At 60.4% G+C, this 115,063-nt stretch carries 99 protein-coding genes and 1 pseudogene (1 of these 100 cut by a window edge); 63 read left to right on the forward strand and 37 right to left on the reverse strand.

Annotation, left to right across the window (positions count from 1 at the left end; translation table 11 throughout):
- From AOA61_RS32395 to AOA61_RS23945, 5 genes are all read left to right on the forward strand, one after another.
- Nucleotides 1–81 (forward strand): hypothetical protein (locus AOA61_RS32395; RefSeq protein WP_223820096.1); only part of this gene is annotated, 81 nt, incomplete at its 5' end.
- A gap of 150 nt (nt 82–231) precedes the next feature.
- Nucleotides 232–720, forward strand: a complete 489-nt coding sequence (locus AOA61_RS23930) for a DUF1289 domain-containing protein (protein ID WP_032886826.1) — start codon at nt 232–234, stop codon at nt 718–720.
- A gap of 50 nt (nt 721–770) precedes the next feature.
- On the forward strand, nt 771–1,697 hold the full coding sequence (locus tag AOA61_RS23935) for a class I SAM-dependent methyltransferase (protein WP_099602862.1): 927 nt from the start codon (nt 771–773) through the stop codon (nt 1,695–1,697).
- Nucleotides 1,698–1,845: 148 nt separating this feature from the next.
- Nucleotides 1,846–2,562, forward strand: a complete 717-nt coding sequence (gene pcsA, locus AOA61_RS23940) for a phosphatidylcholine synthase (protein WP_032886829.1) — start codon at nt 1,846–1,848, stop codon at nt 2,560–2,562.
- Between the two features lie 195 nt (nt 2,563–2,757).
- A complete protein-coding gene (locus tag AOA61_RS23945) occupies nt 2,758–3,537 on the forward strand; it encodes a TSUP family transporter (protein ID WP_032886830.1) in 780 nt (259 codons plus the stop codon).
- Here AOA61_RS23945 and nudC read toward each other — a convergent pair.
- Entirely contained in the window at nt 3,505–4,338 is an 834-nt protein-coding gene (gene nudC, locus AOA61_RS23950) for an NAD(+) diphosphatase (RefSeq protein ID WP_032886832.1), read from the reverse strand. The two genes, AOA61_RS23945 and nudC, sit on opposite strands and share 33 nt — an antisense overlap.
- A gap of 5 nt (nt 4,339–4,343) precedes the next feature.
- Nucleotides 4,344–5,156 carry a crotonase/enoyl-CoA hydratase family protein gene (locus AOA61_RS23955; protein ID WP_099602863.1) on the reverse strand — a complete coding sequence of 271 codons (813 nt, stop codon included), beginning with the start codon at nt 5,154–5,156 and terminating at the stop codon, nt 4,344–4,346.
- A gap of 160 nt (nt 5,157–5,316) precedes the next feature.
- On the opposite strand from AOA61_RS23955, the gene AOA61_RS23960 reads away from it, so the two are divergent.
- From AOA61_RS23960 to AOA61_RS23970, 3 genes are all read left to right on the forward strand, one after another.
- On the forward strand, nt 5,317–5,871 hold the full coding sequence (locus AOA61_RS23960) for a UPF0149 family protein (RefSeq protein WP_099602864.1): 555 nt from the start codon (nt 5,317–5,319) through the stop codon (nt 5,869–5,871).
- Between the two features lie 90 nt (nt 5,872–5,961).
- A complete protein-coding gene (locus AOA61_RS23965) occupies nt 5,962–7,218 on the forward strand; it encodes a 3-phosphoshikimate 1-carboxyvinyltransferase (protein ID WP_099602865.1) in 1,257 nt (418 codons plus the stop codon).
- Between the two features lie 32 nt (nt 7,219–7,250).
- The gene (locus tag AOA61_RS23970; RefSeq protein WP_032886837.1) at nt 7,251–7,640 is read left to right on the forward strand and encodes a hypothetical protein; all 390 of its coding nucleotides are present in this window, start codon (nt 7,251–7,253) and stop codon (nt 7,638–7,640) included.
- A 1-nt stretch (nt 7,641) separates the two neighbouring features.
- On the opposite strand, the gene AOA61_RS23975 is transcribed toward AOA61_RS23970, so the two are convergent.
- Nucleotides 7,642–8,241, reverse strand: coding sequence for an NAD(P)H-dependent oxidoreductase (locus AOA61_RS23975; RefSeq protein WP_099602866.1), 600 nt, complete (start codon nt 8,239–8,241; stop codon nt 7,642–7,644).
- 82 nt (nt 8,242–8,323) lie between these two features.
- On the opposite strand from AOA61_RS23975, the gene AOA61_RS23980 reads away from it, so the two are divergent.
- Nucleotides 8,324–8,959: a TetR/AcrR family transcriptional regulator gene (locus tag AOA61_RS23980; RefSeq protein ID WP_099602867.1), complete on the forward strand. Its 636-nt coding sequence runs from the start codon at nt 8,324–8,326 to the stop codon at nt 8,957–8,959.
- A 43-nt stretch (nt 8,960–9,002) separates the two neighbouring features.
- On the opposite strand, the gene AOA61_RS23985 is transcribed toward AOA61_RS23980, so the two are convergent.
- Together AOA61_RS23985 and AOA61_RS23990 are read right to left on the reverse strand one after the other, a co-directional pair.
- Nucleotides 9,003–9,680, reverse strand: coding sequence for a GNAT family N-acetyltransferase (locus tag AOA61_RS23985; RefSeq protein ID WP_099602868.1), 678 nt, complete (start codon nt 9,678–9,680; stop codon nt 9,003–9,005).
- Nucleotides 9,681–9,736: 56 nt separating this feature from the next.
- Nucleotides 9,737–10,618, reverse strand: coding sequence for a LysR family transcriptional regulator (locus AOA61_RS23990; RefSeq protein WP_095185856.1), 882 nt, complete (start codon nt 10,616–10,618; stop codon nt 9,737–9,739).
- 113 nt (nt 10,619–10,731) lie between these two features.
- Here AOA61_RS23990 and AOA61_RS23995 point away from each other — a divergent pair, with 113 nt between their 5' ends.
- The 3 genes from AOA61_RS23995 (at nt 10,732) to AOA61_RS24005 (ending at nt 15,238) form a co-directional block, all read left to right on the forward strand.
- Complete coding sequence (locus AOA61_RS23995) at nt 10,732–11,946, forward strand: MFS transporter (protein WP_099602869.1); 1,215 nt, start codon at nt 10,732–10,734, stop codon at nt 11,944–11,946.
- A gap of 81 nt (nt 11,947–12,027) precedes the next feature.
- Nucleotides 12,028–12,879 carry a CAP domain-containing protein gene (locus tag AOA61_RS24000; RefSeq protein WP_032886845.1) on the forward strand — a complete coding sequence of 284 codons (852 nt, stop codon included), beginning with the start codon at nt 12,028–12,030 and terminating at the stop codon, nt 12,877–12,879.
- 172 nt (nt 12,880–13,051) lie between these two features.
- Nucleotides 13,052–15,238, forward strand: coding sequence for a GAF domain-containing protein (locus tag AOA61_RS24005; protein ID WP_099602870.1), 2,187 nt, complete (start codon nt 13,052–13,054; stop codon nt 15,236–15,238).
- A gap of 8 nt (nt 15,239–15,246) precedes the next feature.
- Here AOA61_RS24005 and AOA61_RS24010 read toward each other — a convergent pair whose 3' ends face one another.
- From AOA61_RS24010 to AOA61_RS24025, 4 genes are all read right to left on the reverse strand, one after another.
- A complete protein-coding gene (locus tag AOA61_RS24010; RefSeq protein ID WP_032886848.1) occupies nt 15,247–16,413 on the reverse strand; it encodes a diguanylate cyclase in 1,167 nt (388 codons plus the stop codon).
- Between the two features lie 51 nt (nt 16,414–16,464).
- Nucleotides 16,465–18,702, reverse strand: a complete 2,238-nt coding sequence (gene glgB / locus AOA61_RS24015; RefSeq protein ID WP_095185859.1) for a 1,4-alpha-glucan branching protein GlgB — start codon at nt 18,700–18,702, stop codon at nt 16,465–16,467.
- Complete coding sequence (treS, locus tag AOA61_RS24020) at nt 18,699–22,046, reverse strand: maltose alpha-D-glucosyltransferase (RefSeq protein ID WP_032886850.1); 3,348 nt, start codon at nt 22,044–22,046, stop codon at nt 18,699–18,701. Before treS ends, glgB begins: the two co-directional genes overlap by 4 nt.
- A gap of 91 nt (nt 22,047–22,137) precedes the next feature.
- Nucleotides 22,138–24,126 carry an alpha-1,4-glucan--maltose-1-phosphate maltosyltransferase gene (locus AOA61_RS24025; RefSeq protein WP_099602871.1) on the reverse strand — a complete coding sequence of 663 codons (1,989 nt, stop codon included), beginning with the start codon at nt 24,124–24,126 and terminating at the stop codon, nt 22,138–22,140.
- A gap of 204 nt (nt 24,127–24,330) precedes the next feature.
- On the opposite strand from AOA61_RS24025, the gene AOA61_RS31595 reads away from it, so the two are divergent.
- Entirely contained in the window at nt 24,331–24,507 is a 177-nt protein-coding gene (locus tag AOA61_RS31595) for a hypothetical protein (RefSeq protein ID WP_163033259.1), read from the forward strand.
- Here the strand turns inward: AOA61_RS31595 and AOA61_RS24030 are convergent.
- Nucleotides 24,485–24,976, reverse strand: coding sequence for an MgtC/SapB family protein (locus AOA61_RS24030; protein WP_032886852.1), 492 nt, complete (start codon nt 24,974–24,976; stop codon nt 24,485–24,487). The genes AOA61_RS31595 and AOA61_RS24030 overlap by 23 nt on opposite strands.
- 120 nt (nt 24,977–25,096) lie before the next feature.
- Here AOA61_RS24030 and AOA61_RS24035 point away from each other — a divergent pair, with 120 nt between their 5' ends.
- The 3 genes from AOA61_RS24035 to mapR all read left to right on the forward strand — a co-directional run bounded on the left by AOA61_RS24035 (nt 25,097) and on the right by mapR (nt 28,431).
- A complete protein-coding gene (locus tag AOA61_RS24035) occupies nt 25,097–25,336 on the forward strand; it encodes a DUF3203 family protein (protein ID WP_032886853.1) in 240 nt (79 codons plus the stop codon).
- A 184-nt stretch (nt 25,337–25,520) separates the two neighbouring features.
- Nucleotides 25,521–26,930: a cytochrome c oxidase accessory protein CcoG gene (ccoG, locus tag AOA61_RS24040; protein WP_099602872.1), complete on the forward strand. Its 1,410-nt coding sequence runs from the start codon at nt 25,521–25,523 to the stop codon at nt 26,928–26,930.
- Between the two features lie 91 nt (nt 26,931–27,021).
- A complete protein-coding gene (gene mapR / locus AOA61_RS24045; protein WP_099602873.1) occupies nt 27,022–28,431 on the forward strand; it encodes a GntR family transcriptional regulator MpaR in 1,410 nt (469 codons plus the stop codon).
- Between the two features lie 125 nt (nt 28,432–28,556).
- Here the strand turns inward: mapR and AOA61_RS24050 are convergent, their stop codons facing one another.
- The 7 genes from AOA61_RS24050 to tpx all read right to left on the reverse strand — a co-directional run bounded on the left by AOA61_RS24050 (nt 28,557) and on the right by tpx (nt 41,441).
- Nucleotides 28,557–29,303, reverse strand: coding sequence for an SDR family oxidoreductase (locus AOA61_RS24050; RefSeq protein ID WP_032886857.1), 747 nt, complete (start codon nt 29,301–29,303; stop codon nt 28,557–28,559).
- A gap of 53 nt (nt 29,304–29,356) precedes the next feature.
- A complete protein-coding gene (locus AOA61_RS24055; protein WP_095185863.1) occupies nt 29,357–31,453 on the reverse strand; it encodes a bifunctional diguanylate cyclase/phosphodiesterase in 2,097 nt (698 codons plus the stop codon).
- 290 nt (nt 31,454–31,743) lie between these two features.
- Nucleotides 31,744–33,213 (reverse strand): efflux transporter outer membrane subunit, encoded by a 1,470-nt coding sequence (locus tag AOA61_RS24060; RefSeq protein ID WP_099602874.1) that lies wholly within the window; start codon nt 33,211–33,213, stop codon nt 31,744–31,746.
- Nucleotides 33,210–36,317, reverse strand: coding sequence for an efflux RND transporter permease subunit (locus tag AOA61_RS24065; RefSeq protein ID WP_032886862.1), 3,108 nt, complete (start codon nt 36,315–36,317; stop codon nt 33,210–33,212). The genes AOA61_RS24060 and AOA61_RS24065 overlap by 4 nt, the downstream gene beginning before the upstream one ends.
- Nucleotides 36,314–39,415, reverse strand: coding sequence for an MdtB/MuxB family multidrug efflux RND transporter permease subunit (locus AOA61_RS24070; RefSeq protein ID WP_032886863.1), 3,102 nt, complete (start codon nt 39,413–39,415; stop codon nt 36,314–36,316). The genes AOA61_RS24065 and AOA61_RS24070 overlap by 4 nt, the downstream gene beginning before the upstream one ends.
- Nucleotides 39,412–40,710: an MdtA/MuxA family multidrug efflux RND transporter periplasmic adaptor subunit gene (locus AOA61_RS24075; RefSeq protein WP_099602875.1), complete on the reverse strand. Its 1,299-nt coding sequence runs from the start codon at nt 40,708–40,710 to the stop codon at nt 39,412–39,414. The genes AOA61_RS24070 and AOA61_RS24075 overlap by 4 nt, the downstream gene beginning before the upstream one ends.
- Nucleotides 40,711–40,940: 230 nt before the next feature.
- The gene (tpx, locus tag AOA61_RS24080) at nt 40,941–41,441 is read right to left on the reverse strand and encodes a thiol peroxidase (protein WP_095185866.1); all 501 of its coding nucleotides are present in this window, start codon (nt 41,439–41,441) and stop codon (nt 40,941–40,943) included.
- A gap of 158 nt (nt 41,442–41,599) precedes the next feature.
- Here tpx and AOA61_RS24085 point away from each other — a divergent pair, with 158 nt between their 5' ends.
- From AOA61_RS24085 to AOA61_RS24135, 11 genes are all read left to right on the forward strand, one after another.
- Nucleotides 41,600–42,889: a glycosyltransferase gene (locus AOA61_RS24085; RefSeq protein ID WP_099602876.1), complete on the forward strand. Its 1,290-nt coding sequence runs from the start codon at nt 41,600–41,602 to the stop codon at nt 42,887–42,889.
- Between the two features lie 73 nt (nt 42,890–42,962).
- Nucleotides 42,963–43,868, forward strand: coding sequence for an AraC family transcriptional regulator (locus AOA61_RS24090; protein ID WP_099602877.1), 906 nt, complete (start codon nt 42,963–42,965; stop codon nt 43,866–43,868).
- Between the two features lie 178 nt (nt 43,869–44,046).
- Nucleotides 44,047–45,369 carry a sugar ABC transporter substrate-binding protein gene (locus AOA61_RS24095; RefSeq protein ID WP_032886869.1) on the forward strand — a complete coding sequence of 441 codons (1,323 nt, stop codon included), beginning with the start codon at nt 44,047–44,049 and terminating at the stop codon, nt 45,367–45,369.
- Nucleotides 45,370–45,523: 154 nt separating this feature from the next.
- The gene (locus tag AOA61_RS24100; protein ID WP_050442832.1) at nt 45,524–46,414 is read left to right on the forward strand and encodes a carbohydrate ABC transporter permease; all 891 of its coding nucleotides are present in this window, start codon (nt 45,524–45,526) and stop codon (nt 46,412–46,414) included.
- Between the two features lie 10 nt (nt 46,415–46,424).
- Nucleotides 46,425–47,255: a carbohydrate ABC transporter permease gene (locus AOA61_RS24105; RefSeq protein ID WP_032886872.1), complete on the forward strand. Its 831-nt coding sequence runs from the start codon at nt 46,425–46,427 to the stop codon at nt 47,253–47,255.
- A 23-nt stretch (nt 47,256–47,278) separates the two neighbouring features.
- Nucleotides 47,279–48,382, forward strand: coding sequence for an ABC transporter ATP-binding protein (locus AOA61_RS24110; protein WP_095185869.1), 1,104 nt, complete (start codon nt 47,279–47,281; stop codon nt 48,380–48,382).
- An 18-nt stretch (nt 48,383–48,400) separates the two neighbouring features.
- Nucleotides 48,401–49,882 (forward strand): mannitol dehydrogenase family protein, encoded by a 1,482-nt coding sequence (locus AOA61_RS24115; protein WP_099602878.1) that lies wholly within the window; start codon nt 48,401–48,403, stop codon nt 49,880–49,882.
- A 139-nt stretch (nt 49,883–50,021) separates the two neighbouring features.
- Complete coding sequence (gene xylB / locus AOA61_RS24120; protein ID WP_099602879.1) at nt 50,022–51,503, forward strand: xylulokinase; 1,482 nt, start codon at nt 50,022–50,024, stop codon at nt 51,501–51,503.
- 12 nt (nt 51,504–51,515) lie between these two features.
- A complete protein-coding gene (locus AOA61_RS24125; RefSeq protein ID WP_095185871.1) occupies nt 51,516–52,454 on the forward strand; it encodes a carbohydrate kinase in 939 nt (312 codons plus the stop codon).
- A gap of 100 nt (nt 52,455–52,554) precedes the next feature.
- Nucleotides 52,555–52,812, forward strand: a complete 258-nt coding sequence (locus AOA61_RS24130; protein ID WP_095185872.1) for a DUF2790 domain-containing protein — start codon at nt 52,555–52,557, stop codon at nt 52,810–52,812.
- Between the two features lie 78 nt (nt 52,813–52,890).
- On the forward strand, nt 52,891–53,289 hold the full coding sequence (locus tag AOA61_RS24135; RefSeq protein ID WP_099602880.1) for a hypothetical protein: 399 nt from the start codon (nt 52,891–52,893) through the stop codon (nt 53,287–53,289).
- Here AOA61_RS24135 and AOA61_RS24140 read toward each other — a convergent pair.
- Nucleotides 53,286–53,555, reverse strand: coding sequence for a DUF1652 domain-containing protein (locus AOA61_RS24140; RefSeq protein WP_099602881.1), 270 nt, complete (start codon nt 53,553–53,555; stop codon nt 53,286–53,288). The genes AOA61_RS24135 and AOA61_RS24140 overlap by 4 nt on opposite strands.
- A 225-nt stretch (nt 53,556–53,780) precedes the next feature.
- Nucleotides 53,781–54,812, reverse strand: a complete 1,032-nt coding sequence (ilvA, locus tag AOA61_RS24145; RefSeq protein ID WP_081797707.1) for a threonine ammonia-lyase, biosynthetic — start codon at nt 54,810–54,812, stop codon at nt 53,781–53,783.
- Between the two features lie 270 nt (nt 54,813–55,082).
- On the opposite strand from ilvA, the gene AOA61_RS24150 reads away from it, so the two are divergent.
- Nucleotides 55,083–55,283, forward strand: coding sequence for a ParD-like family protein (locus AOA61_RS24150; RefSeq protein WP_025855286.1), 201 nt, complete (start codon nt 55,083–55,085; stop codon nt 55,281–55,283).
- The gene (gene map, locus AOA61_RS24155) at nt 55,283–56,044 is read left to right on the forward strand and encodes a type I methionyl aminopeptidase (RefSeq protein ID WP_099602882.1); all 762 of its coding nucleotides are present in this window, start codon (nt 55,283–55,285) and stop codon (nt 56,042–56,044) included. The genes AOA61_RS24150 and map overlap by 1 nt, the downstream gene beginning before the upstream one ends.
- Before the next feature lie 44 nt (nt 56,045–56,088).
- Here map and AOA61_RS24160 read toward each other — a convergent pair whose 3' ends face one another.
- Both AOA61_RS24160 and AOA61_RS24165 read right to left on the reverse strand, forming a co-directional pair.
- Nucleotides 56,089–57,021, reverse strand: coding sequence for a magnesium transporter CorA family protein (locus AOA61_RS24160; RefSeq protein ID WP_099602883.1), 933 nt, complete (start codon nt 57,019–57,021; stop codon nt 56,089–56,091).
- 6 nt (nt 57,022–57,027) lie between these two features.
- Nucleotides 57,028–58,614, reverse strand: a complete 1,587-nt coding sequence (locus tag AOA61_RS24165; RefSeq protein ID WP_099602884.1) for a RimK family protein — start codon at nt 58,612–58,614, stop codon at nt 57,028–57,030.
- A gap of 94 nt (nt 58,615–58,708) precedes the next feature.
- Here AOA61_RS24165 and AOA61_RS24170 point away from each other — a divergent pair.
- Nucleotides 58,709–59,158: pseudogene (locus AOA61_RS24170) on the forward strand (GNAT family N-acetyltransferase); the annotation flags it as partial.
- Here the strand turns inward: AOA61_RS24170 and sfnG are convergent.
- Nucleotides 59,154–60,239: a dimethylsulfone monooxygenase SfnG gene (gene sfnG / locus AOA61_RS24175; protein WP_032886892.1), complete on the reverse strand. Its 1,086-nt coding sequence runs from the start codon at nt 60,237–60,239 to the stop codon at nt 59,154–59,156. The pseudogene AOA61_RS24170 and the gene sfnG overlap by 5 nt on opposite strands.
- Before the next feature lie 266 nt (nt 60,240–60,505).
- Between sfnG and AOA61_RS24180 the strand changes: the two genes are divergently transcribed.
- Nucleotides 60,506–61,744: an acyl-CoA dehydrogenase family protein gene (locus AOA61_RS24180; RefSeq protein WP_099602885.1), complete on the forward strand. Its 1,239-nt coding sequence runs from the start codon at nt 60,506–60,508 to the stop codon at nt 61,742–61,744.
- A 127-nt stretch (nt 61,745–61,871) separates the two neighbouring features.
- Here the strand turns inward: AOA61_RS24180 and AOA61_RS24185 are convergent, their stop codons facing one another.
- Complete coding sequence (locus AOA61_RS24185) at nt 61,872–62,657, reverse strand: sulfite exporter TauE/SafE family protein (protein ID WP_032886896.1); 786 nt, start codon at nt 62,655–62,657, stop codon at nt 61,872–61,874.
- Nucleotides 62,658–62,851: 194 nt separating this feature from the next.
- Here AOA61_RS24185 and AOA61_RS24190 point away from each other — a divergent pair, with 194 nt between their 5' ends.
- The 3 genes from AOA61_RS24190 to AOA61_RS24200 all read left to right on the forward strand — a co-directional run bounded on the left by AOA61_RS24190 (nt 62,852) and on the right by AOA61_RS24200 (nt 64,631).
- Complete coding sequence (locus tag AOA61_RS24190) at nt 62,852–63,373, forward strand: DUF3455 domain-containing protein (RefSeq protein ID WP_032886898.1); 522 nt, start codon at nt 62,852–62,854, stop codon at nt 63,371–63,373.
- Between the two features lie 62 nt (nt 63,374–63,435).
- On the forward strand, nt 63,436–63,960 hold the full coding sequence (locus AOA61_RS24195) for a sigma-70 family RNA polymerase sigma factor (RefSeq protein ID WP_099602886.1): 525 nt from the start codon (nt 63,436–63,438) through the stop codon (nt 63,958–63,960).
- Nucleotides 63,957–64,631 (forward strand): anti-sigma factor, encoded by a 675-nt coding sequence (locus AOA61_RS24200; RefSeq protein WP_099602887.1) that lies wholly within the window; start codon nt 63,957–63,959, stop codon nt 64,629–64,631. Before AOA61_RS24195 ends, AOA61_RS24200 begins: the two co-directional genes overlap by 4 nt.
- Here the strand turns inward: AOA61_RS24200 and AOA61_RS24205 are convergent, their stop codons facing one another.
- Both AOA61_RS24205 and AOA61_RS24210 read right to left on the reverse strand, forming a co-directional pair.
- Nucleotides 64,632–65,933: an ATP-binding protein gene (locus AOA61_RS24205; protein ID WP_032886902.1), complete on the reverse strand. Its 1,302-nt coding sequence runs from the start codon at nt 65,931–65,933 to the stop codon at nt 64,632–64,634.
- A gap of 3 nt (nt 65,934–65,936) precedes the next feature.
- A complete protein-coding gene (locus AOA61_RS24210; RefSeq protein ID WP_032886904.1) occupies nt 65,937–66,638 on the reverse strand; it encodes a response regulator transcription factor in 702 nt (233 codons plus the stop codon).
- A gap of 289 nt (nt 66,639–66,927) precedes the next feature.
- On the opposite strand from AOA61_RS24210, the gene AOA61_RS24215 reads away from it, so the two are divergent.
- The 7 genes from AOA61_RS24215 (at nt 66,928) to AOA61_RS24245 (ending at nt 74,886) form a co-directional block, all read left to right on the forward strand.
- Nucleotides 66,928–68,085, forward strand: a complete 1,158-nt coding sequence (locus tag AOA61_RS24215; protein ID WP_099602888.1) for an efflux RND transporter periplasmic adaptor subunit — start codon at nt 66,928–66,930, stop codon at nt 68,083–68,085.
- A gap of 13 nt (nt 68,086–68,098) precedes the next feature.
- Nucleotides 68,099–71,188 (forward strand): efflux RND transporter permease subunit, encoded by a 3,090-nt coding sequence (locus AOA61_RS24220; RefSeq protein ID WP_099602889.1) that lies wholly within the window; start codon nt 68,099–68,101, stop codon nt 71,186–71,188.
- Nucleotides 71,189–71,275: 87 nt separating this feature from the next.
- On the forward strand, nt 71,276–71,917 hold the full coding sequence (locus AOA61_RS24225; protein ID WP_095185885.1) for a DUF1345 domain-containing protein: 642 nt from the start codon (nt 71,276–71,278) through the stop codon (nt 71,915–71,917).
- 73 nt (nt 71,918–71,990) lie between these two features.
- Complete coding sequence (locus AOA61_RS24230; protein WP_032887015.1) at nt 71,991–72,830, forward strand: AraC family transcriptional regulator; 840 nt, start codon at nt 71,991–71,993, stop codon at nt 72,828–72,830.
- Between the two features lie 54 nt (nt 72,831–72,884).
- Nucleotides 72,885–73,490, forward strand: coding sequence for a LysE family translocator (locus AOA61_RS24235; RefSeq protein ID WP_099602890.1), 606 nt, complete (start codon nt 72,885–72,887; stop codon nt 73,488–73,490).
- A gap of 121 nt (nt 73,491–73,611) precedes the next feature.
- Complete coding sequence (locus AOA61_RS24240; protein WP_143521245.1) at nt 73,612–74,388, forward strand: hypothetical protein; 777 nt, start codon at nt 73,612–73,614, stop codon at nt 74,386–74,388.
- A 75-nt stretch (nt 74,389–74,463) separates the two neighbouring features.
- Nucleotides 74,464–74,886: a hypothetical protein gene (locus tag AOA61_RS24245; protein WP_032887019.1), complete on the forward strand. Its 423-nt coding sequence runs from the start codon at nt 74,464–74,466 to the stop codon at nt 74,884–74,886.
- A gap of 82 nt (nt 74,887–74,968) precedes the next feature.
- On the opposite strand, the gene AOA61_RS24250 is transcribed toward AOA61_RS24245, so the two are convergent.
- The 3 genes from AOA61_RS24250 to AOA61_RS24260 all read right to left on the reverse strand — a co-directional run bounded on the left by AOA61_RS24250 (nt 74,969) and on the right by AOA61_RS24260 (nt 81,553).
- A complete protein-coding gene (locus AOA61_RS24250) occupies nt 74,969–77,236 on the reverse strand; it encodes an autotransporter outer membrane beta-barrel domain-containing protein (RefSeq protein WP_099602891.1) in 2,268 nt (755 codons plus the stop codon).
- Between the two features lie 211 nt (nt 77,237–77,447).
- Entirely contained in the window at nt 77,448–79,430 is a 1,983-nt protein-coding gene (locus tag AOA61_RS24255; RefSeq protein WP_099602892.1) for a hypothetical protein, read from the reverse strand.
- A gap of 176 nt (nt 79,431–79,606) precedes the next feature.
- Nucleotides 79,607–81,553 carry a hypothetical protein gene (locus AOA61_RS24260; protein ID WP_099602893.1) on the reverse strand — a complete coding sequence of 649 codons (1,947 nt, stop codon included), beginning with the start codon at nt 81,551–81,553 and terminating at the stop codon, nt 79,607–79,609.
- A 225-nt stretch (nt 81,554–81,778) separates the two neighbouring features.
- Between AOA61_RS24260 and AOA61_RS24265 the strand changes: the two genes are divergently transcribed.
- Genes AOA61_RS24265 through AOA61_RS24285 form a run of 5 tightly spaced genes read left to right on the forward strand, consistent with a single transcriptional unit; the run spans nt 81,779 to nt 86,870 of the window.
- Nucleotides 81,779–82,792 carry a LacI family DNA-binding transcriptional regulator gene (locus AOA61_RS24265; RefSeq protein ID WP_099602894.1) on the forward strand — a complete coding sequence of 338 codons (1,014 nt, stop codon included), beginning with the start codon at nt 81,779–81,781 and terminating at the stop codon, nt 82,790–82,792.
- 43 nt (nt 82,793–82,835) lie between these two features.
- The gene (locus AOA61_RS24270) at nt 82,836–83,618 is read left to right on the forward strand and encodes a sugar phosphate isomerase/epimerase (protein WP_099602895.1); all 783 of its coding nucleotides are present in this window, start codon (nt 82,836–82,838) and stop codon (nt 83,616–83,618) included.
- Nucleotides 83,611–84,552 carry a sugar kinase gene (locus AOA61_RS24275; RefSeq protein ID WP_099602896.1) on the forward strand — a complete coding sequence of 314 codons (942 nt, stop codon included), beginning with the start codon at nt 83,611–83,613 and terminating at the stop codon, nt 84,550–84,552. Before AOA61_RS24270 ends, AOA61_RS24275 begins: the two co-directional genes overlap by 8 nt.
- A gap of 45 nt (nt 84,553–84,597) precedes the next feature.
- Nucleotides 84,598–85,896, forward strand: a complete 1,299-nt coding sequence (locus AOA61_RS24280) for an MFS transporter (protein ID WP_032887028.1) — start codon at nt 84,598–84,600, stop codon at nt 85,894–85,896.
- Complete coding sequence (locus AOA61_RS24285; protein WP_099602897.1) at nt 85,893–86,870, forward strand: D-glycerate dehydrogenase; 978 nt, start codon at nt 85,893–85,895, stop codon at nt 86,868–86,870. The genes AOA61_RS24280 and AOA61_RS24285 overlap by 4 nt, the downstream gene beginning before the upstream one ends.
- A 134-nt stretch (nt 86,871–87,004) precedes the next feature.
- Here AOA61_RS24285 and AOA61_RS24290 read toward each other — a convergent pair whose 3' ends face one another.
- Nucleotides 87,005–88,630 (reverse strand): methyl-accepting chemotaxis protein, encoded by a 1,626-nt coding sequence (locus AOA61_RS24290; protein ID WP_032887031.1) that lies wholly within the window; start codon nt 88,628–88,630, stop codon nt 87,005–87,007.
- A gap of 232 nt (nt 88,631–88,862) precedes the next feature.
- On the opposite strand from AOA61_RS24290, the gene AOA61_RS24295 reads away from it, so the two are divergent.
- The 3 genes from AOA61_RS24295 to AOA61_RS24305 are packed head-to-tail and all read left to right on the forward strand — an operon-like array spanning nt 88,863 to nt 91,328.
- Nucleotides 88,863–90,290 carry a nucleobase:cation symporter-2 family protein gene (locus AOA61_RS24295; protein ID WP_099602898.1) on the forward strand — a complete coding sequence of 476 codons (1,428 nt, stop codon included), beginning with the start codon at nt 88,863–88,865 and terminating at the stop codon, nt 90,288–90,290.
- Nucleotides 90,291–90,302: 12 nt separating this feature from the next.
- Complete coding sequence (locus tag AOA61_RS24300) at nt 90,303–90,764, forward strand: LEA type 2 family protein (RefSeq protein ID WP_032887033.1); 462 nt, start codon at nt 90,303–90,305, stop codon at nt 90,762–90,764.
- Nucleotides 90,765–90,782: 18 nt separating this feature from the next.
- On the forward strand, nt 90,783–91,328 hold the full coding sequence (locus AOA61_RS24305; RefSeq protein WP_032887035.1) for a GNAT family N-acetyltransferase: 546 nt from the start codon (nt 90,783–90,785) through the stop codon (nt 91,326–91,328).
- A gap of 118 nt (nt 91,329–91,446) precedes the next feature.
- Here the strand turns inward: AOA61_RS24305 and AOA61_RS24310 are convergent, their stop codons facing one another.
- Entirely contained in the window at nt 91,447–92,373 is a 927-nt protein-coding gene (locus tag AOA61_RS24310; protein WP_032887037.1) for a carbon-nitrogen hydrolase family protein, read from the reverse strand.
- A 91-nt stretch (nt 92,374–92,464) separates the two neighbouring features.
- Between AOA61_RS24310 and AOA61_RS24315 the strand changes: the two genes are divergently transcribed.
- On the forward strand, nt 92,465–93,385 hold the full coding sequence (locus AOA61_RS24315; protein ID WP_099602899.1) for a LysR family transcriptional regulator: 921 nt from the start codon (nt 92,465–92,467) through the stop codon (nt 93,383–93,385).
- Here AOA61_RS24315 and AOA61_RS24320 read toward each other — a convergent pair.
- A complete protein-coding gene (locus tag AOA61_RS24320) occupies nt 93,357–93,611 on the reverse strand; it encodes a hypothetical protein (protein WP_003190904.1) in 255 nt (84 codons plus the stop codon). The two genes, AOA61_RS24315 and AOA61_RS24320, sit on opposite strands and share 29 nt — an antisense overlap.
- A gap of 163 nt (nt 93,612–93,774) precedes the next feature.
- Between AOA61_RS24320 and AOA61_RS24325 the strand changes: the two genes are divergently transcribed.
- Nucleotides 93,775–94,095: a YqjD family protein gene (locus AOA61_RS24325; RefSeq protein ID WP_032887039.1), complete on the forward strand. Its 321-nt coding sequence runs from the start codon at nt 93,775–93,777 to the stop codon at nt 94,093–94,095.
- 151 nt (nt 94,096–94,246) lie between these two features.
- Here the strand turns inward: AOA61_RS24325 and AOA61_RS24330 are convergent, their stop codons facing one another.
- Complete coding sequence (locus AOA61_RS24330) at nt 94,247–95,284, reverse strand: Ldh family oxidoreductase (protein ID WP_095185901.1); 1,038 nt, start codon at nt 95,282–95,284, stop codon at nt 94,247–94,249.
- Between the two features lie 180 nt (nt 95,285–95,464).
- Between AOA61_RS24330 and AOA61_RS24335 the strand changes: the two genes are divergently transcribed.
- Complete coding sequence (locus AOA61_RS24335) at nt 95,465–100,630, forward strand: DUF6543 domain-containing protein (RefSeq protein WP_099602900.1); 5,166 nt, start codon at nt 95,465–95,467, stop codon at nt 100,628–100,630.
- A gap of 21 nt (nt 100,631–100,651) precedes the next feature.
- Here the strand turns inward: AOA61_RS24335 and AOA61_RS24340 are convergent, their stop codons facing one another.
- Nucleotides 100,652–100,921, reverse strand: coding sequence for a PepSY domain-containing protein (locus AOA61_RS24340; protein ID WP_016979404.1), 270 nt, complete (start codon nt 100,919–100,921; stop codon nt 100,652–100,654).
- 141 nt (nt 100,922–101,062) lie between these two features.
- On the opposite strand from AOA61_RS24340, the gene AOA61_RS24345 reads away from it, so the two are divergent.
- The 7 genes from AOA61_RS24345 to AOA61_RS24375 all read left to right on the forward strand — a co-directional run bounded on the left by AOA61_RS24345 (nt 101,063) and on the right by AOA61_RS24375 (nt 107,075).
- Entirely contained in the window at nt 101,063–102,058 is a 996-nt protein-coding gene (locus tag AOA61_RS24345) for a FecR family protein (RefSeq protein WP_099602901.1), read from the forward strand.
- A 351-nt stretch (nt 102,059–102,409) separates the two neighbouring features.
- Nucleotides 102,410–102,835 (forward strand): hypothetical protein, encoded by a 426-nt coding sequence (locus tag AOA61_RS24350; RefSeq protein ID WP_095185904.1) that lies wholly within the window; start codon nt 102,410–102,412, stop codon nt 102,833–102,835.
- On the forward strand, nt 102,835–103,383 hold the full coding sequence (locus AOA61_RS24355; protein WP_032887046.1) for a hypothetical protein: 549 nt from the start codon (nt 102,835–102,837) through the stop codon (nt 103,381–103,383). The genes AOA61_RS24350 and AOA61_RS24355 overlap by 1 nt, the downstream gene beginning before the upstream one ends.
- Nucleotides 103,384–103,450: 67 nt before the next feature.
- Nucleotides 103,451–104,194, forward strand: coding sequence for a hypothetical protein (locus AOA61_RS24360; protein ID WP_099602902.1), 744 nt, complete (start codon nt 103,451–103,453; stop codon nt 104,192–104,194).
- 61 nt (nt 104,195–104,255) lie between these two features.
- Nucleotides 104,256–104,936, forward strand: coding sequence for a C39 family peptidase (locus tag AOA61_RS24365; protein WP_032887048.1), 681 nt, complete (start codon nt 104,256–104,258; stop codon nt 104,934–104,936).
- A gap of 38 nt (nt 104,937–104,974) precedes the next feature.
- Nucleotides 104,975–105,718, forward strand: a complete 744-nt coding sequence (locus AOA61_RS24370) for a hypothetical protein (protein ID WP_095185906.1) — start codon at nt 104,975–104,977, stop codon at nt 105,716–105,718.
- Between the two features lie 49 nt (nt 105,719–105,767).
- Entirely contained in the window at nt 105,768–107,075 is a 1,308-nt protein-coding gene (locus AOA61_RS24375) for an autotransporter outer membrane beta-barrel domain-containing protein (protein ID WP_099602903.1), read from the forward strand.
- A 109-nt stretch (nt 107,076–107,184) separates the two neighbouring features.
- Here the strand turns inward: AOA61_RS24375 and AOA61_RS24380 are convergent, their stop codons facing one another.
- Nucleotides 107,185–108,510, reverse strand: coding sequence for a sigma-54 dependent transcriptional regulator (locus AOA61_RS24380; RefSeq protein ID WP_032887052.1), 1,326 nt, complete (start codon nt 108,508–108,510; stop codon nt 107,185–107,187).
- A 357-nt stretch (nt 108,511–108,867) separates the two neighbouring features.
- On the opposite strand from AOA61_RS24380, the gene AOA61_RS24385 reads away from it, so the two are divergent.
- Nucleotides 108,868–109,128: a hypothetical protein gene (locus AOA61_RS24385; RefSeq protein WP_032887053.1), complete on the forward strand. Its 261-nt coding sequence runs from the start codon at nt 108,868–108,870 to the stop codon at nt 109,126–109,128.
- A 67-nt stretch (nt 109,129–109,195) separates the two neighbouring features.
- On the opposite strand, the gene AOA61_RS24390 is transcribed toward AOA61_RS24385, so the two are convergent.
- From AOA61_RS24390 to gnd, 3 genes are read right to left on the reverse strand one after another with little or no spacing between them, the layout of a single operon-like run.
- A complete protein-coding gene (locus AOA61_RS24390; RefSeq protein ID WP_099602904.1) occupies nt 109,196–110,020 on the reverse strand; it encodes an HAD family hydrolase in 825 nt (274 codons plus the stop codon).
- On the reverse strand, nt 110,017–111,540 hold the full coding sequence (zwf, locus tag AOA61_RS24395) for a glucose-6-phosphate dehydrogenase (RefSeq protein WP_099602905.1): 1,524 nt from the start codon (nt 111,538–111,540) through the stop codon (nt 110,017–110,019). Before zwf ends, AOA61_RS24390 begins: the two co-directional genes overlap by 4 nt.
- Nucleotides 111,537–112,520: a phosphogluconate dehydrogenase (NAD(+)-dependent, decarboxylating) gene (gnd, locus tag AOA61_RS24400; protein WP_032887058.1), complete on the reverse strand. Its 984-nt coding sequence runs from the start codon at nt 112,518–112,520 to the stop codon at nt 111,537–111,539. Before gnd ends, zwf begins: the two co-directional genes overlap by 4 nt.
- A gap of 272 nt (nt 112,521–112,792) precedes the next feature.
- Between gnd and AOA61_RS31600 the strand changes: the two genes are divergently transcribed.
- The 3 genes from AOA61_RS31600 to AOA61_RS24410 form a co-directional block, all read left to right on the forward strand.
- Entirely contained in the window at nt 112,793–112,972 is a 180-nt protein-coding gene (locus AOA61_RS31600) for a DUF6026 family protein (RefSeq protein WP_256226376.1), read from the forward strand.
- 161 nt (nt 112,973–113,133) lie between these two features.
- The gene (locus AOA61_RS24405) at nt 113,134–114,891 is read left to right on the forward strand and encodes a phosphoethanolamine transferase CptA (protein WP_032887059.1); all 1,758 of its coding nucleotides are present in this window, start codon (nt 113,134–113,136) and stop codon (nt 114,889–114,891) included.
- Between the two features lie 114 nt (nt 114,892–115,005).
- Nucleotides 115,006–115,063 carry the 5' end (the start) of a TonB-dependent siderophore receptor gene (locus AOA61_RS24410; protein ID WP_099602906.1) on the forward strand. 2,171 nt of this gene lie beyond the right edge of the window, so the window shows 58 of its 2,229 coding nt (coding positions 1–58); its start codon is at nt 115,006–115,008; the stop codon falls past the right edge of the window.

A 115,063-nucleotide genomic window follows, 5' to 3' on the forward strand; every position in this document is an offset into this window, starting at 1 on the left:
ATGGACTTGAAGAAAGAGAAAAACTTCTTCGAAACCCGTGTGATCGAGTATCAGACTGGCGGCGCGCTGAGCTGGGACTAATTAACAGCACAGATCCAATGTGTGGGAGGGGGCTTGCTCCCGATAGCAGTGGCTCAGTTAAAACACCTTTGACTGATACACCGCATTCGGGAGCAAGCCCCCTCCTACATTGGGAATGCGGTGTTCCATCAACTTTGCAAATTGCCTTTTATGCCCAACCAAACCATTAAAACCCCGTGCGTCGGCCTGTGCTCCACCGTTTACGGTGACCTGGTCTGCCGAGGCTGCAAGCGTTATCACCATGAAGTGATCCAGTGGAATGGCTACAACGCCGAGGAAAAGCAGGCGGTATGGCTGCGCCTTGAGCAGTTGCTGGTGCAAGTGATGACCAGCAAGCTGGAAGTGTTCGATCCGCAGCGCCTGCGCCAGCAACTCGAAGACCGCAAGATTCGGTTCATGCCGCATCAGTCGCCGTATTGCTGGGCTTACCAGCTAATTGCCCGGGGTGCGCGGGTGATTTCCAAACTCGACGCTTACGGGTTGGCGTTGTTGCCGGAGTTTCGTGAGCGACACCTGGCGGATTTGCGCGATGCGATCGACCGCGAGTTTTTTCTGCTGTCAGAAGCGCATTACGAGCGGTATATCGCCCCGGGTTTTATCCGCGAGGCATTTGGTCCACCGTTGATCGCTGCCTTTTAAACCCTCAATTGTGGTTAAAATGCCGCCCGCTCAACGACCGACGCTCAACGATGACCCCAGACGCACTTGCCACTCTGCACGCCCACCTGCTTACCGCCCTGGCCAGCGCACCGGCTGAAACCCGACGCCTATTCCATGGCCGTGGCCGCTGCTGGCCTGGCCTGGAACAGTTGACGGTGGACTGGCTGCAAGGGGTTATTCTGGTCGCGCTGTTCAAGGAGCCCGAGCCGGCGCACCTGCAAGCGTTGCAACAGCTGCTGATCGACTTCGACTGGGCTCGATTCGGCGCCCACACCGTCGCGCTGCAACACCGCTGCCTGCCGCAAAGCACCACCGAATGGCTGGTGGGCGAGGCCATCGACGAATTGACCATCACCGAAGGCGGCCTGCGCTACCTGATTGACTTGGGCAAAAAGCAGAACAGTGGGCTATTCCTCGACATGCGCTACGGTCGCAACTGGGTGCGCGAACAAGCCAAGGGCCAGCGTGTGCTCAATCTGTTTGCCTATACCTGCGGTTTCTCAGTGGCAGCCATCGAAGGCGGCGCCGACCACGTGGTTAACCTCGACATGGCCCGTGGCGCCCTGAGCCGCGGCCGTGACAACCATCGCCTGAACGGTCATGACTTGAGCAACGTCACCTTCTTGGGCCACGACTTGTTCAAGTCTTGGGCCAAGGTCACCAACAGCGGTCCCTACGACATGGTGATCATCGACCCGCCGTCCTTTCAGAAAGGCAGCTTCCTGCTGACCAAGGACTACCAGCGAGTACTACGCCGCCTGCCGGATTTGCTCACGGCGCAGGGCACGGTGCTCGCCTGCATGAACGACCCGGCCTTTGGCGAAGACTTCCTGATCGACGGCGTGACCCGCGAGGCTCCAGGCCTGCGATATGTAGAACGCCTGGAAAACCCGCCGGAATTTCCGGATATTGACGCGCAAAGTGGCCTCAAGGCCCTGGTGTTCCGTCAAGGCTGATGCCGAAACGTCCTACGCTTGCTACGCTAAGTGATACGCCGGGCGGTGAACCTTATGACCCCCTTCCCGGTCGATACCTGCATTCCCCGGCCAGACTCGACGGCGTCACGTTGTCGGCTGCCCCGTTTCACCCTTTGGAGAACCGCCCGTGATATCGACCCTGCATGTAGCCAGAATCAAAGCCTGGGGCGCCCACGGCTTCACTGCCACCGGCGTGGTGCTGGCGTTTTTGGCCACTCTGGCGCTGCTGGAGAACTCACCCAAGGCCTGCCTGCTGTGGCTGGGCCTGGCGCTGGTGGTGGACGGCGTCGACGGCTCCCTGGCGCGACGGTTGAATGTCAGCACGGTACTGCCCAGCTTTGACGGCTCGGTACTGGACCTGGTGATCGACTACCTCACCTATGTGTTCATCCCGGCACTGTTCATCTACCGCTACATCGACCTGCCGGAATTCACCCATCTGTTCACGGTGTCGGTGATCCTGGTCTCGTCGCTGTTCTGCTTCTGCAACGTCAACATGAAGAGCAAGGACAACTACTTCGTCGGCTTCCCCGCCGCCTGGAACGTGGTTGCCCTGTGCGTATACATCATCCAGCCGGAGGCCTGGGTCACGCTGCTGACCGTGATCGGCCTGGCCCTGCTGACTGTGACGCCAATGAAGTTCCTGCACCCGTTCCGGGTCAAGCGCTTCATGCCTATCAATATCGCCGTGACCACGATCTGGTTGCTGTGCAGCTTTTTGATGGTGGTGGATTACCCCAATACCAACCCGTGGACGTTCGGGTTGTGGTCGGTGATGTCGGCGTATTTCCTGGGGATTTGCATCTGGCGCACGGCGCTGGAGTGGTTGGGCACCCACAAATAGCCAACCGGACACGGTAAAACATGTGGGAGGGCGCTTGCCCCCGATGACGGTGCATCAGTGACAGATAAGCTGACTGGCACACCGCAATCGGGGACAAGCCCCCTCCCACATTTGGTTCTGCGTCCCTCTGAGAGGTAAGATGGCGGCCCTTCGCACAGCGCTTTGCTGCGCACTGCCAACCATAAGCCCTGCCCAATGCCTTTCGAACTTAGCGTAGACCTCACCACCCTCGCCATTCTCGCCGTCGTGGCCTTTGTCGCCGGTTTCATCGACGCCATCGCCGGTGGCGGCGGCCTGCTGACCACGCCCGCCCTGCTCACCGCAGGCATGCCACCGCACTTGGTATTGGGCACCAACAAGCTCAGTTCCACCTTCGGTTCGGCCACCGCAAGCTTTACCTTCTACCGCCGCAAGCTGTTCCACCCACGCCAGTGGGTTCACGCCATCGTCGGCACGTTGATCGGTGCATTGACCGGCGCGGTCGTCGCCCACTACCTGCCCGCCGAAACCCTGAACAAAATGCTCCCGGTGATCGTCTTCGGTTGCGGCCTGTACCTACTGTTTGGCGGCACGCCCAAGGCAGCGCTGGATAACGACGCGCCGATCAAGAAGAAATGGCAGTCCACCCAAGGCTTCGGCCTGGGTTTCTACGATGGCGTGGCCGGCCCCGGTACCGGCGCGTTCTGGACGGTCAGCACCATGCTGCTGCACCCCATTGACCTGGTGAAGGCCAGCGGCGTTGCGCGCAGCATGAACTTCGTCAGCAACGCGGCAGCGCTGTCGGTGTTTATCTTCAACGGGTCAGTGGACTGGATAGTCGGGCTGGCAATGGGCGTGTCGGTGATGTGTGGCGCATTCTTTGGCGCACGCAGCGCAATCAGCGGCGGCGCCAAATTCATTCGCCCGGTGTTCATCACCGTGGTCCTCGGCCTGACGGTGCGCCTAGCCTGGCAGCACTGGTTCAGCGTGGCCTAAGCGACGGGCCAGGTAGAGGTCGATCAGGTAGCGCGCAATCGAACGTGAAGCGGGCAACGGCGGCAGATCGTGGATGTTGAACCACTGCGCGTCCTCGATCTCGTCAGCCTGGGGCACGATATCGCCACCGGCGTACTCGGCGTGAAAGCCCAGCATCATCGAATGGGGGAACGGCCAGCACTGGCTGCCCATGTACTGAATGTTCTTGACCTCCACCTGCACTTCCTCGCGCACCTCGCGAATCAGGCAGTCCTCGGCCGACTCGCCCGGCTCGGCAAACCCCGCCAGCGTGCTGTACACGCCAGTGACAAAACGCGGTGAACGCGCCAACAGAATCTCGTCGCCGCGGGTCACCAGCACGATCATGCTCGGCGAGATCCGCGGGTAACTGCGCAGGTCGCAGGCCTGGCAGAACATCGCTCGCTCCCGCGGCACCTGGACCATGGCCTGGCCGCAACTGCCGCAAAAACGATGCTCCCGCGCCCAGGTGCCGATCTGGGCGGCGTATCCGAGCACTTTGTACAGGGTGTGATCGCCTTGCAGCATAAAGCCGCGCAGGCCTTGCCAGCCGCAGCCCGGCACGTCAGCGGCGGAGTTCAGTTCCAGCAAGTACACCGGCTCCCCGTCGAGGTGTCCGATGCCGTGCTCGGCGAACACCGACAAGTCCTGGCGCTTGAGCCATTCCCGAGGGAACAGCGGGCCATTGGTGTCATGTAAAAAGCCGTCGCGGCTGCGGGCGACGGCCCAGCCGCCGGGAGTGTCGTTGTCCAGCAACGTTGTGGTAATCCAGCCTTGGGTCATGTCAGTCAATCCACGAATTCGGGTTTCTGCTTACTCATATGGGCCGCGATGGCCACACGCAGGTCGTTGGATTGCAACATAGCCGAGTTCCAGGTGGCAACGTATTCGAGACCATCATTGACCGTATGGTCACGCATATAACTGATCATGGCTTTGGTGCCGGTCACGGCAATCGGCGACTTGGCGGCGATCTGATGCGCGATTTCCAGTACGCCGGCCAGCAGTTGCTCGTGATCGGGATAAACGCGGTTGACCAGGCCAATGCTGCGCGCTTCCTCGGCACCGAATTGGCGACCGGTATAGGCCAGCTCACGCAGCATGCCGTCACCGATGATGCGTGGCAGGCGTTGCAGGGTGCCGACGTCGGCAGCCATGCCGATGTCGATTTCCTTGATGGAAAACTGTGCGTCTTCAGCCGCGTAGCGCATGTCGCAGGCGCTGATCAGGTCGATGGCGCCGCCGATGCAATAGCCGTGGATCGCCGCCAATACCGGCTTGCGGCAGTTGTCGACCGCGTTGAACGAGGCTTGCAGCTCCAGGATTTTGCGGCGCAGCAGCCGCGCGTTGCGGCCCACGTCCTTGCCAAAGGCGTTGGCCACGGAGGCCAACATCATCAGGTCGATACCGGACGAGAAATGCTTGCCGGCGCCGCTGAGCACCACGGCACGCACGGCGTCGGTGTCTTCGACCCATTGGAAAATGTCGATGATCTCGGTCCAGAACACCGCGTTCATCGCGTTGATCTTTTCCGGGCGGTTGATCTGCACATGGGCAACGTTGCCAATGACTTCGACAACGAACGCTTGGTATTCGGACATGGCAGTGATCCCTGACTGGCGAGTGATAAGGCCTGAACTATAACAAGGGTCCACCACGGCGCATCGGCCAAAAGCGGGACTGGCAAAAAACCCTGCCAGGCGCCATCCTTGGCGCTTTAAGCCGCCTTCTGTGCGGCGCTCGACGTTTTAAGGAAATGCCATGCACGCCCAACCCCTTGCCCCCGCCGATTTCGACTTCATCGAAGAAACCCTGCTCAAATACGGCGATGACCATTCGGTGCTGAACCTGGCGGAGCTCGACGGTTACTTCACCGCATTGGTGTCCAGCCCGGCACAGGTTGATGTAGCCGAATGGTTCCCGGCAATCTGGGGTGGTCAGAACCCTGAATGGGACAGCATGGACGACGCCCAGCGCTTCCTGGAGTTGTGCGTACGTCACAGCAACACCCTGGCCGCCCAACTGGCGACCGACGCACAAGGCTTCAAAGCACGCTTCGACGACACCGAACATCAAGGCCAAACCGTAACCCTCGCGGAAGAATGGTGCTTTGGCTATATCCGAGGCGCAGCCATCGGCAACTGGCCGCAACTGCCTGCCGAACAGGCCGCGCAGTTGGAGAAAATCTCCTGGTGCGCCGAGCAGGACAACTTCGAGTTGCCGGCCGACCTGGATGTGCAGGGTCACCAGCAACGCGTCAGCGAGATCGAACCGGCCGCGCGGGCCCTGCATGATTACTGGTTGAGCCGGCGCTAAACCTCGACAAGCACTGCACCTTTGGCCGATTATTCGGGTCCGCCCGTCGGCCACTCCGTCCCACCTTGCCTTGATCAGGAGCCTTGTACCTTGAGTTCGCAGAAAACCGTGACCGTTACACCGCCCAACTTCCCCCTGAACGGCAAGGTCGCACCGCCCGGCTCCAAGTCCATTACCAACCGCGCCCTGCTGCTGGCCGCCCTGGCCAAGGGCACCAGCCGCCTCAGTGGCGCGCTGAAAAGCGACGACACCCGCCACATGTCGGTGGCCCTGCGCCAAATGGGCGTCACCATCGATGAGCCGGATGACACCACCTTTGTCGTCACAGGCAGCGGCAAGCTTCAATTGCCTGCGCAACCGCTGTTCCTGGGCAATGCCGGCACGGCGATGCGCTTTCTCACCGCCGCCGTCGCCACCGTCGAAGGCGCCGTGGTGCTGGACGGCGACCACTATATGCAGAAGCGCCCGATCGGCCCGCTGCTGACCACCCTCAGCGAGAACGGCATCCAGGTCAACAGCCCGACCGGTTGCCCGCCGGTGACCGTGCACGGCGTGGGCAAGGTCCAGGCCAAGCGTTTTGAGATCGACGGCGGTTTGTCCAGCCAATACGTCTCAGCCCTGTTGATGCTGGCCGCGTGCGGTGAAGCTCCGATTGAGGTGGCGTTGACCGGCAAGGACATCGGCGCCCGTGGCTACGTGGACCTGACCCTGGACTGCATGCGTGCCTTCGGGGCGCAGGTTGATGAGGTCAACGACACCACCTGGCGTGTAGCCCCCACTGGCTACACCGCCCATGACTACTTGATCGAACCCGACGCGTCCGCTGCCACGTACCTGTGGGCTGCTGAAGTGTTGACCGGTGGCCGTATCGACATCGGCGTGGCCGCGCAGGACTTCACCCAACCGGACGCCAAGGCCCAGGCCGTGATCGCCCAGTTCCCGAACATGCAGGCCACCGTAGTGGGCTCGCAGATGCAGGATGCGATCCCGACGCTGGCCGTGCTGGCCGCGTTCAACAACACCCCGGTGCGCTTCACAGAGCTGGCCAACCTTCGGGTCAAGGAATGTGATCGCGTGCAGGCACTGCATGACGGCCTCAATGAAATCCGTCCGGGCCTGGCGACCATCGAAGGCGATGACCTGCTGGTGGCCGCTGATCCTGGACTGGCCGGTACATCCTGCAACGCGCTCATCGACACCCACGCCGACCACCGCATCGCCATGTGCTTTGCCCTGGCTGGTTTGAAAGTGTCGGGTATCCGCATCCAGGATCCGGACTGCGTGGCCAAGACCTATCCTGAGTACTGGAAGGCCCTGGGCAGTCTTGGGGTCGCACTGAGCTACTGAGTCAGCGGCGCCGAAATGGGGAGGGAATGCACATGACAATTCGCCAACCCTGCCCACCCGGCGCCTGTGTCTGCGACCGCGAGCAATTGCTTGAAGCCCCCGGCGCCGACCTGCGCATCCTCAACCTCACGCGCCAGGAAGAAAAACGACTGCTCGACCGCCTCGAAGACCTCAAGAGCCTGCAAGACCTGGAGCGCATGCAACAGCTGATGTACCAGCAATTGGGCATTCGCGTGCATATCGCGCCGGGACACACCGAGGTCAAAAGCATGCGCGGGATCCAGATCGTTATCGACGAACTACCGGGCATGTGCCGCAAGACTCGGCAATCGATCCCGGCGGCGATTCGCCGAGGCCTTGAGAAACGCCCGGAAATCGCCTACCGCCTGCTGGATGCCCACGACCTGTTTCGCGAGGGTTGACTCAACCGGCGACCGTCTCGGCTTCGAACATCCCCTGCCCGATGGCCTTTGCCGTTTTCAGATGCGCCTCGGCTGCGCCGCCTTCCGAGTCCAGCAACAATTCGGACGTCACCACCTTCGCCCCACAGTAATCAAAGATGCCGTAGTCGATCTGCGTGCGCATCGCCGTGGCATAGCCGTGGCGGTCAAACGCGCCGGCATCCGCAGCGCCGAGGGCCAACAGGTGCACCTGCAAATGCCGCAGTTTTTTCACCACTGGGGTATCCGGGCCATAGTCGATCGCCCAGCCATTGACGAACACCCGATCGACCCACCCCTTGAGCAGCCCCGGCAGCGACCACCAGTAGATAGGGAAAGCGAGCACCAAGGCGTCGGCGCGGTCGAGGCGCGCCTGTTCAGCGAGCACATCAGCCGGTGGCGTGGCGTGGTTACGGTGTACGCGGTGGTCGGCGGCGGTGTAGCGCGGGTCGAAACCTTCGGCGGCGAGGTCGGCGATTTCGTAGGTGTGGCCGGACGCGCTGAGGCCTGCAGCGACTTGCGTGGCGATGCTGTGGGTGAGGGATTGTGGGTCGTGATGAGCAACAACGATCAGTGAGTGCATGACATTGACTCTCTTTCGGTTTAGGCTGGGCTTAGTTACTTTTGGTAAGTTAATTCAAATAAGTTACTTTTGGTATATAAGCATGTCAAGCAATGAATCCCCTGCCCCACGTCGTCGTTTGTCCCGTGAGGATCGCCTGCATCAATTGTTGGAAGTGGCCTGGCAACTGGTGCGCGAGGAAGGCACCGACGCCCTGACCCTGGGCCGCCTGGCGGAACTGGCGGGCGTGACCAAGCCGGTGGTCTACGACCATTTCGTCACCCGTGCGGGGTTGTTGGCCGCGCTGTATGAAGACTTCGACGGGCGTCAGAACCAAGCCTTTGCCGATGCCATCGAAGCCAGCAGTGAAACCCTACAAGACCGCGCTTGGGTCATCGCCGCGTCCTACGTGGACTGCGTGTTATTGCAGGGCCGGGAAATTCCGGGCGTGACCGCCGCGTTGAGCGGTTCACCGGAACTGGAAGCGCTGAAGCGCAAATACGAGGCCATTTTTCTCGACAAATGCCGTGACGCCTTGGCGCCCTTCGCCCCCAACGGCACGCTGTCACAAGCCGGCCTGCGGGCCATGCTGGGCGCGGCGGAAGCCTTGTCCCACGCAGCGGCCGACGGCGAAATCAGCCGAGAAGAAGCCCAGCACGAATTGTTGGCGATCCTATTGGCGATGGTTAACCGCGCGCCTGTTTTGTCGCCTGACCCACTGCAATCGCTGCCTCGCTAAAGCTCGGGAGCGCCTACAGGGGATCGGTGGTTGGCGCTCTGTTTCAGCCCCGCTCCTGCACGAACAACCGGACTTTGCGCGTCAATTGGTCAAGATGCCGATCCCGCTGCTTCTCCGCGTCGACCATCGCCCGCTTGCCGTGTTTTTGCAGCAGGTAGGTATGGATCTGCCGCACTTCGAGGGAGCTATAGATCGCGGCTACGTCCAGCACGCCCATCAAGCCATTCGTGCCGTAGTCGCGGGTGTTCATCAGCACCTGGGTGCCACGTGCGGCGCGTACTTGAAAGCCCAGGGCTTCGAACGCAGGCACCTTTTCCACGGCACACGCCAATTCGGCATGGGGATAGCGCGCCAGCACGTCTTGCATCATCCCACGTGCCACGCCCTGGCGGCGCAAACCGGCTTTTACAGCCATGAAGGCAATGCCACAGGCTTCGGGATCATCCTTCACCGGCAGGCAGAGCAAAAAACCGATGACGGTCTCCGAGTCCTCGGCGTCGGTAGCCACGATCAGTTCGACGTCAATGCCCTTCTCCCCATTCAGCGCCTGCAGGTAAAGGTGCACTTCAAAGCCAACCGCATACTGGTAGATGTTGTAGAGCAGGTTGCTCGGCGGCAACGCGACGCTGCTGATGTCAGTGAGGTTGTCTACCACCATCTGCAGGATCTGGCCATTGATGGGCTCGGGGCATGGTGTGGTGTAGCGGGTAAGGCTGAACATGCAAATTCCTGGGGGTTCACGTCTAGGCAGCGGGGATTGTACCTGTTGCGCACGGTCTATTGCCCGCAGACCTCACGCAGGCACCCGCGCAGCCAGCGGTGCGCCAAGTCCGCGTCCAGCCGTGGGTGCCAGAGCATCGCCACAGTAAAGGTCGGCAACGTCAGCGGCAGGGCAAAGCAAAACAGGTCGCGACGGTGGGCGGTGTAGCGTTCCGGCACACTGGCGATCAGGTCGGTGTCGCGGGCCAGGGAGATGGCAGTGGAAAAACCCGCGACGATGCTGGTGATCTGCCGCGTGAAGCCCAAGGTTTCAAGCGCATCGTCGATCTGACCGCGCGCCTGCCCACGCCGCGAGACATAGACGTGTTGGCCCTCGGCATAACGCGCGACGCTGATTTCACCGCGACTCAGGGGATGGCCGTTACGCACTACGCCAATCAAGCGGTCGCGGAACAACGCCTGGGTCAGCACTTCAGGGCTGGCAGTGGGATCGACCACGCCGGTTTCCAGATCGACACTGCCGTCGCGCAGCAGCGTGCTGTCCTTGTCGTTTTTATTGATGAAACGCAGGCGCACGCCGGGCGCCTCTCGGGCGATGCGTGCCAGCAGCGCCGGGCCAAAGTTTTCGACGAACTCTTCGCTAGTGCGCAAGGTGAAGGTACGCGCCACCACCGCCATGTCCACAGACTGCGCAGGCCGCAGCACCGCGTGGGCAGCCTGAACCAAATCACTGACCTGTTCACGCAGCTCCACCGCCCGTGGCGTGGGCACCAAGCCGCGACCGGCACGCACCAGCAAGGGGTCGCCGGTGGTTTCACGCAGGCGGGCCAAGGCGCGACTCATGGCCGAGGGGCTCAAACCCAGGCGCTTGGCCGCGCCGGCGACGCTGCCTTCGGCGAGCAGCACATCCAGGGTGATCAGCAAATTCAGATCAGGCATAAGAGGTTCTCATCAGGCGTTTGGTGCAGGTATTCACTGCAACTCCTGCGTCTTCCGCCATGTTAGGCGACGCCGTAGATTTGTGACAGTTGCCTTCATTCAAGGAATTGCCCATGTCTACGTCCCCGCGCGGCAGCCTCATCAGCCTGTCGCTGTCCATGCTGTTGGCCTCACTCGGCACCAGCATCGCCAATGTGGGCCTGCCCAGCCTGACGCAGGCGTTCGACGCATCCTTCCACGCCGTGCAGTGGGTGGTGCTGGCGTATCTGCTGGCGATCACGGCGGTGATCCTCAGCGCCGGCCGCCTGGGTGATCGCCTGGGGCGACGTCGGTTGCTAATAGGCGGCTTGCTGCTGTTCAGCCTGGCCTGCGGGCTGTGCGGCGGCGCGTCCTCGCTCAACGCGCTGATTGCCGCGCGCAGCCTGCAAGGCCTTGGTGCAGCGATCATGATGGCCATGGCCTTGGGCATGGTCGGCGATACCGTGCCCCAGGGCCGCACCGGCCGGGTCATGGGTTTGCTGGGCACCATGTCGGCGGTCGGAACCGCCATGGGCCCCAGCGTCGGAGGCGTGTTGCTGAGCCTGTGGGGCTGGCGTGCATTGTTTCTGGTGGGCGTGCCGCTGGGCCTGCTGGCCGTCGCCCTTGCCTGGCGTTTTCTGCCGGTGGATCAGCGACACACGCCGGCATCCAGCGACCTGGGTATCTGGGCGTTGTTAAAGGATTCGTCATTGCGCACGGGCCTGGTGATGAGCGCGCTGGTAGCGGCGGTGATCATGGCCACCTTCGTTGTCGGGCCGTTTTACCTGTCCCGTGGTTTGGGGCTCGACCCAGCCTCAATGGGCCTCGCCATGGCGGTCGGGCCCTGTGTCGCAGCAATCACCGGCATACCGGCGGGCCGCCTGACCGACCGCCTGGGCAGCCAACGCATGACCTGCAGCGGGCTCGGCATTCTGCTGTGCGGCGCCCTGCTGCTGACGTTGGCTTCGGAGTTGTTCACCTACCTGGGCGCGCTGATTGTTTTGACGGCGGGCTACAGCCTCTTCCAGGCGGCGAACAATACCGCCGTGATGCGCAATGTCGCTGCGATTCGGCGCGGCACGGTCTCGGGTCTATTGAACCTGTCGCGCAACCTCGGCCTGATTGTCGGTGCTTGGGCACTCAGCGCCGTATTCGCCTGGACTGCACCCGATATAACCCACGCCACCCCACAATCACTGGCGAATGGCCTGCACGCAACCTTCGCCGTCGCGTGCGGCCTGATCCTCCTGGCCGCAGTGATGGCATCGGGCCGCAACCGCGCCGTGAACGGCCTTCATAACCCCCACTGAGGCAAAAAAACAAAAAAGGCGTTGCGCCAGATGGGGTTACATCGCGCATCATGGGCACTTTCAAGCTCAAGGGTAACGTCCATGCGCGTTCTGTCATTGATGATGGGTCTTACGACGCTGGCCGCCAGTACGGTGTTCTGCGCCAGCGCGATGGCGAATGAAGAAAGTCAGCTGGTGCAACAGATCAACGAGTACCGCAGCCAGGTGCAGCGCTGCGGTGACCAGGGTTCCCAGGAACTGCCGCCACTGGCGAGCGACACACGGCTGGTGCTGCCGGCCACTAACGTCGGCGACCTTCAGCAGGCGCTGGCCCGGGCCGCGTATCCGATGGTGAACGTGCAGGCCATCAGCCTGTCCGGTCCCAAGGATGCTCAGTCCGCGATGAAGGCGGTGCGCGAGAGCTTCTGCCGGGTGGTGCTGGATCCGCAATTTATCGACATCGGCGTGAGCAACAGCGGTCAGGACTGGCGCATCGTGCTGGCCCGGCCCTTACTGTCCAGCGGACTGGGGGATTGGCAGACTGAAGGCCGGAAACTGCTGGACTTGATCAACGCCGCCCGTACACAACCTCGCCAATGCGGCACCCAGGCATTTACCGCGACCACCCCGTTGTCGTGGAACGACACCCTGGCCAGCGCCGCCAACAGCCACACGCGCAACATGGCCAACGGCAATTTCTTCGACCATCTGGACCACGACGGCCGCACGCCCGGCGACCGCGCCGAGCTGGCCGGTTACATCGCCAAAAACATCGGCGAAAACATCGCCGCCGGTCTGGACACCCCGCGCAAGGTGGTCGATGGCTGGCTCGCCAGCCCCGGTCATTGTGCCAACCTGATGAACCCGCAATTTCGAGAACTGGGCGCGGCCTACGCCATGGACCCGAAGAGTGATGCGGGCATTTACTGGACCGGTTTGTTCGGCACGCAATGAAGGTTGGGCAAGCGCCCAACCTCGGCGGATCCAAACGACTCAAATGAGTAAAGCATCAAAACGCCATCTATCGGATAATTGCGCTGAACTGGCAGCGTTCAACCGGGTCTGTAGCTTTGCGCCACCCACTGAAAGGCGCGCTGAAGACTCTCGATAACAAGGTGTTCCCCCAATGATGAATTGGCTGCAAAGCAGCAGCGACATGGCTGAACGGGTAATTCAGCATGATTGGGCCAACACGCCTCTCGGTCCGCTGGAGCAATGGCCGGACGTTCTGAAGACCACCGTCGCGCTGTGTTTCGCGTCGAGCTTTCCCCAGGCCATTGTCTGGGGGCCCCAGTTGATCACGATCTACAACGACGCCTTTATTCCGATACTGGGCAATAAGCCCTATGCCTTGGGAAGACCGTTCAGTGACATATGGCGCGAGGTGTGGGCTGACGTCAGCCATATCGCCGACGCGGCGTTCCAGGGGCATGCCACCTATATCGAAAACTTTCCCCTCGTGGTTGAACGCGGCCAGGCGCGGGAACAGGCCTACTTCACTTTCTGCTATAGCCCGATCCGTGATCCCCAAGGCCACGTGGTCGGCTTGCTCGACACCGTGACCGAAACCACTGCCACGGTGTTTCTCGCCAGACGCCTGGAAGTGCTGGATGCCATTGGCAACGCCGTGGTCAATGCGGCCGATGCCGAAGCCATCATGACCCGCACTACCCAGTTGCTCGCCGAACACCTGCAAGTGAGCAATTGCGCCTACGCCGACATGGACGCCGATGAAGACGGCTTTACCATTCGCGACAACTGGACCGCGCCCGGCTCGCCGAGCATTGTCGGTCGCTACAGCCTGGCAGCGTTCGGCGAGGCGGCCGTCAACTGCCTGCGGGCTGGCGAGCCTCTGGTGATCTGCGACAACCTGCGCGAGCTGCCACCCGAAGAGTCTGCGGCCTTCCAGTCCCTGGGGGTGACTGCGACTATCTGCATGCCTCTGATCAAGAACGGACGCCTGACTGCATTGATGGCCGTCCACGACAAATCCCCACGCCCATGGTCACCCTACGACCAGGCCTTGTTGAGGGAAGTCACCGAGCGCTCCTGGGCCCATATCGAACGCGTGCGCGCCGATGCCGAGGTCCGTGAAGGTCTGGCAGCGTATGCCGAGCTGAACACCTACCTGGAACAGCGGGTGGAGGAACGCACACAGGCGCTGGCCCAAGCCGAAGCCGCGTTGCACCAATCCCAGAAACTCGAAGCCATCGGGCAGTTGACCGGCGGCGTCGCCCATGACTTCAACAACCTGCTCACGATCATTCGCTCCTCGGTGGATTTTTTGCGGCAGCCAGGCCTGTCGGAAGAGCGCCGCCAGCGCTACATGAGCGCCGTTTCGGATACCGTGGAGCGGGCCAGCAAGCTGACCAGCCAGTTGCTCGCCTTTGCCCGTCGACAACCGCTCAACCCGGAGGTCTTCGACGTAGGCCAGCGGGTACAGAACATTGGCGAGATGCTGGAAAGCGTCACCGGCGCACGCATTCAGGTGCAGGTCGAGATGCCGTCACAGGCCTGTTTCGCCCGCATCGACGCGAGCCAGTTTGAAACCGCGCTGATCAACATCGCCCTCAATGCCCGGGACGCCATGGGCGGCCAGGGTACGCTGAGCCTACGGGTGGTCGGGCGCAAGCCGCTGCCACGTATCCGTGGCGATGCGGGGTCACGCCAACCGTATATCGCCATCTCCATGGCTGATACCGGGCCGGGTATTGCCGCCGACACCGTGGAGCGGATTTTCGAGCCGTTCTTTACCACCAAGGCCGTCGGCAAAGGCACCGGCCTGGGTCTGTCGCAGGTCTTCGGGTTCGCCAAGCAGTCGGGGGGCAATATCGATGTGTCCAGCACGCCCGGCCAAGGCAGCGTATTTACCCTGTATCTGCCCCAGGTCGAAGCACAGGATGTGCCGCCCCAAAGACCTCAGGGAACGCTCGCCATGCCCCACGACACAACCCAGTGTCGGGTGCTGATCGTGGAAGACAACTTGGAGGTCGGGCGGTTTGCCCGCCAAATCCTTGAAGACTTGGGCTATCAGACCGCCTGGGCGACCGATGCCGAACAAGCCCTGAGCTTGGCCGGCCAGGATGGAATGGCCTTTGACGTCATCTTCTCCGACGTCGTGATGCCCGGTATCACCGGCGTCGCCATGGCCAAGCTGCTACGCCAGCGTCGTGCCGACCTGCCGGTGGTGTTGACCTCGGGTTACAGCGAGGAGCTGGCAGAAAGCGGCTATGAAGGCTTCGAGTTTCTGCCCAAGCCTTACTCGGCCGAACAACTTTCGCAGGTATTGATCAAGGCAACACTCAAGGACTGAGCGTCGCCCTACTCCGCCACGGCCACTTGGTTGCGGCCCAGCGCCTTGGCCCGGTACAGCGCCTTGTCGGCGGTGTTCATCAGGCCATGCAAGTCCCCATCCAACGCATGGGCCGAGGCAACACCCAAGCTGGCTGAAAGCCCCGTGACCGGTTCGGCCGGCAATCCGGAAATCGCCTTGATCAACTGCTCGGCAATACCCCGAGCGGTTTCCAGCGAGGTATTGGGCAGCAATACCGCAAACTCCTCACCGCCCAGACGGCCATACACATCAGACTTGCGAAACGACGCACTGATCACCCCTCCAATCTGGCGCAACACTTGGTCGCCGGCCTGGTGTCCGTAGGTGTCGTTGATGTGCTTGAAGTGGTCCATGTCCAGCATCAGCGCGCACAGCGGCTGTTGGTTGTGTCGGCATTGTGCGTACAGCGAATGGGCATGTTCGAAGAATGCACGACGGTTCATCAGCCCGGTCAGCTCATCGGTCTGTGCGGCACGGGTTGAAATGTTGTGGGCTCTTTCCATTTGCCGAGTCAGGCGAAACGCCTTTTCTAGCGCATCGGACAATTTACGCGTGGCGCTGGCGACAAAGGTGGTGAACACCAGCACCGCGATGGCAACACCCACCTGCATGGGAGCCGGCTGGAACAGCAGCCAGAAGGTGCACGGCAGCAATACCAGGCCGATAGACGCCAGCGTCATGTAGCGATAGGCCGAGTAACACGACACCGCGCTGACCGACATGCCCACGGTGAACAACATCACCAGCACTTGGGACAGCCGATCATCCGCTGGCATCACCGCTAACGCACCGGCGCCCCAGATGCCGGCAGAGAGCACGAGAGTGACCCAGTAGCGGCGCTCCCAGCGAGCCGGCGTGCGCTCGCTGTTGGGGCAGCGAAACCAGTCCATGAACATCTTCACTCGCAGCAGCGACGACGCTGTGAGCAACAGCATCCAGACCAGCATAACGTCGTGGTCGAAGCGATCCCAACACAGCCAGCAGAGCATGGTAGCCGCCAGGTAACTGCCCAAAATGGCGGCAAATGACTGCCGGAACAGCTGGTGCAGACGGTCAGTCCGCACCTGCTCTTCTATAACGCAATCCTGGTCCTGCTCACGCCCAAGGCCATTCATGAAATTCGCCTGATTCGACTGCCATGACAAAGGCGCCATTGTGGCACCCTGCCAGCACCGCGGACAACTGAATCCCGCGCGGCAGAGCGGTTAACCCCCTTCAGGTCGCAGAATCAACACCCCCAGCGGCGGCAAATTCAGCGACAGCGACACCGGTTGCCCATGGCGCGGTTCATCCTGGGTAAAGACTTCGCCGCCATTACCGAAGTTGGAACCGGCATACATGTCCGCATCACTGTTGATCACCTCACTCCAGCGCCCGGCAAACGGCACACCAACGGAATAGGACTCGCGCGGCACCGGTGTGAAGTTAGCCACCACCAGCACGGGCTTGCCGTCTTTGCTCCAGCGCAGCCACGCGTAGACACTGTTGATCGCGTCATCGCCGATCAGCCATTGGAAACCTTGCGGCGCATCGTCCTGCTCGTGCAGGGCCGGCTCTTCGCGGTACAGACGGTTCAAGTCGCCGACTAGCTTCTGCACGCCTTTGTGCTCGGCGTACTGCAACAAGTACCAGTCCAGTTGCTGGTCGTGGTTCCACTCGCGCCACTGGCCGAATTCGCAGCCCATGAACAACAGCTTCTTGCCGGGATGCATCCACATGAACGCCAGGTAGGCACGCAGGTTGGCAAATTTCTGCCAGCGGTCGCCGGGCATCTTGTCGATCAACGAGTGCTTGCCGTGCACCACCTCATCGTGGGAAATCGGCAGGATAAAACGCTCGGACCAGGCATACACCAAGCCAAAGCTCAGCTCGTTGTGGTGATGGGCGCGATACACCGGGTCTTGCTGGATGTAATGCAGCGAATCGTGCATCCAGCCCATGTTCCACTTGTAGTTGAAGCCCAGGCCACCCTGTTGGGTCGGCTGGCTCACACCGGGCCAGGCGGTGGATTCCTCGGCGATCACCAACGCGCCGGGAGCTTCCAAGGCCACTACGTCGTTCAGGTGACGCAGGAAGTCGATGGCTTCCAGGTTCTCCCGACCGCCGTGGCGGTTGGGCACCCATTCACCAGCCTTGCGCGAGTAATCGCGGTACAGCATCGACGCCACCGCATCCACACGCAGCCCGTCGATATGGAAGTGTTTAAGCCAATGCAGGGCCGACGCCAGCATAAAGCCGTGAACTTCGGTGCGGCCCAAGTTGTAGATCAGCGTGTCCCAATCCTGGTGGAAACCTTCCAGCGGGTTGGCGTATTCGTACAGCGCCGTGCCGTCAAACTGTGCCAGCCCGTGGGTATCGGTGGGGAAATGCGCCGGTACCCAGTCAAGGATCACGCCGATATCGGCCTGGTGCAGCGCATTGACGAAATAGGCGAAATCTTCCGGCGAGCCAAAGCGCGCACTCGGGGCGAACTGCGACAACGCTTGATAGCCCCAGGAGCCACCAAACGGGTGCTCCATGATCGGCATCAGTTCGATATGGGTGAAACCCAGTTGCTGCACGTACGGGATCAGCCGTTCCGTCAGTTCACGCCAGCCGTATTGGCGGGCGACTTCGCCGGCCTCATCCAGCTCGCATTGCCAGGAACCCACGTGCAACTCATAGATCGACAGCGGTGCGGTGGATTTCTGCTTTTCGCTGCGCGACTGCATCCACTCATGGTCCTGCCAATCCACCTGCAACGGCGGAGCGACTTTCGACGCAGTGTCCGGCGGCAGTTGAGTGGCCAATGCCATGGGGTCAGCCTTGAGCGGCAAAATCCCATTGGCACCCAGGATCTCGTACTTGTAGGCCGCACCCGGTTGCAGACGCGGGATAAACAGCTCCCATACGCCCGAAGGATGGCGCAGGCGCATCGGATGGCGGCGACCGTCCCAGATATTGAAATCGCCCACCACCGACACCCGCCGCGCATTCGGCGCCCACACGGCAAAGCGCACGCCCTGCACGCCATCGACGCTGGTCACCTGTGCACCCAGGCAGCTGCTGAGGTCGCGATGGTTGCCTTCGGCAAACAGGTACAGGTCCATTTCGCCCAGCAACAACTGGCTGAAACTGTAGGGGTCTTCGGTAATTTGCTCACCGCCGGCCCACTGGATCTTCAGCAGGTAGGCCTGGCGCGTGGTGAAGTGCCCGACAAACAAGCCCGGCACCTGGGTCGCGTCCAGGCTGCCGATCGGCTCGCCACTGTCCTGCGCCAACACCTGGACGCTCAGAGCTTCCGGCAGGAATGCGCGGATAAATTGCCCACCCTGCTCGTCATCATGTGGCCCGAGGATCGAGAACGGGTCATGGTGCTCGGCGCGCACCAGCGCTTCGACGTCCTTGGACGCCGGCATGGCAGTCAACTTGGGCTGCAGCGGTTCTTTATGCGTGTAATTCATGACGTCTCCCCACCGCGTGCAGTTTTAGATAGAGGTGCTAGCCCGCTGAGCAACCCGTGCAGCCCTTGCAGGGGCACCGGTAGCCAGGTCGGGCGATTCTCCGCTTCGTAAGCCACTTCGTACGCGGCCTTCTCCAGGCTGAACAAGGTCAGCGCGGCGTCCTGGCCTTTGGCATCCTGCCAGTCATGCGCCAGTGTAGACGTAGCGGTCTGATAAGCCTGGATAAATGCCTCGCGTGCTTCATTCAGATAGCGATCGGTCACGCGCCTGCGGGCCAGATCGGCTTGCGGCGAATGATCCACACCTTGCACATTCAAGGCCATGGCCGCCGCGTAATCAAACGAGCGCAGTACGCCGCTCACATCTTTATACGGGCTGTGCTTGCCACGCCGCTCATGCAATGGCCTGGCTGGCTCGCCTTCAAAGTCGATCAGATAAGCATCGCCCTTCACCACCAGTACCTGGCCCAGGTGCAAATCACCGTGAACCCGAATACGCAGCCCGCCCAACGTGGCTTTCGCCAACGCCTGGACATGGGCGCCGATGGCTTTTTTCTGCGCCAGCAAGTCACTGACCAGTGCCTGATCCGCCGGGTTCAATGTGTGTTGATGCAACTTGAGCAATTGCAGCGCGCGGTCAAGCTGTGCGCCCACGTCCTTGGCCCAGGCCTGAGTGTCCTTGGCCGTAGTGACCTCGGGTTTGAAGTCCTTGTTGTCAGTCTTCGCGCCTAGCACCAGGTGCATTTCCCCCAAGCGCTGGCCGAGCAACCCGGCAAAGTCCGCCAGTTCACCCAAGGCGTTGTAGTGCTGTTCCTGCTCGGAGATGGCCTGCGCCAGTTCATCGCGAATCGCGCGTTCCAGGTTGTTCTGAGTCCAGCTCCAAGCGTCGCCCTGATTGCTCAAGTAACCCTGGGCAATCATCAGCAGGTTGTCCTGGCCGTCGGCGTCGCGACGAATCATCGAGCCCAGCAGCGGCGAGATATTCGGGTAATCGGCGGCGGTGAGGTAGGCGCTCATTTCCAGCTCCGGGTGTACGCCGGCGCTGACTTTGCGGATCAACTTGAGCACCAGGCTCTCGCCTACCACCACCGAACTGTTGGACTGCTCGGCGGACAAGTAGCGTACTTGGGCGTCGTCCGTCAGTTGCAGCGGGGCCAGGTGCGGCGTGGCTTCAAAGCGTAAATCGCCTTCGCTGGAAGTGAGCACCGTACCCGCCTGCAGACCCTGGATCACCGCGCGGATGAAGTGCTCCAGGCTGAAGGCATCGGTGACCAGCCCCACCTGCCGCGTACGCCGCACACGAGCCAGGGCCAATTGTTGCGGCAAGGCACTGGTGAACTGATCTTCACCCAGGAAGCCAAAGGGCAGTTGATAGCGACTGACTTGGCCGCCGCTGGTGACATCAATTTCACTGAGCAACACCGGATGCTCCGGGTCGCCAAACCGCACGCCGTAAGCGATGTTCACGCTGTCGATGGCGGTGTCCTTACCGGCGAACCAGCGCCGCTTGGGCAGCCAGGCCGGCAACGAGGTCTGCTCCAGGGTGGTGCGACAAGGTTCTTCGAGCAATTCTTCCATGCGTTTTTTCAGTACCAGAGTGGTGAAGTCAGGGATGCTCTGCGCCGGTTCCACATGCCAACTGGGCATCTGGTTTTCCGCCGCCAGTACAAACCAATAGAAGCCGTAGGGCGCCAGCGTCAGCAGGAAATTCAACTGGCCAATGGGCGGGAAAGCGTTTCCGCCAAGCATCTCCACCGGGACCATTCCCGCGAAGGCAGAGAGGTCCAATTCCGCCGCCTGGGCGCTGCGGGACACGTTGGCCACACACAGGATAATTTCCGTACGGCCGTCTTCCCCGGTGTATTCACGGGTATAGGCCAGGATGCGGCGATTGCTCGGCGAGAGCATTTTCAAACTGCCCCGCCCAAACGCCTTGGATTGCTTGCGCACCGCCAACATGCGCCGATTCCAGTTGAGCAGTGAGTGCGGGTCTTGAGTCTGGGTTTCGACATTGACCGACTGGTAGCCGTACAGCGGGTCCATGATCGGCGGCAGCACCAGGCTGGCCGGATCGGCGCGGGAGAAGCCGCCGTTACGGTCGATGGACCACTGCATCGGCGTGCGCACACCGTCGCGGTCGCCGAGGTAGATGTTATCGCCCATGCCGATTTCATCGCCGTAATACAACGTCGGCGTACCGGGCATCGACAGCAGCAGGCTGTTAAGCAATTCCACGCGACGGCGATCCCGCTCCAGCAACGGTGCCAGACGGCGACGAATCCCCAGGTTGATGCGCGCGCGCCGATCTGCGGCGTAGTAATTCCACAGGTAATCGCGCTCTTTGTCGGTGACCATTTCAAGGGTCAACTCATCATGGTTGCGCAGGAAGATTGCCCATTGGCAGTTGGCGGGAATCTCCGGGGTCTGGCGCAAAATATCGGTGATGGGGAAGCGATCTTCCTGGGCCAGGGCCATGTACATGCGCGGCATCAGCGGGAAGTGGAACGCCATGTGGCATTCATCGCCGTCGTCGCCCTTTTTGTCACCGAAATACAGCTGAGTGTCTTCCGGCCATTGGTTGGCTTCGGCGAGCAACATGCGGTCCGGGTAGTTGGCGTCGATTTCGGCGCGGATCTGCTTGAGCACATCGTGGGTTTCGGGAAGGTTCTCGTTGTTGGTGCCGTCGCGCTCGATCAAGTACGGGATGGCGTCCAGGCGCAGGCCGTCAATGCCCATGTCCAGCCAGTAACGCATCACCGACAGCACGGCCTTCATCACTTGCGGGTTGTCGAAATTGAGGTCGGGCTGGTGAGAATAGAAACGGTGCCAGAAGTACTGGCCGGCGACCGGGTCCCAAGTCCAGTTGGACTTCTCGGTGTCGAGGAAAATGATGCGCGTGCCATCGTACTTCTGGTCGTCATCGGACCACACATAGAAGTCCCGCGCCGCCGAACCAGGCTTGGCCTTGCGGGCACGCTGGAACCACGGGTGCTGGTCGGAGGTGTGGTTGATCACCAGCTCAGTAATCACCCGCAATCCACGCTTATGGGCCTCGGCGATAAAGCGCTTGGCGTCCGCCAGGGTGCCGTAGTCGCTGTGTACGCCACGGTATTCGGCGATGTCGTAGCCGTCATCGCGGCGAGGCGAGGGATAAAACGGCAATAACCAAATGGTATTCACGCCGAGGTCGGCGATGTAATCGAGCTTGGCGATCAGCCCGGGGAAGTCACCGATGCCGTCGTTGTTGGAGTCAAAAAAGGATTTGACGTGAACCTGGTAGATCACCGCGTCCTTGTACCAGAGCGGGTCTTTGATAAAGGTGGCAGGGTTAGGTTTCTTCGCCATTGGAAACTCCTGAATGACTTAAATTCTGCGGACGCGATGCGATCGTTGTGGGAGTGGGCAAGCCCCCTCCCACAATGGATCTGCGCAAGACTTAGGCAACCGTGATGCGCCAGATTCCAAACGGCATCTGCGGATCAAGGCGTGTCCATTGGGTCTTGCCATACCAGGTCCAGCGATGGCCGTTCATCAGGTCTTCGCCTTGGGTCTGCGCATCATCCGGCAGCCCCAGTTCCCACAGCGGCAACTCAAAGTGCGCTTCCTGGGCGTTGAATGGATCGAGGTTGATCGCCACCAGAATGAAGTTACTGCCATCCTCACTGCGCTTGCCGAAGTACAGGATGTTGTCATTCCAGGCGGTGTAGAGCTTCAACCCCAAATGCGTCTGCAACGCCGGATTTTGCCGGCGGATACGGTTGAGCTGGGCAATCTCGGCAATGATGTTGCCGGGCGCGGTGAAGTCCCGTGGGCGGATTTCATATTTCTCCGAGTCCAGATATTCCTCTTTGCCCGGCACCGGCGCTGATTCACACAGTTCAAAACCGGAATACATGCCCCACAGGCCCGAGCCCATGGTCGCCAGCGCGGCCCGGATCAAAAAGCCTGGGCGGCCGGACTCGTGCAGGAAGGCTGGGTTAATGTCCGGCGTATTGACGAAGAAGTTCGGCCGGTAGCACTCGCGCCACGGCGACTGGTTCAACTGAGTGAAGTACTCGCTCAATTCAGCCTTGGTATTGCGCCAGGTGAAGTAGGTGTAGCTCTGGGAATAACCGACCTTGCCCAGCCGCGCCATCATCGCAGGCGTGGTGAAGGCTTCAGCCAGGAAGATCACCTCGGGGTACTTTGAACGCACATCGCTGATCAGCCATTGCCAGAACGGCAGCGGTTTGGTGTGGGGGTTGTCGACGCGAAAGGTCTTCACGCCCTCTTCCACCCAGCCCACTACGATGTCGCGCAACTCCGTCCAGAGACTGGGAATCGCGTCCGCCGCATAGAAGTCGACGTTAACGATGTCCTGGTACTTTTTCGGCGGGTTTTCCGCGTATTTGATCGTCCCGTCCGGACGCCAGTTGAACCAACCCGGATGCTGCTTGAGCCACGGGTGATCCTGGGAGCACTGGATGGCAAAGTCCAAGGCGATTTCCAGGCCATGATCGGCGGCAGCCTGGACCAGGCGGCGGAAATCATCGCGACTGCCCAGTTGCGGGTGGATGGCTTCGTGGCCGCCCTCCTCACTGCCAATGGCGTACGGGCTGCCCGGATCGTCGGGGCCGGCGGTGAGGGAATTGTTCTTGCCCTTGCGGTGGCTGCGGCCGATGGGGTGGATCGGCGGGAAGTACAGCACGTCGAAGCCCATGTCATGGATCATCGGCAGGCGTGCGTGCACATCGTTGAAGGTGCCGTGACGGGCCGGATCATCAGTGATCGAGCGCGGAAACAGCTCGTACCAGCTGGCGAATTGCGCCGCTTCACGCTCCACATCAATCGGGTATACGGCACTGATGCTCAAATAGGCGCGGTGATCGGCCTGAGTCATCAAATGTGCACTGTCTTCGTGCAGAAACAGTGCGACCTGCTCGGTTTCCAGCAGGCCGGACAGTTCGTGGTGCAGCAGCATCAAGCGATCGCGCAGTTCGTTGTCACTGCGTTCGGCGGCCTGCAACACCAGGCTGCGGCCTTCCTGCAACTCCAGGCTGACCGGCACACCGGCCTCGTGCTTTTTGCGCAGCTCGTAGCAAAAGCTGGCGAAGGTATCGATCCAGGCTTCGATGCAGTATTCGTGAGGGCCCTGGTCGGTGACGGTAAACGCGCCCTCCCAACCGTTGTTGCCCACATCCGCCATCACCACGCTGTGCCAGCTTTCGTCCTGCAGCGGGCGCCAGCGGATCAATACGGCGAGTTTGTCGTGGCCATCGGCGAACACCTTGCTGGTCACGGTGACCCGCTGGCCCACTGCGGCCTTAACGGCGAATTCACCGCCATCAATCACAGGCATGGTGCTTTCGATTGCAATCCTGGGCAGCAACAGCGCCTGGGACAGCGGCAATAAGGAAACATCTGGAACCTGAGTTTCAGCAGTCATCGAGCATCTTCCCCTTACGCCCTGTGGACGCTCTTTGCTTGATCCGAATTCTGAGACGGCGACGCTCTCCCTGAGCAGGGCCGTAATAGGTCCGAGCCTGAGGCTTGGTCAAAAGTTCAGGTGGATGTTCCGCCATTGAGCGGGGAATCAAATCGCCCGGGCGGTTGTCCACCGGTAGAGCAAAGCACAAAGGAGGCCACACCGATGAATATCCCGATCCCGGCTGAAACCCCTGATCCTAATATCGACAATCCGACCCTGCCGCCCACCGAACCGGAGCCGATTCCAGAAAAAGAACCACCCGAAAATGAGCCGCCACCGGTGGAAGAGCCGCCGACAACCATGCCCCCTGTGATCGTCAGTCCTTCTCGAAACGCTTGACGATTTTCGGCATCACACTGAACACCGCCAACGCCAGCAACGTACTCAGGACCGCTGTCGATTCCCGGCCCAACCCGGCCGAGACCCCAATCGCAGCGGTCATCCACAGGCCGGCGGCGGTGGTCAGGCCTTTGACATGCCCCTCTTCATCATCCTTGCCTTTGATGATCGTGCCTGCGCCGAGAAAGCCGATCCCCGCGATCACGCCCTGCACCACGCGACTCATAGCATCCGCCTGATTACCCGACATCTGCGGCACCATCACAAACAGCGCGGCGCCCAACGCCACCAGCATGTGGGTCCGTACCCCGGCGGCCTTGCCCTTGCTCTCGCGCTCAAACCCCAGGATGCCGCCGAGTACGGCGGCGATCAGCAGGCGCACCGTGATCTGGGTCAGTTGTTTGGCATCGCCGATATCGGCGAACTCGGCCTGCAGGGTTTGCCACACTTCATGCCACCAAGCGTCCATGGATCCTGTCCTTTAAAGAAGCGGTTAAGTCATGGACAGCGCCTACCGCCAGTCAGTTGCCTTGAACCACGCCACGGCACCATCCCCTAAGGTTCATAGCCGATGAGAAAGGAGTTCGACATGACCCTGCGTATTGAAAACCACCTGTGCTATTTCACGCTCGACGACAATGGCCAGGAACAGAGCGTCCCCGCCACCCGAGTAAAGATATTGACGGACGATGACAAGTCCATGTCCTACGTAGAACTTGCGGGCGAGCGCACCTACATCACCGAAGCTGAAGCAGACGCCTTGACCGTCGAAGGCGCGACAGACGGACGCAACCATGTGAAGGCCACGGAGCCTGGTTCGTTGATTTGATTGATCTGTATCATTAACGCTGAAATGCCCCTGCACCCCAGGCGCGCCGGGGTGCAGCAGATTGTCGCAGAGCTCACCACACGGACCATCTGATCCGCTTTTTATCGCGCTAGCTGAGTCTGTTATGCAAACAGTCCCCGGCCCATAGTTCATCCGCCTGATGGAGGCTGATGAGCGAACGACCATGAGCGAACGAATCCCAACCGTGGAAACCTTTGAGCCCATACACCCAAAGAAGGTGAAGGCCAAATCCAGCGACACCCTGATCCATACCCGCAGCTTCACCGGACTGTTCCGCACCTTGCGCGTAGCCGGTGCCGGCTTTCTGTTCCTGGCGTTTTTCGGCACCGTGTGGCTGAACTGGGGCGGGCGCCAAGCCGTGCTGTGGGATCTGGCGGAAAGCAAATTCCATATTTTTGGCGCGACGTTCTGGCCCCAGGATTTCATCCTGCTGTCGGCGCTGCTGATTATCTGCGCCTTCGGCCTGTTCGCGATCACCGTGTTCGCCGGCCGCGTGTGGTGCGGCTATACCTGCCCGCAAAGCTCGTTCACGTGGTTGTTTATGTGGTGCGAAAAGGTCACTGAGGGCGAGCGTAACCAACGCATCAAGCTGCAAGCCGCGCCCTGGAGCCTCAACAAACTGGCAAGGCGCTCGGCCAAGCACACGCTGTGGCTGGGTATCAGCGTGCTGACTGGGCTGACCTTTGTCGGCTACTTCACGCCTATCCGCCCGTTGGCCGAGGAACTGCTGACTTGGCAAATGGGGGGCGTGAGCCTGTTCTGGGTACTGTTTTTCACCGCCGCGACCTACATCAATGCCGGTTGGCTGCGTGAGGCGGTGTGCATGCACATGTGTCCGTATGCGCGGTTCCAGAGCGTGATGTTCGATAAAGACACCCTGACCATTTCCTACGACAGCGCCCGTGGCGAGAACCGTGGCCCGCGCAAACGCGAGGTCAAGCCGGCCGATGTCGGCCTGGGTGACTGCATTGACTGCCACCTGTGCGTGCAGGTCTGCCCCACCGGCATTGATATCCGCGATGGCCTGCAAATGGAATGCATCGGCTGCGCGGCCTGCATCGACGCCTGTGATTCGATCATGGACAAAATGGGTTATGCCCGTGGTCTGGTGAGCTATACCAGCGAGCATCAACTGCAAGGCGGCAAAACCCGTCTGCTACGGCCCCGTCTGATCGGCTACAGTGCGGTGCTGCTGGTGATGATTGCCGCGCTGGTAGTAGCACTGGTGGAGCGGCCGATGGTGTCGCTGGACGTGACCAAAGACCGTGGCATGTTCCGCGAAAACGCCCAGGGCCAGATCGAAAACATCTACAGCCTCAAGGTCATCAACAAGACCCAGCAACGCCAGGATTATCGGGTGGAGCTCGTGGAGGCCGACGGCTTCCAACTGCAAGGCAAGACCGAGATCAGCCTGGCGCCGGGGGAAATCATAGATGTGCCGGTGTCGGTGGCATTGCTCGCGGAGAAACCCGCGAGCAGTTCCCAGACATTGCGCTTCAAAGTGATGGATGTAGATGAGCCAGGGATCCATAGCGTTGCCGACAGCCGCTTTGTGGCGCCGTTGAACCGCTGAGATCTATCTAAATCAGTGAGAATCCAATGTGGGAGCGGCTTACCTCCTCCCGGATTGGATCTGCGCTCGTATAAACATTGTTAAGGCCCCTATGAAACGCTACGAAAAATTCGCCGAAGACATTGCCGAACTGATCCGCTCTGGCGTCCTGGGGCCTGGCCAACGTGTGCCGTCGGTGCGCTACGCCAGCCAAACCTACGGCGTCAGCCCGTCCACGGTGTTCCAGGCCTATTACCTGCTGGAACGCCGCGGCCTGATCCGTGCGCGGCCGCGTTCCGGCTACTTCGTCAACACCCATGCGCCGAGCCCGTTCTCTGAGCCGGCGGTGAGCGAGCAGGTGCACGAGTCCACCGAGGTGGATGTCAGCGAGTTGGTGTTTTCCGTGCTCGACTCGATCAAAGACCCCAATACAGTGCCCTTCGGCTCGGCGTTCCCAAGCCCCATGCTGTTCCCGCTGCAACGCCTGGCCCGATCCCTGGCCAGCGCCAGCCGTGAAATGGACCCGCGCCTGGTGGTCACCGACATGTCGCCGGGCAATCCGCAGTTGCGTCGACAAATTGCCCTGCGCTACATGGTCGGCGGCCTGATGCTGCCGATGGAAGAACTGCTGATCACCAATGGCGCCCTGGAAGCCCTGAACCTGTGCCTGCAAGCCGTGACGGAACCGGGCGATCTGGTGGCCATCGAGGCCCCGGCGTTCTATGCCTGCCTGCAAGTGCTGGAACGCCTCAAGCTCAAGGCGGTGGAGATTCCGGTGCACCCGCGCGACGGCATCGACCTCAGCGCCCTGGCGCAAGCCCTTGCGCGCTATCCGATCAAGGCCTGCTGGACCATGACCAGTTTCCAGAACCCCATGGGCGCAACGTTGCCGGAAGAAAAGAAGCAGGCACTGGTTGAGCTGTTGCGCAGTCACCAGGTGCCGCTGATTGAGGACGATGTGTACGCCGAGCTGTATTACGGGCAACAGGCGCCCAAGCCGGCCAAAGCCTTCGACACCGAAGGACTGGTGATGCACTGCGGTTCCTTTGCCAAGAGCCTGGCGCCCGGCTACCGCGTCGGCTGGGTCGCCGCCGGGCGCTATGCGCAAAAGGTCGAACGTCTCAAGCTGATGACCTCGCTGTGCCCGTCGATGCCAGCCCAGGCGGCGATTGCCGACTACCTGCAACATGGCGGCTATGACCGCCACCTGCGCAAATTGCGTTATGCCCTGGAAGAACAACAAAGCGCCATGCTCGCCGCCATCGCTCGGTATTTCCCGGCGCAAACCCGCGTCAGCCAGCCGGCCGGAGGGTATTTCCTGTGGCTGGAATTGCCGGAACAAACGGACTCATTGAAGTTGTTCCAGATGGCGCTGGCGCAAGGCATCAGCATTGCACCGGGGCCGATTTTTTCGGCGACCCAGCGCTTCAGAAACTGTATTCGCCTGAACTATGGCAGCCCGTGGACCGAGGCCTCGGAGAAGGCGATGGAGACGTTGGGGCGGATTGTGCGGTCGTTTTGAGGGAGGGGGGTTGCTCTTTCTGACGCCATCGGGAGCAAGCCCCCTCCCACATTTTGATCGGGTTCACACAGTCCAAGTGTGGGAGGGGGCTTGCTCCCGATGGCGCCCGCACAGACGCTACCGACTCAACGGCCGCCACCCAAATCTAAAAAAGTCCCGGTGGCATACGACGCCTTATCCGACAACAACCAGATAATCGCTTCCGCCACTTCATCCGGCCGCCCTCCACGGGCCATGGGAATGCCGGACTCCAGCTTGCTGACCCGATCCGGATCGCCGCTGAGGGCGTGGAAGTCGGTAAAGATATAGCCGGGGCGTACTGCGTTGACGCGGATACCCTCACCTGCCACTTCTTTGGACAGGCCGATGGTGAAGGTGTCGAGGGCGCCCTTGGAGGCTGCATAGTCCACGTATTCACCCGGCGAACCCAGGCGCGCCGCCACCGAGGACACGTTGACGATGCTGCCACCCTGCCCGCCATGTTTGGGCGACATGCGCAACACCGCGTGCTTGGCACACAGGATCGGCCCCAGCACATTGGTCCTCATGATGTTAAGGATGCGGAATTCGGACATCTCATCGACCCGAGACTTGTGCGCCACGGTGCCGGCATTGTTGACCAGGGCGGTCACGCGGCCCAACTCGGCGTCGACGCGATGAAACAACGCAATCACTTCATCTTCGATGCTGACATCAGCTCGCACAGCAATCGCCTGGGCACCCAGGCCACGGACCTGTTCCAGTACGCCCAGGGCGGCTTTTTCATCGGAGCGGTAGTTGATGCAGATGCGATAGCCTTCGCGCGCCGCCAGCAGTGCCGTTTCGGCGCCAATACCGCGACTGCCCCCGGTGATGATGACAACTTTGTCCATGCGTACGGTCTCCTGATCCAACCTGGCGTTAGGGTTGGATCCGATACTAACCGTCAGGCACTGTTTTTGTCAGGCGCCTGTGCGTCCTCGGCCCGCAGAATATCCGCCATGAAACCATCGGCCGGCAGCGGATGCCCCAGCAAGTAACCCTGCAGGGAGTTACAGCCCAGCCGCGTGAGGAAACTCTGCTGCACGTCCGTTTCCACGCCTTCGGCGACAATCCGCAATCCCAAGGCCTGGCCGAGGGCAACGATGGCCGAAACGATGGCGGCGTCATCGCTGTCGTGCTCAAGGTCGCGCACAAAACCGCGGTCGATCTTCAACTCGTTGGCCGGCAGGCGCTTGAGGTACATCAGGCTGGAATAGCCGGTGCCGAAGTCATCGATGGACAGGTCGACGCCCATGTCCGAGAGCTGCTGCAACACCGTCATACTCGCGTCGGCATCGCTCATGGCGGTGGTTTCGGTGATCTCCAGGGTCAGGCTGTTGGCCGGCAACTGATGACGATCAAGGGCGTCGGCCACACTCTTGACCAGCCCCGCATGGCAGAACTGCAACGCCGACAGGTTCACGGCGATGCGCCAATGCTCATAACCCAGCGCGTACCACACGCTCATCTGACGGCAGGCTTCATTAAGCACCCATTCGCCGATGGGAATGATCAAGCCAGTCTTTTCCGCCAGTTCGATAAAGGTGGCCGGCAACAACAGGCCCTGCTGCGGATGCTCCCAGCGCACCAGCGCTTCGGCGCCCACCGCAATACCACTGACCGCATCGAACTTGGGCTGGTAGTACAAGCGAAATTGCTCTTGGTCGAGGGCGTTGCGCAGGTCCTGCAACAACTGCAATTGCTTGCGCGCATTGGTGTTCATCGACACGTCGAAAAAGCTGTAGCCGTTCTTGCCCATGCCCTTGGCGTGGTACATCGCGGCGTCGGCGTTCATCAACAATTCCTGGGGGTTGCCACCGTTACCTGGGAACACAGCGATGCCGATACTGGCCGAGATTTTCAGCTCATGCTCGGCCACCTGGAATGAGCGGTTGATCAGCCCGACCTGCCGCTCGGCCAAGCGCAGGGCATCGTCTGGCTGGCTCAGTTGCACCAACAGCACAAATTCATCACCGCCGATGCGCGCCAGGGTGTCATGGCCGCGCAAGTCTTCGCGCAGGCGCAGGCCGACTTCGCGCAGCAACTGGTCGCCCATGTGATGGCCAAAGGCATCGTTGACTGGCTTGAAGCCATCCAGGTCGATAAACATCAAGGCGAAGCAACCGCCCTGCTCGTTAACCGCCTGTATGGCCTGTTGAATCCGATCGGCCAGCAACGTGCGGTTAGGCAGACCGGTGAGCATGTCATGCAGGGCCAGGTGGGTCAGTTCCTGATTGGCCAGGCTGAGGGAGTCGGCGAGCACCGCGGTGCGGGCCTCCAGCCGCGCGTCGAGCAACGAGGTCAGCAATGCGATGGCAAGCACCGCCAGGGTGGTGACCAGCACCAGGTTATCCAGGCCCTTGCCGGTCAACCCGTCCAACGCGGCAGCGCAGTAGCTGTCATCGGCAAAGCGTGCCGCGGCCATTCCGGTGTAATGCATACCGACGATGGCAAACCCCATCACCACCGCCGCCCCGCCGCGTGCCAGGCGTACGTACGGCGTGTTGCGCCGCAGGTTGAAAGCTATCTGCAAAGCGGCGCCCGAGGCCACGACCGCTATTAACAGAGAAGCTCCAAACAAGGTGGGGTCGTAGTCGATACCGGGGGTCATGCGCATCGCGGCCATGCCGGTGTAATGCATGGTGGCAATGCCGGTGCCCATGACCAGCGCGCCAAACACCAATTGCCAGGCGGGCAAGCGCGGCTGGCTGACCAGCCATAAGGCAAAACCACTGGACATCACCGCGATCAACAACGACAGCGCAGTAATGCCAATATCAAAGCCCAAGGCAAACGGCAGGCGCAGGGCCAACATGCCGATGAAGTGCATCGACCAGACGCCCACGCCCATGGCCAATGCCCCGCCGGCCATCCACAAATAAACCGCGCGGCCCTTGGCGGTCGCAATGCGGCCGGTCAGGTCCAGCGCGGTATAAGAGGCCAGGATCGCGACGCACAGGGAGATCACGACGAGGGAGGTTGAATAACTACCGATGAGCATGGGATTTCTCGCGGGCAACAGTTTTGAGACGTCCGTGCCAGGGTGGCAAAGCGCGCGATTGTAGCGAGATTAATTCTGGTGCAGGTGATTAATTATCATAGGGCCATCACCTGTAATTTGACGTCAAACTACTGGCTTTGAAACAGCTAAAAACCACCGATTTCACAGGGCTGAACTCGGTCGAAAATGTGGGAGAAGGCTTGCCTGCGATCGCGGTTCTTCTCTGTAGATATCCGTTACTGGAGTAACGGATATACCCCCCAAAACGTTGCAATCACAGACACAAAGACTTAGTCCTTGCCACCAATCTCAGTCTGCCCATCCCAACCGCCCCCCAACGCGGCAATCAGTTGCACGCTGGCTACCAACCGGCTCTGCAGCAGCGTTAACACCGTGCGTTCATTGCTGAGTGCGGTCGCCTGTACCGTCACCACATCCAGGTATGCAATCAACCCCGCCTTGTACTGGTTCTGAGTCAAGCGCAGGGATTCGCGCGCCGCTTCCAGGGCTTCGTTACTGACCACCGCCTCGTCTTCCAGCACCTTGAGTTGCACCATGTAGTTTTCCACTTCACGGAAGCCGTCGAGCACTGTCTGGCGGTACTTGGCCACGGTCTCGTCGTAGGACGCCACAGTGCGGTCGACTTCCGCCGAGCGCTGGCCGCCGTCGAACAAGGTCATGGCCAGCTTCGGGCCCACTGACCAGAAGCGGTTTGGCAGGCTGATCCAGTCAGCGTACGTGCTGCTGGAATAACCACCGGCCAGGCTCAGGCTCAAGTCCGGGTAGTAGGCGGCCTTGGCCACGCCAATATTGGCGTTGGCAGCGATCACCGAGCGCTCGGCCGAGGCGATGTCCGGGCGGCGCTCCAGCAACTGCGACGGCAGGCTCACCGGAATCTGTGGCAGTGCCGGGATGTCCTTGCTCACGGCCAGGTTGAAGTTGGCCGGCGCTTCGCCGATCAATACCGCAATGGCGTTTTCCAGCTGCGCACGCTGCCAGATCAGGTCGATCAGACTCGCCTGGGTGCTCTTGAGCTGGGTTTGCGCCTGGGCCACCGCATCTTTGCCGGAGACACCAGCGCGGTATTGGTTTTCGGTCATTTGCAGGGAGCGCTGGTAAGTGTCCAGCGTGGCTTGCAGCAAGCGGGTCTGTTCGTCCATCACGCGCAATTGCAGGTAGCTCTGCACCAGTTCCGATTGCTGGCTCAAGCGCATGGCCGCCAAGTCCGCCGAGCTGGCTTCGGCGCTGGCTTCATTGGCTTCCAGACCACGGCGCAATTTGCCCCAGATGTCGGCCTCCCAGCTCACGCCCAATTGCGCGTTGAGGGTGTCGCGGATACCACTGCTGGAACTGCTGAGGCTCGCGCTGCTGCTGCCGGTGCCCTGGCTGGCGCGGGTTTTACCGGCGCTCAGGTCGACCGTCGGGTAAAACGCCCCGCGCGAACTGCGCACCAGAGCCTGGGCCTGGCGAAAACGCGCCTCGGCCTGTGCCACCGTCTGGTTAGCCGTATTCAGGCGCACCACCAGGTCGTTGAGCTGGCGGTCGCCGTACAACTCCCACCAAGCGCCACGAGCCAAGGAATCACTCGGCGTGGCCTGACGCCAGCCCTGGGCCTCCTTGAATTGCACGGGTTCGATAACATCCGGGCGCTTGTAGTCCGGGCCGACGGCGCAGGCGCTGAGCAATACGCCGCAAAGCACCAGGCTCGCGACACGGGAACCGCGGGTCATGGCCAATTTGGCAAAGGTTGAATCGGTCATAGCGCAGTGTCCAGGGCAGCATCGGTACGCACGCCGCGCCATTTATTGAAACGATGGCGCGCGCGGTCGAGATAAAGGTAAACCACCGGGGTGGTGTAAAGGGTCAGGACCTGGCTGAAGACCAGGCCGCCAATGATGGTCAGGCCCAGGGGGCGACGCATTTCGGCGCCGTCGCCGGCGCCGAGCAGCAAGGGCAAGGCACCGAGGATGGCCGCCAGCGTGGTCATCAGGATCGGCCGCAGACGCAACAGGCAAGCGCTGCGAATCGACTCCAAGGGGCCCAAGCCGTCGTTACGCTCCAGTTGCAGGGCCAGGTCGATCATCAGGATTGCGTTTTTCTTCACCACGCCGATCAGCAGGAACAGCCCCAGCAAGGAGATCAGGCTGAACTCGCCCCCTGTCAGGTAGATCGCGAGCATGGCGCCGACGCCGGCCGACGGCAGGGTCGAGAGGATCGTCAGCGGGTGAATGTAGCTCTCATACAGAATGCCCAACACCAGGTACACCGCCACGAGCGCGCCGAGGATCATGAACGGCTGGCCTTTCTGGGTGGCTGCGAAGGCATCGGCAGTGCCGGCCATCTTGGCGATCACGTCTTCGGGCAAACCGACCTTGGCAATCGCCCGTTCGATGGCGGCCGTGCCCTGCTCCACCGTCACCCCTTCGGCCATGTCGAAGGCGATGTTTTCCGAGGCGAACTGGCCTTCGTGACTGACCCGGTCATCGGCCAGGCTGTTCTCGTAATGGGCAATGGTCGACAACGGCACCCGCGCGCCATCGGCAGTAATCACCTGCATCTGGTTGAGGGTGATCGGGTCCTGGGCGTATTTGGGGTTGACCTCCATGACCACCTGATACTGGTTAAGGCTGTCATAGATCGTAGAAATCTGCCGTTGGCTGTAGGCGTTGTTCAACACCCCGGTGACCATGTCCATGTCGATGCCCAGGCGCTTGGCCTGGTCGCGGTCGACTATCAGCGTGACCTGGGCTGCGCCCCGGCCTTCACGGGCGTCGATGGCGGTGAGTTGCGGCAGTTCACGCAACGCAGCGACGACTTTCGGGTACCACAGGCGCAATGCGGCCAGATCACCGCTTTGCAGGATGTAGGAGTACTGCGCGCTGGTCTGGTCGCGGCTGCCGCCAAATTGCAGGTCTTGGTCAGCCATCAGGAACAGGCGCCCGCCCGGCACCAGCGGCACTTCCTTGCGCAGGCGCTCGATCACCGCCTGGGCAGAAATCTTGCGTTCGCTGATGGGCTTGAGGCGTACCAGCATTACCGCGTTGTTGGTGCCGTTGTTGCCGCCGATAAAGCCCGCCACGCTGAGCACCGCCGGGTCCTTGAGCACCGCCTTGCGGAAAGTCTCCATCTTCGGCTGCATCACGCTGAACGACAGCCCGTCATCGCCGCGCACAAAGCCGATTAACTGGCCGGTGTCCTGCTGGGGCATAAAGGTTTTTGGCACCACTACGTACAACGCCACGTTCATGCCGATGGTCAGCAACAAGCTGAGCAAGGTCAGGCGTCGATGGCGCAGTACCCAGTCCAGACTGGTGGCATAACCGGCAACCATCCGGTCGTTGATCCTCTGGCTCCAACGCTGCAAACCGGTCATCCGGTCTTTGACGTGGGGCTTGAGCCAGCGGGCGCAGAGCATGGGGGTCAAGGTCAGCGAGACAATCAACGACACAATGATCGCTGCGGACAAGGTGATGGAAAACTCGCGGAACAGGTTGGTGACAATCCCGCCCATAAACAGAATGGACAAGAACACCGCCACCAGCGACACGTTCATCGACAGCAAGGTAAAGCCGACTTCCTGGGCGCCCAAGTACGCCGCCTTCATGGGCGGCACACCATCGTCGATATGCCGGGAAATGTTCTCCAGCACCACAATGGCATCGTCCACCACCAGGCCGGTGGCCAGGATCAACGCCATCAGCGAAAAGTTGTTCAGCGAGAACCCGTACAAGTACATCACCGCGAAAGTGCCCACCAGCGACACCGGCACCGCCAGGGTCGGGATCAGCGAGGCGCGGAAGTTACCGAGGAACAGGTAAACCACCAGAATCACCAGCCCCACGGCAATCAGCAGGGTCATCTCGGCTTCGTGCAAGGTGGCGGTGATGACCGGCGAGCGGTCCATGGCCAGGCTGAGCTTGACGCTGGACGGCAGCACCGCCTGCAACGCCGGCAGTTGAGCCTTGATCTGTCGGACGGTCTCGATGATGTTGGCGCCGGACTGGCGGTTGATCACCAACAGCACCGCCGGCTCGTTGTTGAAGAAGCCGCTGTTGTAGCGGTCTTCAACGCCGTCGCTAATCTTCGCCACATCCGACAGGCGCAAGGCCGCGCCATTCTGGTAGCGAATCAGCAGCGGCTCGTAGTCCTTGGCTTTTTCCAACTGGTCATTGGCCTGGATCTGCCAGTTGCGCTCGCTGTCTTCCAGCGACCCCTTGGGCCGCCGCTGGTTGGCGTTGGCAATGGTGTTGCGCACATCGTCCAGAGCCACGCCGTACTGGTCGAGGGCCTTGGGCTCCAGCTCGATGCGCACCGCTGGCAGGGAACTGCCGCCGATCTGCACTTCGCCCACACCCGGCACTTGGGACAGGCTTTGGGACAGGATGGTCGAGGCCAGGTCGTAGAGCTGGCCCTTTTGCAACACGTCCGAGGTCAGCGACAGCACCATGATCGGCGCCTGGGACGGGTTGATTTTCTTGTAGGTGGGCATGCTGCGCATGCCGCTGGGCAGCAGGTTGCGTGACGCGTTGATCGCCGCCTGCACTTCACGCGCCGCGCCGTTGATATCACGGTCGGAGTCAAACGCCAGGATCACTCGGGTAGAGCCCTGGCTCGACGAACTGCTCATGGTGGTGATGCCGGCAATCGCGCCAAAGGAGCGCTCCAGCGGCGTGGCCACCGTGGACGCCATCACCTCGGGGCTGGCACCCGGCAAGCTTGCCGAGACCACGATCACCGGGAAGTCGATCTGCGGCAGCGGCGAGACCGGCAACAGGTTAAAGCTCACCCCGCCCAGCAGCATGATCGCCAGGCTCAGCAGCAGGGTCGCTACCGGTCGGCGGATGAAAGGTCCGGACAGGTTCATGACTCAACCGGCTCCAGGCTTTGCGGCTCTTTGCGCCAGCGACGACCCAGGCGATCGAAATACAGGTAAATCACCGGCGTGGTGAACAGCGTCAACACCTGGCTCACCAGCAGGCCGCCGACCATCACCAAACCCAGCGGCTGGCGCAATTCAGCACCGGAGCCGGTGGCCAGCATCAGCGGAACCGCACCGAACAGCGCGGCCAGGGTGGTCATCAGAATTGGCCGGAAGCGCAACAGCGCGGCCTGGTAGATCGCGGTCTGCGGGTCGAGACCCTGGTTGCGTTCGGCGTCGAGGGCGAAGTCGATCATCATGATCGCGTTCTTTTTCACGATACCGATCAGCAGGATGATGCCGATGATCGCGATCATGCCCAGGTCATTACCACTGAGCAGCAGGGCCAGCAATGCCCCCACCGCCGCCGAAGGCAAGGTCGACAGGATGGTGATCGGGTGGATATAGCTCTCGTAGAGCACGCCGAGCACGATGTACATGGTGACCACCGCCGCCAGGATCAGCAGCAAGGTGCTCGACAGCGAGGCTTCGAACGCCTGGGCTGCGCCCTGGAACTGGGTCTGCACGCCCACGGGCATGCCGATGTCTTTCTGCGCCTGGTTGATCAGCTCCACGCCCTTGCCCAGCGCCACGCCGGGAGCCAGGTTGAACGACATCATCACGGCCGGAAACTGGCCGATATGGGCAATGGCCAACTGCGCCTGACGCTGCTCCACACGGGCCAAGCTCGACAGCCGCACTTGGCCGCCGTCGGTGGTTTTCACATGGATCTGGTTCAGTGCATCCGGGCCGAGGGTCTCGCCGGACTGGGCCTGTAACACCACGCGGTATTGGCTGGCCTGGGTGTAGATGGTGGAAATCTGGCGTTGGCCGAAGGCGTCGTACAGCGCGTCGGTGATGGTCGACACACTGACGCCCAGGCGCGAGGCCGCATCGCGGTCGATCACCAGGTACACCTGCAGGCCTTTGTCCTGCAGGTCGCTGGCGACGTCGGTAAGCTCCGGCAACTGGCCGAGGGCGTGCACCAGCTTGTCACTCCACAGCGCCAGCAACTCAGAGTCCGGGGAGGACATGCTGAATTGGTACTGGGTGCGGCTCACACGGTCTTCGATGGTCAGGTCCTGCACCGGCTGCATAAACAGGCGGATACCCACCAACTTGTCGATTTCCGGTTGCAGACGCGTGATTACCTGGGCTGCGCTCAAGTCGCGCTGGCCGTGGGCCTTGAGGTTGATCAGCAAGCGTCCGCTGTTGAGGGTCGCGTTATCGCCATCCACACCGATGTAGGACGACAGGCTTTCCACCGCCGGATCCGCCAGGATGATTTTGGCCAACGCCTGCTGGCGCTGACTCATGGCCGCAAAGGAAATCGACTGCGGCGCCTCGGAAATACCCTGGATCACCCCCGTGTCCTGCACCGGGAAAAAGCCCTTGGGCACCACCAGGTACAGCACCACGGTAAGACCCAACGTGGCGATGGCCACCAGCAGGGTCAGCGGCTGGTGCTTGAGCACCCACTGCAACTTGCGCCCGTAGGCTTCGATCATCCAGTCGATCCAGGCGCCGCTGGCCTTGTAGAAGCGGCCCTGTTCTGCCTCTTTCGGCTCACGCTTGAGCAACCGCGCGCACATCATCGGCGTGAGGGTCAGGGACACCACCAGGGAAATCAGGATCGCCACCGCCAGGGTGATGGCAAATTCGCGGAACAGACGCCCCACCACATCGGCCATGAACAGCAGCGGAATCAGCACCGCGATCAGCGAAAGGGTCAGGGAAATCAGGGTGAAACCAATCTGCTTGGCGCCCTTGAGGGCGGCGGCCAGGGGGGTCTCGCCTTCTTCGATGTACCGGGAGATGTTCTCCAGCATCACGATGGCATCGTCCACCACAAACCCGGTGGCGATGGTCAAGGCCATCAGCGTGAGGTTGTTGATGGAGAACCCAGCCAGGTACATCACGCCGAAGGTGCCCACCAGAGACAACGGTACGGCGATGGACGGAATAATCGTGGCGCTGACCCGGCGCAGGAACAGGAAGGTCACCATCACCACCAGGGCAATGGCGATCAGCAATTCATGTTGTACGTCCTTGACCGAGGCGCGGATGGTCTGGGTGCGGTCGGTGAGGACGGTGACGTCGAGGCCGGCAGGCAGATTGTCGGTGATGCTCGGCAGCAACGCCTTGATGCGGTCCACCACCTCAATGACGTTGGCACCCGGCTGGCGCTGGATGTTCAGCAGCACCGCCTGGTTTTCATTGGCCCAAGCCGCGAGGCGCTCGTTTTCGGCGCCGTCGACGATCTGTGCCACATCTTTAAGGCGCAACGGCGCGCCATTGTTGTAGGCCAGGATCAGTTCGGCGTATTGCTGGGGCGAGACCAACTGGTCGTTGGCGTCAAGCATCGACACCCGGGTCGGGCCGTCGAAGTTACCCTTGGGTTGGTTGACGTTGGACGCCGCGATCAAGGTGCGCACATCCGACAAGTTCAGGCCATTAGCCGCCAGGGCTTCGGGGTTGACCTTGATCCGCACGGCCTGACGCTGGCCACCAGCGATGCTGACCATGCCGACGCCACTGATCTGGGCAATTTTCTGCGCCATGCGCGTGTCGACCAAGTCATTGAGCTTGGGCAGCAACATGGTCTTGGAGCTGATGGCCAGGGTGAGCACCGGGGTATCCGCCGGGTTGACCTTGTTGTACACCGGCGGCGCCGGCAGGTCCTTGGGCAGCAAATTGGTGGCGGCATTGATCGCGGCCTGCACCTGTTGCTCGGCGACATCCATATTAATGTCGAGGTTAAAACGCAGGGTCAGTACCGAAGCGCCGCCGGAACTGGTGGACGCCATCTGGGTCAAGCCGGGCATCTGCCCGAACTGGCGCTCAAGGGGCGCGGTAACCGCGCTGGTCATCACGTCGGGGCTGGCGCCGGGGTAGAGGGTCATCACCCGAATGGTCGGGTAATCCACCTGGGGCAAGGCCGAGACCGGCAGCAAGCGGTACGCGATGATGCCGGCCAGGACAATGGCCAGCATGCTCAGCGTGGTGGCGACCGGGCGAAGGATAAACAGCCGCGACAGGTTCATGCGCCGACCTTTTGCGCCTTGCCAGCGTCAGCGCCGGTCTCCCCTTTCGCTGCCGGTTTGCCTTGCAGGTGCTCAGTCGGGGTGGTCGGGACTTCAGTGCTGTCGTTGACCACTTCGATTTCGCTGCCTTCCTTGAGGCGGTCGGTGCCTTCCAGCACCACACGGTCGCCAGCGACCAAGCCTTCCTTGATCACGGTGTTTTCACCGTCGGTATCACCGACCACAAGGGGCTGTACCTTGACCTTCTTGTCGCCATCAAGCTTGTAGACAAAGGTGCCCGCATTGCCGAACTGAATCGCGGCGGACGGCGCCAGCACCACGTTGTGCAGGGTGTCGGCCAGCAGGTGCACGTTGACGAACTGGTTGGGGAACAGCGCTTTGTCCTTGTTATCGAAACGCGCTTTGAATTTCAGAGTGCCGGTGGTGACGTCGATCTGGTTGTCCAGGCTCTGCAACACGCCGACGGCCTGCTGTTTCACGTCGCCACGGTCCCAGGCTTCCACGGGCAGTTTGTTGCCAGCGTGGTAACGGGCGAGCACGGTTTCCAGGGTGTTTTCCGGCAGGGTAAAGGCCACGCTGATCGGCTGGGTCTGGGTGATCACGGCCAGGGCGGTAGTGTCGTTGGCGGCCACCAGGTTGCCGACGTCGAGCTGGCGCAAGCCGACGCGACCGGCGATCGGCGCGCGGATCTTGGTGAATTCAAGGTTGAGCTTGGCGTCGTCGACCGCGCCCTGATTGGTCTTGACCGTGCCTTGGTATTGCAGGACCAGCGCTTCGGCGGTGTCCAGGGTCTGCTTGGCGATACTGTCCTGGGCATACAACCCACGATAGCGTTCCACATCGACCTGGGCGTTTTTCAGCTGGGCCTGGTTCTGCATCAGCGTGCCCTGGGCCTGGAGCAAGGCGTTCTGGTAGCTGCGCGAGTCAATCTCGGCCAGCAGATCACCGGCCTTGACCATCTGCCCTTCTTCAAAGGCGATCTTCATCAATTCCCCGCCCACCCGGCTGCGTACATTAATGGTGTTGAGCGCAGTAACAGTGCCCAATGCCTTGTAGTACACCGGAAACTCTCCCAACACCGCCGGCGCCACGCGCACCGGTATCGGGCCCGTGGAACCGCCGAAACCAGGGCGTGCCATGCCGGTTTTGCTGGTGTGCCCGGCCGGTGCGTCTTTTTGGGCCGCGCCGCCGGGCCAGAATTTCCAGCACAGACCGGCGATAACCAGCAGCACAAGCAGGCCGAACAGCCAGCGACGGGAGTTGCGGGGGGAGGATTGCATGGAATGATCAACCATTGGGCGCGAGAGCTTCTTCTTTGGGAGGCTGAAAGATAAGCACTGGGGCGCATTAAGAAAAGCGCCTTTACCGGCTATTTACCTTGGGCTTACAACTTTTAACGTCTGGGTCTAGTCCGTCGGCTATTTGCCTAAACGTCTGAAGCACAAATGAAAACGGCCTGGACTAGGCCAGGCCGCAATCATGTATCACGCGTGTTACTGCAAAACGACAGCATCCACGCAAACAGTTACTTCAGAACAGCCAGAACGGCTTCGTAGTTTGGTTCTTCAGCGATTTCAGAAACCAGTTGGGTGTGCAGGACGTTGTTGTTTTCGTCCAGAACCACCACGGCGCGGGCGGTCAGGCCGCGCAGCGGGCCATCAGCGATTGCCACGCCAAAGTCCTGAGCGAAAGCAGGATCGCGGAAATCCGACAGGTTCTTCACGTTTTCCAGGCCTTCGGAGCCGCAGAAGCGTGCTTGGGCGAATGGCAGGTCGGTGGAGATGCACAGTACAACGGTGTTGTTCAGTTCGTTGGCCTGGGCGTTGAACTTGCGAACCGACGTCGCGCAAGTCGGGGTATCAACGCTTGGGAAGATGTTCAGCACTTTGCGCTTGCCGGCGAAGGTCGCCAGGGTTGCGTCCGACAGGTCGTTGGCAGTCAGGATGAAGTCTGGAGCCTGGGTGCCGACTTGCGGCAATTCGCCTTCAACCTTGACCGCGTTGCCTTTAAGGGTGACTTGAGCCATGAACAGAATCCTTATGCTGGGTTTAGTTAAACGAATTCGAGATGCGGAAGTTAACCACAAAGTGCCGTGCCTACCTACCGCCAGACACAAATTGTCATGCCCACAGGTTGTGGTTTAATTGCGCGCTTTTCGCCTGCCCTTAAAGGAAACCGTCGTCGATGAATCCGCCTGCCACCAAAGTTCTGGTCATTGGTTATGTCTGGCCGGAGCCGCGTTCTTCGGCCGCTGGTGGGCATATGATGCAGATTCTTGAGACCTTTCTTACGCAAGGTTGGGACATTACCTTCAGCAGCCCTGCTGCACTCGGCGAGCACAAAGCCGACCTGCTCGCCCTGGGCATTGCCGAATGCGCCATCGAGCTCAATAACAGCAGTTTCGACGACTTTATCCGCGAGCTTGCTCCGGATATCGTGCTGTTCGACCGTTTTATGATGGAAGAGCAGTTCGGCTGGCGCGTGGAGAAGTGTTGCCCCGACGCATTGCGCGTGCTGGAAACCTGCGACCTGCAAAGCCTGCGCGACGCCCGCCAGCAACGGCTCAAGAACCACCTTAAGAGCCATCCCGACAGCGACGACTTCAGCACTCTGTTTGCGCCCGCCCTGGAAGATGAGTTCCAACTGATGGCCGACACCGACGTGGCCAAGCGCGAGATCGCGGCGATTTACCGCTGTGACATCAACCTGATGATCTCCGACGTGGAAATGCGCCTCCTGACCGAGCAGTTCAAGGTGCCGGCCGCCCTGCTCCACTGGTGCCCGCTGATGCTGGAGCCCGTGACCGAAAACTTCGTCCCGTTTGACGACCGCGCGCATTTCCTCAGCATCGGCAACTTCCGCCACGCGCCCAATTGGGACGCTGTGCTGTGGATGAAGAACAGCCTGTGGCCGCTGATTCGACAACAATTACCCGGCGCGCAGCTGCATATCTATGGCGCTTACACCCCACCCAAGGCCACCGCCCTGCATAACCCGGCCCAGGGCTTTCATGTGATGAACTGGGCTGAAGATGCGCTACAGGTGATGAGCGCAGCACGCATCTGCCTGGCCCCCCTGCGCTTCGGCGCGGGCATCAAGGGCAAACTGGCGGACGCGATGCTGTGCGGTACGCCGAGCATCAGCACGCCGATCGGCGCCGAGGCCATGGGCGATGAGCAACCATGGCCAGGCATGATCGAAACCAGCGCGCCTGCCTTGGCCGCCGCTGCCGTGGCTTTGTACCAGGACCGCGAGCGCTGGACCCAGGCCCAGGAAGACGGCCGCCAGTTGATTGCCCGCCGCTATGACCAGAACGTCCACGGGCCTGCGCTGGTGGAATGCCTGGAGCACTGCCGTCGCCACCTCGCCGCCCATCGCCGCGACAACTTTACCGGCAGCATGCTTCGCCATCACGCCCACAAAAGTACCCAGTACATGTCCCAGTGGATCGAGGCAAAAAACCGCGTGCTGTAAACACCGACGCTGGCAGGGTCGCGCACAAGGGGGCATTATTCGGGTCGCAACCAACAATAAAAGCGACGGCAGCATGACCCGAGCAGCGCGAATCACCGACCCTTCCTACGAGCTGATGGACGATCACAACGGTCTGTCCATCATCTATCGCCAGCATGGTTTCCCCTGTCCGCTGGTGCGCTGGCATTTCCACAAGGAATACGAACTGCACCTGATCGTCGCCAGCTCGGGCAAGGTGTTTATCGGCGACTACATCGGTAATTTCTACCCTGAAAGCCTCTTCCTCACCGGCCCCAACCTGCCCCATAACTGGATCAGCCAGGTGGAAGAAGACGAGGTGGTGCCCAAGCGCGACATGCTGGTGAACTTCACCGATGAATTACTGGAAAACGGCAGCCATATCTTCACCGAGCTGAAAACCCTCACCCCACTGCTGGAACGCGCCCAGTACGGCATCGAGTTTCGTTGCAGAAAGACCATTGCCCAGGCCATGACCCTGATGCAACGCATCGAGGACGCCCAGGGTATGGCGCGCCTGGGGCACTTCTTTATCTTGCTGGAAGTCTTGAGTACCTGTGAGGACTACCAACTGCTGTCCGGCGTGACCACGCCGCAACTGGCCGATGAACACAGCATCGACCGTACCAACCGGGCGGTGGATTACATCTTCGCCCACTACGCGCGGGAGTTGCCGCTGGAGGAAGTGGCGGAACACCTGGGCATGAAGCCCACGTATTTTTCCCGGGTGTTCAAGCAGGCCACCGGGCGCACATTTATCGAATTCGTCAACAGACTGCGCATCAGCAAGTCATGCGAGTTACTGGCAGATGGCGACAAGGCCGTCACCGATGTGTGCTTTGAGTCGGGTTTCAACAATATCTCCAACTTCAACCGACGTTTTCAGCAGCTTAAAGGCATGACCCCTTCCCACTACCGGCGCCTGGCGGTGCAACGGCTGACCGAGCAGAACCTGGCTTGAAGGTTTCAAAGGCTGTGTGACCGAGTGCAAAAAAGTATCAGTCCAAGTGCTCCCAAGGATTTGTCACAACCCCATTTGAAGGCTGTAATCAACGCACACTCTTCCTGACTCCTCGTAGGAAGACACAACAACAATAACTGTCCTTCTGTAGCCCCTGGGCGCGGAAATGGAGTGCGCGATGAAGTTCACAGCAAAAGCACTGCTTGTCTCCACCTGCATGACAACCTGCATGACCCTCAGCGCCGTCAGCTTTGGCGCGCAGACCCTGACCATTGCCACCGTCAACAACAGCGACATGATCCGCATGCAAAAGCTCTCGAAGACCTTCGAGGCCGAGCATCCAGAGATCAAGCTGAATTGGGTGGTGCTCGAAGAAAACGTGCTGCGCCAACGCCTGACCACCGACATCGCCACCCAAGGCGGACAGTTCGACGTGCTGACCATTGGCATGTACGAAGCCGCACTCTGGGGCGCCAAAGGCTGGCTGGAACCGATGAAGGATCTTCCGGCTTCCTACGACCTCGACGACGTTTTCCCTTCTGTGCGTGACGGTTTGTCCGTCAAAGGCTCGCTGTACGCCCTGCCGTTCTACGCTGAAAGCTCGATCACGTATTACCGCACCGACCTGTTCAAGGACGCCGGGCTGACCATGCCCGAGCATCCGACCTGGACCCAGATCGGCGAATTCGCGGCCAAACTCACCGACAAAACCAAAGAGCAATACGGCCTGTGCCTGCGCGGCAAAGCCGGTTGGGGTGAAAACATGGCGCTGATCACCACCCTGGCCAACGGCTATGGCGCGCGGTGGTTCGATGAAAAGTGGCAGCCTGAATTCAACGGCCCCGAATGGAAAGACGCGCTTAACTTCTACGTCGACAACATGAAGAAATCCGGCCCGCCGGGTGCGTCCAGCAACGGTTTCAACGAAAACCTGGCGCTGTTCAACAGCGGCAAGTGTGCAATTTGGGTCGACGCCAGCGTGGCTGGCTCGTTTGTCACCGACAAGTCCCAGAGCAAGGTGGCCGACAGCGTAGGCTTCACCTTCGCCCCCCACGAGAAGACCGACAAAGGCACTTCGTGGCTGTACTCCTGGTCCCTGGCGATCCCGACCAGCTCCAAGGCCAAGGACGCCGCCAAGGTGTTCACCAGTTGGGCAACCTCCAAGGAATATGGCGCATTGGTCGCCAAGACCGACGGCGTGGCCAACGTACCGCCTGGCACCCGCAAGTCGACCTACAGCGACGAGTACATGAAGGCTGCACCGTTCGCCAAGGTGACCCTGGAATCGCTGAAAGTCGCCGACCCGACCAAACCGACGCTCAAGCCGGTGCCGTATATCGGTATCCAGTTGGTGACCATTCCTGAGTTCCAGGCGATTGGTACCCAGGTCGGCAAGTTCTTCTCCGGTGCGCTGACCGGTCAGCAAACGGTCGATGCTGCACTGACCGCCGCGCAGACCACCACCGAGCGTGAAATGAAGCGGGCGGGTTACCCCAAATAACCCGGGTCTCACCACAGTCAAATGTGGGAGGGGGCTTGCTCCCGATAGCCATCTACCAGTTGATGATTCAGTGACTGATACACCGCTATCGGGGGCAAGCCCTCTCCCATCCTGACCGCATTCCGATCCTTGCTTCGCAATGGCCTTGATTATCATGAATACAGCACCCAAAAACCGCCTGGCCAACCCCGGCTGGTTCCTCGTCACGCCCTCGGTCGCCATGCTGTTGCTTTGGATGATCGTGCCCCTGGGCATGACCCTGTACTTTTCCCTGATCCGCTACAACCTGCTCTACCCCGGCGAAAACCAATTCGTGGGGCTGGAGAACTTCACCTACTTCATCACCGACTCGGGATTCTTGCCCGGTGCCTCCAACACCCTGTTGCTGGTAGGTAGCGTATTGCTGATCAGCGTGGTGTTCGGCGTGTTGATCAGCGCGCTGCTGGAAGCCAGTGAATTCTTCGGTCGCGGCCTGGTGCGGGTGTTGCTGATTTCTCCGTTCTTCATCATGCCCACCGTCGGTGCGCTGATCTGGAAGAACCTGATTTTTCACCCGGTGTCGGGAATCCTCGCTGCCGTGTGGAAGTTCTTTGGCGCAGAACCTGTTGACTGGCTGGCGCACTACCCGCTGCTGTCGATCATCATCATTGTGTCGTGGCAATGGCTGCCCTTCGCGATCCTGCTGCTGATGACCGCCATGCAGTCCCTCGACCAGGAACAAAAGGAAGCGGCACGTCTGGACGGTGCCGGCGCCATTGCGATTTTCTGGCACCTGACCCTGCCCCACCTGGCCCGCCCGATTGCCGTGGTGGTGATGATCGAAACGATCTTCCTGCTCTCGGTATTCGCCGAAATCTTCACCACCACCAACGGTGGCCCCGGCTACGCGTCGACCAACCTCGCCTACCTGATCTACAACCAGGCGCTGGTGCAATTCGACGTGGGCATGGCCTCGGCCGGCGGCTTGATTGCCGTGGTCATCGCCAATATCGCGGCGATCATCCTGGTGCGGATGATCGGCAAAAACCTGACTGACAAGCCTTGAGGGCCGCGCCATGACGCTTCAACAATCCCGCCGCCTGCAAAGCCTGTTGCTCGGCACGTTGGCCTGGGCCATCGCGATCCTGATTTTCTTCCCGATCTTCTGGATGGTGCTGACCAGCTTCAAGACCGAAATCGACGCGTTCGCCACGCCGCCGCAGTTCATCTTCACGCCGACGCTGGAGAACTACCTGCACATCAACGAGCGCAGCAACTACTTCAGCTATGCCTGGAACTCGGTGCTGATTTCCTTCAGCGCTACCGCCCTGTGCCTGCTGATCTCGGTGCCGGCGGCCTACTCCATGGCGTTCTACGAAACCAAGCGCACCAAGGGCACGCTGCTGTGGATGCTCTCCACCAAGATGCTGCCGCCGGTAGGCGTGCTGATGCCGATCTACCTGCTGGCCAAGAGTTTTGGCCTGCTGGATACGCGCATTGCGCTAATCATCATCTACACCCTGATCAATCTGCCGATCGTGGTCTGGATGGTTTACACCTACTTCAAAGACATCCCCAAAGACATCCTCGAAGCAGCACGCCTGGACGGCGCCACCCTCTGGCAGGAAATGGTCCGGGTACTGCTGCCGATCGCCAAGGGCGGCCTCGCTTCCACGGTGTTGCTGTCGCTGATCCTGTGTTGGAACGAGGCGTTCTGGTCGCTGAACCTGACCTCATCGAACGCGGCGCCGTTGACCGCGCTGATCGCCTCCTACTCCAGCCCCGAAGGTTTGTTCTGGGCCAAATTGTCGGCCGTCTCGACCCTCGCCTGTGCGCCGATCCTGATCTTTGGCTGGATCAGCCAGAAACAGCTGGTGCGCGGTTTGTCCTTCGGCGCAGTTAAATAATAATTTCTAGCGGAGGGCCCATCATGGCCAACCTCAAAATCAAGAATTTGCAAAAAGGCTTCGAAGGTTTCTCGATCATCAAAGGCATCGACCTGGAAGTGAACGACAAGGAGTTCGTGGTCTTCGTCGGCCCGTCGGGCTGCGGTAAGTCCACCCTGCTGCGCCTGATCGCCGGCCTGGAAGAAGTTACCGAAGGCACCATCGAACTCGATGGCCGCGACATCACCGAAGTGACCCCGGCCAAGCGCGACCTGGCGATGGTGTTCCAGACTTACGCGCTGTATCCGCATATGAGCGTGCGCAAAAACATGTCGTTTGCCCTGGACCTGGCCGGCGTCGACAAGAAGCTGGTGGAGAGCAAGGTCAACGAAGCGGCGCGCATCCTCGAACTGGGCCCGCTGCTGGAGCGCAAGCCCAAGCAACTCTCCGGTGGCCAGCGTCAGCGCGTAGCGATTGGCCGCGCCATTGTGCGCAACCCGAAGATCTTCCTGTTCGACGAACCGCTGTCCAACCTCGACGCCGCCCTGCGTGTGCAAATGCGCCTGGAGCTGGCGCGCCTGCATAAAGAACTGCAGGCGACCATGATCTACGTGACCCACGACCAGGTCGAGGCCATGACCCTGGCCGACAAGGTGGTGGTGCTCAACAGCGGCCGTATCGAGCAGGTGGGTTCGCCGCTGGAGCTGTATCACCAACCCGCGAACCTGTTTGTGGCGGGCTTTCTTGGCACGCCGAAAATGGGTTTCCTCAAGGGCAAGGTCACGCGTGTCGAGTCCCAGACCTGCGAAGTGCAACTGGACGCCGGCACCTTGATCAACCTGCCGCTCAGTGGTCCGACCTTGAGCGTCGGCAGCGCGGTCACCCTGGGCATTCGTCCGGAGCACTTGGAAATCGCGTCGCCTGGCCAAACCACCCTGACCGTCACCGCCGACGTCGGCGAACGCCTGGGCAGTGACACCTTCTGCCACGTCAACACCGCCAACGGCGAGCCGTTGACCATGCGCATCCGCGGCGACATGGCCAGCCAGTACGGTGAAACCCTGCACCTGCACCTGGACCCGGCGCACTGCCATCTGTTCGACACCGATGGCGTGGCCGTGGCCCGTCCACTGCGCGCTGCCGCCTGATTTCGCGAGTATTACGTTATGAAATTGAACACACAAAACCTCACGCAACTGGCTGAGCAGGTGAAAATCCCGGCCTACGCCATTGCCGACACCCGTCAGGGCATCGCTCATATCGGCGTCGGCGGCTTCCACCGCGCGCATCAGGCGTATTACACCGATGCGCTGATGAACACCGGTGAAGGCCTGGACTGGAGCATCTGCGGCGTCGGACTGCGGGCCGAGGACCGCAAGGCCCGCGACGACCTGGCCGGCCAGGACTACCTGTTCACCCTGTATGAACTGGGCGACACCGACGACACCGAAGTGCGCGTAATCGGTGCCATCAGCGACATGCTGCTGGCCGAAGACAGCGCCCAAGCCCTGATCGACAAGCTCGCCAGCCCTGAAATCCGCATCGTCTCGCTGACCATCACCGAGGGCGGTTACTGCATCGACGACAGCAACGGCGAGTTCATGGCCCACCTGCCGCAGATCCAGCACGACCTGGCGCACCCCATGGCGCCGAAAACCGTGTTCGGTTTTATCTGCGCGGCGCTGACCCAACGCCGCGCCGCCGGCATTCCCGCGTTCACCGTGATGTCCTGCGATAACCTGCCCCACAACGGCGCCGTCACGCGCAAGGCATTGCTGGCGTTTGCCGCCCTGCACAATGCCGAGTTGCATGACTGGATCGAAGCCAATGTGAGCTTCCCGAATGCCATGGTCGACCGCATCACTCCCATGACCAGCACCGCCCACCGCCTGCAATTGCACGATGAACACGGCATTGACGATGCCTGGCCAGTGGTGTGCGAACCCTTCGTGCAGTGGGTGCTGGAAGACAAATTCGTCAACGGCCGCCCGGCGTGGGAAAAGGTCGGGGTGCAGTTCACCGACGATGTGACGCCCTATGAAGAGATGAAGATCGGTTTGCTCAACGGCAGCCACCTGGCCCTGACCTACCTGGGGTTTCTCAAGGGTTATCGGTTTGTGCACGAGACCATGAACGACCCGCTGTTCGTAGCCTACATGCGTGCCTACATGGACCTCGACGTCACGCCAAACCTCGCGCCGGTACCGGGCATCGACCTGACCGACTACAAGCAGACGCTGGTGGATCGCTTCTCCAACCAGGCGATTGCCGACCAGTTGGAGCGCGTGTGTTCGGACGGCTCGTCGAAGTTTCCCAAGTTCACCGTGCCGACCATCAATCATCTGATTGCCGATGGGCGTGAAACAGAGCGCGCGGCGCTGGTCGTCGCAGCCTGGGCCTTGTATTTGAAGGGTGTGGATGAGAATGGGGTGAGCTACAAAATCCCCGATCCGCGGGCGGAATTCTGCCAGGGGTTGGTGACTGACGATGCGCTGATCAGCAAACGCCTACTGGGCGTAGAAGAGATTTTTGGCACGGCTATTCCCAACTCGCCGGCGTTTGTGGCAGCGTTCGAGCGGTGCTATGAGAGTCTGCGTGATAACGGCGTCACCACTACCCTGAAGCACCTCCTGAAGAAACCGGTTTAAATGTGAGAAGGGGCTTGCCCCCGATGAGGGTGTGTCAGTGAAATATCCTTCACTGACCCACGGCCATCGGGGGCAAGCCCCCTCCCACACTGGACCGGGTTGCCAATCCAAAAAAAATAACACTGCTGAGCACACCATCATGACCCAGCAAAACCTGTTCCTCGGCATCGACTGCGGCACCCAAGGCACCAAAGCCATCGTCCTCGACGCCTCCAGCGGCAAGGTGCTGGGCCTGGGCGCCGCCGCGCACACGTTGATCAGCGGCGCCAATGGCCGTCGCGAACAGCACACCCAGGAATGGCTGGACGCCTTTACCGAAGCCACCCACCGCGCCCTGCAACAGGCTGGCGTGGATGGCCAGGACATCCTTGGTATCGGGGTTTCCGGCCAGCAGCACGGGCTGGTGCTGCTGGATGACCAAGGCCAGGTCTTGCGCCCGGCCAAGCTGTGGTGCGACACCGAAACCGCGCCGGAGAACGACCGCCTGCTGCAACATCTGGGCGGCGAAAGCGGTTCACTCGAACGGCTGGGCGTGGCCATCGCACCGGGCTACACCGTGTCCAAGCTGCTATGGACGCGCGAACAACACCCGGACATCTTCAAACAAATCGCCCATATCCTGCTGCCCCACGACTACCTCAATTACTGGCTCACCGGCCGTGCCGTCGCAGAATACGGCGATGCGTCCGGCACCGGCTATTTCAACGTGCGCAGCCGTGACTGGGATGTGGCACTGCTCAAGCACATCGACCCCAGTGGTCGCCTGGAACAAGCCTTACCGCAACTGATCGAAGCCGATCAAACCGTGGGCAGCATCCTGCCTGCCATCGCCGAGCGACTGGGCATCAACCCCAACGCCATCGTCGCCAGCGGCGGCGGCGATAACATGATGGGCGCGATCGGCACCGGTAATATCGCGCCCGGCGTGATCACCATGAGCCTGGGCTCATCGGGTACCGTCTATGCGTTTTCGGACCAACCCAACGTCAGCCCCCAAGCGTCGGTCGCCACATTCTGCTCATCCAGCGGCGGCTGGTTGCCATTGATCTGCACGATGAACCTGACCAACGCCACAGGCGTGATACGCGAGCTGTTCGAACTCGACCTCAACGCGTTCAACAGCCTGGTCGAGCAAGCGCCGATTGGCGCCGACGGCGTCAGCATGCTGCCGTTCCTCAACGGCGAACGCGTACCCGCCCTGCCCCACGCCACTGGCAGCCTGCACGGCCTGACCATGACCAACCTGACACGCGCCAACCTGTGCCGCGCCGTGGTTGAAGGCACCACCTTCGGCCTGCGCTACGGGCTGGACCTGCTGCGCCAGACCGGCCTGCAAAGCCAGAGTATCCGCCTGATCGGCGGCGGCTCGAAAAGCCCCGTGTGGCGGCAGATGGTCGCCGATATCATGAACACCGAAGTGATCTGCACCGAACAAAGCGAAGCCGCCGCCCTCGGCGCGGCGATCCAGGCTGCGTGGAGCCAATCCGGCGAATCCCTGGCCAGCCTCTGCGAAAAATGCGTGAGCGTCGACCCGGCCAGCCGTACCCTGCCGGTGGCGGCCCATGTCAGCGCCTATCAACTGGCTTACGAACGCTATCAACAGCACGTGGCAACCCTTTAAGAGCGAACGACTATGTATCTGGTATGTGGTGAAGCGCTGTTCGATTTTTTCAGCGAGGAAGATGCCAGCGGGCAGGCCTCCAAGGTCAACTACAAGGCGATTGCGGGTGGCTCACCGTTCAACGTCGCGGTGGGCTTACGCCGCCTGGGCATCGAGGCCGGGTTGTTCGGCGGCCTGTCCACCGATTTCCTCGGCCGACGCTTATTGCAGGTGCTGAAAGATGAAGGCGTCAGCGAGCAGTTCCTGGTGGAATTCGCCGCGCCGACCACCCTGTCCATGGTCGCCGTGGGTGCCAATGGTTCACCGCAGTACAACTTCCGGGGTGAGGGCTGTGCGGACCGGCTGCTGCAAGCCGAGCATTTGCCGGTACTCGGTGATGACGTGCGTGGGCTGCATATCGGCTCGTTCTCCCTGGTGGTGCAACCGATTGGCGACACCCTGCTGGCCCTGGTACAGCGCGAAAGCGGCAAGCGCCTGATCAGCCTCGACCCCAACGTGCGCCTCAACCCGCAACCCGACATCCAGCTGTGGCGTGACCGCGTCGCCGAACTGGTCAAACATGCCGACCTGATCAAGGTCAGCGATGAAGACCTGCACCTGCTGTACCCCGACCAGTCGCCGGAAAGCGTGCTGCAAGGCTGGTTGCAACACCGTTGCCAGTTGGTGTTCCTGACCCGTGGCGGCGACGGCGCCAGTGTGTTCAGCCGCCAACATGGCACCTGGTCGCAACCTGCGGTCAAGGTGGTGATGGCCGACACCGTGGGCGCCGGCGATACCTTCCAGGCTGCGTTGATTGCCTGGCTGACCGAGCAGCAGTTGGATTCGGTCGACGGCCTGCAACAACTCACCCGCGCGCAGATTGACGCCATGCTCGGCTTCGCGATTCGCGCGGCGGCAATGACCTGCACCAAAACCGGCCCGGACCTGCCGTATCGTAAACAGTTGGGCTGAACACCCGGTTTCATGAAGGTTTTGTCAGCCAGGCCTCGATTAATCGATGGTTAATCCCGCAAGCCGACAGTGAAGTCGAACCCACTTGCGGAGCACCTTCATGAAACTACGTACTTTACTGTGTGGCGGCGCGCTGGCACTGGCAGCCGTCTCGGGCCTGGCACAGGCCGACAACCAGAAACCCGTGCCTTACCAATACGGCATGCCGTTGAACATCAAGCATGTGATCGCCATGAACGAAGCGCCGACCAATGACTGCAAAGTCATCGACGCCGATATCAAGTTCGTGGACAAGGCTGGGAAAGTCGAAGATGTGGGCTATCGGAAGCTGTCCGACGCGTGCAGCTTCCAGAATTGAGCGTTGCACTGTCACACAGCAAGCCCGCGTAGATAGGCGTATTCTTGCGGGCTTGTCCCAAGGCCGAAAGGAATCGCCATGCCGTTCAGTTTTCGTACCCTCGCCACCACAACCGCCCTGCTGTGCTTTGCCCTCGCACTGGTCTGGGGGTTACGCCCCGATCTGCTGCTCGGGATGTGGGGAGTGAATTCTTCAGACGCCACAGGCCTGGTCGCCCGCCGCAGCGCCGCGCTGTTCCTGGCCATCGGCATCATGTTTTATCGGGCCCGCCATGCGCCGCCTTCGGACACGCGTCGCGCCATGACCAGTGGCTTTGCCATCGGTTGCCTGGTGCTGGCTGTGCTGGGCTTGAGTGAGTGGTTCAATGGCAACGCCGGGCCGGGGATCTTCCTGGCCGTGGCGACCGAAACCGTATTGGGCCTGGCGTTTATCCAAGCCCACAGGACTTCGGTGGTTCACCCTCAGGCGTCTGCCTAGTAATAGACTCGACCTCCCGCTCTTTGCAGGGCGGGTGCATGGGTATTTTTCAGATCTTCACGCAACCCGGCGATCAGGTTGCAAATCGCTCGACTGCTGTCGAGTTTGTCCGTCTTGATGCCTTTGACCTCCAAATCTACCCGGTCACGGTCGCGATCGTCATAGATCTTGATCGTCAGCGAAGCATCTTCGGCTTTGGTGCATTCGCACCGTTTGGGCAGGAAACTTCCTTCAATAATGCTGCGAAGCTCTAATTCCGAAAGCATGGCCAACCTCTCCTTTTTTGAGACTGCCAACAGAGTCTTATGGGTGTGGCAGACGCCTGCCTGCCGCGTCTTGCCGACCTTGGAAGACATTTCAACTACCAGCCTACTCGGCAAAATACGCGTGCGTTGTAACCATTCCTCATAAGGAACGCGCAAGTTTATATAACTTAAACAGGTCCACGCCCGTAGTGTTTATAACATCGTCGAACAGCCACGATTAAACGTTTAACCCTGCACTTCGTGTGCGTATGCCGTCACTCTTTCAGCAACATGTCGCAAACTATCAAAGTTAATATTCGCCCCGGAATTCACCGCCACCAGTGTCTGCCCATGCACACCTCGTTGCGCCACGTACTTGCGAATGCCCGCCACCGCCAACGCGCCAGAGGGTTCGGTGATGGAACGGGTGTCGTCGTAGATCAGCTTGATGGCGCTGCACAGTTCGTCATTGCTCACGGTGATGACTTCGTCCACCCACTCCCGGCAGATTTCAAAACCGTAGGCGCCGATCTGCGCTACGGCGGTACCGTCGGCAAACCCGTCGACGCTCGGCAACACCACCCGCTCACCGGCGCGCAGGGCGGCCAGCAGGCAACTGGAGCCTTCGGGCTCGACACCGACGATGCGCACCTCAGGCCGCAGGTATTTGACGTAGGCCGCGATACCTGCGATCAGACCGCCGCCACCCACCGGCACGAAGATGGCGTCCAACGGGCCCTGTTGCTGGCGCAGGATTTCCATGGCCACGGTGCCCTGGCCGGCGATCACGTCCGGATCATCGAAGGGCGAAACGAACGTGCATCCGGATGTCTCGGCCAGTTGCAGCGCATGGGCCAGGGCAAACGGGAAGCTCTCCCCGTGCAACACCGCTTCGGCGCCTCGGGAGCGCACGCCCAACACCTTCAACTCGGGCGTGCTGCACGGCATGACGATCCGCGCCTTGATCCCCAACTCCTTCGCCGCCAGTGCCACGCCTTGCGCATGGTTCCCCGCCGATGCGGTCACCACACCGCGCGCCTTTTGCTCGGCGGTGAGCTGCACCAGCTTGTTGTAGGCGCCGCGAATCTTGAAGGAAAAGGTCGGTTGCAGGTCTTCGCGCTTGAGCAGCACCTGGTTACCCAGCAGCGCCGACAATGCCGGCGCGGCTTGCAGGGGCGTACGCAACGCCAGGTCATAGACCGGCGCGGCGAGGATCTTTTTTACATAGTGTTCAAGCAATGCCGTATCAGCGGTGTGGGGGACGGGGCACGTGCTCATGGGTGTCTCCTGGTTTTCAAGGGCCCTGGAGACGGAAAAACAAAACCCGCCTCTAAGGCGGGTTTGGGTGCAGCCGTGTGCTATCCCGCCAAATGAGGAATGGCGGTAATAATGCTTGGCTGGCTGCGGAAGGTTTGAAATGTCATGTCACGAAATTAACCGGGCGTCACCGGGCAAGTCAATGGCCAAGCGCCATTTAGCGTTTGGGGGTTTACGATAGACATACGAAACATATACGCTTTGTATATCAACTTTTAAACAGTGAACCCCATGGGCATCGTCAAAATCACCGACCAACTGCATGAACAACTCCGCCTGGCCAGCGCGGCCATGGACCGCTCCATCAACGCCCAGGCCGAGTTCTGGATCAAGATCGGCCTGCTCGCCGAACTCAACCCCAACCTGCCGTACAACGAGCTGATCAACAAACTGTTGCTGGACAAGCCCGACCTGATCCGGGGGCGCAGCTGATGATCAAGACTGCCGCTCAACTGGCTGTGATGCGCGAATCCGGGCGCCTGCTGGCTCAAGTGTTCGACATGCTCGACGGGTTTGTCGCCGCCGGCCGTTCCACCCTGGAGCTGGACGCCGCCGTCGAAGCCTTCATTCGTAACGACCTTAAAGCCCGCCCCGCCAGCCTCGGGCAATACGACTACCCCTTCTCCATCAACACCTCAATCAACGAAGTGGTGTGCCATGGCATGCCCAGCGCCAAGGAGATCCTCAAGGACGGCGACATCATCAACATCGACATCACCCTGGAAAAAGGTGGCTTTATCGCCGACTCCAGCAAGATGTACATGATTGGCAACGTCGCCCCCAAGGCGCGGCGCCTGGTGGAAATGACCTTTGAGGCGATGTGGGCCGGGATCCGCCAGGTCAAACCCGGCGCACGCCTGGGTGATATCGGCCATGCAATCCAGAGCCACGCCCAGGCCAACGGCTACAGCGTGGTGCGTGAATACTGCGGCCACGGCATCGGCAAGCAGATGCATGAAGAACCGCAAATCCTGCACTTCGGCCGACCCGGCACCGGGCTGGAACTGCGCGAAGGCATGGTGTTTACCATCGAACCGATGCTCAACCAGGGCAGTTCCAAGGTGCGCAGCCTGAAAGATGGCTGGACGGTGGTGACCAAGGACAACAGCCTGTCGGCGCAGTGGGAGCACACGGTGGCGGTGACGGCGGATGGCTTTGAAGTGCTGACCTTGCAAACACAGCCAGGCGAATAAACGGTGGTGAGCGGGCTTGTCGAAGAAGTACTCCCTCGCCCCCCTTACATCGTCGCGCCCGCCATCCGTTTGAGCGCCAGTACCATCAAGCCGGCGCCCAACCCCATCGCTGCCAGGAACAATGGGTACGACACCCACCACGGTGTACCCGCGGTCATCATGCTGAACTCCGACATACCGCCAATGCTGGCGATCAGGTTGAGCGGCAAGAACACCACGTTGATCAGCGTCAGCTTGCGCAACAGGTTGTTCATGCTGTTGTTCATCAGGTTGCCGCGCGCATCGATCAGCCCGGAAAACACGTTGGAATAGATCTCCGCCTGTTTGTAGCACTGGTGGTTCTCGATGATCAGGTCATCGATAAGGCCGAGAATTTCAGCACTGAAGTGCTCCTTTTCCCCATGGTTACGCAGCCGCGACAGCACGGCGCCGTTGCTGTGCAGCGCGTTGATGTAATAGATCAGGCTTTCGCTGAGGCTGAACATCTGCATCAGGTGATGGTTGCTCATGGACGCGTTGAACTGCTGCTGCAACTCCCGTGCAACCAGCTTGATCACCTTGAGGTGGCCCAGGTAGTGGTGGATGTTGTTGAGCAACAGGTCGAGCAATACGTCCAGCGGCGTGTGCAACGGCCGGCGCTGGCCCAGGCCACTCAGTGGGGTTTCATCGGTGGCGATCACCAGCAGGCGGCCGGGTGAAAACAGCAGGCCGCACGACGCCACTTCGAACACCAGGTTGCCACCACCGGAATAATTCTCCGGGCGCTTCCAGATCAGGAACAGGTTGTCGGGATGAAACTCGATGCGTGAGACTTCGTCCGGGTCGAGCGCCGACGCCAACGCGTGCTCGTCGAGCTTGTGGTGATCGCGCAGCCACTCGCGCTCGGCCAGGTCGGGGTTGTTGAACAACAGGATAGGGGCCGCATCGCTATCCCCGCTGCGCAGCTTTCCATCGGTCAGTTCAAAGCGCTGAATCATCGCGCGTCACCAGACCTGGCCCTGGCGTTTCAGCTCCAGGCGCCGCACAAACTCTTCCAGCACCAGGCTGTACAGGTCGTCCTGCAAGTAGGCATCTTCGATGCCCGCATCGAGGTTGGGGTTGTCGTTGACCTCGATCACCACCACCTTGTCGCCGGACTGCTTGAGGTCCACACCGTAAAGGCCATCGCCGATCAGGTTGGCGGTCTTCACCGCCAGTTCCACCACCGCCTTGGGCGCTTCATGGACGGCCAGGGTGCGGCATTCGCCGTTGATGGCCTGGCCGATGGCCTTGTGGTTATAGATCTGCCAATGGCCCTTGGACATGAAGTACTGGCAAGCGAAGATCGGTTTGCGGTTGAGTACGCCGATGCGCCAGTCGTACTCGGTGTAGAAGAATTCCTGGGCCAACAGCAGCACCGAATGCTCGAACAACTCGGCGGTGGCCTTGAGCAAGGCTTCCTGGCTTTCGACCTTGATCACGCCACGGGAGAAACACCCGTCGGGAATCTTCAACACCAGCGGAAACCCGAGGCGCTCGCCGACCCGTTCGAAATCTTCCGGTCGCTCCTTGTAGAGAATCTCGGTGGCGGGCATGCCCAGCTGATGGCTGTTGAGCAAGTCGGTGAGGTAGACCTTGTTGGTGCAGCGCAGGATCGACGCGGGGTCGTCCATCACCACCAGGCCTTCGCTTTCGGCTTTTTTGGCAAAGCGGTAGGTATGGTTGTCAACGCTGGTGGTCTCGCGGATCAGCAAGGCGTCGTATTCGGCCAGCCGCGCGTAGTCCTTGCGCTCGATCAGCTCCACATCGATGCCCAGGCCCTTGCCCACGCGGATGAAGTTCTCCAGGGCACGGGCGTTGGAGGGTGGCAGCTGCTCCTGTGGATCGTGCAGGATTGCCAGGTCGTAACGGGCCAGGCGCCGCGAACGGGGTTGGCGCCAGATCTTGCGGCTGAAGTTATCAAGGGCATGGGCGAACTGATCTTCCTGATCGTCACGCAACTTGTGCAATACGCCGGATTTCACCCCTTCGATATGCCAACCGTTATTCTTTCTGAATTCAACCAAGAGGATCGGACACGGGAATGTTTCAAACAACTGGCGGGCCAATTCCTGCAACGGTTCTATATTGGTCCTGCCGAAGTAAAGTGTCAGGGTAAACCCTTCGGTATTACTGTAGAGGTGATGACTCAAGGCTTTATCAAGGGTTTTATCCAGGTCATCCAGCGCCAGGCCGTACAGCGACTTCTTAGTCAGTTCGCTGATGGTACGCACCGAGGGAATCACCTTGTGTCCGCGCGCTTCGGCCAGCAACGAGCAGTAGTAGCCGTGCCCCAGGTACTTGTAGCTGCGGCACAGGTTGATCACCTGCACACGCTTGCCAGTCTCGTTTTGCCGTGTTTGCTCAAGGTATTCCTGGGCGGTGATGATGTCTTCGCTGGGAAAGTAGGAGGCCCAATCTTCCTTGCGCTCAACAATAATCACCACTTGACTGTTACTTCGAGGCGACGCAGAAAAAAAGCCCTTCGAAGTTATTGTCGCCGCGACAATTTGCTCGGATACTTCACGCCAATGACCTTGTACCGCCGACATAATATTTGATCCGCTTTAGAGAACTCGACCTTTTCTATTAAGCACGATCTTTTAGGGAAGTCCCGTTTCGTTACGCAACTTTTACGGCGGTTATATGGCTCTTTTCTCTCGCGTTGCATTACCCGGTGATGTACCGGCATTGGTCGCATTGGAACAACAGTGTTTCACCAGTGACCGGCTCTCATCGCGCAGTTTTCACTGGATGATCAGCCGCGCCCACGGCCAGTTGCTGGTAGCGGAACAGGACGGGCAGTTGCTCGGTTATGCGCTAGTGCTGTTTCGTCGTGGCAGCGCGTTCGCGCGCTTGTATTCCATCGCCATTGCCGCCCACGCACGCGGCCTCGGGCTGGGCAGGCAGTTGCTCAGCCATGTCGAGGCCTGCGGGGTGACGCACGGGTGCGCGCACCTGCGCCTGGAGGTGCGCACCGACAACCCCGGCGCCCTTGCGCTGTATGAGCGCAATGGCTACCGGCGCTTCGCCCAGGTCAACGACTACTACGCAGACCACACCCCGGCCCTGCGCCTGGAAAAAACCTTGGTCAGGCCACCTGCTTGATCCCGGCCTTGGCTTCCAGCTCGCGCACCAGCGGCAGTACGCGTTTGCCGAAGTACTCCACTTCTTCCTGGAAGTGCAGGAAGCCCGCCAGCACCAGGTCCACGCCTACGGCCTTGAGTGCAACGATGCGCTCGGCAATTTGCTGCGGGGTGCCGATCAGGTTGGTCTTGAAGCCATCATTGTACTGCACCAGGTCTTCAAAGCTGGACTTGGCCCAGTTGCCCTCGCCTTCGGGTGACGCCTTGCCTGCTTGCTTGGCCGCGTCGCCAAAGGCATTCACGGCTTCCGGGTCGGCCTTGTCGATGATCTCTGCGAGCACGGCGCGGGCTTCTTCCTCGGTGTCGCGGGCGATGATGAATGCATTCACGCCGACTTTGACCGAGTGGTTATTTGCGGCAGCCTTGGTGCGAATGTCATCGACCTGGGCCTTGATGCCTTCCGGGGTGTTGCCGTTGGTGAAATACCAATCCGACACCCGCGCCGCCATGTCCCGCGCGGCCCGTGAACTGCCGCCCTGGAACACTTCCGGCTGGCCCAGCGGCTTGGGTTTGAGGGTGTAGTTGTTGAAACGGTAGAAGTCGCCCTTGAAGGTAAAGTCGTCCTGGGTCCAGATGCCTTTGAGGGCGCGGATAAATTCCTCGGAACGGCGATAGCGCTCGTCGTGTTCCAGCCAGTGTTCGCCGATGGCCTGGAACTCGCCCTTGAACCAGCCACTGACGATGTTCACCGCAATGCGGCCGTTGGTGAGTTGGTCGATGGTCGCCAGTTGCTTGGCCGCCAGCGCCGGCTGCCAAGGGCCGGGAAGGATCGCGGCGATGACCTTGAGCTTGGTGGTCGCCGCCAGCAGCGCATGGCTGAACGCCACGGATTCATGCTGGTTCTCGGCGCCGTAGCCAGCGGTGAAGCGGATCTGGGTCAGGCCGTATTCAAAGCCGGCTTCTTCGGCCAATTGCGCCAATTTACGGTTGTAGTCGATGCCCCAGTGGGTGCGTTGTTCGATCTTACTGACCACCAGCCCACCGCTGACGTTGGGCACCCAATAGGCAAATTTCACGGCTTGCTGACTCATCGAACGGTACCTCGTGCAAAAGGGATGTATCGAGGCTTGAGCAGCAAGCGTGCCAGTCAGTGGCAAAGGCCCATGCCATGGGCGTTGCGCCCAAAAAAACGCCCCCGGCGGGCGTGCACGCACATGTCATGGATCACGCCGGTTTGTCGGAATGCTGTTGCTGGAGCAACAGTAATCAACGCAAATGCCCCGTAAACATTGGGCCACGAACCCGGCACGGACTGTGCAATCCCCCTTGCATTGACCACTGCCCCGGAGCCTTGCCCATGACCGAACATCACGTCATTAACCCGCTGTCCATCGGCGTCGATTACCCCACCTTGGCCGCGCGCTTCCGGCCGATCTTCCAGCGCATCGCCGACGGTGCGGTGCAGCGCGAACTCAGCCGTACCCTGCCCCATGAGCCGATCCAATGGCTCAAGGAGGCCGGTTTCGGCGCGGTGCGCGTACCGGTGGAATATGGCGGTGGCGGCGCTTCGCTGCCGCAACTGTTCGAACTGCTGATCGAACTGGCCGAAGCCGACTCCAACGTACCCCAGGCCCTGCGCGGGCATTTCGCCTTTGCAGAGGACCGCCTGAACGCGCCGCCGAGTGCCGGCCGGGACCTGTGGTTCAAGCGGTTTGTCGACGGCGATATCGTCGGCTGCGCCTGGACTGAAATCGGCAACGTGGCCATCGGTGATGTGGTCACCCAGGTCAGTCCCGACGGCGATAAGTGGAAGCTCAACGGTGAAAAGTTCTACAGCACCGGCAGCATTTTCTCTGACTGGATCGATGTGTACGCCCAACGCAGCGACACCGGCGGCGATGTGATCGCTGCGACCCGCGCACGCCAGCCTGGCGTGGTGCACAGCGACGATTGGGACGGCTTTGGCCAGCGCACCACCGGCAGCGGCACCTCGCGCTTTACCGATGCTGAAGTCGAGGCGGATAACGTCATCGACTTTGCCACCCGTTTCAAATACCAGACCGCGTTCTACCAACTTGTCCTGCTGGCCAGCCTCGCCGGTATCGGCCGTGCGGCGTTGCGCGATGTGGCCCACCAGGTGCGCAGCCGCAAGCGCATCTACAGCCACGGCAATGCCCAGCATGTGAGCCAGGATGCACAGATTCAACAGGTGGTGGGCGAAGTCGCGGCGCTGGTGTATGCCGCTGAGGCCAGCGCGTTAAGGGCGACATTGCCAGCGCAACGGGCTTACGTGGCGCGGTTTGGCGGGGATGACGCCGTGGAGCGCGAAGCCAACGTCGCCGCCGAAATTGAATCGGCCACGGCGCAGGTGGTGGTATCGGAGTTGATCCAGCGGGCTACCAGCGAGTTGTTCAACGCACTGGGGGCTTCGGATGTGCGCCAGGGGAAAGCCCTTGATCGGCATTGGCGCAATGCGCGGACTGTGTCGTCCCACAACCCGGTGATCTACAAGGCGCGGATCGTGGGGGACTGGGTGATCAATGGCACCGAGCCGCCGTTTGTGTGGCAGATCGGCAATGGTCCGGCGAAAGCCTGAGGCTGAGCGGGGTCAAAACTGTGGGAGGGGGCTTGCCCCCGATGGCAGTGGGTCAGTCACTGTATTCAAAAACTGACCCACCGCTATCGGGGGCAAGCCCCCTCCCACATTGGATACTGCGCACGCCTCAGAAGGCCAGTTTGTAACCAACCGCCATTAACATGATCGCCAGGCACGGGCGAAGCACGCCGTCCGGGATCTTGCCGGTCATGTGGCTGCCGAAGTAAATGCCCGGCAGCGATCCCATCAGCAGAAAGCCCAGAAGGTGCCAGTCCATATTGCCCATGCCGGCATGGCCCAGTCCGGCCACGAGGGTCAGGGGAACCGCGTGGGCGATCTCGGTGCCGACCAGGCGGCGCGTGGCGAGGAACGGATAGAGGATAAACAACGCGACCGTGCCCAGGGCGCCGGCGCCGATTGAAGTCAGGGCGACCATGGTGCCGAGGATGGCGCCGGTGACAACGGTCAAGCCGTTCAGGTTGCGCGGGTTCATGTGGTAGCTGTCGCCCGCGTGACGCTGGGCGAAGGCCAGCAGGCGTTGCTTGAACAGGATCGCCAGGGCCGTCAACAGCAACACGACGCCGAGGGCTTGCTTGATGACCGCGTTCATCGCCGTAGGATCGGTATGCAAGGTGGCGAGAAACCACAGGGTCAGCAGCACCGCAGGCACACTGCCCAGGGTCAACCAGCCGGTGATGGTCCAATCGATGTTCTTGTTCTTGCTGTGTACCAGCACGCCACCGGACTTGGTGATGGCCGCGTACAACAGGTCAGTGCCCACAGCCGTGGCCGGGTTGATGCCGAACCACAACAGGATCGGGGTCATCAACGAGCCCCCGCCGACACCGGTCATGCCCACGATAAAACCTACGATCAGGCCGGCAATTACGAAACCAAAGTTACCCACTTCCATTACAGCTACCCGCGGCCTTATAAATTTCTGGCGGCAGGATAGCGATTTTTCTTATAACGACTTATACCAATATGATCTGACTTTAGATCTTTTTCGCTTAATGCAATTTTTTTTGCCGATCACTGCATCCAGTTGGCGTGCCCATGGGTAGTCCTTGCAGCAACCCTGCTGTTTCATCTAATGGAGAAACACCCATGAACGCTAAAGCCCTGCTCTGCCTCACCGGTTTGCTCGTTGCCAGCCCCGCCGCCTTTGCCCAGGCCGGTTTGCCGGACAGCATTAAAGTGCCGGACGGCCACAAGGTGGCGATGGAAACCACCGGTGTCGGCGAAATCACCTACGAGTGCCGCGACAAAGCCAACGCCGCTGGCCAGACCGAATGGACTTTCGTCGGCCCCAAGGCGGTGCTCAATGATCGCAGCGGCAAGCAGGTCGGCACCTACTTCGGCCCACCTGCCACTTGGCAAGCCAAGGACGGTTCGAAAATCACCGGCACCCAGCTGGCCGTGGCGCCATCGAGCCCGGGCAACTTGCCATATCAACTGGTCAAGGCCAACCCGGCCGAAGGCAAGGGCGCGATGAGCGGCGTGAGTTACATCCAACGGGTCGCCCTTAAAGGCGGTGTAGCGCCGAGCACTGAATGCACGGTCGCCAACAAGGGCAAACAGGAAGTGGTGAAGTACCAGGCCGACTACATCTTCTGGGCGGCCAACTGATCAAACTGCGCTACGCTGCCTGTGGCGAGCATGCTCGCCACAGGGGTTCAGCCATTTGAGGGATGTGCGTGTTTGATTACGAAGCCTGTCTGCTGGCCTGTGCCCGTGGCGACCAACGCGCCTTGCGCCGACTGTATGAGCAGGACAGCAGCCATTTGCTCGGCGTAGCCCTGCGTATCGTGCGTGACCGGGCGCTGGCCGAAGATATCGTGCATGACGCGTTTAGCAAGATCTGGCGCGGCGCCGGCAGTTTCGACCCCAGCCGTGGTTCGGCGCGGGGTTGGGTGTTCAGCGTGACCCGACACTTGGCGCTCAACGTGGTGCGCAACCAGTACCGTGAGGTGCCGCTGGACGACGAACACGAGCACGTCACCGCGCCCACCGACACCTTTGAGTTTTCCGCGCGTTCCGGGCAGATCCACACCTGCCTGGAGCAGCTCGATCCGGCCCGCCGCACGTGCATCCTGCATGCGTATGTCGACGGCTATTCCCATAGCGAAATTGCTTCGAGGTTGGACACCCCCCTGGGGACCGTCAAAGCCTGGATCAAACGTAGCCTCGCCGCGCTGCGGGAGTGCATGGCATGAACAACCCCTTGGACGAACTGGCCAGCGAATACGTGCTGGGCACCCTGCCCGCCGAGCAACGGGCCGACGTGGAACAACGCCTGCCCCACGATGCCGAGTTACGCGCGGCGGTGGATGCCTGGGAGCAGCGACTGCTGCCCCTGACCGCGTTGGCCGAGCCGGTGTTGCCCTCGGCGCAGTTATGGCGGCGCATCGAACGTAACACCGCAAACCCGGACGCCCACGTACCGTGGTGGAACCTGCTGGCCTTGTGGCGCGGCCTGGCCGGTGCCGGGCTGGCGGCAAGCGTGGTGCTGGGGACGTTATTACTGACCCGCCCGCCTATCGCGGACCCCGCCTTTGTGGTGGTGCTGGTGGCCCCCCAAAGCCAGGCGCCCGGCTGGGTGATCCAGGCCAGCAACAATCAGCAGATTCAGTTGATCCCGTTGGGCGTGATGGAAGTCCCAGCGGACAAGGCGCTGCAGTTCTGGACCAAGGGTGATGGCTGGCAAGCTCCCGTGTCCCTGGGGCTGGTCAAGCCGGGGCAAACCCTGTCGCTGCCGCTGGACAGGCTGCCGCCGCTGTCGCCTAACCAATTGTTCGAACTGACCCTGGAAGACCCGAGCGGCTCGCCGACCGGCAAACCCACCGGGCCGATCCAGGCCATCGGCCGCGCGGTCAAGGTGCTCTGATCAACCGAGGCTGGGCAGCCACACGCGAAACCGCGCACCACCCAACGGCGACGCCTGGGCGGTCAACGTCCCGCCCTGGGCTTCCAGGGCGCGGCGGCTGATCGCAAGACCCAGGCCGAAGCCGCCGGTGCTGCGGTCGCGGCTGCGGTCGAGGCGATAGAACGGTTCGAAGATACGTTCACGCTGGTCCAGCGGGATGCCGATGCCATCGTCATCCACCCAGATTTCACAGCCCTTGGGACACACCTTGACCCCCACCTGGATGCGCTTGTCGCAGTAACGCGTGGCGTTGCGCAGCAGGTTCTGCAAGGCACGGGCGGTGAGGCGCGGGTCGAGGCTAAAGCGTTCTACAGCGCAATCAAGCACAACATCGATGACGATCTCGGGGTTTTCCAGCTCGTCGTCGACGCTGCCCAACACGCTGTCGATAAACTCATCGAGCACCACCTCGACCCGCTCCGGCAATTGCGCCGGGTTTTGCAGGCGGCTGTAGGAGAGCAACTCCAGCACCAATTCATCCAGCTCACGAATATGCGCCACCAGGCCGTGCAGACGTTCGCGACTGGCCTCGGGTAAGTCTTCGGACAGCGCAAGGGCCAGGCCGAAATCCAGGCGCGTCAACGGCGTGCGCAGTTCATGGGAGACGGCGTTGAGCAGGTCTCGCTGTTGGTTGAGCAGGTGTTCGATGTCGTCGGCCATGGTGTCGAACACTGCCGCCAGGCTGCCGATGTTGGAGCTGGGCGGAATACGGGTGCGCTCGGCCAGGTTGCCCTTGCCGAGTTGAGCGGCGGTGCTTTTCAGGCGTTCCAGATCACGCCAGTGCGGGCGCAGCCAGAACAGCAGGCAGGCGAGCAACGCCGCGCCGATCAGCACATTCATCGACCAGTACAGCAGGTTCATGTCCAGCGGGTCTGGCGGGATGGTCAGCTTGACCACGAACTGCTGGTTGAGCGGCGAGCTGATCTCTTCCATCCAACCCCATTCTCCCAGGCGAATCACCGGCTTGCCCTGCTCCAGCAGCTTGGCTTCTTGCGGGGTATAGCTGGCATCCTGACGTAGCAGCAGTTGCACTTTGAGCGGCGCAAAGTCGCGGCCCAGTTGCTCGGTGACCTGGGACCAACGCTCCACCGGCGCACGCAGGTATTGCTTGACGATGAGGGTTTGCTGGCCACGGGACTGCTCAATGTTGTAATCCAGGTAACGGTGTTCGAACAGCTGAATGACCAGTTTGGGAATCAGGTAGATCGCCGCACTGTAGGTGACGATGGTGATCAGGTAGAGGCGCAGCAGTACACGAAACATGGCTCAGCATTCCCACTCGGAACGGCTGAACAAATAGCCCTTGCCCCACACGGTCTTGATCTTGCGCGCCTCGCCGGCATGGTCGTCGAACTTGCGGCGCAGCTTGGAGATGGCCACGTCTACCGAGCGATCGGTGCCGTTGAACTCGATCCCGCGCAGGCGTTGCAGGATCTGGTCGCGGCTGAGCACTTCACCGGCATGCCGCGCCAACACCACCAGCAGGTTGTATTCGCCGCTGGACAGCTCCACCGGCTGCTCACGCCACACCACGGTGCGCTCCGACAGGTCGATGCACAGGTTGCCCATGTGGATCTGATCGTTGGCCACCTGGGGCTCCGACAAACTGCTGCGCCGCAGCAAGGTACGCACGCGGGCCAATAGCACGCGCGGCTCGCAGGGTTTGGTCACATAGTCGTCGGCGCCCATTTCCAGACCCAACACCTGGTCGTGGCTGTCGTCGCGAGCGGTGAGCATCAGGATCGGCAGCCCTGCCGAATCGGCGCGCAGCAGGCGGCACACTTGCAGGCCGTCGAGCCCCGGCAGCATGAGGTCGAGGATCACCAAGTCCGGCGGATTGAGGCGTGCGCGTTCCCGTACGTGGTCGCCACGGCTGAGCACACTGACGTGATAACCATTGCGCTCCAGGTAGCTGGCAATCAGCTCCGAGAGTGCGGCGTCGTCTTCCACCAGGAGGATGTTGGGCATGAAGGTGTTTCCAAAAAATACAGTGATAGGTCGTACACAAATCCAATGTGGGAGGAGGCTTGCCTCCGTTGGCGGTGCTTCAGATGCAGAGTCGTTGACTGATTCACCGCCACCGGGGGCAAGCCCCCTCCCACATTGGATCGTCAGTTTTTGCAAGGTTGTGCAAGGATATACGCCCTCGGCGCCCCGCGCGCCGCACCTTACATTTCTTCACAGACCACCTACACAGCTTCACAGCACCGCGGCGCAGGTGAACTTAGGATGCGCCAGTCACTATTGGGATAAGAGCATGTCGAAGAATCTGTTTGCGCCGTTTTGCCTGTTGGCCCTGACGCTGGCCCTGAGTGCCTGTGACAAATCAGCCGCCGAAGCGCCGGAAATGCCCCTGGCCAAAGTGCGCATCGAAACCCTTGAGGCCAAGCCCCTGTCCATCACCAGCGAGCTGAGCGGACGCATCGCCGCGCCGCGTGTTGCCGAAGTGCGCGCGCGGGTGGCTGGCGTGGTGATGCAGCGGGTATTCAAGGAAGGCCACGACGTCAAACAGGGCGACGTGCTGTTTCGTATCGACCCGGCCCCGTTCAAGGCCGATCTGGACAGCGCCCAGGCCAACCTGAGCAAGGCCCAAGCCAACGCGTTCCAGGCGCGCCTGCAAGAGCAGCGCTACAGCCAATTGGTGGAAGGCAACGCCATCAGCGGCCAGGACTACGACAACGCCCGCGCCAACCTGCGCCAGACCAACGCCGAAGTCGCCGCCAATAAAGCCGCCGTCGAACGCGCCAAGTTGAACCTGGGATATGCCACTGTGACGGCCCCAATTTCCGGGCGTATCGGCCGGGCGCTGGTGACCGAAGGCGCACTGGTCGGCCAGAACGAGGCCACGCCCCTGGCGATCATCCAGCAACTGGACCCGATTCACGCTGACCTCACTCAATCCACCCGCGAACTGAACGACCTGCGCCGCGCCTTTCGCGCCGGCAGCTTGAAGCAGGTCGGTCAGGACCAGGCCAAGGCCACGCTGATCCAGGACGACGGCAGCCTGTATCCGCTGCCGGGCAAATTGCTCTTCGCCGACATCAGCGTCGACCCCGGCACCGGGCAGATCATTCTGCGCAGCGAGTTCCCCAACCCGGACCTCGACCTATTGCCCGGCAGCTTCGTGCGAGTGCGCCTGGAGCAAGCGGTCGACAAACAAGGCATCAGCGTGCCGCAACGCGCTATCAGCCGTGACAGTGCTGGTATCCCGATGGTGCTGCTGGTGGATGCCGAGCAAACCGTCAGCCAGCAACCGGTGCAATTGGGTGCGGTGATCGACGATCGCTGGATCGTCAGCAGCGGCCTCAAGCCCGGTGATCGCATCGTCGTCGAAGGCCTGCAACACGCGCGCCCCGGTGAAAAAGTCCAGGTAGACGACAGCCCGACGCCACTCGCTCAGGCTTCCGGCCAATAAGGATTATTCGACCATGCCGCAGTTCTTTATTGACCGCCCGATCTTCGCCTGGGTGGTTGCCCTGTTTATCCTCCTGGCCGGTTTACTCGCCATCCCGCAGTTGCCGGTGGCCCAGTACCCCAACGTGGCGCCGCCGAAAGTCGAGATCTACGCGGTGTACCCCGGCGCCTCGGCCCAGACCCTGGATGAAAGTGTGGTCAGCCTGATCGAGCAGGAGCTTAACGGCGCCGATCACTTGCTGTACTTCGAATCCCAGAGCAGCCTGGGTTCGGCCACCATCACTGCCACCTTCCAACCCGGCACCGACCCGGAAATGGCCCAGGTCGATGTGCAGAACAGGCTCAAGGCCGTGGAGCCACGCCTGCCCCAGGCGGTGACCCAGCAAGGCTTGCAGGTAGAAAAAGTCTCCGCGGGTTTCCTGCTGCTGGTGACCTTGACCTCCAGTGACGGCAAGCTCGATGACGTAGCGCTCAGTGATTACCTCGCGCGCAACGTAATGAACGAACTCAAGCGCCTGGACGGCGTGGGCAAGGCGCAGTTGTACGGCGCCGAACGGGCCATGCGCATCTGGATCGACCCGCAGAAGCTGATCGGTTTCAACCTGACCCCGGCCGACGTCAACAACGCGATCAGCGCGCAGAACGCCCAGGTTTCCGCTGGCAGTATTGGTGATTTGCCGGGCACCAAGACCCAGGAAATCACGGCGGCTATCCTGGTCAAGGGCCAGCTTTCCACCCCGGCGGAGTTCGCCGACATCGTGCTCAAGGCCAATCCGGACGGTTCCACCGTTCGCGTCGGCGACGTGGCGCGGGTAGAAATCGGCAGCCAGGAATACCAGTTTTCCACGCGCCTGAACGGCAAGCCATCCACCGCCGTCAGCGTGCAACTGGCGCCCGGTGCCAACGCGCTGAACACCGCGACCCTGGTGCGGGCGAAGATGGATGAGCTGTCACGCTACTTCCCGGCCAATGTGGAATACAAGATTCCGTACGACACCTCGCCCTTCGTCAAAGTCTCGATCACCAAGGTGGTCTACACCTTGCTGGAGGCCATGGCGCTGGTGTTTGCAGTGATGTTCCTGTTCCTGCAGAACGTGCGCTACACGCTGATCCCTACCCTGGTGGTACCGATTGCGCTGATGGGCACCTTTGCCACGATGCTGTTGCTGGGTTTCTCGATCAACGTTCTGACCATGTTCGGCATGGTGCTGGCCATCGGCATTTTGGTGGACGATGCGATTGTGGTGGTGGAGAACGTCGAACGGATCATGGTCACCGAGGGACTCTCGCCCAAGGACGCAACGAAGAAAGCCATGGGCCAAATCACCGGCGCCATCGTCGGCATTACCCTGGTGCTGGTGGCGGTGTTCCTGCCGATGGCGTTCATGGCGGGCTCAGTGGGGGTGATTTACCAGCAGTTCTCGCTGTCGATGGCCACTTCGATCCTGTTCTCGGCATTCCTCGCCCTGACCTTGACCCCGGCCTTGTGCGCCACCCTGCTCAAGCCGATAGCCAAGGGCGAGCACCATGCCAAGCGCGGTTTCTTCGGCTGGTTCAACAAACGCTTCGAGCAACTCACCGACCGCTATGAAGGCTGGGTGGCCTATGCCCTCAAGCGCAGCGGCCGCTACCTGCTGATCTACCTGGTGCTGCTGGTGGGCCTGGGCCTGATGTTCATGCGCCTGCCCGCCTCGTTCCTGCCGGTGGAAGACCAGGGCTACACCATCACCGATATTCAGCTGCCGCCGGGCGCGAGTAAAAACCGCACGGTGCAGGTGGCCGAGCAGATCGAAGCGCACAACGCCGAGGAGCCTGGGGTGGGTGACACCACCATGATCATGGGCTTCAGCTTCTCCGGTTCGGGGCAGAACGCCGCGTTGGCGTTTACCACCTTGAAGGATTGGTCCGAGCGCAGCAGCGAGGATTCGGCCGCATCGATTGCTGAGCGCGCCAATATCGCGTTCAGCGAATTGAAAGACGCGATTGCGTACTCAGTGCTGCCACCACCAGTGGACGGCCTGGGCACGTCCAGCGGTTTCGAGTTCCGCCTGCAGGACCGCGGTGGCGTCGGCCATGCCGCGTTGATGGCAGCGCGCAGCGAGTTGCTGGCGTCAGCCGAGAAAAGCCCGATCCTGGCCAACGTGCGCGAAAGCGCCCTGGCCGAAGCGCCGCAAGTGCAGCTGGAAGTGGACCGTAAGCAAGCCAACGCCTTGGGCGTGTCGTTTGCGGATGTGGGGAATGTGCTGTCGTCGGCGATTGGCTCGGCCTACGTCAACGACTTCCCCAACCAGGGCCGCATGCAGCGCGTGGTGGTGCAAGCCGAAGGCGACCAGCGCAGCCAGGTGGCGGACCTGATGAAAATCAACGTGCGTAATAACGCCGGGAAAATGGTGCCGCTGTCGGCATTTGTCGAAGCCAAATGGACCCAGGGCCCGGCGCAACTGACGCGGTATAACGGCTACCCTGCCATCGCCATTTCCGGCGAGGCAGTCCCCGGGCACAGCACCGGCGAGGCGATGGAGGAAATCCAGCGCCTGGTAAGCCAACTGCCAGCGGGCCTGGGTCAGGAATGGACCGGGCTGTCGTTGCAGGAACGCTTGTCCGGCGCACAGGCACCGATCCTGCTGGGCCTGTCGCTGCTGATCGTGTTCCTGTGCCTGGCCGCGCTGTATGAAAGCTGGTCGATCCCCACCTCGGTGTTGCTGGTGGTGCCACTGGGCGTGCTCGGCGCAGTACTGGCGGTAACCTTGCGGGGCATGCCCAACGATGTGTTTTTCAAGGTCGGCTTGATCACCATCATCGGCCTGTCGGCGAAGAACGCGATCCTGATCATCGAGTTCGCCAAGGACCTGTATGACCAGGGTGAAGACCTGATCGAAGCCACGTTGAAGGCTGCGCGCTTGCGCCTGCGTCCGATCATCATGACCTCGCTGGCGTTTATTCTCGGCGTGGTGCCATTGGCGATTGCCACCGGGGCCAGTTCGGCAAGCCAGCAGGCGATTGGTACGGGCGTGATTGGCGGGATGATTACCGCGACGTTGGCGGTGGTGTTTGTGCCGGTGTTCTTTGTGGTGGTGATGAAGCTGGTGCGCAAAAAGCGCTGATGCGAACAGCCGGCGGGTTGTAGCGAGCAACCCGCTCGCTACAAAAAATGCGCTAAGGTGCTCACAGGTAACCATCTGTGAGCTGCCATGCCCTTCCTCGCCCGTACCCACCCTCGCCTCTCCGCCGCCGCCGTACTGGGTCTTGCCGCAGGCATCCTGATGCCCGCAGAAACACTCATCAGCAAAATCCTGATCGGCTGGAACGCCGGGGTCTGGACCTACCTGGTGCTGATGCTGTGGCTGACCAGCCGCGCCAAGGCCGAAGACGTCAAACGCATCGCCGAAGTCGAGGACGAAAACGCCGGGCTGGTGCTGTTCATGGTGTGCATCGCCGCCATCGCGAGCCTGGCGACCATTACTTTCGAATTGGTGGGCAGCAAGGAGTTGGCCACCGGGCAACGCCTGTTGCACTACGGTTTCACCGGGCTGACGGTCATCGGCTCATGGCTGCTGATCGGGGTGATTTTCAGCGTGCATTACGCCCGGCTCTATTACACCTGGGCAGGCAAGGAACCGGCGCTGCGTTTCGCCGAAGGGTTGCTCACGCCCAACTACTGGGACTTCCTGTACTTCTCCTTCACCATCGGCGTGGCCGTGCAGACCTCGGATGTGGGCGTCGCCACCCGTGGCCTGCGCAAGGTTGTACTGGCGCAGTCGTTGATCGGCTTTCTGTTCAACACCGCGATACTGGGGTTCTCGATCAATATCGCCGCCGGCCTGTTCGGCTAGCCTTGCACAAACCTTCTAGACGCTCATTAGCGGATGGGCGCCAATAGCCTCACTTATTCCTCAACGGTGATGTATGGCCGCGCACAATTGGATCGACCTGTCTCAGGACGCCGACACTGGCATCGAGACCCTGCGCGCGCATTTTGAAGGCCATGCCTATGACCCCCATTGGCATGACAGCTACCTGATCGGCGTCACCGAACAAGGCGTGCAGCAATTCAACTGCCGCCGTGCCCGCCACAACAGCGTGCCCGGCCAGGTTTTTTTGGTGGAGCCTGGCGAAGTGCATGACGGCGACGCGCCCACGGCGGACGGCTTCACCTACCACATGCTGTACCTCGACCCACAGTGGCTGGCGCGGGAAGTGAGTGCGGTATTTGAAGAAGCGCCGGTCAACAGTCAATTGGGCTTCGCCAGCACCCTGGCCAACGACCCACGCCTGGCGCTCTCCACCAGCCAAGCCTTCCAGACACTGCACAGCGGTGAACTGCGCATCGTGCGGCAACGGGCAATGGACCACTTGCTGGAATGCCTCACCGACCAACTCTACTGGCGCACCCGCTACCGCGAAGATCCGCGCCTGCCGCGGGTGGCCCACAAGGCGCGGGAATACCTGCATGACCACCTGCATCAGGACGTGGGCATGGACGAACTGGCCCTGGCCTGCGGCGTCGACCGCTTTCGTCTGAGTCGCGCCTTCAAAAGCGCTTTCGGCCTGCCGCCCCATGCCTACCTGGTGCAACTGCGCCTGGCCCGCGCGCGCCACTTGCTGGGCAAGGGCGCGCAACCGGCCGATGTGGCGATTGCCTTGGGCTTCGCCGATCAAAGTCACTTGGGCCGCTGGTTCGTGCGCGCCTATGGCCTGACACCGGCGGCGTACCGCAAGCGCTGCTCAAACGTTCCAGACAGCTAAGTCACGGGCTTGCAAGGATGGACACCACTGATCTGTTCACTGGAGTCCCGTCCCATGCTGTCTACCTTGCTGCCCTTCGCGCTATTTGCCTTCGTCGCCTCCATTACGCCCGGCCCCACCAACATCCTGGTGCTGAGCAACAGTGCCCGCTATGGCCTGCGGGCGGCATTGCCGATCATCCTCGGGGCTTGTGCCGGTGCAGCGGGCATTGTGCTGATAGTGGGTTCGGGGTTCGGTGAGTCGCTGATTCATCTGCCCAAGGTACAAGCCACCCTGCAGTGGGTCGGCGTCGCGTGGCTTAGCTACCTCGCCTGGCAGATTTTCAGTGCGCCCGCCCAGGCCCTTGAGCGCGATGCATCCCACAAGCGCCTGGGCCTGCTCGGCGCCGCCAGCCTGCAACTGGTCAACCCCAAGACCTGGATGATGGCGTTGGCGGTGGTCAGTGTGTTTGCGGGGCAAGGAGACGGGCGTCAGGCGCATGTGCTGACCCTGTCCCTGATGTTTTTTGTGGTGTCCCTGCCGTGTCTTGGCATGTGGGCGGTGCTGGGCGCCGGATCGACCCGGCTGCTGGGCTCGGCCAGGGCCATGCAACGGTTCAATCGGTTAATGGCGATCTTATTGCTGGTGTCGGCCTGGATGAGTGTGTGGACACAGGGCTAGAACCGACGAATGGCAGAGCGAACCTGTTAGTTCTGACAGTTGCCAACCCTGCTCTTATAGCGCGCAATAGCTTCACCCACAGGGATTCATCGGAGCTGGCGAGATGCCTGGACAGAGTACGTTGATCAACAATTTGCTGCGCAACGGCAACTTCAGCAAATTTGGCGCCGACTGGACCACGCAAGACAGCGTGGACTACTCACGCCAGTATTGCCGCGTACTCACCGGTCAGGCTTCCCAAGTCATTGACGCCAGTGCCGAAACAACCTATCTGCTCGAGTTCTGGAGCCAGGTCCTGTTTAAAGGTAACGGCACGCTTTCTATCCGTTCCAACGTGCCCGGTGCCGACTTGGAAGTTGAGCTCAACGACTTCCATGTTTGGAGATGGCAGCAAATCAGCTTCACCACGCCACCGGCGACAACCCTCCTCACCGTGGCTATCACCGGCACCAGCGGAGAAGTGTGTGTCGACGAGATGCAACTGACCCTGGATACGGGCATCCCGCCCCGACCTGAGTTGGTGCTTAACGGGGATTTCTCCAACAACATGGATCACTGGAGTACCGAAGGCTCCCCGATCGGCTCCGGCACTCATTTTGACGGTAGTACCTTTCAGTGCACCCTGGGCGGCCGCGCCCGGCAAACCGTCCCTGTCACCGGAGGAAACACCTACGAATTTTCCTTTCGCTCGCGCAGTGATTTTGGCGGGCATGGGTTCTGCCGATTCGAAGTTGAGCCATCCGGCACGTTTGCGGAAATTCGCGTAGATGCGTCGAGCTGGACCACCTATCCAGAGGAACTGGCGATGCCCGCCAGCGCTACCGCGCTAACCATCATTCTTATTGGCATTGATGGCGCAGAATTTTTCGATGATGTCTCGTTGAGACGCAAAGCTTGAGCCTATCCGCAACCACTGCGCCTCCATCCAGGACGTGAACCGGAGTCGCGATCACTATGTAGAGGAGATGTCGCCATGACAGCCGTTCAAGAAATACTCACCCCAAAATCATCCCAAGAGCTTAATCATTTCAAAGGAACAATCGACGGGAAGGACTTTACTGCCACTGTGTTTTCCATCTCCAAGACGGCGGACCGATGGACTGTTTCCGGCACTCAAGTCGTCGTTCCGGGTGTCCGTCATAAAATCCAGCTTTCGTTTCCGACGGCTTTAACGGAAGGCGTTTACAAACTGGAAGACGAACGTCATCAGATTAGGCTGACCTATACAACAGATGACTTGTTGGATCCCATCTTTATACGCGGTGATACAGGCCTCATTGACTTGACCACCATAGACCCAGCCAATGATCACGTTGAAGGCGGATTGCTAAACATCCTCACACACGATGATGGAAATCCTGTCTCTACCATCACTGCGTTGTTCAGGGTGCGTTGAGCCCTGAGCGATAACCTAAAGCCATCGCCCAGACACCCAAAAAGGAAGCCGAAGCTTCCTTTTTGGATTACCGCACAGGCTTTTACCAGCTATAGCGCAACCCCACGTTAACGCCCCACGGTTGATCTACATGCTTGCCTTGGCTGTGTTCAAAGTCGCCATGCAACTGCAGGTTCTGCGAGAGCGACACCGCCACACCCGCGCCAAACTCGGCACGCGAGCCCGACAGATCATTCTTGAAGACTTGGCCGTTCACCCGCGCTTTGTTATCGCTGGCAAACTCGTGGGCCACTGCAGCGCGAAGATATGGCTGAACCACACTGCCGTCATTCATGATGAAATCGCGGCCTACCGTCACACCCAATTTACCCAGCACAGAGTGAGTATTTTCACCTTTTGCCTTGAGGCCGTTGTCCAGATCATACTTCTTGCCCTTGACCACCACCGTAGAGGCCTGAGCAAAGGGCTCAATGAAGAACGCGTCATCCAGTTTGATGTGGCGCCCCACTTCCGCCGATGCACCAATACCGTTGGTTCCATACTTGCCTTTAGCCTGGGCACCATCGCTCATGCCGACCTTGGATTCGTTCTCGAAGCGGTTGGCTTTGACCACACCGTCGAAGTAGTAACCGCTGTCCGCATCCATCCACGTTGCATAGAGACCGGCGTAGTAGCTTTTCACTGTTCCGGAGGTGCCACGGCTCAAGTCCAGGTCCGAGGTGCTGTGCCCCGCCATGACACCGACCAGCCAATTGCTGTCTTCGCTCAGCGGTGTATCTGCACCGAGGGAGAACCCGCGCTGAGTCTGTTTGAAACCCGTACCGTTGGCATCAGAGACTGTGTATTTATTGCCATAACTACGAATCCAACCGCCGGCCTGGGCATCATTGTGCCGCAATTCGCCCATGCGACTGCGCAACGAGGTCATCTCGCCGTACCACACGGTAGGCGCGGTATTGAGCAGCGCCAGTACCGAACGCGTGCCCGGGCTGATAGTGCGTGCGCTGGGGTCGAGAAACCAGTCGTTGCCATCCTGCTTAAGGCCATAAGACCAGGCACCGATATCCACGGCGCCTCCCGCCAGAGAGAACTCCGCGTCGCCGCCACCGGTATGCACGATGTGCACGTCACCGGGGGAAACAGGTTCCAAACCACTGCTGGCCACTAACAAACTGTGTTGGCCGGTAGCTTCCCCGGTGATATTCAGGAAATCGTTCGAGCCGACCGCAAAGTCGGCGCCCATCACGAACGTGCCGTTACCACTGAGGGTGTCCAGGTTCAACTGGTAAAACGCATCGGTCTCACCGAATTTCACCGTACCGCCAGCGAGATCCAGGTCCCCCACCAAGCTGTCACCGGTCAGGTTCCAGAACGACCCATCAGCAATGCTCAACGTGCTGACGTTCAACAAAGCGCCCGTCAACGATGCGTTGTTGTGCAAATTCAAGTTGGCATTGCTGCCAGCTTCAACGATGACATTGCCATTCAAGTGGCTGTTATTGACGTTCATATTGGCCGTCGCACCACCGGTCACTTCCAGCAGGTTGCCGTTGCCGCCGATCAATTGAGAGCCGTTGTTCACCTCGATGGTTGCCGTCGGCACCCGACCCGGCAAGCCGGCGACCAGAATTGCCGCGCCGGTTTGACCTTCGACTGTCGTCTGATCCAGGACCAGTGAGCCATCTTGAGTGGTTCCGGCCACACGGGTAAAACGAACACCATTTTGCTCACCCAACAGCACACTATTCTGGGCAAACGCAGAACCGCCGATTAACAACACGCCGGTGCTGCCGACGGCAGTCCCTTGTACCAGGGAATCCTGCAAATACAGTTCACTGAATTGAGTCGCCGATGCACCCGCTTGTGCGCCCTTTATCGTGCTGTGACTGACGTCTGCACGAGAACCACCCGGCGTCGAGCTATAACGATTGAGTACCAGGCCGATAGATTGGGCACTTTCCAGATGGCTGCCGGAAATGGTCGCGCTGCCGTTGGTCAGCTCCATCGCTGACGCGCCCGCAGCACTGGCTTTAACAGTCGCGGCGTCCAGGCTCACAGTGGAACCTTCCTGGGCAACAATACGCTCAATGGCGCTGCCACTATTCACGGTCAATTGCGCACCCAGGCTAAGGATGGCACCGGTAGTTGCTCCGTTGACGGTCAGGCTGGAGCCGGCCTGCAGCGCCCAGTTTTTTACTGCCTCTCCAGACTCAATAACTTTGGATTCACCTGGGGCGACGACTTCCTGACTTGCCTGGCTTTGTACCGATACGCCCAGCAACAGGCCCAGTGAAGACACCTTGACAGCCGCACTTATGGGGGAAAGTTTAAAAAAATACTTGATGGACATGCTGTAACACTCGCTCTAACTAAATGCCATGAATCAGTGGCATGACTCGTTCCGAAGGAGTGGAGCCAGACCTGTAGAGGCCGCGAGGTTATAGTTGGGGGAGGTAGGCGTAAGTAGGATAAATCTGAAGAGCGCAGAAGAACTGAGTGGTGCAACCGTAGTAAAAAGCACCGAGACACATCATGTCTCGGTGCTTGTCGCACGCCTTGGGTTACGCGGGCGTTCCATCGCAATAGTTATTGGACGTCACCATACGAATCGGAACAACCGCAGGTATCGATCGTGCCGGTGTTCCGGCGATGTCCAGAGAGTATTGGAACCAGAGCGTATTCCACGGCGCGGCGGCACCGACCACTTTGAGATGCGGATCGAACGGTTTGAGTTGGAAGATAAACCCTTTCGCCGCCATCTCCGCGTCCAGCGTAACTGAAGCTGTACCGCGTGTAGCCTCGATAGGGATATCGCCTAGAAGTCCCGTGGAAGCAACAAACTCAACGGTGATTTGTTTTCCATCCGCAAAAAACTCAGAATTTGGCGGAATCCTCACCTCAACATACTTCTCACTCCACGGCGTACCGGCATCTGTCGGCCGCAAGGAATCACAGATAAGCCTGCCTCTAGGATCCATGCTCCAGGGTCCCAAATGGAGAAACTCCGCCGGGTCGAGTTGATGAGTAATGGCATCGTCCACTCTCACGGACGTGCTATCCGAGTAGTTGCTATTGCTTGCCCCGGAGCGGCTCACACCATAGAACACCGGAATATCGTCGCCATTGCCTCCCGCAGCAATCGCAGTTTTATCTACCTCGATTTCAACCTCAGTGCCAGGCCCATCGCCAGGCCCAACGGTGTATGAGCCTGCCGGGTTCAACTTGCTCCCCCAATACAGCGTAACGACGTCGTCTTCTTCCGGCTCAGGGTCGACAGACCACAAATCGAAGGTGGCCAGGATGGGGCCAACGTGATCGATGTCGGCGGAGTTCAGATAGTTCGTCGTGGGGGCCGACGCGGGGCCGGTGATGGTGACGATGTCCAGGTCTGGGCTAGGCTCGCCCGGAACCGGACCCGGAGGCCCAACAACGCTTAAATCAACACTCACCAGAGTGTCATCGGTCGGAGAATTGGTAGAGCCGGTCCTGATGATGTCATAACTGGCCGTCACCGAAACCGGGCCTTCCTGATCGGCGTACTCGTCCACAATCAGTTGGCCAGGAACCGTGAATTCGAACGGAAAAACCCCGCTTAGAGGCGCCAGAGCGGTGGTCTGGTCGCCCCAATGCAACCTGTATTGATCGCTCGGCTCCCATGCATATTGTGGAATGGCCCCCTTCACGCCGGCCTGCCATGCTTCGATATCCACCATCCCACCAGAGGGTGGTGCAACGATTACAAGAGGATCCAGGTTCAGGTTTGCACTGCGCTTAAGCCTGCGCCCGGTGGGGATTCTGGAAATCTCGCTGTAATTGCCGGCAGCGTCGACGAATTGGCAGTAGGCAAATAAAATGCCATCAGCCATATCAGCAATGGCTGAAATAGGTACGTTGAACACTGTTCCACCAGCCTCCATGGGTTTGCTGCCCAAAGAGGGCGCATCGTCGGGCGGCTGGATGGCGGTAAGCCAGACCCGGGCCACGGTGTCCCCCGCCTCATAATCCCCGTAGCCAGGAATATCAAGCTCAAACCCTCCGGGGTTCAGGTCCAAGGTCTCTTGCGTAATATCAACACCGAGAGGCAATGAAGCCGGCCAACCAACTCTTGCAGGTGCTTCACTCTTACCGGGCGCTTTGTAAGGACCGTACAGATCAATTCTGACCCGTTGTTGGGCAGAGAAATCTAAATAGTCACTGCCCGAACCGGGCCTTACTTTAAACCTGAGATCAAACTCACCATGGCCGAGGGGTGCGATATTGATGGTCACCTGAACGAAAGGTCCCGACGGTTGAACTGGAAAGAAAATGGGATCCAGCGGTATCCAGAAGGCTTGCCCAACCACGCTGAATTCGATCTGCAGTACGTCCCCGTCATCCGGGAAGGCCCAGATGGGGCAGTCAACCCTCAAACCGCCATCGCTGTCCAAGTGCGGCCGCCAGATTAAACCGCTTGTACCATTGAGGGCCTGAGGAAAAATCGGCGCAGCCAGGTTGGGGTCTTCCCAGCCCGCCACACTTGCTTTTTTTGAACGGTTAATTGCCATCTCAGTTTCTCCTTGCCAGTAGTAAGGCGCTCAAGAATGACCCGGGTATGTTGTCGGCCGCTCAGCAACCGAAACAGCCGCCAGCCCGTACATAACCAAGTTCAAATCAAGCACGATGAAGAACGATCAATTAATCTTTAATTACCCTTCACAGCCACGAATGGAAACTTCGCTTTTTAGTCCGGACCATCACCACCAGGTCCACAAAACAGTGGCAAACTATGTGATTTACGCCGATCAATTTTTATATAACGAATCGATGAGCTGCCTATGCGAGTTTTATTACGCCATACCGTGAACTCAGCATAAGCGCCTGCCTCGTCTTTCATGGGTTTTACATAAGGAACATAAGGCACGACACATTCGTAATAACCCTGAGCCTCATGGGCGGCCGACCAATAATCCACAAACACCTCAGTGGTTTCCGGGATAGGCTGGTTGCCGCCGAAGCCAAGCGTACCCTGCCATTTCAGCCGCACTTCGTCCCCTATCTTGATATCAGGATGTTTGAGCACGTGAACACGAACCCCGTCCCAGATGGGTGGGTCGGTGTCACAGTTCAACCAGGCGTTACTGTTTGCATGTGGAAATTCCGGCCGAGGAAATCTAACTGGCGGGGCTATATTTATATTCACCAGTTGACTGGGCGCCAGTTGATCATTCACACCATTACGGGTTCGATAACTCACTGGGAACGCCGGGTTATTGGGTGTTTCAGCAACCACCGACCAGGCAATAGGGGTAAATGTCACCAAGGCCCCTGCTACGTCCCCGGGCTGTACATGATAGGAGGCCACTGGCTCTTCTTTATCTCCCCAATACAAGTCCAACCACTTACCGACACTCGGACCGTCGGGCAGCGCGACGGTCGCCGTGACAGGTTGATCCGAATCACTGAAATCCAAGTGGTTGGCCGTATCGGAAACCGCACCGCGAATCTCGACCCGCTCCAAGTGTCGATTCAACTCTTCAGGTGCCTGATCATGATCCACGCCAAAGACCCGGAAGTCGGCATCGACATGCCGCACGGGCGATGGAATGGCCGTCGGAACGCCTGCACGATAAATGAAGTATTGGACCGGTAGATGGGTCTGCAGGTAACCCTTCTGGATCAACGTAGACCACGGCACCGGCACCACTTTCGGAAAACCCTCGACCCCCTCTCTTGCCAGAACAATACCGTCCCAGCTGACCACTACCTCGTCTGCCGGATCCCAATCGAAATAGGCTTCAAACCTCACATTGACGCCCGCACGTGCATCCGCGCGATCAATCAGGCCGTCAAATTCGTAGGCAAGGACCTGGGGTGGTTTAAGCCCACTTGGAGACGGTTTCAAATTGATATAGACGGGCGTAGGCCCCGAATAATTGGTCTGCTGGTTACCTGCCCGGTCACGCAGGCCATAACGAATAAACCGCGGGCCATTCGGTAATTGTCGAAACAAAATAGAAGGCATGGTGACTAGCAACGGATCCTGAACAGTCGTGAGCGTGTACGTATAGTTGGCCTCGAAGGGGTTTGACTCTTCGTTCAATAATAGAAATATCAATATATCGTCATAGGGTTGGGCATCTATATACCTGGGAATACGCAGACCCGTGTTCTCATACTTGCTCAAATACTCTTCAGTGACGCCGTGCTCGATGATCTCGTTGTTTATGAAGGTCGCAGGCTGCAAAGGCCCCGTCCCACCGGGCGGTATCCAGTCCAGTGTGAAGGTCGTGGTATATGGGCAGTGTTCTATGCCGCCGGGTCCGTCAACATAATAGGTAAGGTCATAGGAGCCGCTGATCTTCAGCCAGTTTCCGCCTATGGTCAGCTCCACAGGGAAATCGTCTTCCTGGCTGAGTGGCCCTTCTAATGGAATCGGTGTCAGCGGATAGGCTGGCTCAGGCGTATGAGGCTGGATGAAGAAGTGGACATAGTCCGTCTCACCCTCTTGGGCAGGGAACCTCCAGATGTTCTTCAACTGAATTTTTATCGGGTGGTACAAAAACTCAGTGGGAATCAATCCGACTGGATCACCCTCAATGGCATCCACTACTACAGCGGCCTCAAGTGACGATACCTGCCCTTCTGAACGGCCGCAGAAGGATTTTTGGGTGGTCTTCGAAAGCGTCATCGTGCGCTCCTTGATGCTCAGACAGACAGGTAGAAAACCATGGCTGGATCAAATTAAGCGCCCATTTCGAACCTCTGGATACTGTCATAAGTAACAGGTAGGCGACCCCTTTCGTCGGATTCCACAGGAGCCTCCCGACGAGCGCCCCCTTGACGCAAGGGTTGTGTTGGTGTTTCCTGAAACCGGTTTCAAGGCAACCTCCAAACTAATAAAAAAGGCTCTACCGTGACTTCCTTTTCCGATGCCCAGCGCTCTCGCGTCACCATGCTCGACGTCGCCCAACACGCCGGTGTATCCAAGGCCAGCGTGTCGCGCTTTATCGGCGACGACCGTGCCCTGCTCTCCGATGCCATTGCCTTGCGCATCGAGCAAGCCATCGAACAGCTTGGCTACCGCCCCAACCAGATGGCCCGTGGCCTGAAACGTGGCCGCACCCGTCTGATCGGCATGCTGGTAGCCGATATCCGCAACCCCTATTCCATTGCCGTGATGCACGGCGTCGAAACCGCCTGCCGCCAGCACGGCTACAGCCTGGTGGTGTGCAACACCGACCGCGACGACGAGCAGGAAAGCCAACACCTGGCTGCACTGCGCTCGTACAACATCGAAGGGCTGATCGTGAATACCCTCGGCCATCACCTCGATCAACTGCTGGAACTGCAACGGGAAATGCCTCTGGTGCTGGTGGACCGCAAGGTCGAGCCGCTGCACAGCGACCTGGTGGGGCTGGATAACCCGGCAGCAGTGCGCATGGCGGTGGAGCATCTGGAACAACAGGGTTATCGCGAGGTATTGCTGGTGAGCGAAGCCGCCGATGGCACCAGTTCACGGGTAGAACGCTTGGGCAGTTTCAAGGCCGAAATTGCCCGGCGCCCGGCGCTGACCGGCGCGGTGCTGGAGTTGGATGGCAACCTCGAAACCGGCCTAAAGAATTTTCTCGCCAAGCCCGGCCCCAAGGCGGTGTTCTGTGCCAACGGCGTCGCCGCGCTGGCCTGTACTCATGCGCTCAAGACGCTGGGCTGCAACTTGTTTGAAGACGTGGGCCTGATCGCCCTGGATGACCTGGATTGGTATCCGTTGGTGGGCAACGGCATCACCGCCCTCGCCCAGCCGACCGAGGCAATTGGCGCCAGCGCGTTCGACTGCCTGCTCAAACGCTTGCGCGGTGACGATGCACCCACGCGCACCCTGGACTTCCTGCCACAACTGATCGTTCGCGGTTCTACCCACCGTCGATAATTTTTTTGCACAAAAATGAAACCGGTTTCAGAGGTAAACAACAATGCATAAATACCCCGTCTCCATCAGCCTTTCGAGCTACGGCGCCGACTTGGTCCGCCAGCAAGGCCAGTTGAGTTTTGTCCAGCTATTGGCCGCCGCCGGTGCCCAACGCATCGAGTGGCGAGAAGAGTTGCTGACCGGCGAAAACGCCGCCGAACTCGCCCAGGCCGCTGCCGAAAAAGGGCTGGAAGCCGTGTTCTCATCGCCCCTGGAACTGTGGGTCGCCGGTCGCGCCCAACCCAACGCCGAACTGAACGCGACCCTGGACCGCGCCCAGGCTTTTGGCGCGCGCTGGTTGAAAGTCTCGCTCGGTTACTTCACCGACACTAACGATCTGGAAAGCCTGCACGCCCTGCTCAACCGCCACCCGGTCCATCTGTTGGTGGAAAACGACCAGACTCTGCACGGCGGGCGCATCGAGCCCATGCAGCGGTTCTTCACCGAGGTCGAGCGCCTGGGCCTGCCGGTGAAAATGACCTTCGACATCGGCAACTGGCAATGGCAGGACCAATCCGCCCTCACCGCTGCCCGCCTGTTGGGCCGGCATGTGGACTACCTGCACTGCAAGGCCGTGGCCCGCCGCCCGGACGGCAAGCTGGTCGCGCTGCCGCCTGGCGCCACCGACCTGCAGCTGTGGGAACAACTGCTCAAGCACATGACTCAAGGCATTACGCGGGCGGTGGAATTTCCGCTGCAAGGCGATGACCTGATTGATGTCACCGCCCAACAGGTCGCCACCCTTGCCCTGCTCGGCCAACCCCGCCAGGAGAATGCCCATGTCTGAGATCGATATCCTGTCGTTCGGTGAAACCATGGCGATGTTCGTCGCCGAGCAGACCGGTGATTTGGCGCAGGTCAGCCAGTTTCACAAACGCATCGCCGGAGCCGACAGCAATGTCGCCATTGGCCTGTCGCGCCTGGGCTTCAACGTGGCCTGGCTGAGCCGGGTAGGCAACGACTCACTCGGCCGCTACGTGGTCGACACCCTGCAAAAGGAAGGCCTGGATTGCCGGAATGTGGCCGTCGACCCGCTGCACCCCACCGGCTTTCAGTTCAAGTCCCGCGAAGAAGCCGGCGCCGATCCCCAGGTGGAGTATTTCCGTAAAGGCTCGGCTGCCAGCCATTTATCCATCGCCGCCATCAGCCCTGCGCTGCTGCAAGCCCGCCATTTGCACGCCACCGGGATTCCGCCGGCGTTGTCCGAGGCCACCGGTGAACTGTCCGTCGAGTTAATGACCCAGATGCACAAGGCCGGGCGCAGCGTGTCATTCGACCCGAACCTGCGGCCGTCGCTGTGGGCCAGCCAAGCCCAGATGATCCGCCAGATCAACACCCTCGCCGGCCTGGCCGATTGGGTGTTGCCGGGCTTGAGCGAAGGCCGCCTGCTTACCGGTTTCGACGACCCGGCCGACATCGCCGCGTTCTACCTGGACCAGGGCGCCGAAGCCGTGGCCATCAAGCTCGGCCCCGACGGCGCCTACTACCGCACCCACCTGGACCAAGGCTTCGTCGCCGCCGTACAGGTGGACAAGGTCGTGGACACCGTCGGCGCCGGCGATGGGTTTGCCGTGGGCATGATCAGTGCCCTGCTGGAAAACCTGAGTTTCCCCGAGGCGGTACAGCGCGGTAACTGGATCGGCAGCCGCGCCGTGCAAAGCCGTGGCGATATGGAAGGCCTGCCCACCCGCGCCGAATTACCCACCCGATCCGTTGCGTGACCCACACCCTGTTGCCACAACTACAACAAGCTCAGGAGCAACCTTATGGAAACCGTGAAATTCGCCACCCGTCGTTGGTGGTACATCATGCCCATCGTTTTTATCACCTACAGCCTGGCCTATCTGGACCGTGCCAATTACGGCTTCGCCGCCGCCTCCGGGATGGCCGAAGACTTGATGATCACTCCCGGCATGTCGTCGTTGCTGGGCGCACTGTTTTTCCTCGGCTACTTTTTCTTCCAGGTGCCGGGGGCGATCTACGCGCAGAAGCGCAGTGTTAAAAAGCTGATTTTCGTCAGCCTGATCCTCTGGGGCGGCTTGGCCACCCTGACCGGCGTGGTGTCCAACGCCTACATGCTGATCGTTATTCGTTTCATGCTCGGCGTGGTCGAAGCCGCAGTGATGCCGGCGATGCTGGTGTACCTGTGCCACTGGTTCACCCGCGCCGAACGATCGCGGGCCAACACCTTCCTAATCCTCGGCAACCCGGTGACCATGCTGTGGATGTCGGTGGTGTCGGGCTACCTGGTGCAGCATTTCAGCTGGCGTTGGATGTTTATCATCGAAGGCCTGCCGGCGGTGTTGTGGGCGTTTATCTGGTGGAAGCTGGCCGATGAGCGTCCCAAGGATGCCAAGTGGCTGAGTGACAGCGAAAAGCACAGCCTGGAAACCGCCCTCGCCGCCGAACAGGTGGGCATTAAAGCGGTTAAAAATTACGCCGAAGCGTTCCGCTCGCCCAAGGTGATCATCCTGGCGCTGCAGTTTTTCTGCTGGAGCATCGGCGTGTACGGCTTTGTGCTGTGGCTGCCGTCGATCCTCAAGGCCGGTTTGCAGATGGACATGGTCGAAGCAGGCTGGCTGTCGGCACTGCCGTACCTGGCGGCAGTGATCGGCATGCTGGTGGTGAGCTGGGGGTCGGACAAACTGCAAAAACGTAAACGCTTTGTATGGCCGCCGCTATTGATTGCCTCCATCGCGTTCTATGCCTCCTACGTACTCGGCGCCGAACACTTCTGGTGGTCCTACACCCTGCTGGTGATTGCCGGGGCCTGCATGTATGCGCCTTATGGACCGTTTTTCGCGATCGTCCCGGAAATCCTGCCCGCCAACGTCGCCGGCGGCGCTATGGCGCTGATCAACAGCATGGGCGCGCTCGGCTCGTTCGGCGGTTCGTACCTGGTGGGCTACCTCAATAGCAGCACGGGTTCACCCGGCGCTTCGTACCTGCTGATGAGCGGTGCATTGATGCTGGCGGTGGTGCTGACGATTTTCCTCAAGCCAGGCGCCAGCGACCGTGAGCGCGTGCCCCTGCAAACCCTCGAATTGAAGGTAAAAGCCCAATGAAAAAGTCTGTGGTGTTGTACAAGAAACTCTCCGCGCCGCTGATGGCCCGCCTGCATGAACAGGCCGAGGTCACGCTGATCGAAGCCCTGGACGACACCGGCCTGGCCAAGCTGCGCGACGCCCTGCCGACCGCCCATGGCCTGCTGGGCGCGAGCCTGCGCCTGGATGCCAAATTGCTGGATCTGGCGCCTCACCTGGAGGCGGTAGCCAGCGTGTCGGTCGGGGTCGACAACTACGACATCGACTACCTGACCCAGCGCGGCATCCTGCTCAGCAACACGCCGGACGTGCTGACCGAAACCACCGCCGACACCGGCTTCGCGCTGATCCTCGCCACCGCCCGGCGCGTGGTGGAACTGGCTGATATGGTGCGCGCCGGCCAATGGAACAAAAACATCGGCCCTTCGCACTTTGGCAGCGATGTGCACGGCAAGACCCTGGGCATCATCGGCATGGGCCGCATCGGCGAAGCCCTGGCCCAGCGCGGGCATTTTGGCTTTGGCATGCCGGTGATCTACCACAGCCATTCGCCCAAGCCGGCGGTGGAACAACGCTTTGGCGCGCAATACCGCAGCTTGAACGACTTGCTGGAGCAAGCCGATTTTGTCTGCCTGACGTTGCCGCTTACGGCTGAAACCGAAAAACTGATCGGCGCGCAAGAGTTTACGCGGATGGGCCCCGAGACGATCTTCATCAATATCTCGCGGGGCAAGGTGGTCGACGAAGCGGCGCTGGTCGAGGCATTGCAGCAGCGCACAATTCGGGCAGCGGGGCTGGATGTGTTCGAAAAGGAACCGCTGGATCACGGCTCGCCGTTGCTGCGTTTGAACAACGTGGTGGCAACCCCGCATATCGGCTCGGCGACCCATGAGACGCGAGAGGCGATGGCCACCTGTGCGGTGGATAATCTGCTGGCGGCATTGGCGGGCGAACGGCCAAAAAACCTGGTGAACCCAGATGCCTGGAAACACTAGTTTCTAACACTGCAGAGAACACATGTGGGAGGGGGCTTGCCCCCGATAGCGGTGGATCAGTTATAGATATCTTGACTGACACACCGCCATCGGGGGCAAGCCCCCTTCCACATTTGATTGCGTTGCACAGTGGGTCAGATCACGAACTTGGCCACCATCCCGTTCAAATCCACCGCCAGGCGTGACAGTTCATGGCTGGCAGCGCTGGTCTGGTTGGCTCCCGCCGCCGACTGGGTGGCCAGGTCGCGGATATTCACCAGGTTGCGGTCCACCTCGCGGGACACCTGAGCCTGTTCCTCCGAGGCGCTGGCGATCACCAGGTTGCGCTCGTTGATCAGGCTGATCGACTGGGTAATCTGCTCCAGCGCCACCCCGGCGGCGCGGGCCATTTCCAGGGTGCTCTGGGTACGTTGATTGCTCTGCTGCATCGATTGCACCGCTTCACCGGTGCCGTTCTGGATGCCGGCGACCATTTTTTCGATTTCCTGTGTCGACTGCGCGGTGCGGTGAGCCAGGGCCCGCACTTCGTCCGCCACCACCGCAAAGCCACGCCCGGCTTCACCGGCGCGGGCCGCTTCAATGGCAGCGTTGAGCGCCAGCAGGTTGGTCTGCTCAGCGATCGCGCGGATCACATCAAGCACCTTGCCGATATCGCGGCCCTGAGTGGCCAGGCCTTCGATCATCGCGGCGGTGTTCTGCACGTCCTGGGTCATGGTCTGGATCGCGCCGACGGTTTCCACCACCCGGTCGCGCCCTTCCCGTGCAGCCTGGTTCGACTGGCTGGACGCCTCAGAGGTGGACACCGCATTACGCGCCACCTCTTCGACTGCGGCGGTCATCTCGTTAACCGCGGTGGCCGCCTGATCGATTTCATTGTTCTGTTGCTGCAAGCCTTTGGAGGCTTCTTCGGTGACCGCGCTGAGTTCCTCCGCGGCAGACGCCAGTTGGGTGGCCGAACCGGCGATGTGCTGGATGGTCTGGCGCAGGTTCGCTTGCATCGCGGCCAGGGCGCCGATCAAGCGAGCCGGTTCGTCGTTGCCGTCGTCTGCGATGGTGCTGCTGAGGTTGCCGGCGGCGATGGTTTCGGCCACGGTCACGGCTTTGCGCAACGGCGTGACGATGCTGCGGGTCAGCAACCAGGCCAGTAATACGGTGAGCAACGCGGCGGCGACCGAGACCATAATCACGCCGGTGATGGCACTGTCGTACCCTCGCCCAGCTTCAGCGTCGGCGGTCTTGGCGTCAGCGGCGTTGATGGCAATCAACTTGTTCAGCTGTTCGCCCATCTGATCGGTGCCGTCCTTGATACGGGTATTGATCAGCGCACGCATTTCATCGACCTTGCCTTGCCTGGACAGGGTCAGCATGTCGGCCTGGGCCTTGAGGTAGTTGTCCAGGGTCGTACCAAATGTCTTGTACAAAGCCGCCTCTTCCGGCCCGGCGGGCAGCGTGGCGTAACCGGCCTGGGCGGTCTTGACCTTGTCGGCCAACACACCGATGCGGGTTTCTGCTTCCTGCAAAGCGGCCGGTTCACGGTTGACCAGCACGCGAAAGGACAGGATGCGCAGGCGCAGCACGTTTTCCGTAATCGTGCCCAGGTACGTCACGCTGGGCAGCAGGTTGGCACTCATGGCCACTGACGCCTCGCGAATCAGGGTCATGCGGTTGACCGCAAACACTCCAAGAACAACTACTAACAGCGCGATGAACGCGAAACCCAGAGAAGCACGAGGGGCGATATTCAGGTGACGGAGGGACATAGGCGAGACTCTCAGGAGTAGTGTTTGCGCGCGTCCCTGCCGCGAAACGATCCGCCGGTGTCAACGCACCGCTCAGACCTTGGCCCACTGTTGTTATTGAGGGGTGGGCCTATAAACGGTATCGGCCGGCTGCAGCATTTTATGCAGGGGGTTCATAAATATTTTTTTACACTTCTGACGACTAGCGGTTTCTGGCATCCTGCGCCTCCATTTTCTGACCCGAGCCCTCAACTTGTCTGACGCTCAAGCCCCCCGCCCGCGCTATAAATCCGACCTGATCTACGGCCTGGAAGACCGCCCACACTTCACCGCAGCGATCTTTGCCGCGTTGCAGCATGTGCTGGCGAGTTTCGTCGGCATCATCACCCCAACCCTGATCGTCGGCGGTGTGCTCGGCCTGGAAAGCGAAGTGCCGTACCTAGTGAGCATGGCGCTGTTTGTGTCGGGGCTCGGCACTTTTGTGCAGGCACGCAAGTTCGGCCCGATCGGTTCGGGGCTGCTGTGCCTGCAAGGCACCAGTTTTTCGTTTATCAGCGTGATCCTCAGCGCGGGTTTCATGGTCAAGGCCCGGGGCGGCGGCACCGATGAAATCCTTTCGACCATCTTTGGCATCTGCTTTTTCGCGGCGTTTATCGAAGTGGTCCTGAGCCAATTCATCGGCAAACTGCGCAAGCTGATCACCCCGGTGGTCACCGGCACCATCATTACCTTAATGGGCTTATCGCTGATCAAGGTGGCGGTCACCGACATGGCCGGCGGCTTCGGCGCCAGCGACCTGGGTGCCGCGAGCAATATGGGCCTGGCGGCGCTGGTGCTCGTGACCATCGTGGTGCTCAACCGCTTCAACAACCCGTTCCTGCGCCTGGGCTCGATCGTAATCGGCCTGACATTGGGCTTTGTGGTCGCCTGGTGGATGGGCCGCGTCGACCTGGCCGCCTTGCCCCACGTGCCCTTGATCAGCGTGCCGGTGCCGTTCAAGTACGGCTTCTCTTTCGACTGGGTGGCGTTTATCCCAGTGGCAGTGATCTTCCTGATTTCGCCGCTGGAAGCGGCGGGTGATCTGACAGCCAACTCAATGATTTCCCAACAGCCGGTCAAGGGTCCGCTGTATATCAAGCGCATCAAGTCCGGCTTGCTGGCCGACGGCCTCAACTCGGCGATGGCGGCCACGTTCAACAGCCTGCCGATGGTGACCTTTGCGCAGAACAACGGCGTGATCCAGCTGACCGGCGTGGCCAGTCGCTACGTGGCGTACTTCATCGCGGGTTTACTGGTACTGCTGGGGCTGTTCCCGATGATCGGCGCGGTGCTGCAACTGATGCCCAAGCCGGTGCTGGGCGGCGCAACCCTGATCATGTTCGGCACGGTGGCCGTGGCTGGCATCAAGATCCTCGCCGAAGCCGGGCTGCACCGGCGCAATGTGCTGATCGTGGCGATCTCCCTGGGCATGGGCCTGGGCGTCGCCGCCGTGCCGGAAGTACTGCGTGACCTGCCCAAAGCCCTGCACAACATCTTCGAGTCGCCGATTACCGTGGGCGCGTTCTGTGCGATCCTGCTGAACATTTTCCTGCCGGAAGAGTTCATAGAACTGCAAGAAGATGAATTTGATCCGGAGTCCTCCACCCTCAAAGTGATGCAGGACCCGGACGTCACGAAATAGGAGCACTTTTGTATGCGCAAGCTCATGGTTCTATCACTGTTGCTGCTGACCTTGAGCGCCTGCGCGCTGTTCCCCAACCGCGACCCGGTCAACATCAATGTGGTGGGCATCGAGCCACTGCAAAGCCAGGAACTGGAAGTGCGCTTCGTCGTGAAACTGCGGGTGCAAAACCCCAATGAAACGGCGATCGACTACAACGGCGTGGCCCTGGACCTGGAGGTCAATGGCCGGCCGTTGGCGTCGGGTGTCAGTGATCAGGCCGGAAGCATCCCACGCTTTTCCGAGGCCGTTCTGAGGGTCCCCGTCAGCGTTTCTGCGTTCTCGGTGTTGCGCCAGACCCTGGGCCTGAGCCAGACCCAAAGCTTGAACAATCTGCCGTATGTGCTGCGCGGCAAACTCGCGGGTGGGCTGTTTGGCACGATGCGGTTTGTGGATCGCGGCACCCTGGACCTACCCAATACTGCCACTTGGTAAACCTGGAGTTTCTGCAACATGGATGCGTTGCCCACCCTTTACACCGAACGCCTGATTCTACGCCCGCTGACGCTGGACGATGCGGACGCCGTCCAACAGCACTTTCCCCACTGGGACGTGGTGCGTTACCTCAACGCCCTCGTGCCCTGGCCCTACCCGGCCGACGGCGCCCTCGCCTATCTGCAAAACGTGGCCTTGCCGGCCATGGCACGGGGCGAGGAATGGCATTGGTCAATCCGCCTCAAAACCGCGCCTGAACAACTGATCGGCAACGTCAGCCTGATGGATGAAGTGGATAACAACCGTGGCTTCTGGCTGGCGCCCGCATGGCAAGGCCAGGGATTGATGACCGAAGCCAGCGCGGCGGTGACCGACTATTGGTTCGGCGTACTGCAACGCCCCGTGATGCGTGTCCCCAAGGCAGCGCCCAACCTGGGGTCGCGGCGAATTTCCGAGCGTACGGGGATGCGCTTGATCAGGACCGATGAGGGGCAGTTTGTCGAAGGCACCTTCCCACGGGATATCTGGGAGATGACCCGCGAGGAGTGGTTGGAATCCCAATAACCCAAACGCTGAAATCAACTGTGGGAGGGGGCTGCCCCGATGGCAGTGGGTCAGTCACACCTGCACCCATTGACACAGCGTCTTCGCGAGCACGCCCGTTCCCACATTTAGACCCGGTTCAGTCTGTAACAAAGCGCACGCCCGGCTTGGCCCGCTCATCCACCGTCAGCTCAAACACATCCGGGCGAGCGTAGTGCCCCACCACGTCATAGTCATACCGCGCCTTCACCAAGTCATCGGTGTTGATCTGCGCCGTCAACAGCCCAGCCCCACCCAGCAACGGCCCCGCGAGGATGTCACCCATAGGGCCGACAATCACACTGCCGCCAGCAATCAACGGACGGCCTGCTGGCCAGTTGGCAATCTCCAGCCCCAATGCCTCGGGCGAAGCTTGCACCTGGCACGCGCTCACCACAAAACAGCGCCCTTCATGGGCCACATGGCGCATGCTCACCTGCCACATTTCGCGCTCATCCACTGTTGGCGCGCACCAGACCTCGACGCCCTTGGCGTACATCGCCGTGCGTAGCAGCGGCATCATGTTTTCCCAGCACACCGCGCCACCGAGACGCCCTACTGCGGAGTCGATCACTGGCAAGGTGGAGCCATCGCCCTTGCCCCAGATCAGCCGTTCGGTGCCGGTGGGCATCAGCTTGCGATGCTTGGCCACCAGACCACCCGAGGGTTCGAAATACAGCACGGTGCAATACAGCGTGCTGCCACTGCGCTCGATCACACCCAGGACCAAGCTGGCGCCGGTGCGCGCCGACAAGCCGGCCAGCGCCTCGGTTTCAGCGCCTGGCACATCAATAGCGTTGGCAAAGTAACGGGCAAACGCCTCGCGCCCCTCGGGCAGGCGGTAGCCCAGTTGTGTGCCGAAGCCTTCGCCTTTGGGATAGCCGCCCAGCAGCGCCTCGGGCATGACCACCAATTGCGCGCCGCTGCGTTTGATCTCGTCCTCGTAGCCCAGGATTTGTTCAAGGGTTGCCGCCTTGCCGTCCGGCAACGAACCCAGTTGCAAAGCTGCCACAGTAGAAACAGGCATTACGATCACTCCGAATTAGGGGGGTTGCCCATTCTCCGGCCAGCCGTGATCATGAATAAAGCCCACCTCAGCACTGAATGATATGAGCCAAATGAATATCGCCCAGGTCGATCTGAACCTGCTGAAGACCTTCGAAGCGCTGCACGACGAATCCAGCGCCAGCCGCGCGGCATTGCGCCTGGGCGTCACACAATCGGCCATCAGTGCGGGCTTGCGACGCTTGCGCGAGGTGTACGGCGACCCGCTGTTCGTGCGCACCGGCCGAGGCCTGGCGCCGACGTTGCGGGCCAATCAGTTAAAGCCGGTGATCAGCGAGGCGCTGGACCGTTGCCGACAGAGCCTGGCGATGGTCAACCCGGATAACCCGCATTACCAAGGGCGTTCAGTGGTAGTGGGGTTGTCCGATGATTTCGAGATCGCCTACGGTCGCCGCTTAATGCAGGAGATCGCTCAACGTTTGCCGAAACTGCGCGTGATCTTTCGCCAGACCCACAGCCAGATCGTGGCAGGCGCCCTGCTCGACCGCACGCTCGATCTGGCAATTACCGCCGGCGGGTTTGCGCAGAACCGTTTGAGTCGACAGGTATTGGCGGAAGGAGACTACCGTTGCCTGGTGGACCCCGGCAGTCTTGCGCCGGACCAGAACAGCATCGGCCTGGAAGAGTTCGTCAGCCGAGAGCATGTGCTGGTGTCGTCAGGCGGTTTTATCGGAATTACCGATGAGGGGCTCGCAGCGCTGCGGCTGAGCCGGCAAGTGTGTGCGTCGACCAGCCACTTTGCCGCACTGCCGTTTTTGCTCAAGGGCAGCCAAGCGGTTGCGACCATTCCGGGGCATGCGGCACAGGCGATCGCCGAGATGACAGGCCTGCGCGTACTGCCCTGCCCGCTGGCGCTGCCGCGCTACCCCGTGGAACTCGGCTGGCGGACACAGGCCCAGTTGGACCCTATGTTGCTCAAAGTACGTGAGGCGATTGCCGCCAGCTTTACTTCGCCGCTGCCATCAGCTTATTGACTTCGCTGCGCACCATATTGGAAAACTCTGGCGGTGACATGCCATCAAGCTCTGCGCGGACCCACTCGGCCCACTTGCCCTTGCGCTTGGCACGCTCACCGAACAACCGCGCCGCTTCGCCCTTGGCCTTGCCCAGATTGGTTTGCCACAGGTCATAGAGGCGGGATTTTTCATCTTCCAGCTCGGCACGTTCGGCGAGGGTCTTGTTGGCGAGATTGAAGCTCATGTTGAATTACCTGCTGCACAAATAGGCGACATCTTACACTGTAGGTCGAAATTTCCTGATTCGGATTTTGGCTGGAACTGCGCTCAAGCAAAAAAACTGCAACTTTTGCCATCGCGCGATACTCCATTGTTCACTGCCACATTCACTCGCAAGGAGTCACACAATGGCCCGCAAAACTGCTGCCCAAGCTGTCGAAGACCAGATCAAGGATCAAGCCTTCAGCGAACTCACCGCGCTGATCGAAGAGTCGGACAAACTGCTCAAAAGCAGCGCCGCCCTGGTAGGCGAAGAAGGCGAAACCCTGCGTGAGCAGGTCGCGATCAAACTCAAGCAAGCCCTGGACTCAGTGTCCAACGTGCGCGAGCGTAGCAAGCCGGTGGTGGATGCCACCGAAACCTACATCGGTGGCCACCCGTGGCAAACCGTGGCCATTTCCGCAGGTTTTGGCCTGGTAGTGGGTTTGTTGCTGGGTCGTCGTAACTGATCAAGCAAGCGGCGCAATAGCAACCACACCGCTGATGCTATTGCGCCGTTGCCCTGGCTCTTGATCTGTCTGTGATCTTGATCTAATGCCCCCCGGCAAACGGCTATCGCTGACAAACCAGCGCTTACACTCAAGCTGCGCCAAACCCTTCTCAGTCAGTCACCAGCGCCTGTAATCGCGCCAGATCCTCAGCCTCCAGCTCAATCCCCACCTCCAACGACTTCGCCCGCGTGCGATGACGTCGATCCCCCGGCAACCTGCGCAACCCTGCCGCATGCATCTGCCGCACCAGTTCCTGGCTGCGCTCGGCAAAGCTTTGCCCAGCGGTTTTGCTTGGGTCGATCACGATCAACAACTGCCCAGTCCACGGCGTGCGGGCGCCTGGGTGATCAGCCCAATCAAACTCAAAGGAGAAGTTGCCTCCAGTCAACGCCGCCGCCAACAGCTCGACCATCATCGACAACGCCGACCCCTTGTGCCCGCCAAACGGCAGCAACGCGCCGCCTTCGAGCACGGCTTTAGGGTCAGTGGTGGGTTGGCCGAGGCTGTCGACGCCCATGCCCGGCGGCAATCGCTCGCCCTTGCGCGCGGCTATTTGCACGTCGCCATGGGCAATGGCGCTGGTGGCCAGGTCGAAGACAATGGGCGCGCCATCGGCACGCGGTGCGGCGAAGGCGATGGGGTTGGTGCCGAACAACGGGCGGTCGGCGCCATGGGGCACCACGCAGGTCATGCTGTTGACTACGCTCAGCGCCACCAGGCCTTCTTCGGCGAAGGGTTCGACGTCGGGCCACAGCGCCGCAAAGTGATGGGAGTTGTGAATCGCCAGCAACGCAATACCGGCGCTGCGGGCCTTGTCCACCAGCAAGCCACGCGCTGCCGCCAGGGCCGGCTGAGCGAACCCGTTGCCGGCGTCGACCCGCACGAAGCCGGACGCAACGTCGGTGACCACCGGCACCGCCTGGCCGTTGACCCAGCCGCTGGCCAGGGTGCTGAGGTAACCAGGAATGCGGAAGATGCCGTGGCTGTGAGCGCCATCGCGCTCGGCGCTGGCGCAGTTGTGCGCAAGGATCGCCGCGACGTCGGGCGAGGTACCGTGCTTGACGAAGATCGCCTGCAGCAACGCCTTCAGCTCGTTGAAACCCATGAATGCTGTAGCACTGTCGATGATCGGGGACTGGGCAGACATCTGTAGCTCCGATTTTATAATTGGAAGAGACAACAACAATCCAGACCCGTCGATTAAACAACGCCTCCTGTGCTTGCTGTCAACGTCCGCTTGCCGCCGAAGCAGTTATCTACCGCCCCGCCCCTGGCGCAAGCGCCTACCGTGGAGCCTCGTAACTGCCAGTTTGATGGAGCGAGCACCATGGCGACGCTTTCCCCGCCGTACTTTTTCGACGAATTCCTGCTGCCTGCCGGGCGTAAACAGCCAACACCACGGGAGCGGGCGTTGGGATTTACCGTCAAGGATCTGGAGTGGTTGCATACGCTTTACTACGCCACGGATGCAGCCCGCCAGGATGCGGCCCTGCACACGCACCCCATGCAGGTGGAGCGACTGCTGATCAACCGTCCTGGCAAACCCGCGCTGACCCTGACTGGCGCGTTCCTGATGAGTCCGACACCGGACGACAATAAAGCCGTGCTCTATACCCCCTACGGCGGGCTGGAGCTGTTCGACAGCCGCGCCGTGCTGCTTGCTGCGGTGCACGAGCGCTTGCAGTTACCAACGCAGCGAGACGACCTGCTGTGCTTTATATCCATCGCTGAACGTGACGCGCTGCCGGTAGACGCGCCGGTAACAATCACCACCGCCATCATCCAGGGCGCGGTGATGCAGGATCAGGAGGACGCCATTATGGCCAGCCAGCAGCAGAACGTAGCTGCCCTACTCAATGAGCTGCGCAAGCTGCCGAGCCTGCACGGGATGCTTGATAGCCTGCTCGGCATCATGGCCCGTTCCTTCTTTCCTAAGTTGAAACAGGCCGACACGCGGGTGAATTTTTTCAGCCGCGCCTCGCAGCAAAAAGACCGCCGCTGGCTGGCCTCACTACCGTTGCGCGATGCACTGCTGCAGTTTTATGCCAAACAAGCCTGGCCCCTAGATCAAACTCATTCGTTCGTCAATATCGGCTACGACAGCAGCGCCTTGACCGCGGACCAACGCGCCCTCGACCAGCAGCGCTGGGACAGTGTGATCGAACAAACCAGCGGCATTCTTTCCTCGTTACTGAAAAGCCTGCTACAGACCTACTGGAACGAAGACGTCAGCGCGGGCCAGTCGCGCCTGACGTTTTGTGCGCGGGTGATGCGCGAAAAATTTCGCGCCGATCTGTTGCTCAAACGCCAGAACGCGATTGTCTCCACCCCAGAGAGCCAGCAACTGCGCGCCGCGTTCCTGCTGGACTCGGCCGCGAGCACAGCGCCCGCGGATGATTTGCGCATAGAAAAGGTGCGTATTCACGCGCCCTATCAACATTACGTCGACCTCGCCAGCACGTTGATGATCAGCAAGGCCCACACCTACCTCTACACCCAGTCCCGCGGTCTGCAAGTGCTCAAGGATCTGAACGACCTCAACGACACGCTGCTGGCGATGCTCAAGGCCGCCGGCCATCAGGATGAGCTGCTCAACTTTCTCTCGCTGGATGAACGCAGCGTGTATATCGGTATGGATCACGTTCAGGTCAGCGGGCAACCGATGCAGGGCGATGTCTTCCAGGACATGCTCGAAGACATCGTCGCCAAGCAGTTCGACAACCTTGAGCATGCACTCGGCGTGTACCGCCGCAGCGCCAGCGACATCGACCTCGCCGCGCTGCTCGACCATGCGCTGGACGTGCGCACCCTGCTCGATAGCCGCCTGCTGGCGCAGGACGCCGGCGGGCGCTGGTCGGTTCACCCCGTGTCCAGCGGCAATGGGCACCCCAGCACCGTACTGGCGGAAACCGCCAAACGTCATCTGCAGCGCCTGCAGGCCGTTGAAACCGCCATGGCTATGGGGCGCAGCAAACATCCGACCTTGGGTGTGCTGGCGGCCCATGCGTTGGACCTGGAGCTGGCGAAAAGACAGCTGGCGCTCGACGCCGACGATGTCTGCATCAATACCTATGCCACCCCGGCCCAGGAACGTGAGGAGCGCTTGCCCGTGGCGTCTTCGAGCATGGTCGCGCACTTTATCGCGCGGGTGACCGGTCAGGCCGAAGCACTTACGCCCTCGGCCCTGACCTGGTTCTACGGCCTTCGCAGTGAAGGCGTCGCCCGGCAACTGCACAACCTGAGCGTCGATAGCTTCAATGCCATCATCGAGCAGGTGATGAGCACCTTCGCCCAGCACGAGCTGCGCGAACTGCCGCACCTGCTGCTGGACAACAACCAGGCCCATCTAAGCCACGGCCTGTTGCAGGGGTTGAGCGGCGAGGCCGAGATGAGCCGGTTATACAAAAGTTTGTCGCCGCAGCAACTGGCGCTGCTCGACTGCGTGCTCAACGCCGACAGCCTGCGCAGCCGCGCCAGCCGTCACGGGCTCAACGGCTTCCTGCCGGACGCATACGCCCTGAGTCTCTGCAGTGACGCAGCCGCCCTGCCCCAGCCCCTGGCCAACTGTTTTGTACTGACCGAACGCGGAGGCCTGGACCCCGATCACTCCGGCGCGGCCCTGCTGTGGACCCCGCGCTCTGGGTTTGAGGCGTTTGCATCCATCCAGGCGCTGGGTGAGGTGCTGGGGCAACGCTTGCAAGATCCGCTGGTCTGCTGGCCCTTGCTCGAAAACCTGCCGGTATCCAGGCGCATGCCCCACCAGACCTACCGCTTGGGCCCGCTGCAACGCATTGACGATCATCTGCTGGATAACCGCCAACGCTCCTACAGCGCCTGGCTGCGCGACGAGATTGACCATCTGCTGGCAATGAAACCCGGCGTGCAGCGCTTCCAGGATTGTATGGACGCTTTGATCCGCAGCGCGCCACCGTCCAACCTGCCCAGGGCGATTGCCATGGCGCACGCGATGATCCACCAGCAGTCACTGCCGGTCTGGCTGGGCATGGCGTCGCCGGATGAACAGATACTGCACGCCGAACTGCTTGAGCAGTACCGCCTCAGCGCGCCGCAGGAGCGTGACTATCTGCACAGCATTACGCCCCTGCGCGAGCAGGTCGTTAACACGTTGACGAGCCTGCTCGATGCTCGCTTTGCCCAACAAGCGCTCAACCCCGATAACATCCTGATTCCCTGCCGTATTGACCTGGACGGCCACACGCAGACCCTCACCGATTTCGCCCTGCGGCACTTGCCGGACCTGCATGCCGAGCGCATCCGGCCAAGCTCGCGCACCGCCACGCCGTTACCGGCTGCGCTGGACGGCGATGCCGTCGTGCAACTGGTGCGCCAACTGGACTTGAAAGGCATCTACCAGCAACGGCTTATCACCCACCTCAAGCAACCAAGCGAAGACGCGCGCGCGCGGCGAACCCTGTTTTGCCGGCAGTTACCCTGGCAACTCCTGCAATACGCCCATGAGCAGATGCTCAATGAGCGACTGTCTGCCAACGCCTGGAGCCTCATCCAGCAAGTGTTTGACATGCCCGATGCAGTGGCGCGTGCCAGCGTGAGTGGCAGCTCGGCCACCGTCCGCCACTTGGAGTTGATCGCCACCGAAGGCGCAGCAAGCGCCAGGGCGCTGGGTTGCTACCTGATAGGTCCGCAGGCCGGCGCGTCCGGGCCGCTGGTGCTGTACGCGCCCTTCAGCCCCCAGTATTTGCTGAAGGAATTCGCCAGCGAAGCGGCACTGCTCAGTGAGTTCACTAACCCCGGCGCACTGCAGGACTGGATCGTGGGGCAACTGGAGGGCGCGCAGCGCGCCACCTATCGCAACCTGCTGGACAAGGGCTGGCACGTCGGACTGGCAGAAATCACTCTCGGCGCAACGCCCATGGGCGGCAACCTGCTCAAGCAACTGTTTGAGGACAACGTGCAGATGCTGCTGCAGATGCTAGGCGCGCAGTTTGCCCCGTCGGGCAAAACCCATTGGGATGCGATCACTTGCCTGCTCACTCAGGAAATCCCCAACGGCCTCCAGTTCCTGGCCGGCAAACTAGCCTATCCGCTGGTGGTGTGGCGCAGCTATCAACTGTTCAAAGACTCCGCTGAAAACCTGCAGGCGCACCGCTGGAGGCACGCACTGAAAACCTTCGCCCTCGGCGTGGCTGAATTGGCCTCGTTGCGCAAAGCGCTGGACAGGCCCCGGCAGCAGACGCCGCCACCTGCAGAGCAGCCCTCAGTGGAGCGGTGGCTGCAAGCGCCTGCCCCCGCAGCCGCCAACCTGGACGAGTTGGCAATAACCGCGCCCGAACGCACACAGTTGCGCAGTTTTGAACACCACGATGACGCCCTCGGCGACTTGTCATTCAGCTCAGCCAACCAGGTGTACCGGGATGACACCACCTCGCGCAATTTCGTGCCGCTGGCGGGAAAAGTCTATCCGGTAAAACGCGCCGGCGAACGTTGGCGCCTGAGCAAGGGCGAGCGGCTGGGCCCCTATGTACAGCGCAACGCCCACGGCCAGTGGACGCTGGACCTTGACCGCCATCACCCACGCTACGGCAAAACCATAAGCCGCTATGCCGGCAAAATGAGCACACGCCTGGCCGAACGGGACGCCATCAACATTGAAGCCGTGGGCATGCGCGAGATCGCCGCGCTATCCAGTTGGAAGGCCCAATGCATTGATGAAGCGCTGAATGTGGCGACTTACTATGCGGTGACCTGCAAGCGCAACTTGCTGCACTTCGCCACGCTTCGTGAACCGAGCAGCCGCCTGGGGCGTTTTTTCAGTGAATTTTTCGGCGTTGTCTCGCTGGCGCCCGAACAAGTGCGAAGGGTCGAGCGGCGCATTGACGAGGTGCTTGATGAGCTGATCAATCACACCCTGATCGGGCCCGACTCGATGCGGTTTGTCAGCGGCACCCATCGGTACAGCCCCCACGATTCCTTTGCTTTCGTCGTGCCCGACGATGCCGACCATAAGATCTACCTGCTGGACCGCTTCTTCGACCCGCCCATGGACATCTATCAGAACCGCCTGACCACGCCGTTCAACATCTGCGCCCATGCGCGCGCCACGGTGCTGATACACGAGATCACCCACATCAAATCCCTGACCGAAGACCTGGCTTACTTGGACAGCATGCGGCCCTTCCCGGACCTCATCAACGTTGCCATCAACGGCGCCACGCTGATGAAAACCGACCTGGATAACCTGCGGGATAACGCACTGTCGATCTCCACACCTGCCAGCATGCTGTTCAGAACCTGGGATGCGTTTTCCCAGCAATGGGAGGATTTCGGCAGCCGCCGCTTGACCGCGCCGTTGCGCGATAAAGTCCTGAGCACCACCGGCGCCCGCACACTGGAGGAGGCGCGATCGGTGTTTATGAGCAACAGCGACAAGCGTATCGACACGATTCTGGCCAACGCCGACTCGGTGACCTGCATGATCAGCGAGCTGGGGCGCAGTCTGGATGCGGGAGCCTGAGCAGGCTCCCGGCGGGGTAGATCAGTCTTTCTGGTCGCGCAGGATATTGCCCGAAGCGCCGTCGATACGTGCTTCATAAACGGTGCCGTCGGACTTGCGCCCTTTGACTTCCCAATAACCGTTGTCGTCGGCTTCAGCGGCGTAGACCTCGACATAGCCTGCCTTGGTCTTGGCCACCTCGATGGCCTTCTCGATGGTGATCCAGCCCGCACCCGGTTTATCGGCCAGCGCGGCGCCGGCGCTGAGCAGCGCGGTGGTTGCACACAGGGCGACTAAGGTTTTCTTCAGCATTTTCGTTCTCCATTGTAGGAATGTCCTGAATTTTTTAGGTGCCTCCAAACGAGAATAAGTTCCAATTGATGTGCAATCGCCATGATGGATGTTCTCGCGATGCACCCTGGGGGTTAGAATGTGGGAAATCAGGATGAGTTAATGAGCGAAAAGTCCCTTTCAGAAGCCGAATATGACGCCATCACCGACGCCGCTGCGCATTGGTGCATGCGTATGCATGCAAGTGATTGCACCCCCGGTGAACGTCAGGCTTTTGCCCAATGGCACGATTGCGACCCGCTGCACGCCTTCGAATACGCCGCGATGCTGGAAATCTGGGACGTCGCCGACCATCTGCCCCGCCACGAACCCACCGCCTTGGTGGTGCCGTTCAAACCGCGCAGTCGGCTACGTACCTACGCCGCCGCGGCAGCCATATGCCTGGCAGCCTTACCGGTGGCGGCCTTTACCGCTTGGGAAGCGGGCTGGCTGCCCAACGCCTACGAGCGCTTTGAAGCCGCCGATGGTTTGCGCCAGGTGACGTTGGGGGATGGCACTCAAGTGGAGCTGAACCTCGGCACTGAACTGGTCTACAGCAACTACAAGGACCAACGTCGGGTCACGCTGAAAAAGGGCGAAGCGTTTTTCAAAGTCAGCCACGACCGTGAGCATCCGTTCGTCGTGCGTGCCGGCGAAGGCCAGGTGCAGGTGACGGGCACGCAATTCAATGTGTGGAAATACGGCGATCAGGTGCGGGTCATGCTGCTTGAAGGCGCAGTCCAGATTTCCAGCGATCGGATCCACGGCAGCGTGCCGCTTACCCCCGGGATGCAGGCCAGCTATCAACTGGGCGACGCCACACCGCGTGTCGCCACGATCAGCCCCAACGACAGCGCGCTGGCCTGGCGCCAGGGCAAGCTGATCCTCGACAACCTGGCCCTGGTCGACGCGTTGCCGCTGATCAACCGCTACCTGAACAAACCGGTGATGCTCGCAGATGCCAGCACCGGGGCGATTCGCATTGGCGGGATCTACAACATCAATGAAGTCAACAACCTCATCCCCTCCCTGCCCAAGGTGCTGCCGGTCTACCTGACCCAGAACCAGGATGGCAACCCCGTGCTCAACTCCATTCCGCGTCAATCCCCCAAAGGCTGAGCCTGATCCACATCACCGGGCCTCTTTGCGCCCGCAGTGTCCATTTTTGAAACACACGGCGCCTCTGAAGCGCCCGTACTGTGCGGATTCATCGATTTGTTATGGGCGGTGTTACAGCGGTGATACAACAGGGTGAATCGTTTGTGGTACGGCCGCGTGCGCGTGCCGTGACCGCAGGTGTATCAGCCATGAAACAGCACTGACATCACTTTGCCCTCGATTCATTCCAACCTATTGAAAATAAACACTAAATAAAAAGCGGCACGGCTTCTGCTCTATCCCTTACAGCGCTGTTTAGGGTCAGCGCGAAGAATAGGGAATGCCGCCGTGATCACACTCACTCAAGGTCCGATGAACGTACTGCTGATCAGCTGTGTACTCAGCGTCGGCATCAGTGTTCCAAGCTTTGCAGGCGATGGCGTGATCGTGACAGGGCGCAATGTACAGGCTCACATGTACGGTCGCGCCGCCTTCGGTAAAGACCCCTACCCCACCACCGCCAACGCCAATCCCAGCCGCGACATCATCGGTGCAACCGGCGAGCTCAGTGATATGGATATCGGCGGCATCAGCAGCGGCTCCAGCATCGTCGGCGCGATTCCGACGAACAACACTTTGACCGGCCTGCATGCCACGCAAAACAGCATGTCCACCCTGGGGGCCGGCTCTGCCGCCGGCCACGGTGCGGGCAGCAGCATGGGTGGACAGATCAGCGACTCGATCCAGCGCGGCATGGCGCCGCTGAACAACATCGGCAGCATGATGGGGGGCAAGTAATGAACCGCTCCCTGCTCGTTCTCGCCCTGCTGGCCGCCGCTCCGGTCTTCGCCGACAACACCGCGGTGATCAACAACAGCGGCCAACAATACGAAGGTGTCGTGTCGATCAACCAGGCGGCCGGCAACCAGCAACAAATGTCCAACAGCCGTGCCATTGCGCTCGGTGGCCAGGCCACCAACGTCAACATCCAGCGCCAGAACGGCAGCGTCGACCCGTCCCTGAACGCCAAAGCGGCGATTCATGGCACCTCTTTTACCAACGGCAACGGTGTGCTGGGTATCAACCAGTCGGCCGGGGCCAATAACCAATCAGTCAATGCCGTGCGGATCAGCATCAACCCTGGCCCGCAAAGCATTGATGACAGCGTCCTGTTGCAACAGAACTCGACGCAGTTGACCGACTCAGGGCTCACCCCCACCACTGGCAGCCGCCAGGTCGCTACCAGCGACCAGGCCTTCACAGGCAGCCGAGGAGTGATTCAGGTGAACCAGAGTGCCGGGGTGGGGAACCGAGTGGCTAACACCCTAGGCATCACTATCAAGTAAACGCTTGGTAGTACTCGTTAGACCGTACCAACACTTAACCAACTAATTAGAAGCAAGGAGAAACACCATGAAACCTCAAATGGCTCTGAAACCAATGGTTTTCGCTCTCGCCGCACTCATGGCTGCTGCTGCTCAGGCAGGTGGTGGTTGGCACCCTGCGCCTCAACCAACCGGCGTTGTTGCCTCTGTCGTTACAGACGTACAAAACAGCGGCGGCAACAAGTTTGACGACACCAAAACCGAAAACAATGCCTCTGCCGACAACTCGGTAAACGGCAACAGCGGCAACACCGGTGTTAACGTTCAGTCGGGCAGCGGTAACCAGGCAGACAACTCCGGCGCCATCTCCAGCGCCAAGGGTGACTTTGCAACAGTATTCGCTGTCGTCGATGTCAATCAAAACAGCGCGCTGAACAACTTCGTCAACAAAGGCACCCAGAACAACGCCTCTGCGGATAACTCCCTTAACGGTAACTCCGGCAACCTGGGTTACAACGGCCAGGCCGGTCAAGGCAACCAGGGTAAAAACAACCTGGCAATCACCACTGCTGATGGCAAAAACATCGCAGCGGCCGCCAACACCGAGCAAAACTCCCTCGCCAACAGCTACCTGAACACTGCCGCTACCAGCTACGGGTACGGCCATGGCAAGGCTCAATACGTGTCCAACAACTCCAGCCTCGACAACTCGGTTAACCGCAACTCCGGCAACGTGGGTGTGAACCTGCAATCCGGCTCGGGCAACCAAGGCAGCAACAGCCTGTCGATCGGTCAAGGTTGCACCGTCTGCGCCAGCGGCGTGCGCTTCTGATCCAACGGGGCCTTGGCAACAAGGCCCTTTTTTATTCCAGTGTCCAGCAGGTCACACGATCATGCGCCTCGCGACCCTCACCCTCCTGATGTTACTCACCGGCCCAACGTGGGCAGGCAACATGGCGATCTCCGCCCTGCCTGGCGGTGCAGTGATCTACAAGAAGGTCGAGAGTATTCGTGAGCGCCGGTTCGCCAACCTGGTGGAACAGAAAACCGATTTCAGCTGCGGTGCTGCGGCACTCGCCACCATTCTGCGCCAGGGTTACTGGCTGGACGTGGACGAAGATCACGTCATCAAAGGCATGTTGGTCAATGCAGACCAGGACCTGGTACGTACCCAGGGCTTTTCCATGCTGGACATGAAGCGCTACCTCGAAAGCATCGGCATGCGTGCCCGGGGCTACAAGATCGGACCAGAGACCCTGGTCACCGTGAAGATCCCTGTGGTGGTGCTGCTGGAAATTCGTGGCTACAAGCACTTCGTGGTGATGCAGCGCGCGGACAAGGACTGGGTCTACATCGGCGACCCGGTATTGGGCCACAAGCGCTATTCGCGTGACGACTTCCTCAAGGGCTGGAATGGCATCGTCTTCGCTGTGCTGGGTGAAGGTTACGACAAGGCCAATGCCTTGCTCGACCCGCCTACTCCGCTGACCGCCAAGAACCAGTTGAATGAGTTCAGGCCCGTAGGCGATGCCGAGCTGATGGACTTCGGTTTTATCCAGAGCGACTTCTTCTAAGAAGCGCAATAAGGGGCAGGACGCTCCAGGAGCAGAAGATGAACACTTCCCGTTGGCTGACGGTCATGTGTCTGGCAGCCTCAATGCCCGCTTATGCTTCATCGGGGTTCAAACCGATCGAACTCAAGGATTCGGAAATGGCCGACCTGCGCGGCCGCTACGTCATGCCGGGGCGCATCATTAGCTTCGGCATTGTCATGAGCAGCACGTGGACCAACGCCGTGGGAGACACCATCACCGGCAAGGCCAGCATGCAGGTCGACTCGTCGACCATCACCCCACAATTCTACGTACAGACCACCGGCTCGACCGGCAACGGGACCAACCCGAACACCGGTACCGGCACAGTCACAGGCGGCGCCGGGCTGGGCAGTGGCCAAGGCGTGACCCAGAGCGTGCGAACCGCTGGCGATGGCAACACCGCCTATAACAACGTAGGCATTACCGTCGAGAACGGCTTCGCGCCTTCCAACGCGGTGCAATCGGGGCAAGTACTCGTCGCCGGCGGTACCGTTACCGGGGACAGCGCAGCAGGCCGGGTGAGTGTGTCGGCCAACAATGGCGGCTTGCAGATGGCGATCCAGGCCAACCATAACCAGGGCAACAGTTTGCAGCAGATCGGCGGCGGTACTGTGCTGCAAGGTACGGTTTTGACCGGCAACACCAACTTCGTCAACAACATGACCCAGCTCAACGTCGTGATGAATAACAACGGTTTGAACAACGGTGCGCTGAACTGCAACTTGGACCAACTCAAAGGCCTACGCACCCTCGGTTATTGAACTACGCTGACCCTCGACACTTACGCATTAGAAAAGGACGGCTTATTTCATGCATCGATCGTTATCGCTTCGTGCGGTGGTCTGTTTAAGTACGCTCTTGCCTGCATCCGTTCTGTATGCCGCGCCAGACGCCGATATAGAAACGCTCAAACAGGAACTTCTAGAACTCAAGCAGCGGTATGACGTTCAGCAAAAAGCTTTGGCGGTACTGGAACAACGGGTACGACAGGTCGAAGATCAACCGTCGGCACCGGCGCCCAAGCGTCTGGCCAAATCCCCGGCAGACTTTCAGAAAGCCAGTGGCGCGACGGTCGCAGGCACGGGCGCCGCAGCAGCATCCGGCGGCGCCGGTGGTGGCGGCGGTAGTTCCTACGGCCAGTCCCTCAAGGACGACTCGGCCCCTGCGCAAAGTGTGAGTAACCTCTATAACGAAGCCAGCGGCTTTTTCGGGAATGGCAAGTTCAGCTTTGAAACCGGCATTACCTATGCCCGTTACGATGCTCGCCAGTTGACCCTCAACGGCTTCCTGGCGCTGGACTCGATTTTCCTCGGCAATATCAACCTGGACCGGATCAAGTCCGATAACTGGACCCTGGACCTGACCGGGCGCTACAACTTCGATAATCGCTGGCAGTTCGACGTGAACGTGCCCGTGGTGTACCGCGACTCCACCTACCAGTCCGCCGGCGCCGGCAACAACGGCACGGCGACGTCGGAAGCCTCGGTCACGCGCGACCCGACCATCGGCGACGTCAACTTTGGTGTGGCGTACAAATTCCTCGACGAAACTCCCAATCTGCCGGACGCCGTGGTGTCGGTGCGGGTCAAGGCGCCTACGGGTAAAGAACCGTTTGGTATCAAGCTGGTCAAGACACCCGGCAACGACAACCTGTTCGTGCCGGAAAGCCTGCCTACGGGCAACGGGGTCTGGTCGGTCACGCCGGGGATTTCCCTGGTCAAGACCTTCGACCCGGCGGTGTTGTTTGGCTCGCTGTCGTACACCCACAACTTCGAGGGTTCGTTCGACGACATCAGCAGTGACGTCAACCAGAAGGTCGGCGGCAAGGTCAGCCTGGGCGACAGCTTCCAGTTTGGCGTCGGTGTGGCCTTTGCCCTCAACGAGAAGATGAGTATGTCGTTCTCGGTGTCGGACCTGGTGCAGCGCAAGAGTCGGCTCAAGCCTAATGGTGGCGACTGGCAGTCGGTGGTGTCCAGTGATGCGAACGCCGGGTACTTCAACGTGGGGATGACGATCGCGGCATCGGATAATTTGACGATCGTGCCGAACCTGGCGATTGGGATGACGGATGATGCGCCGGACTTTACGTTTAGCCTGAAGTTTCCGTATTACTTTTAACTGATCCGACGGCGTATTCCTGAGGCGAAGGAGCTTGCTCCGATAACGTAATAAAAGGAAAAGCCCCGCAACGATAAGGGTCGTTGCGGGGCTTTTCGGTTTACCCGCCCTAGCGGATCTGGTGTTTGTGCAGCAACCGATAGAACGTTGGCCGGGAAATTCCCAGGACGCGGGCAGCGACACTCAAGTTATCGCTGTGCCGGTTGAGCACATCGCACAGCGCCTGGCGTTCGGCGCGGTGTTTGTAGTCTTCCAGTGTAGACAGGGGTGGCGAAATTGCCTGTTCGCTGATCAATCCCAGATCAATAGCCTCGATCTGCCGCCCTTCGGCGAGTACCAGGCCACGACGCACGCGGTTGGCCAACTCGCGCACATTGCCCGGCCACGGGTGTTGCCCCATCGCCACCAGCGCGTCCTCGCTGAAACTGCGCGGACGGCGGCCAGTTTCCTGGCTGTAGAAACGTGAGAAGTGGTTGGCCAGCATCGCTACGTCGCCGTGGCGCTCGCGCAGCGGCGCAGTGACCACTTGCAGCACATTGAGTCGGTAGTACAAGTCCTCACGAAAAGCCCCCTTGGCCACAGCGGCTTCGAGGTCGACGTGAGTTGCCGCCAGTACCCGCACATCCACGGGGATAGGCTGGCTACCGCCGACGCGCTCAACCTGTTTCTCCTGGAGAAACCGCAGCAGATTGGCTTGCAGTTCCATGGGTAAATCGCCGATTTCATCAAGGAACAGCGTGCCACCATGGGCCGCTTCGATGCGCCCGACCTTGCGCTGATGGGCGCCGGTGAAGGCGCCCTTCTCATGGCCGAACAGTTCGGATTGGATGAGGTGTTCAGGAATCGCGCCGCAGTTGATCGCGACAAAGGGCTTGGCGTGGCGTTGGGATTGGCGATGCAAGGTCTTGGCCACCAGTTCTTTACCGGTGCCACTGTCACCACGGATCAAAACCGGGGACTCGGTGGGTGCGAGCTTGGCCAATAGCTTGCGAAGTTCGCGAATCGGCCGACTGTCGCCGAGCAGTTCGTGCTCCGGCTCATTTACAGGTGTATTGCCCTTGCCGCGCAAGCGCGCCATGCCAAAGGCCCGGCCGAGGGTAACCTGCACGCGCGCGACGTCAAACGGCAGGGTATGGAAGTCGAAGAACCACTCGCAGACAAAATCACCGACATTCTGCAAACGCAGCACATCCTGGCTGAGCACAGCGATCCACTCGGTGCCGCTGCGGCCGATCAATTCCTTGACCGCTTCGGGGCGCTCCAGGTGATAGGGCTGCAACCGCAGCAAACCCAAGTCACACGACCGGTCGCCCACCGCCTCCAAAGCACAACTGTCCACCTCCCAACCTGCCGTGCGCAAACCGGGCAATAGCCCATGGCAGTCATCACAAGGATCGACCACGAGCAAGCGGCGTTGCGCAGGTGTAACAACCATGACTATTCCTTGGCGCCAAAATTGTTGATTGCTGGAGGTAAAGTTATTTAGAAACAACGGTTTGTGGCGCTCAGCGCTAACACTAGCAAAATCTTGACGCGGGCCTTGTACCGTTTCGCTATAAGTGCGGGCAAAAAGCCACCCACTGTCGCGCCCATCAAAAAAAGTTGGGCACGGCTAAAACTTTCATTCAGCTTTCAAAACAGCCGCTTACATGACAGTCATCAGGAAAAGTTAAAATTTGTTGCTCTAACATGTGACCCGTACCCCGTCATCGTGCATCAGTACAAGTAACCCGCCGCACGGTCAGCCCAACCGCCGGTACTCACTTGAATGGGCATTTAGAGAGAGACCCACATGAACGCCCCGCTCCGCATCAACGAAGCTCTTTTGATCGCAGACCGTGCTTTTCAGCCCTTTCAGTGCGTGGCCTGGCACGATGGCAACGGCGCCTTGAGCCTGAGCGTCATCGACCGCACCAATACCCGTATTGGCAGCAAACAACTGTCATCGAACACCTACAGCGACCCGGCGCAATTGGAAGACCTGCTGTTGCAGGCCCGTGCCGAACTCGACAAAGATGGCTACCAGTTGCAGTCCTGGGCCATGCCTAAGTAAGTTGCTGCACCAACTTCCGATCACTGCAAGACACTGATCGGAAGTTGGGCAACTGAACTTAAGACGTTTATCGCGCGGCGAGAATAAACCGCTCGATTGCCTCTGCAGCACCGTCATCAATATTACTACCGGTGACCACATTGGCCTGGCGCTTGACGGTTTCTTCCGCCTGCCCCATGGCAATCGATAATCCGGCTACCTGAAACATCGCCGGGTCATTTCCCCCATCGCCGATGGCCGCCGTCTGCTCCAGCGGGACCCCAAGGTGCGCCGCCAGGGTCTTCAAGGCCTCGCCTTTATTGGCCAGCATGGCCGTCACATCCAGATAAATCGGTTGCGAACGCGATACCTGCGCCAGGCCTTGCACCTTGGGCTGTAAACGCGCCTCCAGTTCCACCAACAACTGCGCGTTGTTGCTGGCGGCGACGATCTTGTCGATCCGATCCAGGTACGGCTCAAAACTCTCCACCACCACTGGCCCATACCCCAGGCCATGGGCTTCGCGCGGTTCCATCGGGCCTGGCGGGCCACGGCGCAGCCAATCGCCGTCGGCAAATACCCATGGTTCCACGTCCGGCTCGGCCGAGAACATCGCCAGTGCGACCAGCGCCGCCTCCGCCGGCAGATGGTGGGCAACCAGGATGCTGCCATCCGGGTTGATCAAGGTGCCGCCGTTAAAACCGGCTACCGGCACATCGATCCCGAAGGTCTCGATCAGGTGCAGCATGGCTTTGGGCGGTCGCCCGCTGGCGAGGCTGAAAAACCCCCCCGCCTCGCGCAACGCACTGACCGCATCGACCGTACGCTGGCTCAGACGGTGATCTGGGTGCAGCAACGTGCCGTCCACGTCGCTGAGGATGAAACGGATGGGATGAATCGCGGCATCACTCATCCCAGGGTGTGCCAAGTGCGACCATCGCGGGCCAGCAACGCATCCGCAGCAGCAGGACCGTCTTCACCGGCCTTGTAAGCCTGGATGCCATCGTCTTCCTTCCACGCATCGAGAAATGGCTGCACGGCACGCCAGCCGTTCTCGATATTGTCGGCCCGCTGGAACAAGGTCTGATCGCCGGTCATGCAGTCGTAGATCAGGGTTTCGTACCCGGTCGACGGTTGCATCTCGAAGAAGTCCTTGTAGGCAAAGCCCAATTGGATGTTGGCCATATCGAGGGTCGGCCCTGGCTTTTTAGCCAGCAGGTCAAACCACATGCCTTCGTTGGGCTGGATCTGGATTTTCAGGTAGGTGGGCTTGAGCTCATCAACCTCGGTATCGCGGAACTGCGCATAAGGCGCCGGCTTAAAGCAGATCACGATTTCGGTGTCGCGCACGCTCATGCGCTTACCGGTACGCAGGTAGAACGGCACACCGACCCAGCGCCAGTTGTCGATCATCACCTTGAGGGCAACGAACGTCTCGGTGCTGCTGTCGGGCGCGACGTTGGCTTCTTCCCGGTAGCCCGGCAACGACTTGCCGCCGATTTCGCCAGCGGTGTACTGCCCACGCACCGAGTTGGCCCGCGCATCTTCCAGGGACCACGGCCGTACCGCGCCAATCACCTTGGCCTTTTCACCGCGCACAGCGTCGGCACCAAATGCGGCGGGCGGTTCCATGGCCACCATCGCCAGCAACTGGAACAGGTGGTTCGGCACCATGTCCCGCAGGGTGCCGGTTTTTTCGAAGAAATTACCCCTGGTTTCCACACCAACGGTTTCGGCGGCGGTGATTTGCACATGATCAATGTAATGGTTGTTCCAGAACGCCTCGAACAGCACGTTGGAGAAACGGCTGATCAGGATGTTCTGTACGGTTTCCTTACCCAGATAATGGTCAATGCGGTAGATCTGCTTCTCGCTCATCACCTTGAGCAAGCTGGCGTTCAGCGCTTCGGCGGTGGCGAGGTCGGAGCCGAACGGCTTTTCGATCACCACACGCCGGAAGCTGTCATCAGTCTCCGTCAACAATCCGGCACTGCCCAGGCGCTGCACCACTTCACTGAAGAAGCGGGGCGCAGTGGCCAGGTAGAACACAGCGTTGCCGGTGCCGCTGTCGGCGATTTTCCTAGCGATGTCGGCGTAGGTGCTGTCGTCGAGGAAATCACCCTCGACGTAGCTGATGCCTTTGGCCAACTGCGCCCACAAGTCCGGGTCCAAAGCGTTCTCGCCATTACCCTTGACCTTGCTCGCAGCCTCGGTGCGAATGAAATCCTCGAGTTTCTTGGCGAAGTCGGCATCGCTGATGGCGTTGTGATCAACGCCTACAATGCGCAGCCCATCGCCCAACAGGCCATCACGACTGAGGTTGTACAGCGCCGGCATGAGCAGGCGCTTGACCAGATCGCCATGGGCGCCAAACAGAAACAGCGTGGTTGGAGGTGCGGGTTCGGCCTTGGGTTTCTTGCCGTTAGCGGTCATTTTTTGGAAGTCTCCACATGACCACCAAAGCCGAAGCGCATGGCAGACAGCATCTTGTCACCGTAGGTGCTCTGCTGGCGCGAGCGGAACCGCGCGAACAACGAGGTGGACAGCACCGGCACCGGCACGGCTTGTTCCATGGCGGCTTCGATGGTCCAGCGGCCTTCACCACTGTCGGCGACGGAACCCGAGTAGCCTTCAAGTTTCGGGTCGGTGGCCAGGGCGTCGGCGGTCAGGTCCAGCAACCAGGACGAAACCACACTGCCACGGCGCCAGACTTCAGCGATATCGGCAACGTTGAGGTCGAAACGCTGGTCTTCCGGCAGGTTGTCCGAGTTCTTGGTTTTGAGGATGTCAAAACCTTCGGCGAAGGCCTGCATCATTCCGTACTCGATGCCGTTGTGGATCATCTTGACGAAATGCCCGGAACCCGCAGGACCGGCGTGGATATAACCCTGCTCGGCGCGCGGATCTGCGGAGGCGGAACGGTCCTTGGTGCGCGGGATATTGCCCAGGCCCGGTGCCAATGCGGCGAAGATAGGGTCAAGGCGTTGCACGGTCTCGGTATCGCCACCGATCATCATGCAATAGCCGCGTTCCAGGCCCCAGACGCCGCCAGAGGTGCCGACATCAACGTAGTGCAGGCCCTTTTGCGCCAACGCCTTGCCGCGACGAACGTCATCCTTATAGTTGGTGTTGCCGCCGTCGATGATCACGTCACCGTCTTCGAGCAGCTCACTGAGTTCATTGATGGTGTTTTCAGTGGGGTCGCCTGCTGGCAACATCACCCACACGGCGCGAGGCTTTTGCAGCCCGGCAACCAGGGCTTTCAAGTCGGCAACGCCAGTGGCGCCCTCCTCGCTCAAGCCTTTGACAAATGCTTCGTTACGGTCGAAAACAACGGTGGTATGCCCATTGAGCATCAGGCGCCGTGCAATATTCCCGCCCATGCGGCCTAGTCCGATAATCCCCAGTTGCATGTGCTGATGCTCCTAACTACTAAATAAATGTGTGACATAGTTTATAGCGCAATGAGGCTAATGAGGGTTAGTCAGGGGCAGATCGATGTAGTTTCATGACAAAAAAGTTGCCATCGTTTCAGCATCACAGCACCAAAAGTCACAGGACCACCAAAAATAAAAAAGTTCCATTGCGCTGAAAAAGAATTCAGAATTGCTTCCGACTGTTGCCGAGAACCTCGACTCAAGCGTTCTGGCACACCGCGACACACCGGCTATTTGCGAGGTAAGCAATGAGCACTGCACAGATGACCCGTCCTCCCCAGACCCTCTACGTCACGCTCCGTCGCGATGAACTGCGCCAGTTGAAAGACGAACGCGAGCAGTTGCAGCAGGAGGTCATGCGCCTGCGTGCTCATATCATTCAAGCCCAGCTGGATCAGCCTTACGGCGCGCAACCTGCGCTCTGCTGAGCCCTGTCATGACTTTGTAAGATAACGGCTACACAAATCTCACAAAGTTTTCACACGCACTTCCCGATACTCCCGCCCACAAGGGCCACCCCAATGCAAGGGTGGCCTCTATTGCGCGCAGCCCTGCGCGTGATTGAAAAACTACCGGGTTGGAGCGCTGGATGGCGATGTTCGAACGCAGCACTAAGTCTGCGAAAGGCTTTGATTGGGCCGGTCTTGGCTGGCTATTCCTGTTTTTCTGGTACTTCTCCGGCATCACACAACTGCTGATCCAGCTCAGCGGCACGTCCGGCTTCAGTGGTTTTCGCCAAGCGTTCTTCATGAGCGCACTGTGGCTCGCCCCCCTGCTCGTTTTCCCACGCCGTACGCGCTTGCTCGCCGCCCTGATTGGCGTGGTGCTGTGGGCCTGCTCCATGGCAAGCCTGGGTTACTTCTTCATTTACCAGCAGGAGTTTTCCCAAAGCGTCATCTTCATCATGTTCGAGTCGAACATCTCTGAAGCCGGTGAATACGCCACCCAATACTTCGCTTGGTGGATCGTGCTGGCCTTTATTGCCCACACCGCCGTCGCGGTTTTCCTGTGGACCCGCGTGCGACCGGTGTACCTGCCGCGCGGCCAAGCCCTGGTGGCGGCAACGGCGATCCTGGTGGCCATTGTCGGATACCCGCTGGTCAAGCAAATTGCCCGCAGCGACACCCTGGACGACGCCATCGACCGCTTTGAATCGCGCATCGAGCCTGCCGTGCCTTGGCAGATGATCGTCGCCTATCGCCGCTACACCGAACAACTCGACAACATGCAAGGCATGCTCGACAGCGCCAGCCAGATTGCGCCCTTGACCAATCTCAAGGACACCATGGCCGGCCAGCCCTCGACCCTGGTGCTGGTCATCGGCGAATCCACCAACCGCCAGCGCATGAGCCTCTACGGTTACCCGCGCAACACCACGCCGGAACTGGACAAACTGCGCGACCAACTGGCGGTGTTCGACAACGTCATCACCCCGCGCCCCTACACCATCGAAGCGCTGCAACAGGTGCTGACGTTCGCCGATGAAGAGAACCCGGACCTGTACCTGAAAACCCCGTCGATTGTCAGCGTGATGAAACAGGCCGGCTACAAGACTTACTGGATCACCAACCAGCAGACCATGACCAAGCGCAACACCATGCTCACGACCTTTTCCGAACAGGCCGACGAACAGGTGTACCTGAACAACAACCGCAACCAGAACGCACGCCAATACGACGGTGACGTCCTCGCGCCATTCTCCAAGGCCCTGGCCGATCCAGCGGAGCGCAAGTTCATTGTGGTGCACCTGCTCGGCACCCACATGAGTTACCAGTACCGCTACCCGCCGACGTTCGACAAATTCACCGATCGCCAAGGCGTACCGGCCGGCATCAGCGATGATCAATTGCCCACCTACAACAGCTACGACAATGCCGTGCTGTATAACGACTTCGTGGTGTCGAGCCTGATCAAGGATTACGCCAAGACCGATCCAAACGGCTTCCTGCTATACCTGTCCGACCACGGTGAAGACGTATTCGACTCCGCCGGCCACGCCACACTGGGACGTAACGAAGGCAAACCGACTGCGCCGATGTACACCATTCCCTTCATGGCCTACGCCTCGCCGAAATGGCGTGAGAGCCATGACTGGAGTTTCGCCGGCGATCTGCAACGCCCTTACACCAGCTCGCAGTTGATCCACACCTGGGCCGACCTGGCCGGGTTGAGCTCCGATGAAATCGACCGCAGCAAAAGCCTGGTGAGCGACAGTTTCAAAGCACGTCCGCAACTGATCGGCAACCCGTACTTGCGCCAGCAGAAGGCCCTGATCGACTTCAGCCTGATCAAGCCGAAGAAGGTTGGCCCGACCGATGTGGTGCTCCAGGAAGCGCCGGGTTCGTAACAGAAAGATAACAATCATTCTCGTTTAACCCTAAAGTTCCGCTCCTCCTTTCGTCTTTGAGCCAAGGCCTTCCCTTTCCGGGGTGGCCGCAAAGACGACAAGGAGTCTCACGCGATGTTCGCGCCAATTACCCGCTCCATGACCCTCACGCTCGGCCTGTGCAGCGCCGCGC

It is taken from the genome of Pseudomonas sp. 2995-1 (assembly GCF_002742505.1).
Classification (GTDB): domain Bacteria; phylum Pseudomonadota; class Gammaproteobacteria; order Pseudomonadales; family Pseudomonadaceae; genus Aquipseudomonas; species Aquipseudomonas sivasensis.

Bases quoted from the DNA above. Each gene is read 5' to 3' on its own strand.
- AOA61_RS24010 (WP_032886848.1), bottom strand. From the start codon at position 16,413: ATGGCGCCTTTGTCATGGCAGTCGAATCAGGCGAATTTCATGAATGGC.
- AOA61_RS24405 (WP_032887059.1), top strand. From the start codon at position 113,134: ATGGCGATGTTCGAACGCAGCACTAAGTCTGCGAAAGGCTTTGATTGG.
- AOA61_RS23970 (WP_032886837.1), top strand. From the start codon at position 7,251: ATGACAATTCGCCAACCCTGCCCACCCGGCGCCTGTGTCTGCGACCGC.
- AOA61_RS24090 (WP_099602877.1), top strand. From the start codon at position 42,963: ATGACCCGAGCAGCGCGAATCACCGACCCTTCCTACGAGCTGATGGAC.
- AOA61_RS31595 (WP_163033259.1), top strand. From the start codon at position 24,331: ATGAATATCCCGATCCCGGCTGAAACCCCTGATCCTAATATCGACAAT.
- AOA61_RS23955 (WP_099602863.1), bottom strand. From the start codon at position 5,156: ATGTCCGAATACCAAGCGTTCGTTGTCGAAGTCATTGGCAACGTTGCC.
- AOA61_RS23960 (WP_099602864.1), top strand. From the start codon at position 5,317: ATGCACGCCCAACCCCTTGCCCCCGCCGATTTCGACTTCATCGAAGAA.
- AOA61_RS24140 (WP_099602881.1), bottom strand. From the start codon at position 53,555: ATGCTTTCGGAATTAGAGCTTCGCAGCATTATTGAAGGAAGTTTCCTG.
- AOA61_RS24130 (WP_095185872.1), top strand. From the start codon at position 52,555: ATGAAACTACGTACTTTACTGTGTGGCGGCGCGCTGGCACTGGCAGCC.
- AOA61_RS24275 (WP_099602896.1), top strand. From the start codon at position 83,611: ATGTCTGAGATCGATATCCTGTCGTTCGGTGAAACCATGGCGATGTTC.
- sfnG (WP_032886892.1), bottom strand. From the start codon at position 60,239: ATGAGTCAGCAAGCCGTGAAATTTGCCTATTGGGTGCCCAACGTCAGC.
- AOA61_RS24230 (WP_032887015.1), top strand. From the start codon at position 71,991: ATGGCCGCGCACAATTGGATCGACCTGTCTCAGGACGCCGACACTGGC.
- AOA61_RS24105 (WP_032886872.1), top strand. From the start codon at position 46,425: ATGACGCTTCAACAATCCCGCCGCCTGCAAAGCCTGTTGCTCGGCACG.
- zwf (WP_099602905.1), bottom strand. From the start codon at position 111,540: ATGACCGCTAACGGCAAGAAACCCAAGGCCGAACCCGCACCTCCAACC.
- AOA61_RS24235 (WP_099602890.1), top strand. From the start codon at position 72,885: ATGCTGTCTACCTTGCTGCCCTTCGCGCTATTTGCCTTCGTCGCCTCC.
- ccoG (WP_099602872.1), top strand. From the start codon at position 25,521: ATGAGCGAACGAATCCCAACCGTGGAAACCTTTGAGCCCATACACCCA.
- AOA61_RS24245 (WP_032887019.1), top strand. From the start codon at position 74,464: ATGACAGCCGTTCAAGAAATACTCACCCCAAAATCATCCCAAGAGCTT.
- AOA61_RS24190 (WP_032886898.1), top strand. From the start codon at position 62,852: ATGAACGCTAAAGCCCTGCTCTGCCTCACCGGTTTGCTCGTTGCCAGC.
- AOA61_RS24315 (WP_099602899.1), top strand. From the start codon at position 92,465: ATGAATATCGCCCAGGTCGATCTGAACCTGCTGAAGACCTTCGAAGCG.
- AOA61_RS24070 (WP_032886863.1), bottom strand. From the start codon at position 39,415: ATGAACCTGTCGCGGCTGTTTATCCTTCGCCCGGTCGCCACCACGCTG.
- AOA61_RS24055 (WP_095185863.1), bottom strand. From the start codon at position 31,453: ATGCTCATCGGTAGTTATTCAACCTCCCTCGTCGTGATCTCCCTGTGC.
- AOA61_RS24255 (WP_099602892.1), bottom strand. From the start codon at position 79,430: ATGGCAATTAACCGTTCAAAAAAAGCAAGTGTGGCGGGCTGGGAAGAC.
- tpx (WP_095185866.1), bottom strand. From the start codon at position 41,441: ATGGCTCAAGTCACCCTTAAAGGCAACGCGGTCAAGGTTGAAGGCGAA.
- treS (WP_032886850.1), bottom strand. From the start codon at position 22,046: ATGGCGAAGAAACCTAACCCTGCCACCTTTATCAAAGACCCGCTCTGG.
- AOA61_RS24220 (WP_099602889.1), top strand. From the start codon at position 68,099: ATGCCGCAGTTCTTTATTGACCGCCCGATCTTCGCCTGGGTGGTTGCC.
- AOA61_RS24215 (WP_099602888.1), top strand. From the start codon at position 66,928: ATGTCGAAGAATCTGTTTGCGCCGTTTTGCCTGTTGGCCCTGACGCTG.
- AOA61_RS24180 (WP_099602885.1), top strand. From the start codon at position 60,506: ATGACCGAACATCACGTCATTAACCCGCTGTCCATCGGCGTCGATTAC.
- AOA61_RS23995 (WP_099602869.1), top strand. From the start codon at position 10,732: ATGTCTACGTCCCCGCGCGGCAGCCTCATCAGCCTGTCGCTGTCCATG.
- AOA61_RS31600 (WP_256226376.1), top strand. From the start codon at position 112,793: ATGAGCACTGCACAGATGACCCGTCCTCCCCAGACCCTCTACGTCACG.
- AOA61_RS24205 (WP_032886902.1), bottom strand. From the start codon at position 65,933: ATGTTTCGTGTACTGCTGCGCCTCTACCTGATCACCATCGTCACCTAC.
- AOA61_RS23935 (WP_099602862.1), top strand. From the start codon at position 771: ATGACCCCAGACGCACTTGCCACTCTGCACGCCCACCTGCTTACCGCC.
- AOA61_RS24390 (WP_099602904.1), bottom strand. From the start codon at position 110,020: ATGAGTGATGCCGCGATTCATCCCATCCGTTTCATCCTCAGCGACGTG.
- AOA61_RS24385 (WP_032887053.1), top strand. From the start codon at position 108,868: ATGAACGCCCCGCTCCGCATCAACGAAGCTCTTTTGATCGCAGACCGT.
- AOA61_RS24050 (WP_032886857.1), bottom strand. From the start codon at position 29,303: ATGGACAAAGTTGTCATCATCACCGGGGGCAGTCGCGGTATTGGCGCC.
- AOA61_RS24280 (WP_032887028.1), top strand. From the start codon at position 84,598: ATGGAAACCGTGAAATTCGCCACCCGTCGTTGGTGGTACATCATGCCC.
- AOA61_RS23990 (WP_095185856.1), bottom strand. From the start codon at position 10,618: ATGCCTGATCTGAATTTGCTGATCACCCTGGATGTGCTGCTCGCCGAA.
- AOA61_RS24035 (WP_032886853.1), top strand. From the start codon at position 25,097: ATGACCCTGCGTATTGAAAACCACCTGTGCTATTTCACGCTCGACGAC.
- AOA61_RS24195 (WP_099602886.1), top strand. From the start codon at position 63,436: ATGTGCGTGTTTGATTACGAAGCCTGTCTGCTGGCCTGTGCCCGTGGC.
- AOA61_RS24320 (WP_003190904.1), bottom strand. From the start codon at position 93,611: ATGAGCTTCAATCTCGCCAACAAGACCCTCGCCGAACGTGCCGAGCTG.
- AOA61_RS24350 (WP_095185904.1), top strand. From the start codon at position 102,410: ATGAACGTACTGCTGATCAGCTGTGTACTCAGCGTCGGCATCAGTGTT.
- AOA61_RS24150 (WP_025855286.1), top strand. From the start codon at position 55,083: ATGGGCATCGTCAAAATCACCGACCAACTGCATGAACAACTCCGCCTG.
- AOA61_RS24290 (WP_032887031.1), bottom strand. From the start codon at position 88,630: ATGTCCCTCCGTCACCTGAATATCGCCCCTCGTGCTTCTCTGGGTTTC.
- AOA61_RS24380 (WP_032887052.1), bottom strand. From the start codon at position 108,510: ATGGTTGTTACACCTGCGCAACGCCGCTTGCTCGTGGTCGATCCTTGT.
- AOA61_RS24210 (WP_032886904.1), bottom strand. From the start codon at position 66,638: ATGCCCAACATCCTCCTGGTGGAAGACGACGCCGCACTCTCGGAGCTG.
- glgB (WP_095185859.1), bottom strand. From the start codon at position 18,702: ATGAATTACACGCATAAAGAACCGCTGCAGCCCAAGTTGACTGCCATG.
- AOA61_RS23930 (WP_032886826.1), top strand. From the start codon at position 232: ATGCCCAACCAAACCATTAAAACCCCGTGCGTCGGCCTGTGCTCCACC.
- AOA61_RS24185 (WP_032886896.1), bottom strand. From the start codon at position 62,657: ATGGAAGTGGGTAACTTTGGTTTCGTAATTGCCGGCCTGATCGTAGGT.
- AOA61_RS24310 (WP_032887037.1), bottom strand. From the start codon at position 92,373: ATGCCTGTTTCTACTGTGGCAGCTTTGCAACTGGGTTCGTTGCCGGAC.
- AOA61_RS24085 (WP_099602876.1), top strand. From the start codon at position 41,600: ATGAATCCGCCTGCCACCAAAGTTCTGGTCATTGGTTATGTCTGGCCG.
- AOA61_RS24365 (WP_032887048.1), top strand. From the start codon at position 104,256: ATGCGCCTCGCGACCCTCACCCTCCTGATGTTACTCACCGGCCCAACG.
- AOA61_RS23985 (WP_099602868.1), bottom strand. From the start codon at position 9,680: ATGTTCAGCCTTACCCGCTACACCACACCATGCCCCGAGCCCATCAAT.
- nudC (WP_032886832.1), bottom strand. From the start codon at position 4,338: ATGACCCAAGGCTGGATTACCACAACGTTGCTGGACAACGACACTCCC.
- gnd (WP_032887058.1), bottom strand. From the start codon at position 112,520: ATGCAACTGGGGATTATCGGACTAGGCCGCATGGGCGGGAATATTGCA.
- AOA61_RS24300 (WP_032887033.1), top strand. From the start codon at position 90,303: ATGCGCAAGCTCATGGTTCTATCACTGTTGCTGCTGACCTTGAGCGCC.
- AOA61_RS24110 (WP_095185869.1), top strand. From the start codon at position 47,279: ATGGCCAACCTCAAAATCAAGAATTTGCAAAAAGGCTTCGAAGGTTTC.
- AOA61_RS24225 (WP_095185885.1), top strand. From the start codon at position 71,276: ATGCCCTTCCTCGCCCGTACCCACCCTCGCCTCTCCGCCGCCGCCGTA.
- AOA61_RS24000 (WP_032886845.1), top strand. From the start codon at position 12,028: ATGCGCGTTCTGTCATTGATGATGGGTCTTACGACGCTGGCCGCCAGT.
- AOA61_RS24370 (WP_095185906.1), top strand. From the start codon at position 104,975: ATGAACACTTCCCGTTGGCTGACGGTCATGTGTCTGGCAGCCTCAATG.
- AOA61_RS24165 (WP_099602884.1), bottom strand. From the start codon at position 58,614: ATGTCGGCGGTACAAGGTCATTGGCGTGAAGTATCCGAGCAAATTGTC.
- AOA61_RS24355 (WP_032887046.1), top strand. From the start codon at position 102,835: ATGAACCGCTCCCTGCTCGTTCTCGCCCTGCTGGCCGCCGCTCCGGTC.
- AOA61_RS24270 (WP_099602895.1), top strand. From the start codon at position 82,836: ATGCATAAATACCCCGTCTCCATCAGCCTTTCGAGCTACGGCGCCGAC.
- AOA61_RS24330 (WP_095185901.1), bottom strand. From the start codon at position 95,284: ATGTCTGCCCAGTCCCCGATCATCGACAGTGCTACAGCATTCATGGGT.
- AOA61_RS24260 (WP_099602893.1), bottom strand. From the start codon at position 81,553: ATGACGCTTTCGAAGACCACCCAAAAATCCTTCTGCGGCCGTTCAGAA.
- AOA61_RS24375 (WP_099602903.1), top strand. From the start codon at position 105,768: ATGCATCGATCGTTATCGCTTCGTGCGGTGGTCTGTTTAAGTACGCTC.
- AOA61_RS24305 (WP_032887035.1), top strand. From the start codon at position 90,783: ATGGATGCGTTGCCCACCCTTTACACCGAACGCCTGATTCTACGCCCG.
- AOA61_RS24065 (WP_032886862.1), bottom strand. From the start codon at position 36,317: ATGAACCTGTCCGGACCTTTCATCCGCCGACCGGTAGCGACCCTGCTG.
- AOA61_RS24345 (WP_099602901.1), top strand. From the start codon at position 101,063: ATGAGCGAAAAGTCCCTTTCAGAAGCCGAATATGACGCCATCACCGAC.
- AOA61_RS24250 (WP_099602891.1), bottom strand. From the start codon at position 77,236: ATGTCCATCAAGTATTTTTTTAAACTTTCCCCCATAAGTGCGGCTGTC.
- AOA61_RS24030 (WP_032886852.1), bottom strand. From the start codon at position 24,976: ATGGACGCTTGGTGGCATGAAGTGTGGCAAACCCTGCAGGCCGAGTTC.
- AOA61_RS23945 (WP_032886830.1), top strand. From the start codon at position 2,758: ATGCCTTTCGAACTTAGCGTAGACCTCACCACCCTCGCCATTCTCGCC.
- AOA61_RS24135 (WP_099602880.1), top strand. From the start codon at position 52,891: ATGCCGTTCAGTTTTCGTACCCTCGCCACCACAACCGCCCTGCTGTGC.
- AOA61_RS24325 (WP_032887039.1), top strand. From the start codon at position 93,775: ATGGCCCGCAAAACTGCTGCCCAAGCTGTCGAAGACCAGATCAAGGAT.
- AOA61_RS24340 (WP_016979404.1), bottom strand. From the start codon at position 100,921: ATGCTGAAGAAAACCTTAGTCGCCCTGTGTGCAACCACCGCGCTGCTC.
- mapR (WP_099602873.1), top strand. From the start codon at position 27,022: ATGAAACGCTACGAAAAATTCGCCGAAGACATTGCCGAACTGATCCGC.
- AOA61_RS24005 (WP_099602870.1), top strand. From the start codon at position 13,052: ATGATGAATTGGCTGCAAAGCAGCAGCGACATGGCTGAACGGGTAATT.
- AOA61_RS24200 (WP_099602887.1), top strand. From the start codon at position 63,957: ATGAACAACCCCTTGGACGAACTGGCCAGCGAATACGTGCTGGGCACC.
- AOA61_RS23975 (WP_099602866.1), bottom strand. From the start codon at position 8,241: ATGCACTCACTGATCGTTGTTGCTCATCACGACCCACAATCCCTCACC.
- AOA61_RS24025 (WP_099602871.1), bottom strand. From the start codon at position 24,126: ATGACTGCTGAAACTCAGGTTCCAGATGTTTCCTTATTGCCGCTGTCC.
- AOA61_RS24100 (WP_050442832.1), top strand. From the start codon at position 45,524: ATGAATACAGCACCCAAAAACCGCCTGGCCAACCCCGGCTGGTTCCTC.
- AOA61_RS24160 (WP_099602883.1), bottom strand. From the start codon at position 57,021: ATGATTCAGCGCTTTGAACTGACCGATGGAAAGCTGCGCAGCGGGGAT.
- AOA61_RS24335 (WP_099602900.1), top strand. From the start codon at position 95,465: ATGGCGACGCTTTCCCCGCCGTACTTTTTCGACGAATTCCTGCTGCCT.
- ilvA (WP_081797707.1), bottom strand. From the start codon at position 54,812: ATGAGCACGTGCCCCGTCCCCCACACCGCTGATACGGCATTGCTTGAA.
- AOA61_RS24095 (WP_032886869.1), top strand. From the start codon at position 44,047: ATGAAGTTCACAGCAAAAGCACTGCTTGTCTCCACCTGCATGACAACC.
- AOA61_RS23980 (WP_099602867.1), top strand. From the start codon at position 8,324: ATGTCAAGCAATGAATCCCCTGCCCCACGTCGTCGTTTGTCCCGTGAG.
- AOA61_RS24115 (WP_099602878.1), top strand. From the start codon at position 48,401: ATGAAATTGAACACACAAAACCTCACGCAACTGGCTGAGCAGGTGAAA.
- xylB (WP_099602879.1), top strand. From the start codon at position 50,022: ATGACCCAGCAAAACCTGTTCCTCGGCATCGACTGCGGCACCCAAGGC.
- AOA61_RS24360 (WP_099602902.1), top strand. From the start codon at position 103,451: ATGAAACCTCAAATGGCTCTGAAACCAATGGTTTTCGCTCTCGCCGCA.
- AOA61_RS24075 (WP_099602875.1), bottom strand. From the start codon at position 40,710: ATGGTTGATCATTCCATGCAATCCTCCCCCCGCAACTCCCGTCGCTGG.
- map (WP_099602882.1), top strand. From the start codon at position 55,283: ATGATCAAGACTGCCGCTCAACTGGCTGTGATGCGCGAATCCGGGCGC.
- AOA61_RS24285 (WP_099602897.1), top strand. From the start codon at position 85,893: ATGAAAAAGTCTGTGGTGTTGTACAAGAAACTCTCCGCGCCGCTGATG.
- AOA61_RS24060 (WP_099602874.1), bottom strand. From the start codon at position 33,213: ATGACCGATTCAACCTTTGCCAAATTGGCCATGACCCGCGGTTCCCGT.
- AOA61_RS24125 (WP_095185871.1), top strand. From the start codon at position 51,516: ATGTATCTGGTATGTGGTGAAGCGCTGTTCGATTTTTTCAGCGAGGAA.